This is a genomic window from Salmonella sp. 32020114201800008SM, assembly GCF_017572025.1.
Taxonomy (GTDB): Bacteria; Pseudomonadota; Gammaproteobacteria; order Enterobacterales; family Enterobacteriaceae; genus Salmonella; species Salmonella enterica.
Window position 1 is genome coordinate 239487 of record NZ_JAGEQM010000002.1, and the last position, 115343, is coordinate 354829.

Sequence of the window (115343 nt, forward strand, 5' to 3'; positions counted from 1 at the left end):
TCGTTGGCAATACGAAGGGATTCAGTCAGCGGTTTTAAGCCATATTCAGCAATGTCCTCAGTCTGAACCTTGAGTTTTAATCCCTGAAGAACGTTGCGATACTGGCGAAACAGCGCGTGGATCTTATTTTCATCAATATTGTCAGGATCATAATTTTCTTGTGACCAGGTTTGGCCCGGCGGCGACACGGTCAGAAACGCTTTGATTCGAACTTTGCTGGCGCAAATCACCGTTCGGTAGAAGGCATCAAAGTTTGCCGTACCGGCAGAACCTGCATCCACGACGGTGGTGACGCCATTCGGCGGCATGTACATATCAGGCCTGACGCCGCCTTCCGTCGCGTCATAAAAAACATGCGCGTGATAATCGATAAGACCGGGAGTGACGATCATGCCGTCGGCATGGATAATCCGGGTCTCCGAAGTTACAGGATATTTATCGGCATCAACGATAATATCGTTAATGATGCGTAAATTGTTAATCTCATTAATATTACGAGCGGGATCGATGATATGTCCACCGGTAATTAATATATCATTTTTCATCATAATCTCTTAAAGTAGTAAATAATTATGGCAGCCCTTAAAAATATATTAAAAAGTGTGTTTTGAGCGGATGTTATGTTGGATTAAAAATACGGTTATTGGTAGGGAGAGCTTAGGATACCTTATTAAAAAGGTAATCGGGCTTATGCACTAAATAAGACTTTAGCGCTTGCTAATATTTAGGGCGTAAGTCCATGGGAGTCTGCGGGAATTCACAAAAAAATTATTATCTTAAGCTTTTTAGAGAAAGCGTGAGTGTATTCAACCCTTTTTAATAAAAAATCAGGTAAAGTCTTATTCATTCCGTGAATGTTAAACTAATAATGATAAAAATTGTGCTCTATTCATTAGCCAATAAAAAGGCCCTCATTACTATGAGAGCCTTTATCTTGACGCTTATGTAAAAGCGAACTTATTTCTTCGCTGCGCGCTCGAAGGAGGCAACGATTTCCGCTTTAGCCGCTTCGGCGTTGTCCCAACCGTCAACTTTCACCCATTTGCCTTTTTCGAGATCTTTATAATGCTCGAAGAAATGAGTGATCTGCGCTTTCAGCAGTTCCGGCAGATCGTTCACATCTTTAATGTGATCGTACTCTTTGCTCAGTTTGGTGTGCGGTACGGCAACCAGTTTCGCATCTTCACCGGATTCGTCGGTCATTTTCAGTACGCCAACCGGACGGCAACGGATGACGGCGCCTGGCTGCAGCGGGTACGGCGTCGGGACCAGAACGTCTACCGGGTCGCCGTCCAGAGACAGGGTATGGTTGATGTAACCGTAGTTGCACGGATAGAACATCGCGGTGGACATGAAGCGGTCAACGAACAGCGCGCCGCTCTCTTTGTCAACTTCGTATTTGATCGGATCTGCGTTAGCCGGGATCTCGATAACGACGTAGATATCTTCCGGCAGTTCTTTACCCGCCGGGACGTTGAGTAAGCTCATGTCTGTTTCCTTTGAATTTATGACAAACAAGTGGCGAGTATTATAGCCAACTCACGCCGAAAGTCTTCGCTTGTTTTCGTTTCCGCCTCATCTGGCGCGTCGTTGCGGAGCATGAACGCCAAAGGTTAAGAACCGGAAAAATCACGTGTCTGATAAGGCAACGCCGCCATCGGACATGTTATTGCCCAATGGCGGCTTCATGCGTTATTCCGCATGGTGGTAAAGATTACGCGTCCGGGTATTCGCGGATAAAGCGTTCCACATCGTCAACCATATGGCGGTTGCCGACGAAGAACGAGCGGCGCTGGTGCAGGCTTTCTGGAATGATATCCAGAATACGTTCTTTACCATCGCTTGCTTTGCCGCCGGCCTGTTCCGCGAGGAACGCCATCGGGTTGCATTCATACAGCAGACGCAGTTTTCCCTGCGGATGGCTGGCGGTGCTGGGGTAGAGATAGATGCCGCCTTTCAGCAGGTTGCGATGGAAATCGGCCACCAGAGAGCCAATGTAACGTGAGGTATAAGGGCGACTTGTTGAACTATCCTCTTCCTGGCAGAATTTGATGTACTTCTTCACGCCATTCGGGAATTTAATGTAGTTGCCTTCGTTAATGGAGTAGGTTTTACCCTTTTCCGGGAAACGCATACGTTCCTGGCACAGACAGAACACGCCTAACGACGGATCGTAGGTGAAAGCGTGTACGCCGCAGCCGGTGGTGTAAACCAGCATGGTGGACGAGCCATACACGACATATCCCGCAGCGACCTGTTTGTTGCCGGGTTGCAGGAAATCTTCTTCGGTGACTGGCGTGCCGACGGGCGTCACGCGGCGATAAATCGAGAAAATCGTACCGACAGAGACGTTAACGTCGATGTTAGAAGAGCCATCCAGAGGGTCCATCAGCACCACATATTTCGCGTGTTCGCAGCCTTCAAAGACGACAATTTCGTCCTCTTCTTCCGATGCGATGCCCGCTACAATATCGCGCGCTTTTAGTGCAGCTTTCAGTTTCTCGTTCGCGAACAGATCGAGTTTCTGCTGAACCTCGCCCTGTACGTTCTCAGCACCGCTGGCACCCAGGATATCGACCAGACCGGCCTTGTTGATATCGCGGTGGATGATCTTGGCGCCCAATTTTATTGCCGACAGCAAAGCAGTGAGCTCACCGGTAGCCTGAGAGAACTCGTGCTGCTTTTCGACAATAAATTCACCTAACGTTTTCATAACACTTTCCCTGCAATTGATTGGAGTAAAGCGACCGTAACAATCTTAACAAACATTTCAGATGATGCGCTCAGGTGAATCGCGCCAGCAAAGTACAGATTTACCTGAAATGCGTTTCTCACTTGCCAGACATGTGCGTAAAATGGCTCGCAGATAAAAAAAGGATAGTGACGTATGCGCATTCATATTTTGGGAATTTGTGGCACTTTCATGGGGGGGCTGGCGATGCTGGCTCGCTCGCTTGGTCATGAAGTAACGGGTTCGGACGCCAATGTGTATCCGCCGATGAGTACCTTACTTGAGAAGCAAGGCATTGATCTGATCCAGGGTTATGACGCCAGCCAGCTCGATCCGCAGCCGGATCTGGTGATTATCGGCAATGCGATGACGCGCGGGAATCCGTGCGTGGAAGCGGTGCTGGAAAAAAACATTCCCTTTATGTCTGGTCCACAGTGGCTGCACGACTTTGTGTTGCGCGACCGCTGGGTACTGGCGGTCGCCGGTACCCACGGCAAAACCACGACCGCAGGCATGGCGACCTGGATACTGGAAGCGTGCGGGTACAAACCGGGCTTTGTGATTGGCGGCGTACCGGGCAACTTTGAGGTTTCCGCGCGCCTGGGCGAGAGCCCGTTCTTTGTTATCGAAGCGGATGAGTACGACTGCGCGTTCTTTGATAAACGTTCTAAATTTGTGCATTACTGCCCGCGGACGCTGATCCTCAACAACCTTGAGTTTGATCATGCCGACATCTTCGACGATCTGAAAGCGATCCAGAAGCAGTTCCACCATCTGGTGCGCATCGTGCCGGGGCAGGGGCGCATCATCTGGCCGGAAAACGACATCAACCTGAAACAGACCATGGCGCTGGGCTGCTGGAGCGAGCAAGAGCTGGTGGGCGAGCAGGGACACTGGCAGGCGAAGAAGCTGACTACGGATGCTTCCGAGTGGGAAGTGTGGCTGGACGGCGAAAAAGTCGGCGATGTGAAATGGGGCCTGGTCGGCGAACATAACATGCACAACGGTCTGATGGCGATTGCCGCCGCGCGCCACGTGGGCGTCGCGCCCGCAGAAGCGGCCAGCGCGCTGGGGTCATTTATTAACGCCCGCCGCCGTCTGGAGCTACGCGGCGAAGCGAACGGCGTGACGGTGTATGACGATTTTGCTCACCACCCGACGGCAATTCTGGCCACGCTGGCGGCGCTGCGCGGTAAAGTGGGCGGCACCGCGCGCATTATCGCAGTGCTGGAGCCGCGTTCTAACACGATGAAGATGGGGTTATGCAAGGATGACCTGGCGCCGTCGTTAGGGCGTGCGGATGAAGTGTTCCTGCTGCAGCCGCCGCATATTCCGTGGCAAGTGGCGGAAGTCGCTGAAGCCTGCGTACAGCCTGCTCACTGGAGTGGCGATGTCGATACGCTGGCGGAAATGGTGGTGAAAACCGCACAGCCTGGCGATCACATCCTGGTGATGAGCAACGGCGGTTTCGGCGGCATCCATCAGAAATTGCTGGATGGGCTGGCGAAAAAAGCACTGGTTGTGGAGTAAAAAATGCCCGGTGGCGCTGCGCTTACCGGGCCTACAATACGTACATTCCCGTAGGCCGGATAAGGCGCCAGCGCCGCCATCCGGCAGACGCTATCAACGTGTAAAATTACCCTTCGTTTTCCGCCAGCTCGCGCAGATACTGGAAAATCTGACGCGCTGATTTCGGCGGTTTGTTGCCTTCTTTCTCTTTCTTCGCATTGCGGATCAATGAACGAAGCTGTTGACGATCGGCGTGCGGCCACAGGGTCAGTACTTCGGCTACCGCGTCATCGCCTTCGACGATCAGACGATCGCGCAGATGCTCAAGCTTGTGAAACAGCACCACCTGCTGATTATGGCGGTTCTTCAGCTTGTCCAGCGCCTGGCGAATAGGTTCAACGTCGCGTTGGCGCAGCATTTTTCCGATAAGCTGCAACTGGCGGCGGCGTCCTTCCATTTTGATACGCTGGGCCAGTTCAATGGCGTCGCGCAGATCGGCGTCCAGCGGGATCTTATCCAGCGCGTTTTTCCCCAGATCCACCAGTTCCGCGCCCAGGCGTTTTAATTCCTCGGCATCGCGTTTAATTTCACTTTTACTGACCCAGATAATTTCATCGTCTTCGTCTTCGATGTCATCACCGGGAACGTCGTCGAGCCAGTCTTCGGGCTGCTTTGTCATGTCAGGCTCCTTAAAAAAAGAGGCTAATGTTACCAGTTAAGATGCGCACTGAAAAACGGTTCTCTGTTAGACTTCAGAGAAACTCTCTCTACATTATGGCATTTGCAATGAAAGTAATCTCACAAGTTGAAGCGCAGCGTAAGATTCTGGAAGAAGCAGTTTCGACAGCGCTGGAGTTAGCCTCAGGCAAATCGGATGGGGCGGAAGTCGCCGTCAGCAAGACCACCGGCATTAGCGTCAGCACCCGTTATGGTGAAGTAGAGAATGTCGAATTTAATAGCGACGGCGCGCTGGGCATTACGGTGTATCACCAGAACCGCAAAGGCAGCGCCTCTTCGACGGATTTAAGCCCGCAGGCGATTGCCCGTACCGTGCAGGCCGCGCTGGATATCGCGCGTTACACGTCGCCGGACCCGTGCGCAGGCGTGGCGGACAAAGAACTGCTGGCGTTTGACGCGCCGGATCTGGACTTGTTCCACCCGGCAGAGGTTACGCCAGACGAAGCCATTGAACTGGCCGCGCGTGCGGAACAGGCTTCTCTAAAGGCGGATAAACGCATCACCAATACCGAAGGCGGGAGCTTTAACAGCCATTACGGCATTAAAGTGTTCGGCAACAGCCACGGCATGTTGCAGGGATATTGCTCCACGCGCCATTCGCTCTCAAGCTGCGTCATCGCCGAAGAGAACGGCGATATGGAGCGTGATTACGCTTACACCATCGGTCGGGCAATGGCGGATCTGCAAGCGCCGGAATGGGTCGGGGCCGAGTGCGCGCGCCGTACCTTATCCCGCCTGTCGCCGCGCAAGCTCTCCACTATGAAAGCGCCGGTCATTTTCGCCAATGAAGTGGCGACAGGGCTATTTGGTCATCTGGTCGGGGCGATTGCCGGCGGCGCGGTATACCGTAAATCCACTTTTCTGCTCGACTCGCTGGGCAAACAAATTCTGCCTGAATGGTTAACCATCGAAGAACACCCGCATCTGCTAAAAGGGCTGGCGTCTTCACCGTTCGACAGCGAAGGCGTGCGTACGGAGCGCCGGGACATTGTGAAGGATGGCGTACTGACGCAATGGTTGCTGACCAACTATTCCGCCCGCAAACTGGGGCTGAAAAGTACCGGTCATGCCGGCGGCATTCATAACTGGCGTATCGCCGGGCAGGGGCTGAACTTTGAGCAGTTGCTAAAAGAGATGGGCACCGGCCTGGTGGTGACGGAACTGATGGGCCAGGGCGTCAGCGGTATTACCGGCGACTACTCCCGCGGCGCTGCGGGATTCTGGGTTGAAAATGGTGAAATCCAGTACCCGGTAAGTGAAATTACCATTGCCGGTAATTTAAAAGAGATGTGGCGTAATATTGTCACCGTGGGTGATGATATTGAAACGCGCAGTAATATACAGTGTGGTTCGGTATTGTTACCGGAGATGAAAATCGCCGGACAATAATACCCGTCATACTTCAGGCTGCAGGCGCGTTGGCTGCCTGCGACCCGAATTATTCAGGGTATTACACTTATCGTTAATAATAAAAAAGGAAGTGAGCAATGCGTAAAAGCCTGTTAGCTATTCTTGCTGTGTCATCGCTGGTATTCGGTTCGGCTGTTTTTGCTGCCGATCTTGAAGATAATATGGATATTCTCAATGATAACCTGAAAGTTGTTGAGAAAACGGATAGTGCCCCTGAACTGAAAGCGGCATTAACCAAAATGCGCGCGGCCGCGCTGGATGCTCAAAAAGCTACGCCGCCAAAGCTGGAAGATAAAGCGCCGGATAGCCCGGAAATGAAGGATTTTCGTCACGGTTTTGACATTCTGGTCGGCCAAATTGATGGCGCGCTGAAGCTGGCGAACGAAGGTAACGTTAAAGAAGCGAAAGCGGCGGCGGAAGCGCTAAAAACCACCCGCAATACGTATCATAAGAAGTATCGTTAATTTTTGTGGGATGGCGGCTTCGCTTTATCCGCAGGTCGCCATCCGGCAAACTGTAATACCCATCACACTTTCTCACTTTATACGACAACGTCATTGTTTTGCCATTTCCTCTTTATGCCGCGATAGATCTCACACTTTCCCGGCGATAATTCATTAATGCCGCCTTTTCTGTGGCGCAGATCACCTATCCCACTCGCGTTTCCACTTCGAGGTGGAAAATAACTCGCTACAAACTTTTAACCCTTGCCGCTAGTTTTATCTCATTGCCATTAACGGGGTGAGACGCGTGGATAACGGAGCAGTAAAACACGATGCCGGTGAGCGAATTAACGAACTGGCTGAACAGGTGTTAACGCAGGTGGATAGCCTGCTGGGGCGGCATCACATTGTCCCCAATGCGGTACAGACGCAAATGCTGACCTCGCACGTTCGCGCGATGGCGCACCGGTCAATTACCGGCGAGCCTTTACCGGAAGTCGATGCCAGCTTGTTTGATGAAATCTCAGCCGAATCAATGGCGCTCGCCCGCGAAATCGTGGCGGCGTTTGGCAACCTTCCTGACGAAGAAGCCTGGCTATTATCGGTACATTTTGAAGTCGCGAAAGACAACCTCTAAGGAGCAAAAAATGGAACAGATTACCGTCGTGATTGGCGATCGCCTGGGTAAAGGCCAGAAAGTAGCGGCAGGCGTGGAAAAAGCGGGCGGTCGCGCGGTCGTCGTACCGGGCGTCGCGGCAGACATGAAGCTGGGCGATGTGATGAAAGCGGAAAACGCCACCTTCGGCATTTCATTTTGCGGCAGCGGCGGCGCGGGCGCTATCACCGCGCAAAACAAGCATGGCTACAAAGCCAAATATGGAATGCGGTCAGTGGATGAAGGCGTCACCGCTATCAATGAAGGCTGCAACGTGTTGGGTTTCGGCTTTATGGATAAAGAAGAGCTCGGCGAGCGCCTGGTGCAGGCGTGGCAAAAGAAATACGGCGCCTGATGATGAAAGAGCAATTCACCACCACGGTGAGAGTAAAAGGCAAGGGCGACGCCAAAGCACGCGCCTTTGCCGATGCGCTGAACCATGTTCAGTCGGCGGTGATGAGAGAGTCGCCGTATATCTTACTGCGTATTGAGCCACAGGATGTGCGGATTGTTCAGGCGCATGAGTCGGTGCGTAAAGAGGCCTTTCTGTTTTTCTTTTTGCGCCGGGAACGACGCACTTACAGCGTGGAGCTGGATGTGACCGTCAACGTGACCGCCATCAATCTCGACAGGGTGGATTTCGTCGCGAAACGCTGATTTTTATTAAAAAGGCATAGTTATGTTCCTGATAATACTAATTAAATCTCTCATTATCGGCGCGCTGGTCGGCGTAGGGGTGGGCGCTGGGGCTGCACGCATGTTTCACGCGCCAACCACGCAGGGGATGGGCGCGTTCCGTACGTTGGGCGAACTCAACTCTTGTGAAGGCGACCCGGCATCTCACTTCTCCTTTGGACTGGGTTTCTTCTTTAACGCCTGGGCATCGTCTGTGGCGGCCGGATCGTTCACCCAGGATGTCGATCACCGCATCATCCCTAACTGGGGCGCGGCGGCGCTAATGATCAAAAACCGTAACGTCGGCGAGACGCTGCACGACCCGAAAAAAATGGCGATCGCCTGCGCCGTCATCGGCATGATCGTCGTGACGTTCCTTAACCTGACCGCCTCATCCGTGCCAGAAGCGCTACAGGTGACGGCGGTTAAGGTGCTGGTACCGGCGGCAAACCTGCTGGTCAACATCGTCATGCCTGTGATCTTCTGGTTAGCGGCGATCGACGCTGGTAAAAAATCGGGCTTCTGGGCCACCGTTTTCGGCGGCGCGGCGCAGCTCATCATGGGGAACGCCGTACCGGGGCTGGTACTGGGTATTTTGATCGGTAAAGGCGTAGAAGAGAGCGGCTGGAACCATGTCACCAAAGTGATGATGGTCGCCATCGTTTTGCTGTTTGTGTTGAGCGGCTTCTTCCGCGGCTTCGACATGAAAATGATCGAGTCTTTCAACATGACGGTACCGAACTGGCTTGAACTGATCCACAACTCGCTCAGCGGCAAATAACGGAGGCCACAATGGAAGAGAATAAAGGTTTTTGGTATGCCGACTGGTCGTTCCCGATCTTTGTTGGCCTGCTCTCCTCCGGCGTTTTCGCCGGGACGCATATGTACTATCTGTACGGCATCGGCGCATTTAACGAAGTCGCTTTTGTGGCGATGTTGAAAGCGGGGATGGATACCGGCGTCTACGGCGCGGTCGCCGCTTTCGGCGCCAGCTTTTTATTTGCCCGCATTATCGAAGGTTCGCTGGTCGGAATTCTGGATATCGGCGGGGCAATTCAGACCGGCGTGGGCTTAGGGGTTCCGGCGTTACTGCTGGGGGCTGGCTTTGTCTTCCCGGTGGCGAACTTTATCGCTTCGCTGATAACCGGTCTGGTGATTGGTCTGGCGATTGGCTACATCATTATTCTGGCGCGTAAGTTCACCATTAATCAGAGCGACTCCACGTACGGGGCGGACGTCATGATGGGGGCCGGTAACACTTCAGGCCGTTTTCTGGGGCCGTTGATTATCCTCAGCGCCATGACGGCATCGATTCCTATTGGTCTGGGCTCTCTGGTGGGCGCGCTGCTGTTTTATATCTGGCAGAAGCCGATTACTGGCGGCGCGATTTTAGGCGCGATGATCCTCGGTTCCATCTTCCCGGTTGCGATTAGCTAACTGTTGATTTGTAGGCCGGATAAGGCGGTTGCGCCGCCATCCGGCAAAGGAGAGAACGATGTTTGATTTACTCCTGCGCCATGCGCGTCTGGTCGATGACACGTTGACTAATATTGCCCTGCAAGATGGCAAAATCGCGGCGTTGGGTGACGTTGATGGTCCGGCGTTGAAAACCATTGACCTGCGCGGTGAGTGTTTTGTCAGCGCGGGTTGGATTGATTCTCACGTTCACTGCTACCCGACATCGCCGATTTACCACGACGAACCGGACAGCGTGGGTATTGCCACTGGCGTTACCACAGTGGTGGATGCCGGCAGCACTGGCGCAGACGACATTGATGATTTCTATGCTCTGACGCGTCAGGCGACCACCGAGGTTTATGCGCTGCTGAATGTTTCACGCGTTGGGCTTATTGCCCAAAACGAGCTGGCTAACATGACCAATATTGACGCCGATGCGGTCCGGCAGGCGGTAAAACGCCATCCGGATTTTATCGTCGGCCTCAAGGCGCGGATGAGCAGCAGCGTGGTAGGCGTTAACGGCATCACGCCGCTGGAACGCGCTAAAGCCATGCAGCAAGAAAACGGCAACCTGCCGCTGATGGTGCATATTGGCAATAACCCGCCGGATCTGGACGAAATAGCGGAGCGTCTGACGGCGGGCGATATCATTACCCACTGTTACAACGGTAAGCCGAACCGTATTCTTCGGCCTGACGGCGAGCTGCGCGCCTCGGTGACACGAGCGCTGGCGCGCGGCGTGCGTCTGGACGTTGGACATGGTACCGCCAGCCTGAGCTTTGCGGTGGCGAAACGCGCCATTAGCCTGGGGATTTTACCGCATACCATCAGTTCCGATATCTACTGCCGTAACCGCATCAATGGCCCGGTGCATTCGCTGGCTAATGTGATGTCGAAATTCCTCGCCATCGGCATGTCGCTGCCGCAGGTCATTGCGTGCGTGACGGCCAATGCCGCCGATAGCCTGAATCTGAAAACCAAAGGGCGTCTTCAGCCAGGTCTGGATGCCGACCTGACCCTCTTTACGCTTAAACGCCAGCCCACCGTGTTGGTAGACGCGGAAAACGACAGCTTACAGGCTGAAGAATTGCTGACGCCGCTTGCCGCGATACGCGCAGGCAAGGGCTATATGACCGAACAAGGGAGCGCGGAACATGCCTTCGATTTTTGAAAAGTATCAATTAAAACAGGTGATTAACGCCTCCGGACGTATGACGGCGCTCGGCGTCTCTACGCCGCGCCCGGAAGTGATAGACGCGGCGATGGCCGGAATGAATCAGTATTTCGATATGAAAGATCTGGTGAATAAAACCGGCGAGTACATTGCGAAATTGCTGGAAGTGGAAGGGGCGACGGTAGTCTCCTGCGCCAGTGCGGGCCTTGCCCAGTCGGTTGCCGCGGTACTGGTTCAGGACAGCGACTGGCTGCTGGAAAACCTGCACGTTACACCGATTGAAAATAACGAAATCGTCCTGCCAAAGGGCCACAACGTCAACTTTGGCGCGCCGGTGGGAACGATGGTGGCGCTGGGCGGCGGCAAACTGGTGGAAGCCGGTTACGCCAACGAATGTTCCGCCGCGCAGTTGGCGGCGGCCATTACACCGCGCACGGCGGCTATTCTCTATATCAAATCTCACCACTGCGTACAGAAAAGTATGCTCAGCGTGGAGCAGGCTGCGGTGGTGGCGCGCACGCATAATCTCCCGCTGATTGTAGACGCGGCGGCGGAAGAAGATTTGCAGTGCTACTACCGCATGGGCGCAGATCTCGTTATCTATAGCGGCGCGAAAGCGATTGAAGGGCCGACCAGCGGGCTGGTGATTGGCAAAACGCAGTATGTTGAGTGGGTAAAACGTCAGTCAGCGGGCATTGGCCGGGCGATGAAGGTGGGCAAGGAGGGAATTGTTGGCCTGACCTGCGCCATTGAATTGTACCTGCGGGCGCAAAAAGAGAGCGGCGCGGAGATGGTAGAAAAAATGGCGCCCTTTATCGACACGTTGAACACGTTTAACGGCGTCAGCGCCCGCGTGGTGTGGGACAGCGCCGGACGCGACATCGCGCGCACGGAAATTAAGTTTGATGAAGCCGTTACCGGCATCGCCACAGGCGAACTGGTCGACGCGCTGAAGCAAGGGGAATACGCGATTTACTTTCGCGGATACAAAGCCAACGAAGGGATTATTGAAGCGGATGTCCGCAGCGTCGATCGCGCGCAGTTAGCGATTGTGGCGCGTCGTATTGGCGAGGTGATTAATCAGGAGAAACAAGCATGAAACTGACCCCTAACTTTTACCGCGATCGCGTTTGCCTGAACGTACTGGCCGGTTCGAAAGATAACGCCCGGGAAATCTACGCGGCGGCGGAAGGTCATGTGCTGGTTGGCGTGCTCTCCAAAAACTATCCGGATGTGGCAAGCGCAGTCGCGGATATGCGTGAATATGCGGCGCTTATCGACAATGCGCTCTCCGTCGGACTGGGGGCAGGCGATCCTAACCAGTCGGCGATGGTGAGCGAAATCTCGCGTCAGGTACAGCCGCAGCATGTCAACCAGGTGTTTACCGGCGTAGGGGCCAGCCGGGCGCTGCTGGGGCAAAATGAGACGGTGGTGAACGGTCTTGTCTCGCCGACCGGCACGCCGGGACTGGTGAAAATTTCCACCGGCCCGCTAAGCAGCCGCGCGCCGGACGGCATCGTACCCATAGAAACGGCGATTGCGCTACTCAAAGACATGGGCGGCAGCTCTGTTAAATACTTTCCGATGGGAGGACTCACCTGTCGCGACGAGTATAAAGCGGTGGCTGACGCCTGCGCCCGCCATGATTTCTGGCTGGAACCGACGGGCGGCATCGATCTGGAAAACTTCGCCGAGATTCTGCACATCGCCCTTGATGCAGGTGTAAGCAAAATCATTCCTCACATTTATAGTTCGATTATTGATAAGGTGAGCGGCAACACCCGTGCGGACGATGTGCGTCAGTTACTCGCTATCGTCCGGTCGCGTGTCGGCTAATCATGAGGAGAGAGACGTGCGATTCCCCAACCAACGTTTAGCGCAGCTATTTGCGATGCTGCAAAACGAGACGCTGCCGCAGGACGAACTGGCGCAGCGGTTGTCGGTCTCCACGCGTACCGTTCGGGCGGATATCGCCGCGCTGAACATGTTGCTGACGCCGCATGGCGCGCAATTTACTCTCAGCCGCGGCAACGGGTATCAGCTCAAAATTGATGATCCGGCACGTTATCAATCCCTGCAAACGCAGCAATCTCCCGCCCTGGCGCGCGGTCCGCGCACCAGCCAGGAGCGGATACACTATTTGCTGGCGCGTTTTTTAACCTCCGCCTTCTCTCTGAAGCTGGAGGATTTAGCAGATGAATGGTTTGTCAGCCGTGCGACGTTGCAGAACGATATGGCGGACGTGCGCGAGCATTTGCTGCGTTATCATCTGACGCTGGAAACGCGTCCGCGTCATGGCATGAAATTGTTTGGTGGAGAGATGGCGATTCGCGCCTGTCTGACCGACCTTTTATGGACGCTGGCGCAGCAGGAGCCCTCCCATCCGTTAATTGTTAGTACCACGCTGAACACCGAGGTGTCTCAACGGCTGCAGTCTCTTTTGCCGGATATTTTCTCTCATTGTCAAATCCGCCTGACCGATGAGGGCGAGCTGTTTCTGCGTTTATACTGCGCGGTGGCGGTACGGCGTATTCGCGAGGGGTATCCGTTATCGGAATGCGTGGCAGAGGAGGTCGATGAAAAAGTGCGCCATGCGGCGCATGAGATTGCGGAGCTACTACAACAGCTGGCTGACAAGCCGCTGTCGGAGCCGGAAGTAAGCTGGCTGAAGGTGCATATTGCCGCCCGCCAGGTACAGGAGATTGCCCCCAGCGCCATTAATGCCGATGATGAAGAGGCGCTGGTGCACTATATCCTCAATTTTATTAATACCCAGTACAACTATAACCTGTTGAATGATAAACAGCTTCACGCGGACTTGCTGACCCACATCAAAACGATGATCACCCGCGTGCGCTACCAGATCATGATCCCCAACCCACTACTGGAAAATATTAAGCAGCACTATCCGATGGCGTGGGATATGACGTTGGCGGCGATATCGAGTTGGGGAAAATACACGCCGTATACCATTAGCGAAAACGAAATCGGTTTTCTGGTGCTGCATATTGGCGTTGGGCTGGAACGTAGTTACAACATTGGCTACCAGCGGCAGCCGCAGGTACTGCTGGTGTGCGATGCTGGTAATGCGATGGTGCGGATGATTGAAGCGGTACTGGCGCGGAAATACCCGCAGATTGAGATTGCCCGCACTCTGACGCTACGCGACTATGAGGCGCGGGACAGTATTGTGGAGGATTTTGTGATTTCCACGGCGCGGATCGGCGAAAAAGATAAACCGGTCATCATGATCGCCCCCTTTCCTACCGACTATCAATTGGAGCAGATCGGTAAGCTGGTGCTGGTGGACAGAACCCGTCCGTGGATGCTGGATAAATATTTCGATGCCTCGCATTTTCGCATCGTGGAGGGGGAAATAGATCAACAGACGCTGTTTAAAACGCTGTGCGATCAGTTGCATGAGGAAGGCTTTGTTGATGCGGCGTTTCTCGATTCGGTTATTGAACGTGAAGCTATCGTCAGTACGTTATTAGGCGACGGGATTGCCTTGCCACACGCGCTGGGGCTGCTGGCGAAGAAAACGGTGGTTTATACGGTACTCGCGCCACAGGGGATTGCCTGGGGTGACGAAACGGCGCACGTTATTTTTTTACTCGCCATCAGCAAAAGTGAGTATGAAGAGGCGATGGCCATCTACGATATTTTCGTCACTTTCCTGCGCGAACGCGCCATGACGCGCCTATGCGCATGTCAGAATTTTACGCAATTTAAAACGGTCGCGATGGAGTGCGTGAGTCGTTTTTGAGAGGCGTTATCCAGAATTCGATGTAATGCGAATGTAATGCTAAACTGCATTACACATTCGATTCTCCTGGAGGCATAATGGCCACGCTGAACGTCCGTCTGGATGACAAACTCAAAAATGAGGCTTATGCCGTGCTGGAAAAACTGAACATTACTCCAACGGAAGCCGTGCGATTACTGTTCCAGTACGTCGCGGAAACGGGGCGCATGCCAGTGAAAACCGTCACTCTTAGCGACAGTGAAGATGCATTGATTCAGACAGTTCGGGAGAGGCTGTCTAGTCCGCAAAAGGGAATCAAGGTTAGTCTGGATGACTTATGAACTGGAATTCGACCCGAGGGCCTTAAAAGAGTGGCATAAGCTGGGCGATACGGTGAAGGCTCAGCTTAAGAAAAAGTTGGCTGATGTGCTATTGAACCCCAGAATCGACTCTGCCCGTTTAAACGGTCTTCCTGACTGCTATAAAATTAAGCTTAAATCGTCCGGTTATCGTCTGGTGTACCAGGTTCGGGATGAAGTTGTGATTGTGTTTGTTGTCGCGGTCGGCAAGCGAGAACATTCAGCCGTCTATCACGATGCAAACAAACGGCTTTAGCGATCAACGCAAATGATGCACTACCTGGTTGCTGCTACCGCGCCAGATAAGCGCCGGGTCTTTCAGATCCTGCACAAATTTGCCATCGACCAGCACGTTGATGAGATCGACTACCTGCATCTGTGCGGCGTTGAGTTCATCGAGCTTGTAGCCGGTCCACACCCAGATATCTTTCCCCGGGCACTCCGCGTGGATGCGTTGTACCAGTGCCAGGATATCCGGTACGTTTTGCGGATGCAGCGGATCGCCGCCCGACAGCGAGATCCCCTGACGGTGAATGCGCGTGTCGTTCAGATCGGCAATGATCTTATCTTCCATCTCTTTGGTAAACGGCTGGCCGGAGTTCAGCCGCCAGGTGCTTTTGTTATAGCAGCCAGGGCATTCATGCACGCACCCTGACACAAACAGGGTGCAGCGGGTGCCGGGGCCGTTAACGATGTCTACGGGGTAGTATTGATGGTAGCGCATAGCGGGTGTCCAGAAAGCATGTAGGCCGGATAAGGTGCTTGCACCGCATCCGGCAACATTGTGATGCCTGATGACGACGCGATTGCGTCTTATCAGGCCTACGGTCTTTGCAAACGGAGAATTAACCTATCTGCCCATTGCCTAAATGCTTCACGCGGCGCTTCACTTCTTCCTGCTTACCGGCGTTAAACGGACGCGCGTCCGGGCTGCCTAAATAACCGCACACGCGGCGGGTGACCGAGACGCGTGCGGCGTCGTGGTTGCCGCATTTCGGGCAGGTGAAACCTTTACTGGTACATTCGAACTCGCCGGTAAAGCCGCACTCGTAGCATTCATCGATCGGCGTATTGGTGCCGTAATAGGGTACATGCTGATAGCTGTAATCCCAGACATCTTCCAGCGCTTTCAGGTTGTGCTGAATGTTCGGGTATTCGCCGTAGCAAATGAAACCCCCGTTCGCCAGCGGCGGATACGGCGCTTCGAAATCGATTTTGTCGTACGGGTTGACCTTCTTCTCCACGTCGAGGTGGAAGCTGTTGGTGTAGTAACCTTTATCGGTTACGCCCGGCACCACGCCGAACTCGGCGGTATCCAGACGGCAGAAGCGGTCACAGAGGTTTTCACTTGGCGTGCTGTACAGACTAAAGCCGTAGCCGGTCTCGTCTTTCCACTGATCCACGGCCTGGCGCAGACGCTCCACAATCGCGATGCCTTTAGCGCGAAGTTGCTCGCTGTCGTACAGGTGTTCGCCGCCGAACAGCGCGTTAATGGTTTCATGGATACCAATGTAGCCCAGAGAGATGGACGCACGACCATTTTTAAAGATTTCAGACACGTCGTCGTCCGCTTTCAGCCGCACGCCGCAGGCGCCTTCCATATACAGGATAGGCGCGACGCGGGCTTTCACGCCTTCAAGGCGGGCGATACGGGTCATCAGCGCCTTCCGCGCCAGCGCCAGACGTTCATCCAGCAGTTTCCAGAATGCGGTTTCGTCGCCTTTTGCTTCCAGCGCGATGCGCGGCAGGTTAAGGCTAATCACGCCCAGGTTGTTACGCCCGTCGTGGATCTGTTCGCCGTTTTCGTTCTCCCACACGCCGAGGAAGCTGCGGCAGCCCATTGGCGTTTTGAACGAACCGGTGACTTTGACCACCTGATCGTAGTTGAGAATGTCCGGATACATGCGCTTGCTCGCGCACTCCAGCGCCAGTTGTTTAATGTCGTAGTTCGGATCGCCAAACTTGTGGTTCAAACCATCGCGGATAGCGAAGACCAGTTTCGGGAACACGGCGGTTTTGCGATTTTTACCCAGACCGGCGATACGGTTACGCAAAATAGACGCCTGGATCAGACGCGACTCCCAACTGGTGCCGAGGCCAAAACCAAAGGTCACGAAAGGCGTCTGGCCGTTAGCGGTGTGCAGCGTGTTAACTTCGTATTCCAGCGACTGGAAGGCGTCGTAGCACTCTTTTTCGGTGCGAGAACGCGCATACCCTTCGGCATCCGGGATCTGCCACTCATCGGCGGTTTTGCGGTGCTTGTTGTAGCTTTCGGTGACAAACGGCGCCAGCACTTCGTCGATACGGTTAATGGTGGTGCCGCCATAAATATGGCTGGCGACCTGCGCGATAATCTGCGCGGTAACGGCAGTGGCGGTAGAGATTGATTTCGGCGGTTCGATCTCGGCGTTACCCATCTTAAAGCCCTGGGTCAACATGCCTTTCAGGTCGATCAACATACAGTTGAACATCGGGAAGAACGGCGAATAGTCGAGATCGTGATAGTGGATATCGCCGCGCTCATGCGCTTGTACTACGTCACGCGGCAACAGGTGCTGGCGGGCATAGTGTTTGGCGACAATCCCGGCCAGCAAATCGCGCTGGGTGGGAATGACTTTACTGTCTTTGTTGGCGTTTTCATTGAGCAACGCGGAGTTAGTTTGCTCTACCAGGCCGCGAATTTCCTGGTTCAGACGACCACGCTTTTCACGCTGAATGTCGCGATCGTGACGGTATTCGATGTAGGCGCGGGCAAGCTGTTTGTACGGGCCGGACATCAGTTGGTTTTCAACCGCAGTTTGGATCTCGTTAATATCCACCTGACTGCGTGCGTTCATTTGGCTGCTAACGACTTCTGCGACGGTGGCACAGTAATCTGCGTCATCGACTCCCGCTGCTTTAGCTGCACGTAGAATGGCTTCCTTAATGCGCTCTGATTTGAATGGCACTTTACAGCCATCTCGTTTCATCACATGCGGTGTCATGATCACTCCATATTTGTAAGAACAGGTTATCCACAGAGGCCGGGGAAGCCATAACAGGTTTATTCATCTCTTTTCCAACGACTTCCCACAATCCTGACCCAGGTTATCCACAATTCACCTTGTGTCGAGTGAACGGATGTTGTAGCAATTGTAGTCAATTAATACAACATATTGGGTCGGTGTGCATTTTAAAGTCTATATGTAGTGATTTGCATCAAGGATGTTTGCAATTTTATTGATGTAGAACAAGGTAAAAATCAGAGCGTACAGATGGCGGGCGCTGTAGCGTTTGTAAAAGATAGCAAGAAAAATCTGATTAATTATTCAACAAAAACAGTCAGTAACCTGGAGCAACGCCACAGCCCGTGTCAATAGGTTTGTGGCGTTTATCCGTATAAGGACGTCGCGTTAGCGTTGTAACCACCAGATGGCTTCAAATGGGCGGAGCGTCATCGCGGCTGGCTGGCTGGTGACCTCGCCATAATTGTGCAGTAGCGCCTGCCACTGTCCTTTGATATGCGGCGGATGCCACTCCTGACACTGGTCGCTCAGATTGGCGACAACCAGCAGGGTTTGCCCCTGCCACTGGCGGCGATAACACCATACTGATGGGCTATCCGGGAGGAGATCCTGATAATCGCCCCAGATCAGTACAGGCTGGGTTTTACGTAGCGCAATCAGCTTTTGATAGGTGTAAAACACCGAGTTTTCATCGCGTAATGCTGCCGCGACGTTAACCTCCGCATAGTTATCGCACAGGTTTATCCACGGCTCGCCCTGGGTGAAACCGGCGTTTTTACCGTTGTCCCACTGCATTGGCGTGCGGCTGTTGTCGCGGGATTTACTGGCCAGGATAGCCAGCAGTTCGTCGGGGTCGCGCCCGGCGGCGCGTAGCGCGGCAAACATATTATGACTTTCCACGTCGCGATAATCGGTGATGCGGGTAAAGTGTGGGTTGGTCATGCCGATTTCTTCGCCCTGATAGATATAAGGCGTCCCTTGCATACCGTGCAGCGCCATCGCCAACATTTTTGCGGCTGGAACCCGGTATTCCCCCTCGTCGCCAAAGCGGGAAACGATGCGCGGCTGATCGTGATTACACCAGAATAACGCGTTCCAGGCGACGTTATGCATCCCCTGTTGCCAGTGGCGGAACAACGCTTTCAGCGCCACATAATCAGGTTTTGCCAGCGTCCACTTTTCGCCATTGGGGTAATCCACCTTCAGATGATGAAAATTGAAGGTCATCGAGAGTTCGTCGCCGCTAAGCGCGGCATATTGCTGGCAGTTTTCCAGCGTGGTAGAGGACATTTCGCCTACCGTCATCAGATTACGCGGCGTAAAAACGTCACGGTTCATTTCGCGTAAAAACGTATGCGCGCGCGGTCCGTCGGTATAAAAGCGGCGTCCGTCGCCCGTCGGATCGTCAGGAAAATTCTGATCTTTGGCGATCAGGTTCACCACGTCCAGACGCAGGCCATCCACGCCGCGATCGGCCCAGAATTCGCAGACCTTTTTCAGCTCGGCGCGTACGGCGGGGTTTTCCCAGTTCAGGTCGGCCTGTTCAGGCGCGAAAAGGTGTAAATAATATTGTTCGCTCTGGCTATGCCAGCGCCAGGCGCTGCCGCCAAATTTGGATTGCCAGTTATTCGGGCAGACATCCGGCGTGCCATCGCGCCAGATATAAAACTGACGGTATGGACTCTCTTTGTTCAGCGCTTCGCGAAACCAGGCGTGCTGGGTAGAAGTATGGTTAAACACCATATCCAGGATGATACGAATACCGCGTGCTTTCGCCTGCGCGACCAGCTCGTCAAAATCATCCAGCGTGCCGTAGGTCGGGTCGATAGCCGTATAATTTGCGACGTCATAACCGTTATCCACCTGTGGCGAGATATAAAACGGCGTGAGCCAGATGGCATCTACGCCGAGTCGCTGTAGATAGTCAAGGCGCTGCGTCACGCCGCGTAAATCGCCGGTGCCGCTGCTGGTCGTGTCCTGAAAACTTTTCGGGTAGATCTGATAAATAACGCCGTTTTGCCACCAGAGGGGAATAGTCATTGTTGTTTCCTGCAAGTGCGTTGGGACGCAACTGCGCCCCGAAGAAGAATTAGACAATTTGTAATGTGCCCTGACGATGCTTACGCTGATAGATAAAGGTGGTCAGAATCACCGGGATAACGATCGCGATAACCATCGCCATGCCGTACACCTGCCAGTAGCGCGGCGGTATAGACAGGATACCCGGCAGGCCGCCCACGCCGATACCGTTGGCGATGACGCCGTTCAGACCGCAGAGCAGTCCCGCCAGACCAGATCCGATCATCGCGCACAGCATCGGAAAACGATACTTCAGGTTGATACCGTACATCGCCGGTTCAGTTACCCCAAGGTAAGCGGAAATGGCGGCAGGAACGGAGATCTCGCGTTCATTGTGTTTACGGCTGGAGATGATGATGCCCACCACGGCGGAGGCCTGCGCGATATTCGACAGCGCAATCAGCGGCCAGACTGGCGTACCGCCCATGCTCTGGATCATCTGCATATCGATAGCGAGCGTTGTCTGGTGGACGCCGGTAATGACCAACGGGGCATACAGGAAGCCGAACAGCGCCGCGCCTATCGGGGCGAAACTGCCGGTCATCAGATAACGTACCGCAAAGGCCACGCCGTCGCCGATCATACGACCAAAGGGGCCGATAAAGGTGTGGGCGAGAAAGACGGCCAGTATCAACGAACACACCGGGACGACGACCAGGTAGAGATAATCCGGCACGATGCGTTTCAACCGCGTTTCAATAAACCCAAGCGCCAGCCCTGCCAGTAGCGCCGGGATAACCTGCGCCTGGTAGCCCACTTTCTCAATGCTAAATAAGCCGAAGTTCCAGACATCCGGCGTTTGCTGGCCCAGCAGATACGCATTCATCAACTGCGGCGACACCAGTGTCACGCCGAGCACGATACCAAGAATCGGCGTGCCGCCCATTTTTTTCACCGCCGACCAGCAGATCCCCACCGGCAGATAGAAAAAGATCGCTTCGCCGATCAACCATAAAAAATCATAAAGCGTTTTTAGCGCCGGATGCATCTGCGCCAGCGTTTGGCCGTTGCTCATCGGCACATCGCCGATCACGTTACGAAAGCCTAAGATCAAACCGCCGCTGATCAACGCCGGTAGTAGCGGAAAGAAGATCTCCGCAAAGTGGGAAATTAACTGCTCATGCCATTTCATGTTCTGGCGAGCGGCTTTTTTGGCCTGCTCTTTATCAGCATACGCTTTGCCGGTGGTCTCCAGCAGCGCGTTATAGTAATCGCCAACGTCGGTGCCAATCACCACCTGAAACTGACCAGCGTTGGTGAAACAACCTTTAACCATCGGTAATTGTTCGATCTTTTTTGGCCTGGCGTTCGCGGGCTGGTGGAGCACAAAGCGCAGGCGAGTAATGCAGTGGCTCACCGTGGCGATGTTGTCGCGCCCGCCGACCAGGTCAATCAGCCGGTCGATATCGGCTTGTTTTACTTTGCTCATCGTAAAGCCTCATGGCAGAGGAGGTAAGTTATGGGTTGGCGCAAGAGTAGCTCTTCAACGTTGGTTTAAAAATGGGAACGTTCCCGAAACGCAGCGACGATCACAAATTACTCGTGGTATTCCGTTTAATCAGTCACTCAGGCGAGGGTAGAAGGAATGACGATCCGGCGCGGATCGCAGCGGCCATTGATCTGTTCGATCAGCTGCGAAGCCGCCTGCCGTCCGGCTTCAGCATAGCCAGGATCGACAGTGACGATCTCCGGGTGCAGGAATTTTATCAGCGGCGTGTTCCCGACGCTTGCCAGTTGCAGCGTCTCAATACGTTGCTCCTGTAAATACTTACTGGCGCCCAACGCCAGCGTATCGGTGGCGCAGACTAACGCGGTGGTATCCGGCATGATGACACTTGCCGTATGCTCATAGCCCTGCTTCATGGCAAGACCGGGCAGGGCGGCGACGGGATGAAGTTTATGTTTTTTGCAAAACGCCAGGTATGCGTCATGCCGACGTTTGCCGGTGGTAATATCGCTATGGGGAACGCCCAGAAAGCTAATGTTGCGGTGTCCCTGCTCATACAGCCGCTGCATAAGGATATGAATCGCGCCCTCGTCGTCGTAACAGACGGAGGCAAAACCTTGCGCATCTCTTGCCAGCAGCACCAGCGAGGCTTTCCAGGGGGCGATCAGCTCTTCTGTGATGCCGGTAAAGCCAAACAGCACCACGCCATCAATGTTACGTCGTCTGAGCATGCCCAGATGTTCCATTACCAGCGTCGGCGAGAACTGACTTTCCATCATAATAGGGTCGTAGCCCTGTTCATAAAACGCAGGCAGCATGGTCTGAATCGCGAGGTTTTCAGACAACGAATCAAGGCGAGTGACGATAATAGCGACCACTTTATCGCTTTGTCCCCGCATCGCGCGGGCGGAGCGGGACGGGGAGAAACCGTGTTGATTCATCACCGCTTCGACACGCTCGCGGGTACGTTCGCTTACGCCGCTTTCATTGTTAAGCACGCGGGAAACGGTTGATTTCCCTACGCCGCTCAGGCGGGCGATGTCTTTGATAGTGAGCCGGTTTTGCATCCTGTTTTCCCGTGGCGTGACGCTGATGGTGATAAAAAGAGTAACTTTACTCAAGCGAAGGGCAATGGGCAAAGTCTGGTTTATCGTTGGTTTAATTACGTAACGGTATGATACCGCCATAATTGCCACAAAACTTATGGATTTATGCGTATAATCCGCGGCGCAAATTATTTACTTACCGGAGGCGACATGGACCCTGAACCCACCCCTCTCCCGCGATGGAGAATTTTCCTTTTCCGGTAAGCCTGCCTCTGCTGTCTTACCGGTGTGTAAGACAGTGACACAATAACGTCCCTGTTTTTATTTAAACATTGCTCATCGGGCAAGGCTTTGCCGTGCCTGAAGAATTTTCTGCGCCTGACTTCGGCGCGGAGGGATTACCTATGCTAAAAACCATTACCCGCCAGCTTTTTGCCCGGCTTAATCGTCATTTGCCTTATCGTCTGGTTCACCGCGATCCGCTGCCCGGCGCGCAGACCGCGGTAAATGCGACTATCCCGCCTTCGCTGAGCGAGCGCTGTCTGAAAGTCGCGGCAATGGAGCAGGAGACTCTCTGGCGCGTTTTTGATACGCACCCGGAGGGATTAAACGCTGCCGAGGTGACGCGCGCGCGTGAAAAGCATGGCGAAAACCGCCTTCCGGCACAGAAACCCTCGCCGTGGTGGGTGCATCTGTGGGTATGTTATCGCAATCCTTTCAACATCTTACTCACGATTCTTGGCGGCATTTCTTATGCCACGGAGGATCTGTTTGCCGCAGGCGTTATCGCCCTGATGGTCGGTATCTCAACGCTGCTGAATTTTGTGCAGGAAGCGCGCTCGACAAAAGCGGCGGACGCGCTAAAAGCGATGGTGAGCAATACCGCTACCGTACTGCGGGTTATTAATGAAAATGGCGAAAACGCCTGGCTGGAATTACCCATCGATCAACTGGTGCCCGGCGATATTATTAAGCTGGCGGCGGGGGATATGATCCCGGCGGATTTACGGATTATCCAGGCGCGCGATCTGTTTGTCGCCCAGGCGTCGCTGACCGGCGAATCTCTGCCGGTCGAGAAAGTCGCCGCGACGCGTGAGCCCCGGCAAAATAACCCGCTTGAGTGCGACACGCTGTGCTTTATGGGGACGAACGTCGTGAGCGGAACGGCGCAGGCCGTGGTGATGGCGACCGGCGCCGACACCTGGTTTGGTCAATTGGCGGGGCGCGTGTCGGAACAAGATAACGAGCAGAACGCTTTCCAGAAAGGAATTAGCCGCGTCAGTATGTTGCTGATCCGCTTTATGCTGGTCATGGCGCCGGTAGTACTGATTATTAATGGTTACACGAAAGGTGACTGGTGGGAAGCGGCGCTATTTGCGCTCTCGGTCGCGGTAGGGCTCACCCCGGAAATGTTGCCGATGATCGTCACCTCCACCCTCGCGCGCGGGGCGGTGAAGCTCTCGAAACAGAAAGTTATCGTGAAGCACCTTGATGCGATTCAGAACTTCGGCGCGATGGATATTCTGTGCACCGATAAAACCGGCACACTGACGCAGGATAAAATTGTGCTGGAGAATCATACGGATATTTCTGGTAAGCCCAGCGAGCATGTACTGCATTGCGCCTGGCTGAACAGCCATTATCAGACCGGTCTAAAAAATTTACTGGATACGGCAGTCCTGGAGGGAGTAGACGAAACCGCCGCGCGTCAGCTCTCCGGACGCTGGCAGAAAATCGATGAGATTCCGTTTGATTTTGAGCGTCGCCGGATGTCGGTGGTGGTGGCCGAAGATTCGAGCGTGCATCAACTGGTCTGCAAAGGCGCGTTACAGGAGATCCTGAACGTGTGTACTCAGGTGCGCCACAACGGCGATATTGTGCCGCTGGACGACAATATGCTGCGCCGGGTGAAACGCGTTACCGACACGCTGAACCGTCAGGGGCTACGCGTGGTCGCCGTCGCGACCAAATACCTGCCTGCGCGTGAGGGCGATTACCAACGTATCGATGAGTCTGACCTCATTCTGGAAGGGTATATCGCTTTTCTCGATCCGCCGAAAGAGACCACCGCGCCGGCGTTGAAAGCGCTGAAGGCGAGCGGAATTACGGTGAAAATTCTCACCGGCGACAGCGAGCTGGTAGCGGCGAAAGTTTGCCATGAAGTTGGGCTGGATGCGGGCGATGTCATTATTGGCAGTGATATTGAAGGGTTAAGCGACGACGCGCTGGCGGCGCTGGCCGCCCGTACGACGTTGTTTGCGCGTCTGACGCCGATGCATAAAGAGCGCATCGTCACTTTACTCAAACGCGAGGGGCATGTGGTCGGTTTTATGGGCGACGGGATTAACGATGCTCCGGCGTTGCGGGCGGCGGATATTGGTATCTCGGTAGATGGCGCGGTGGACATCGCCCGTGAAGCGGCCGATATTATCCTGCTGGAAAAGAGCCTGATGGTGCTGGAAGAAGGCGTCATTGAAGGTCGTCGTACTTTTTCTAATATGTTGAAATATATCAAGATGACGGCCAGCTCAAATTTCGGTAACGTGTTTAGCGTGCTGGTGGCGAGTGCCTTTTTGCCGTTCCTGCCAATGCTGCCGCTGCACTTGCTGATTCAAAACCTGCTGTACGATGTATCCCAGGTGGCGATTCCGTTTGATAATGTCGATGAAGAACAAATTCAAAAGCCGCAGCGCTGGAATCCGGCGGATTTGGGGCGCTTTATGGTCTTTTTCGGTCCGATCAGCTCGATTTTCGACATTTTGACCTTTTGTCTGATGTGGTGGGTATTTCATGCGAATACGCCAGAAACGCAAACTTTGTTCCAGTCCGGCTGGTTTGTGGTGGGATTACTGTCGCAAACGCTGATTGTGCATATGATCCGTACCCGCCGTCTGCCGTTTATTCAAAGTCGCGCTGCCTGGCCGCTGATGGCGATGACATTGTTGGTGATGGTGGTGGGAGTTTCGTTGCCGTTTTCGCCGCTGGCGTCTTACCTGCAATTACAGGCGCTGCCGTTAAGCTATTTCCCGTGGCTGATTGCCATTCTGGCGGGCTATATGACGTTAACCCAGTTGGTGAAAGGGTTTTACAGCCGACGTTATGGCTGGCAGTAAACACTTTCGTCGGGGATTTGCCAGCGTGCTTAATCCCCGATATCGCTAACCAGGTCAGATGTCCGTAAAGCTCGACAAGTTTAACGCGATCGGCTTTATCTTTAAATTTCAGGGCTTATTCAAGCAACTGTAGAATGCTATATGCAGGCATAAAAAAGAGGAATGTCCAGCTAAGTTTGTAAAATACATTCTCTGCCCCCAATCCGGAACGAGAGGAGGAGATGTCCCACCGCCGGATATGTTTTGCGGATATGCGACGAAAGCGGCGAATATAGCTAATGCAATAAACTAAGTAAGGAGGAATCGCTAAGGCGGCAGTGGGTTTAGGAAACATAAGGGTAAGCAATATGGCTGCGACAATGAAGCATAAAAAGACTATCTTCGCGGTAGATTCTATCTGTTTTAATTCCTGGCGTATGCTTTCAGCATGTTTCTCCTGCCAGCGACGGAGCGTGCTGTTGCTAAATCCATATTCTTCGCATAACGCCTTATTCGGTACGCCGTTTTTAGACTGTTGCAGAAAATCGGCGATTTGTTCCTCGGTAAAACGCGCTCTTACCATTGCCGCCTCTCCATGGCTGTTGGTGCCCCGAACCGGGCAAACTTGCGCCGCCCGGCGGGGATGACGTCCGGCGCTTAGCGACGAACAGCGATCGCTTCAATCTCAATTTTCACGTCTTTCGGCAGACGGGCAACTTCCACGCAGGAACGCGCCGGGAAGGTCGCGTTGTGCTCGGTGAAGAACGCTTCGTAGGTGGCATTGACGGTCGCGAAATCGTTCAGGTCTTTCACGAATACGGTCGTTTTCACAATGTCGCCTACTTTCAGGCCAGCGGCTTCCACGATAGCTTTAACGTTTTCCAGCGACTGACGTGCCTGAGCGGATACGTCTTCCGCTACGGCACCGGTTTTCGGATCGACCGGAATCTGACCGGAAGTGATTACCATGCTACCCAGGTCAACGCCCTGTACGTATGGGCCGATTGCTGCTGGTGCATTTTCCGTCGCAATAGTTTTGCTCATGATTTCTCCTGAATTACAGCGGTAATAGAATGTCCCCGCTCATTATAGGGAGCCAGGATCTCATAACCAACCCAAATTAGTTGGCCAGCACCACATAATGCGAAAACTCTTTTTCACAGTATTTGCATTTGAGGGCGATATCATTGGCGCGTTTTTTCACTGCAAAGCTGGAGGATACTGGTTCCGCGTGGCTGATGCAGTTGCTGTTCGGGCAAACCAGCACATTATTAATACGCTCTGGCAGGCTGGGGCGTGATTTCCCGACTACGTCGTAGTTGTCGATGCGGTTAACGGTGGCCTGCGGCGCGTACAGAGCAAGTTGGTTAACCTGCTCTTCGGTGAGAAAGGTGTTTTCTATTTTGATTAAGTCTTTACGCCCCATCTCGCCAGACGGGAGATTCAGACCGATAGTGATTCGCTGATCGGTCTCGGTCAATTTAAACAGACTCAGCAGTTTAAAGCCTACCTGCGCAGGGATATGGTCAATCACGGTGCCGCATTTAATGGCTTCAACCTGCAGTTTGTTATCGTGTGTCATCGTTTTTCTCCCTTACAGACTCAGTTCGCTATTCAGTACTAACGCCAGTAACGCCTGGCGAGCGAAAATACCGTTGCCCGCCTGTTGGAAGTACCAGGCGTGTGGCGTTTTATCCACATCCGTGGTGATTTCATCAATCCGCGGCAGCGGGTGCAGCACTTTCATATTTTCACGCGCGCCGTTCAGGTCGCTGGCGCGCAGAACAAACTGCGCCTTCACATTGGCGTACTCCGACGGGTCGAGACGCTCTTTCTGTACGCGAGTCATATAGAGGATGTCGACGTCGGCCATGACCTCTTCAATAGAACCATGCAGGCTCCAGGCCATCCCTTTTTCATCAAGCATATCCAGAATGTACTGCGGCATCGCCAGCGCGTCCGGCGCGATAAAATAAAAACGGTTGCCGCTAAATTTCGCCAGCGCCTGGGTTAGCGAATGCACGGTGCGGCCATATTTCAGATCGCCGACCATCGCGATATGCAGGTTATCCAGACGGCCCTGCGTTTCCTGGATGGTGAACAGATCCAACAGGGTTTGCGTCGGATGCTGATTCGAACCGTCGCCCGCATTGAGCACCGGCACCTGACCGGAAAACTCCGTCGCCAGACGTGCCGCGCCTTCTTGCGGATGGCGCATCACAATCGCGTCCACGTAAGTGCTAATCACTGAGATCGTGTCGGCTAACGTTTCTCCTTTTTTCCCCAGCGACGTGTTGGCGCTGTCGGAGAAGCCCACTACGCTGGCGCCCAGGCGATGCATTGAAGTTTCAAACGACAGGCGGGTACGCGTGGAGGCTTCGAAAAAGCAGCTGGCGATCACTTTATGTTTCAAAAGCTCCGGCTGCGGGTTGGCTTTTAATTTCGCCGCCGTGGCCAGTACCAGATTAAGATCGTCGCGGCTGAGGTCGTTTATGGAAATGATATGTTTTTGATATAGCGGGTTAGCCATGTTTATCTCCTGACGCCTGGGCAAAAAAAAGCCCCTCAATTGAGGGGCTTGGTATTGGTTTTCAACGGAAAGAAAAACGGCAGGCCTGCGTCCTTTTTCAGACGCGGTAAGACAGAATGTCGTACACACTGAACCATGCTTCCTCCCGGCAAATTGTCCGCGATTATACTCAGCTCTGTTTGGGGATCAAGCGAATTAATGCATGATTTACTCATCGCAAACGGTTCTTATGAATTTAAATTCATTTTAAGCAAATAATTAATTTGTTTGTGTACCAGCGCCGTACGCTGAACGACCCGTGGTGCGACCCAGACAATACTGCTACCGGCAACGACGCCGAGAATTTCCGGCAATGCGTGGTAATCCAGAATTCTCGCGACGGCGCGACCATAACCTGCCGCCGTATGGATAAGGATAAATTCGCTATTATGTTCAACGCTGACGACCATTTCAGCTATTGAACGTCCGGCATCCGGCGAAGGACGCCGCTGGGGATTTACGGAATAAATCTTTTGTCCCTTCGTATTTCTGATTTTTATTGCGCCCAGCAGCTTGAGCAGGCGCGAAACCGTAGACTGGCTGATACCTTCAAATCCCTCATTTTGTAAATCGCGGCGAATCTCCTCCTGGGACAGGTAACTTTTTTCACTAATCAGGCGCTGACAAACCGCCAGTTGCTGTTGTTCTTTGGCGGAGTAATCATCGTATTCCTTCATAAATGCACCTTATCTTTATTATTAATATCAACGGACTGGCGAAATTCATCACATTTGTCACATCGATTGCGGATCAATCGGGCGGTTTTGCAGGAAAATGAGAAGCCGATCAAAAAAGGTGACGGCGTGCCTGATGGCGCTGTGCTTATCAGTCCTGTCGGATAAGACGCGTCGCCATCTGGCTCGTTACATCATCGCTCCGATGCTCAGTACCGCCATATTCAGCAATGTCAGGATCAGCAACAGCGGCGCGACCCATTTCAGATAGCGGACATAGGGAACCCGCGCGATTGCCAGACCGCCCATGACCACGGCGGAGGTGGGAGTAACCAGGTTCACAATCCCGGAGGCCGACTGGTAGGCGGTTACGACCAAATCCCGCTGTACGTGGGCAAAATCCGCTAACGGCGCCATAATGGGCATCGTCAATACGGCAAGACCGGAAGAGGAGGGCACCAGGAAGGAGAGCAATACTTCCAGCCAGTAGGTTACGTTTATGAAAATAGTGGTAGAGAGGCCGGAAACCAGACTTTCCGCGCTGTGCAAAATGGTGTGGGTAATCATACCGTTATCCATGACCACCACAATGCCGCGCGCGATACCAATAATTAGCGCCACGCCGAGCAAATCCCGCGCGCCGTCGATAAAGGTACTGGTAAACGCTTCCTCACCCATCCGCGTTATCACGCCAACGATAATCGCCGCCGCCAGAAAGACGCCGGAGATTTCCGCCATCCACCAGCCGAGAACCGCCACGCCGTAAATCATCACCGCGAAAGAGGCGGCGAAGATCAGCAGCACCCATTTCCGGGTAGCCGTAAACTCCAGCAGTGTATTGGCGCGATTGCCGAGAAAATGAGCGCGATTTTCCTCCATTTTATCCGCCACGATAGAAAGCTCAGGATGGGCGCGGACTTTGCGCGCATAGCGCATTACCCAAAACACGCACAGTACGTAGCCGACAATTAACAGCAGTACGCGCATCAGCATTCCCTGAGTAAAAGGGATGCCGGCGGCGTTGGCGGCAATGACCGTGGCGAAAGGGTTAATGGTCGAACCGAGCGTGCCTATCCCTGCGCCGAGCAGTACGGTTGCCGCCGCCACTAACGGATCGAAGCGGGCCGCCATCATGACCGGTACCAGCAGCGTGTAGAAGGGCAACGACTCCTCCGCCATGCCATAAATAGTGCCGCCTGCGGCGAACAGCGCCATCAGAATGGGGATCATCCACTCATCTTTGCCGTTGAGTTTGATAGTTACCCGTTCAATACCGGCATCAATCGCCCCCGTTTTATTCACCACCCCCAGAAAGCCGCCGATAATCAAGACAAACAGCGCGACGTCAATGGCGCCGGCGGTGTAGGTTTCGTGGTTATAGAGGCCGTCAATCGGCGCCAGTAAAACAGCGGTAATCCCTTGCGGATGCGCGTCCACGGGGGCATACGTTCCCGCCACCGGCACCTCTTTTCCCAGCGTGGCGTTCATCGCCATTTGGTATTTTCCCGCCGGCACAATCCAGGTCATCACCGCGACCAGGGCAATAAGAATAAACAGGATGGTATAAGCGGTGGGAAATTTAAATTTACCCATGATGTTCTCTCCTGATATCACGGATATGCGCCGCGAGGGCGCATATCCTGTGGGATTAGTCGCCGAGCGTCGCCACCATGACTGCTTTGATGGTGTGCATCCGGTTTTCCGCTTCATCGAAGACTATCGAGCCTGCGGACTCGAACACCTCTTCCGTGACCTCCAGTCCTTTCAGGCCGTAAGCCATTTCGATTTCGCGTCCCACTTTGGTGTGCTCGTTATGGAAGGCGGGCAGGCAGTGCATAAACTTCACATCAGGATTACCGGTAGCGTTTACCACCTGCTGGTTGACCTGATATGGCGTCATCAGACTGACGCGCTCCGCCCAGGCTTCTTTGGGTTCTCCCATCGAGACCCAGACGTCGGTATAGAGGAAATCCACACCGTGAACGCCGTCTTCAACGCTCTCCGTTAAGGTGATACGAGCGCCGGTAACGCTGGCGATTTCCCGGCACTGCGCGACCAGCGCGGCATCAGGCCAGAAGGACTTTGGCGCTATCAGGCGGATATCCATGCCCATCTTCGCCGCGCCCACCATCAGCGAGTTGCCCATGTTGTTGCGCGCGTCGCCCAGGTAGGCGAAGCTCAGTTCCGGCAGCGTTTTGCCCGGCGCATGTTCCAGCATGGTCATCAGATCGGCCAGGATCTGTGTGGGGTGAAATTCATCGGTCAGGCCGTTCCAGACGGGAACGCCCGCGTATTCCCCCAGCTCTTCCACAATGTGTTGACCAAATCCGCGATATTCGATGCCGTCATACATCCGCCCCAGGACGCGAGCAGTATCTTTCATGGACTCTTTATGGCCGATCTGCGAGCCGCTTGGGCCGAGATAAGTCACCTGCGCGCCCTGGTCGAACGCGGCGACTTCAAACGCGCATCGGGTGCGGGTAGAGGTTTTTTCAAAAATCAGCGCGATGTTTTTGCCGATCAGTGTTTGCTTTTCGCATCCGGCTTTTTTTGCGGCTTTCAGCTCAATAGCCAGATCGATGAGGTGTTGGATTTCCGCCGGGGTGTAGTCAAGCAGCTTCAAAAAGTTACGATTTTTCAGTGAAATAACCATTACAATATCCTTGTTAAAATGAATTGCCTGATGGCGCTGCGCTTATCCGGCCCACGGTTATGCGCGCTCTGTAGGCCGAATAAGGCGGAAGCCGCCATCCGGTAAAAAGCCTTATGCGTCAACGTCGGCGGTTTCACACCGAATCAAAGTACCTTTCTCGCCCGCGAGAATGGCTTGCCCATCCGCCAGCGAGCCGATTCCGGCAATGCCGCGGCAATGGCTGACAAACTCAGCGCAGGCGGTCACTTTCGGGCCCATCGAACCGGCGTCGAACTGCATTTCACGAAGCAGCTCCGGCGTAACCTGCGCCAGCGGGCGTTGGGTGGGTTTGCCCCAGTCGAGATACACCGCGTCGGCATCGGTCAGAATGAGCAGCGCGTCGGCGTGAATTTGGCTGGCAAGCAGGGCGGCGGACAGATCTTTGTCGATCACCGCCTCGATACCGTGGTAGCCATCGGCTTTTTCCACTACCGGCACGCCGCCGCCGCCGTTACAGATAACCAGGTGATCGCGGCTAATCAGCGCGCGGATGGCATCGTTTTCCACAATGCGTTTCGGCTGCGGGGAGGGCACAACGCGGCGGAAGGCGTTACCGTCGGCTTTGAATACCCAGCCCTTTTCTGCCTGTAACGCACGGGCCTGCGCTTCGTCGTAAATGGGGCCGATATATTTGGTTGGATTGAGGAATGCCGGGTCGTTGGCATCGACTTCGACCTGGGTGAGCAGGACGCTGATTTCACGCTCCGGCAGATGATTCTTCAGCGCCTGTTGCAGCATGTAGCCAATCATGCCCTGGCTTTCCGCACCGAGAATATCGAGCGGGTAGGGCGTAACGTTAGCGTAGGCGCTATTTTGTAGCGCCAGCAGTCCTACCTGTGGGCCGTTGCCGTGCACTAACACCACGCGCCATTGCCGCGTAAGCTGGGCGATGGTTCTGGCCGCCAGTTCGATATTTTTACGCTGAATATCAGCCTCCAGCGGTTCGCCGCGTTTGAGCAGCGCATTGCCGCCCAGCGCGACGACCAGTGTGCGTTTGTTTTCCATAACGTCTCCTTTAAATACCATCGCGTTCCAGTGGACAGCTCATGCAGCGTGCGCCCCCGCGCCCGCGACCCAGTTCATCGCCGGGAATGGGAAGGACGGTAATGCCGGCTTTGTCGTATTTTTCGTTGGTCCAGATGTTGCGCTCATAGCCCACCACCACGCCTGGACGCAGGGTGAGCACGTTATTGGCGTCATTCCACTGTTCGCGCTCAGCTTCAAATGCGTCGCCGCCAGTGGTGATTAAGCGCACCTGATCGATGCCAAGCGCTGTTTCAAGAGCATGAACCAGCGTGCTCTCCTGGGTTCGTTTCAGACCGCCGCGTCCGTCTGGCGTCAGCGTCCAGCACTGAACGTCCGGGCGAACGACTTCCGGATAGACGGAGAAGGTGTCGATATCAATGTGGGTCATGACGGTGTCAAGGTGCATACAGGAGCGATGTTTTGGCAGTTCAACGGCAATGACGCGTTCCGCCTGACGATGTTTAAACAATGCCTGCGCCAGGAACTCGACACCCTGCGGCGTAGTACGTTCAGACATGCCGATCAACACCGCGCCGCGGCCAATCACCAGCACATCGCCGCCCTCTAAAGTGGCATGGTCGTAATTAATGTCCTCGTCGCCGAAATATTTAATGAAATCACCGCCTGCGAATTGAGGATGCCAGCGATAAATAGCACGTAAATTATTCGTTTCACGTTGGCGTGCAGGTTTCGCCATGGGGTTAATTGAGACGCCGTTATATATCCAGCAGGACGTGTCACGGGTAAATAGGTGATTCGGTAATGGCTTCATAATAAAGTCATTAATATCGTGAGTATCGACCACCATATTTTTTATGGAGGCGGGGATTTCGCCGTAAGTTAAACCGCCGCTTAAATGGCGAGCCAGTTCACGGTGCGGCATATCCGCCAGCCAGGCGCGAATATCTGCGGCAAAGGTGGGCCCAAGGCGATAATCGGAAATTTGCGTATCCAGTAGCCAGGCTTTAGCGTCAGCCACATCCAGCGTTTGGGTGAGCAGGTCGGTTAACAGCAACACTTCTATCCCTTGCTGGCGCAGCGTGTTGGCAAAAATGTCATGCTCTTCGCCAGCGCGCTCTACGGATAATACATCGTCAAAAAGTAATTCCTGACAATTTGAAGGGGTAAGTCTTTTTAGGCTGAGATTGGGACGATGCAACATTACGCTGCGTAATTGACCGATTTCAGAACCGACAAAATGCTTTTCCATCATTATACCTTTTACATAATTTCAAGAATAAAGAAGGAGTGGCTGCAAATATTTAGCGTGCTTGCAGTCGCGGCGTTTCAGTTAAATTCGGGAGCAATGATTGAATTTTATTTGGGTTGTTAATGTGATGAGATTCACATCAATTAAGGAGTGCTATTTTTCTTACTTAATATATGAGCCGGGTCAGATAAATTGTAAAAACAATAAAGAGTTAAATGAATTACTACGCAGCTATATGGTTTGTTATTTTTTATTGTTAATTATTTGTTTGTTATATTGAATGATGTTTAAATCTTAACTTATTGAAAATAAAGTGATTATTTTTAAGAGTTGCATAACTATGCGTGAGGGGGATTTTATTATCGGGGATATTTAAATAATTTAAAAATAACTATGGATATAGAAGTCATTTATGCAGGGAGAGCGAATTGTGATCGCTAAAACGTTTTTATGTTAACGCCTTTAATATCAAAGCGTTGTTAGTGATGGCAATTTGGCGCCACTGGGGTTTATGCATAGGTGCTGCATAAAGTTGGGTGAACTATTAACAATATATAAACACCGCTGGCGATAAACATGCGCTGGCGCAAAATCGATGAGAGTAAGGGTAGTATGGCAGCCATTTTTCTCGTATAAAGAGAAAAATAAAACGCTGTTTTAACTAAGGGGATGCGATGATTATTGGCAATATTGAACATCTGGAGGCCAGGCTGCCGACGGCGTTACGGCAGGCGATTGAGCACGTCAATGCGCATGTCACGGCAACGACCGCGCCAGGTAAGTATGACATTGACGGCGACAGGTTGTTTTATATGATTTCTGAAAATATGACGGAGCCGGGCGAATCGCGCAGCGCAGAGTATCACGCCCGTTATCTTGATATTCAGATTGTGCTACAAGGTCAGGAAGGGATGGCATTCAGTACCCGGCCTGCGGGAACGCCGCACACGGACTGGCTGGCGGATAAAGACATTGCATTTTTACCGACGAGCGTCGACGAGAAAACCGTCGTCCTGAACGAAGGCGACTTTGTGGTGTTTTATCCCGGCGAAGTGCATAAGCCCCTGTGCGCGGTGGGAGAACCGGCGCGGGTACGTAAAGCGGTTGTGAAAATGCTGATGGCGTAATATTTTGTGCCGGATGGCGGCGCCTGCACGTTGCGATCTTGTAGGCCAACCGCCATCCGGCATCATAACGACATTATTTAGACAGCGTCGCTACCATTACTGCTTTGATGGTATGCATTCGGTTTTCCGCTTCATCAAAGACAATGCTGGCCGCAGACTCAAAAACCTCGTCGGTCACTTCCATCCCGCCATGTAAACCGTACTCTTCGGCCATTTTTTTGCCGAGCGTGGTTTCGTCATCATGGAACGCAGGCAGACAATGCAGGAACTTAACCTGCGGATTGCCGGTTAAGGCCATCATCTGGCTGTTGACCTGATAATCACGCAGCAGGGCAATACGCTCCGCCCATTTCTCTTTGGGTTCGCCCATAGAGACCCAAACATCGGTATAGATAAAATCCGCGCCTTTTACGCCCGAGGCGATATCTTCGGTCAGGGTGATGGCGCCGCCGTTCTTTTTCGCCATGGCGCTGCACTCCGCCACTAACGCGGCTTGCGGCCAGCAGGCTTTTGGCGCGACCAGACGGAGATCCAATCCTGTTAACGCGGCGGCTTCCAGCATGGAGTTACCCATGTTATTACGCGCGTCGCCGGCATAGACCAACGTCATCTCGTTAAAGGCTTTACCCGGCAGATGTTCCTGCATGGTGAGCAGATCCGCCAGTAATTGCGTTGGGTGATACTCATCGGTTAAACCGTTCCATACCGGCACACCGGAATATTCAGCCAGCGTTTCGACGATCTCCTGGCCATATCCTCGATACTGAATACCGTCAAACATCCGGCCCAGGACGCGGGCAGTATCTTTGATGGACTCTTTATGGCCGATCTGGCTCCCGCTGGAACCCAGGTACGTCACGCGCGCCCCCTGATCGTATGCGGCAACTTCGAAAGAGCATCGTGTCCGGGTCGAGTCTTTTTCGAAGATGAGCGCAATATTCTTACCCACCAGCTTTTGTTCTTCTTTACCGTTTTTCTTATCGGCTTTCAGTTTGGCGGCAAGCTGCAACAGAGCAGTGAGCTCGCTGGCGGTGAAATCAAGTAACTTTAAAAAAGGTTTTTGGTAAAACGTAGACATACTTCCCTCACATGGCTTAGGCCTCTAATTGAATTAAAATTCACTTTATATGGATGATTATTCATTTGCAACTCTGTTTGATAAAACTTTTCTCGATAAGGTGGAGGCAACGTCGGCGGTATGTGACAATAAGAGTATCGGCAGGACATCTATGAGGAACGAGCTATGGCAAACCCGGAATTACTGGAAGAGCAGCGTGAAGAAACGCGCTTAATTATTGAAGAGTTACTTGAGGACGGCAGCGATCCGGATGCGCTGTACACTATCGAGCATCACCTTTCCGCTGACGATTTCGAAACGTTGGAAAAAGCCGCGGTAGAAGCCTTTAAACTCGGCTATGAAGTGACGGAGCCGGAAGAGCTGGAAGTGGAAGAGGGCGATACGGTTATTTGTTGCGACATCCTCAGCGAGTGCGCGTTGAACGCCGAACTCATCGACGCTCAGGTTGAGCAACTGATGAACCTGGCGGAAAAATATGATGTTGAATACGACGGCTGGGGAACCTATTTCGAAGACCCTAATGGCGAAGAGGGTGATGACGACGATTATGTCGATGAAGATGACGACGGCGTGCGTCACTAAAGCTGCATAGTATGACGGTACGGCAGCGTCTGCTGTCGTATTTTTTTAACAGGTTACGTATGAATTACCCGCAAATACTCTCTCCGGTGCTTAATTTCCTGCATTGCCCGACGCCGCAGGCGTGGATTGTCCAGGCCCGCGATCCGCAAAATCTTCCTCTTCTGCTTACCGATCACCTGATCTGCGAACTGAAGGCTGCGCAAACCGCGTTGCTGTTGGTGCGTAAATATGTCGCCGATAAATCGGGCGCCGACGCGCTGCTCTCCTGGCTGCAACCTTACGAGGCGTTCGCGTTTCGTCAGGGGCCGGAGCCGGATTTTGTTGCCCTGCATAAACAGATTAGCAAAAGCGCCATGCCGCAAACTGATGACCCCTGGGGACGTCAGCTTATCGACCGTATGGTGTTATTGATTAAAGAGGAGTTGCACCATTTTTGGCAGGTACGCGAGGTCATGCAGGCCAGAAACATTCCTTATGTGAAAATCACCGCCAGCCGCTACGCGAAAGGAATGTTGAAAGCGGTACGCACGCACGAACCGCTCACCTTAATTGATAAGCTGATTTGCGGGGCGTATATCGAAGCCCGCTCCTGCGAACGTTTTGCCGCTCTGGCGCCCTGGCTGGATGAGGATTTACAGACGTTTTATCTCTCGCTTCTGCGCTCCGAAGCACGGCATTATCAGGATTACCTGGCGCTGGCGCAGCAGATTTCCGCCGAGGACATTTCTGCGCGCGTGCGCTATTTTGGCGAGGTAGAAGCTGACCTTATCTTGTCGCCAGACCGCGAGTTTCGTTTTCATAGCGGCGTGCCAGCCGCCGGATAAAGGGTAAAATTAAAGATTAGCGTTTTTATCTTTTACGCTGTCGCCACCTGCGTGGTCATCCGCCCGACATCAAACTGCTGGCGAGCAGAAAAAGTCATTTTCATGATATTCTGTCCTGAGTAAAGCCTGCCCTGCGGCAGGCAAAAAGAACTCACTCAGTGTTATATTCCCGAAAGGTGACCGTGAACAATGCCATTTTTGCATCATCACTACGGGTTCTTGTGTTGAAATACTTACTGTTTCACGCCTTTTGACGCTTCAGAGCAGGTCTTGCCAACAAAGGTTTGTTTAATTTTGTTGATGGAGGTTGTTTTATTACCTCCTGCATCGACATCCGATTTCATGGTCATCGCAAATTCTGTATCGCTTATTTTCGTCGTTTCTACAATAGAGTGCGATTTGACATCAGGATTATTACAGACAGTCTCATTGATCAGTTTGGTATCCGTACTTTCTACAAATGTTGTCGTGCAACCGCCTGCACTGGTAGAAAAACCCTTCACCATTTTTTTAGAATCTTCAGACATTTTAGGGGTATAACACATAAGCGTCGCTATGCCCGAATTTTTTTCATCCATTAATACTTCTTTTGTATCTGGATTGATGGTGCGCATTTCTATATTTTCCATTTTCCATTCGCCGGGCTGTATATCTAATGCATATACATTAGAGATACTAATAAACATAGCGGGGAAAACAATTGCTGATAATAGGCGTTTCATTTATAACTTCCTTGAATAATAAGTGATTCCCGGATAACAGGATGTTTCCGGGATTACTTATATCAGCAAAAATAATACCTGGCGAGGATAAATAAACGCCTGGTTTTCAGAGATCCTTTAACATCCTCACTTCGCAATCGACATGTCCGGTGCAGCCGAGCGGTTCGCTAATATGTTCAAATCCTAAACGTTCGTATAGCGCAATCGCCTCGCGTAAAAAAGCCGTTGTTTCCAGATAGCAGCGTTTAAAACCCTGTTCACGGGCATGATCCAGAGCCATCAGCGCCAGCTTTTTCGCCAGCCCCTGACCACGAATCACCGGTAAAAAATACATTTTTTGCAGTTCACAAATGTCTGGTTCGCTACAGGATAACGGCGCCACGCCGCCGCCGCCCACCACACAACCGTTTTGCTCTACCACCCAGTAGGCCGCGCCCGGTTGGCTATAAACCTGATACAGTTCATCCAGATTGGGGTCGGCAACGGTATAACCTTTATCGGCGGTAAGTCCGTATTCCGCTGAAACCTGACGGATGACACGGGCAATAGCGGCATTGTCGGCGGTAGTGATTCGGCGCACCGTGAGCGTTGGCGAGGCGACATTATTCATAATATGGCTCAATTTTTAAAATTTATTTATAGATTACTTTAATACCACCGTCTTGAGTCACGCGCAAGGAGATCCTGAATCAGACAAAATAAAAGGCGGAAAAATTAAACAAAAATAGTATCGTAGTCAAATCAGTAACAATTTACTGGTTTTTATTATTAATTCTAATAGATTGTAATTCAGGGATATGATTCATGAATAACGTTATCAGTAGTAAAGATAACCATAATCACACGTTGGTGTTTACAGGCAAGGGCGGAAAGTATTTTGTTATTTGCCTTGTGAATTTCTTGTTGACGTGTATCACGTTTGGAATCTATGCGCCGTGGGCGATGGTGAAATGTCGACGTTATATTTATACTAATATGACGCTAAACAATCAGCCTTTTGCTTACAAAGCCACGGGCGGCGCATTATTTATTAGTGTGTTGTTAGTTTTTATTATTTATATTGTTAGCCTCTCTCTTATTGAACACGGTCATCCCGGTCTCGGTTTTACGCTATTCGGCTTATTAATTGCGATTATTCCTTTTATGGCGGTGAAAGGATTACAGTATCAGGCGATGATGACTTCGCTTAATGGCGTACATTTTGGATTCCAGTGTTCCATGCGGCGCGCCTGGTGGTACATGTTCGCTCTCCCGGTACTCCTGATGGTGGCGCTTTATATTGTTCTTTATATTATCTCACTGGTAACCATCGCCGTCGGCGGTTTAGTGTTCAATATCGTTTTTCTCGGTTTGCTGGCTATTATTGGGATAGGGGTCATTAACGGTATTACCTACAGCAAATGGATGACCTTGTTTGGCAATGGCGCAAACTTTGGCATTCATCGTTTCTCGATTCAGGTTAATGTTAAAACGTGCATCAGAGGGTGCGTGTTGGCAATGTTGACCCTTTTCCCTTTTGCTGTCGTGATTGGTTATCTAATCGCGCCGGTGTTCACCGACATGATTCTTTTGAGTATGATGGGGAATGCGCAGGCAGGAGGGGCGCTTATTCTGCAATATTATGGCCAGATAATGGCATGTTATTTCCTCTATTTTCTCGCGATTATTGTGGTAACCAGTTACTTATATGTGGCGTTACGCAACCTGTTTTTAAACAATTTGTCACTGGCGAACGATTCGATTCGTTTTCATTCCTCTGTCACTGCACACGGTATGCTGTGGCGGTTACTGGTGGTGTTTGTGATTTCCGGCGTGACCTTAGGGCTGGCTTATCCGTGGTTGAAAATTTGGCTGGTGAGCTGGCTGGCGCAGAATACACAGGTCCAGGGCGATCTGGATTCGCTTGAGTTAACCAATGATGAGAAGCCGCTGGAAAACAGCCTGCTAATGTGGATTTCTCGTGGCATCATGCCTTACTTCCCGTTTATCTGATGTAAAAAGGCCGACGTTTACGTCGGCCCATAATTCATGTTGTCGGATGGCGGCGTGAATGCCTTATCCGGCCTACCGATCGCGCCATGTCAATAAGCGAACGTGTAGGCCTGGTAAGCGAAGCGCCATCAGGCTTTCAGATTACAGCGCGCTAATAACCGCCTGCTGCTCAATCAGCTTCGCTTTTGCTTCTGCATAGCCTTCCAGCTTCTCACGCTCTTTGGCAATGACCGCTTCCGGCGCGCGAGCAACGAAACCTTCGTTGGACAGCTTGCCTTCGATACGGGCAATCTCACCTTCGATTTTTGCCACTTCTTTCGCCAGACGCGCCAGCTCATCGTCTTTGTTGATGAGGCCAGCCATCGGGATCAGCAGTTCAGCGCCGTCGATGATTTTGGTCACGGAAACCGGGCCTTTGTCATCGGCTGGCAGCACGGTGATGCTTTCCAGACGCGCCAGGGTTTGCAGGAAGCTACGGTTGTCGTTAACACGACGAACGGCTTCTTCACTACAGCCGCGCAGCAGCAGTTCCAGCGGTTTGCCCGGGGCGATGTTCATTTCCGCACGAATGTTACGTACCGCGACGATCGCCTGCTTCAGCCACTCGGTATCGGCCAGCGCGGCTTCATCCACCTGTGCGGCGTTATATTCCGGGAACGGCTGCAGCATAATGGTATCGGCGGTAATGCCACAGATAACCTTCACGCGCTGCCAGATGGTTTCGGTGATGAACGGAATGATCGGGTGCGCCAGGCGCAGCAGACCTTCCAGTACGGTGACCAGCGTATGGCGGGTGCCGCGCAGTTCGGCTTCGGTGCCACCGTTCATTACCGGCTTGGTCAGCTCCAGATACCAGTCGCAGAACTGGTTCCAGGTGAACTCGTACAGGATGCCTGCGGCGATATCGAAGCGGAAGCTATCCAGTGCTTCGCGGTAGGCTTTAACGGTCTGGTTGAATTCCGCCAGGATCCAGCGGTCCGCCAGCGACAGAGTCATTTCGCCGCCGTTGAAGCCGCAATCCTGCTCTTCGGTGTTCATCAGCACAAAGCGGCTGGCGTTCCACAGCTTGTTACAGAAGTTACGGTAACCTTCCAGACGCTTCATATCCCAGTTGATGTCGCGACCGGTAGAAGCCAGCGCCGCCAGGGTAAAGCGCAGGGCGTCGGTGCCGTGCGGCTCAATGCCGTTCGGGAACTGCTTCTCGGTACGCTTGCGAATTTTCTCCGCCATCTGCGGCTGCATCATATTGCCGGTGCGTTTTTCCAGCAGTTCCGGCAGGGAGATGCCGTCGACCATATCCAGCGGGTCGATAACGTTACCCTTGGATTTGGACATCTTCTGGCCTTCGTCGTCGCGAATCAGACCGGTCATGTAGACGGTATGGAACGGCACCTGCGGCTTGCCGTTTTCATCTTTGATGAAGTGCATGGTCATCATGATCATGCGGGCAATCCAGAAGAAGATGATGTCGAAGCCGGAAACCATCACGCTGGTCGGGTGGAACTGACGCAGGGCGTCGGTGTTTTCCGGCCAGCCGAGGGTAGAGAAAGTCCACAGCGCGGAGGAGAACCAGGTATCGAGAACGTCTTCGTCCTGACGAAGCTGAATGTCGGCGCCGAGGTTATTTTCCTGACGCACTTCGTCTTCGGTACGGCCAACGTAGACGTTGCCGTCGTTGTCATACCATGCCGGGATACGGTGACCCCACCACAGCTGACGAGAGATACACCAGTCCTGAATATCGCGCATCCAGGAGAAGTACATGTTTTCGTACTGCTTCGGCACGAACTGAATGTCGCCGTTTTCAACCGCTTCCACCGCCGGTTTCGCCAGCACGTCTGCACGGACGTACCACTGGTCGGTCAGCATCGGTTCGATAACCACGCCGCCACGGTCGCCGTAAGGGACAGTCAGATCGTGCGGTTTAATTTCTTCCAGCAGGCCCAGCGCGTCAACGGCAGCAACGACTGCTTTACGGGCAGCAAAGCGTTCCAGCTTCTGGAACTCAGCCGGAATCTCGCTGGAATAAACGTCAGACTCTTCACCTTTGGTATCGAACACTTCCGCGCTTTCGCGGATGTCGCCGTCAAAGGTCAGGATGTTGATCATCGGCAGGGCATGACGTTTCCCGACCTCATAGTCGTTAAAGTCGTGCGCCGGGGTGATCTTCACGCAGCCAGTGCCTTTTTCCATATCGGCATGTTCGTCGCCAACGATTGGAATGCGGCGGTTAACCAGCGGCAGAATAACGAATTTGCCAATCAGATCTTTATAACGCGGATCTTCCGGGTTCACGGCCACGCCAGTATCGCCCAGTACGGTTTCCGGACGGGTGGTGGCGACGACCAGGTAATCTTTACCGTCTGCGGTTTTCGCGCCGTCGGCCAGCGGATAGCGGATGTGCCACATGGAGCCTTTGGACTCGCGATTTTCCACTTCCAGGTCAGAGATGGCGGTGCGCAGCTTCGGGTCCCAGTTCACCAGGCGTTTGCCGCGGTAAATCAGGTCTTCTTTGTACAGGCGGACAAAGACTTCTTTCACGGCATTGGAAAGACCTTCGTCCATGGTGAAGCGCTCGCGCTCCCAGTCAACGGAGTTGCCGAGACGGCGCATCTGACGGGTAATGGTGCCGCCGGATTCCGCTTTCCATTGCCAGATTTTGTCGATAAACGCATCGCGGCCGTAGTCGTGACGGGTTTTACCTTCTTCAGCGGCAATCTTACGCTCAACCACCATCTGGGTGGCGATCCCGGCGTGATCGGTGCCGACCTGCCACAGGGTGTTTTTACCCTGCATACGCTGGTAACGGATCATGGTATCCATGATGGTTTGCTGGAAAGCATGTCCCATATGCAAACTGCCGGTGACGTTCGGCGGCGGGATCATGATGCAGAAGGACTCTTTGCTTTCGTCGCCGTTAGGCTTGAAATAGCCCTGCTTTTCCCAGTGCTCGTAAAGCGGCTGTTCGATATCTTGGGGGTTATATGTCTTTTCCATTATTTCCAGGTTGCCGTATTCAGGTTAAAACCAGCCACGCGGTAGGCTTTGTAGCGTTCGCGCGCCAGTTGTTTCAAAGTTTCTTCGTAAGGGACGAAGTCTACCACTTCTGTGAAAGCGGTGGCAAAATCTGCAAAGCTTGTACGCAGGCTGATTAAAATATCGCGCGGGCTGCTGTTGCGTTTTTGCGGCCAGGCGATTTCAACCGGCGCGCCGCCGCGTGGGCCTTCGCCTGCCAGATTGTGCGGGACAAAACTTTCCGCCGGTCTTGCCCACAGCGCTTCATCCAGCCGAATGGCCTGCTTCTCATCTTCGCAGGCGATCAGCACGCGCTTGCCCGCGCGCCAACGTTCTGCGGCAATTTCACACACCAGTTGTTCAACGGCGCTTAAACCGTTGACGGTGGTGTCATTATCCAGAAGATAGAACGTCGCATTTTTCATATATGGGGCTTCTTGTGGTGGATTTAAATGCGTTGTCATGATGCCTCCCGTAGGCCGGATAAGCGCAGCGCCATCCGGCAAAACGCCTGATGGCGGCGCTAATGCGCCTTATCAGGCCTACGGGGTAATCTCAAACTTACTCTTCGCCGTTAAAGCCCGCACGATTGAGCAGGAACTGCGACAGCAGCGCTACCGGACGACCCGTCGCGCCTTTCGCTTTGCCGGAACGCCAGGCGGTACCGGCGATATCCAGGTGCGCCCAGTTGTACTTACGGGTAAAGCGCGACAGGAAGCAGCCCGCGGTGATAGCGCCGCCAGGACGACCACCAATGTTCGCCATATCCGCAAAGTTGGACTCCAGTTGTTCCTGGAACTCATCGCCCAGCGGCAGACGCCACGCGCGGTCGCCCGCTTGCTCGGACGCGCCGATCAGTTCATGCGCCAGCGGGTTATGGTTCGACATCAGACCGGTAATGTGATGGCCCAGCGCAATCACGCAGGCGCCGGTTAGCGTCGCGACGTCAATGACGGCTTCCGGTTCGAAGCGCTCAACGTAGGTCAGCACGTCGCACAGTACCAGACGGCCTTCAGCATCGGTATTCAGCACTTCAACCGTCTGACCGGACATGGTGGTCAGTACGTCGCCCGGACGATACGCGCGTCCGCCCGGCATGTTTTCACAGCCCGCCAGTACGCCGATAACGTTAATCGGTAGCTGAAGCTCGGCGACCATACGCATCACGCCGTAAACCGCCGCCGCGCCGCACATGTCGTACTTCATCTCGTCCATCCCTTCAGATGGCTTGATGGAGATGCCGCCGGAGTCGAAGGTCAGGCCCTTACCCACCAGCACGATCGGACGCGCGTCTTCGGACGGATTGCCCTTGTACTCAATCACCGACATCAGCGATTCATTCTGCGAACCGTGGCCGACCGCCAGATAAGCGTTCATACCCAGTTCGCGCATTTGCTGTTCGCCGATCACGCGGGTGATGACATTTTTGCTGTAGCTGTCGGCCAACTGGCGCGCCTGTGACGCCAGGTAGGCGGCGTTACAGATATTGGGCGGCATGTTGCCGAGATCTTTCGCAGCCTTAATCCCGGCGGCGATGGCCAGACCGTGCTGAATGGCGCGTTCGCCGCTGGTGAGCTCACGGCGGGTCGGCACATTAAAGACCATCTTACGTAGCGGGCGGCGCGGCTCGCTCTTGTTGGTCTTGAGTTGATCAAAGCTATAAAGCGTCTCTTTGGCCGTTTCGACGGCCTGACGCACTTTCCAGTAGTTGTTGCGGCCTTTAACGTGCAGTTCGGTCAGGAAACAGACGGCTTCCATCGAACCAGTATCATTCAGAGTATTTATCGTTTTCTGAATAACCTGCTTATACTGACGTTCATCAAGCTCGCGCTCTTTGCCGCAACCAATGAGGAGGATTCGCTCGGAAAGAACGTTAGGAACATGGTGCAGCAACAGAGTCTGCCCCGGTTTTCCTTCCAGTTCGCCGCGACGCAGCAATGCGCTGATGTATCCGTCGCTAATTTTGTCGAGCTGTTCTGCAATCGGAGAAAGGCGACGCGGTTCAAAGACGCCCACGACAATGCAGGCACTCCGCTGTTTCTCCGGGCTACCGCTTTTTACACTGAACTCCATGCACTATGCTCCTGAATCTTAAAGACAACAGTGGTGGCTACAGCTATACTCGTCGTCTTTCAAGTTGCAGATGCGTTGGCTGCGCCTGCTCGCCCCTGTCGCTTACCTGATGTAAGCTCCGGGGCTTCACAGTCTTGCCGCCTGCCTGCAACTCGAAATCCATTAGAGTATAGAAATTGAAAGCTTTCGTAACTCATGTCCGCTGTTGCGGTGACTTCGTGTTAATCTTAACGTTATTACGGCATTGGCACGTCAGAACAAGTTCTGAGAGGTGAATCCGCTGAGTATAATGATCTTAGCGATGATTTCGACGACTCAAGAGAATAAATGACGTTTAAGCCATGAAACAAGCTAAATTCCAGCAAAAAAATGGGTTTTTACGGGCGTATTTAAAGTGATAATCATAAGATATCTGGTGCGGGAGACGCTCAAAAGCCAGCTGGCGATACTCTTCATCTTACTTTTGATCTTCTTTTGTCAAAAGTTAGTGAGGATTCTCGGCGCGGCGGTTGACGGCGATATTCCCGCAAATCTGGTGCTCTCGCTTCTGGGGCTGGGCGTACCGGAAATGGCGCAGCTCATCCTGCCTTTAAGCCTGTTCCTGGGGCTGCTGATGACGCTGGGCAAACTGTATACCGAAAGTGAAATTACGGTCATGCACGCCTGTGGGTTGAGCAAAGCCGTGCTGGTAAAGGCCGCCATGGTACTGGCGTTATTTACCGGTATCCTTGCGGCGGTTAACGTGATGTGGGCCGGCCCCTGGTCGTCAAAACACCAGGATGAAGTACTGGCAGAGGCGAAAGCGAACCCCGGTATGGCGGCGTTGGCGCAGGGACAATTCCAGCAGGCGACCAACGGCAGCTCGGTGCTGTTCATCGAAAGCGTTGACGGCAGCGACTTCCACGATGTTTTCCTGGCGCAAATTCGCCCTAAGGGCAATGCTCGTCCTTCTGTGGTCGTGGCCGATTCCGGACACCTTACTCAGTTGCGCGATGGTTCCCAGGTTGTCACCTTAAACAAAGGGACGCGTTTTGAAGGAACGGCGTTGCTACGCGATTTTCGCATCACCGACTTCCAGAACTATCAGGCAATTATTGGCCATCAGGCCGTGGCGCTGGACCCGAACGATACCGACCAGATGGACATGCGCACGTTGTGGAATACCGACAACGATCGCGCTCGCGCCGAGCTGCACTGGCGTATCACGTTAGTCTTTACCGTATTTATGATGGCGCTGATGGTCGTGCCGCTCAGCGTGGTGAATCCACGTCAGGGGCGTGTCTTGTCTATGTTGCCCGCCATGCTGCTTTATCTGCTGTTCTTCCTGATCCAGACCTCCATTAAATCGAATGGCGGTAAAGGCAAACTGGACCCGGTTATCTGGATGTGGGCGGTCAACCTGATCTATCTGGCGTTGGCGATTGGTTTGAACCTGTGGGATACGGTGCCGGTCCGCCGCCTGCGTGCCCGTTTTCTGCGTAAAGGAGCGGTATAATGCAGCCATTTGGTGTACTTGACCGCTATATCGGTAAAACCATTTTTACCACCATCATGATGACGTTGTTCATGCTGGTGTCGCTCTCCGGGATCATCAAGTTTGTCGATCAGCTGAAAAAAGCGGGGCAGGGTAACTACGACGCGCTGGGCGCGGGTATGTACACCCTGCTCAGCGTACCTAAGGATATCCAGATCTTCTTTCCTATGGCGGCGCTGCTTGGCGCGCTGCTGGGACTGGGGATGCTGGCGCAGCGTAGCGAACTGGTGGTGATGCAGGCATCGGGTTTCACCCGTATGCAGGTGGCGCTGTCGGTGATGAAAACGGCTATCCCCCTGGTGCTGTTAACCATGGCGATCGGCGAATGGATCGCCCCGCAGGGCGAGCAGATGGCGCGTAACTATCGTGCGCAGGCGATGTATGGCGGCTCGCTGCTTTCCACCCAGCAAGGTCTGTGGGCGAAAGACGGGAATAACTTTGTCTATATTGAACGGGTGAAGGGCGACGAGGAGCTGGCCGGCATTAGCATTTACGCTTTCAACGATCAGCGTCGTTTGCAGTCGGTGCGTTACGCCGCTTCGGCAAAATTCGACCCGGAGCATAAGGTCTGGCGTTTGTCGCAGGTGGATGAGTCCGATCTGCAAAACCCGAAACAGATCACCGGTTCGCAGACGGTGAGCGGCACCTGGAAAACGAATCTGACGCCGGATAAGTTAGGCGTGGTGGCGCTGGACCCGGATGCGCTTTCCATCAGCGGTCTGCATAACTACGTTAAATATCTGAAGTCGAGCGGACAGGACGCCGGACGTTATCAGCTCAATATGTGGAGTAAAATCTTCCAGCCGCTCTCCGTGGCGGTGATGATGCTGATGGCGCTGTCGTTTATCTTTGGACCGCTGCGTAGTGTGCCGATGGGCGTGCGCGTGGTGACGGGGATTAGCTTCGGCTTCGTCTTCTACGTCCTCGACCAGATTTTTGGCCCGCTGACGCTGGTATATGGCATTCCGCCGATTGTCGGCGCGCTGCTGCCGAGCGCGTCTTTCTTCCTGATTAGCCTGTGGCTAATGCTGCGTAAGTCGTAATCACAGTAATCGTAGGCCTGATGGCGCTGTGCTTTTCAGGCCTACTCCGGACCCGTAGGCCGGATAAGTCCTTTCCGCCGCCATCCGGCAGACAGCCTGGTATTCCTCGAATGATGTAGCGCGTAACCTGACACGTGGCGCTTTTGGCTACGCGTTAAGCACAGGCAAGCTGCGGGAAAGAGCATAAGCGCAGTAGTTCAAAAAGTTATAATGTGTTGCCGTGATAAATCTGATAACCCAAATCAATCGTATTATGGTTGAGATCGTTATTTTTAATTTTGTTGAGCAACATCTGCGCGGCTCTGCGCCCGATCTCAAAACGAGGGGTAATTACGCTGGCGAGGCTCGGTATCATTTGCCTGCCCATCTCCAGACCGTGGAAGCCGGCGATGGAGATCTGCTCCGGTACGGCCAGTTGACGCTCGCGGCACCACAGTAGAGCGCCCATTGCGATATCGTCGTTAGTACAAAAGACGCCATCCACGTCCGGGTGCGCAGTAAGCGCATCACGCATTAGCTGTATCCCCAGATGGATAGAGGAGATAGCGCGGGGATTGATGCGCAACGGCGCCAGCCCCCGGCGCGTCATCGCATCGCAGTAGCCGTGATAACGCTGCTCATCTCGGATATCGTCTTTTGAACCCAGATAGAGGATTTTTCGCCGCTGGCGTTTATCCAGCATGGTGCTGACCATATCAAAGGCGGCCTGACGGTTATCAAACCCCACCTCCATATCTAAGCGATCACCCTGGATGTCCATGAGTTCTACAATCGGAAGGGTAGCTGAGCGCAGGAATTTGACGGTTCTGAGGGTATGATATTTTTCTGAAAGAATAATGCCGTCGATATTGTAAGACAGTAAATTGATAACGGACTCTTCTTCCGAATCGCGATTGTAATTGTAATTCGCAATGAGAGTTTGGTAGTTATGACCCGACGTTACGGATTCAATCCCGGCAAGAATGTCGGCAAACAACTGGTTCTGGAAAGAGGGGATCAGCACGCCCAGAGTGTAACTTTGCGCGTTTAACAGCATAGCTGGCGCGCGATTTGGTATGTAGTTAATTTCCTCCATGATCTGCGCAATACGCTCGCCGGTTTCCCTGGCGACTTTTTTCGGCGAGCGGATGTAACGGCTCACCGTCATTTTTGTCACGCCAGCAAGCGTAGCGATATCCTGCAAAGAAATTCTGTGATTCCTCATGTTTTCTCCAGTACCGGGGGCGGGAACGTCGCCCCCATGGTTAATTGGGCTGCGGATGATGAATTAATGCAGAACCGCATTCAGCGCCAGTACACCCAGCAACCCCATGACAGAAATCAATGTTTCCATAACGGTCCAGGTGCGTAGGGTTTCCCCGACGCTAAGATTAAAATACCCTTTAAACAGCCAAAAACCGGGATCGTTAACATGTGATGCAATAACGCTTCCCGCGCCTGTCGCCAGTACCATTAACGCCGGATCGGCGTGGGTTACGTTAATAATCGGCAATACGACGCCCGCTGTGGTTATCGCAGCCACGGTCGCGGAACCTAACGCAATACGCAGCACGGCGGCTACCGTCCAGCACATTAATAACGGAGATAGCGAGGTGCCGGTCATTAATTGCGAGATATATTGACCCACGCCGCTATCCACCAGCACTTGCTTAAACGCGCCGCCGCCCGCGATGATAAAAACAATCATCGCAATAGCGCCAATGGACTCGCCGACGATATCCATCACCTGCTCAACCGTACGTCCGTTGCGTCGGCCCAGCGTAAAAATGGCGATGATAATGGCAATAAACAACGCCACTGCTGGATTACCGATAAATTCGAAGAAAACCCGCACGGCATTCGTTTTTGGCAGCGTGATTTCACATACCGCTGCGATGGCCATCAGAATGACCGGGATCACGGCGGCAAAAATACTGTTCCAGAATGACGGCATCTCTTCTTCACTGAATAGGTGAGGATTAAATAGTCCTTCAGGTGGCGCTTTTTCAAAGCGCGCCAGCAATTTTGAAAACAGAGGGCCGGCAACAATCACGGTCGGTATGGTAATGATTAACCCATACAGCAGGGTCGTACCGAGATTTGCCTCAAAAATTGTCGCAATAGCGGTAGGGCCGGGATGCGGCGGCAGGAAGCAGTGCGTAACGGATAAGGCGGCGACCATTGGAACCCCGACATACAGCAATGGCAGTCCCGATGAGGCCACAATCGTAAAAACGAGCGGCAACAGCAGTACGAATCCGACTTCAAAAAACATTGCCAGGCCGACGATAAGCCCGGTGATCACCAGCGCCCATTGCACGCGTTTTTTGCCGAACGTATTAATGAGCGTCGTCGCAATGCGCTGCGCGGCGCCGGTATCGGAAATTAATCTTCCCAGCATCGCGCCAAAACCGAGGATCATGGCGAGTCCGCCCAGAGTACCGCCAATTCCGTTTTGTATGGAGTGCAGGACGTCTTGCGCGCCCATCCCTTCGGCAAATCCCACCACGGCGGCAACCAGAACAAGGGCGATAAAGCCGTTAACTTTAAAGCCAATCATTAAGACCAACAGCAGCGCAACGCCTGCCGCAATAATTATTAATGGCATATTCGTCTCTCTTATTAGCGCCAAAATAGCAGCGCTTACGCGCTGCGTCGTATTTCCCTGCTCAGACGGCAACCAGCATACCGCCATCGACAAACAGCAGATGTCCGTTAACAAAGTCGGAGGCTTTTGACGAGAGAAACACCGCTGCGCCAATAAGCTCCTGGGGATCGCCCCAGCGTGCGGCAGGCGTACGTTTGCATAGCCAGGAGGTGAAGGCTTCATCTTCAACCAGCGCTTTGGTCATCTCCGTTTTGAAGTATCCCGGCGCAATACCGTTGACCTGGATATTATGACGCGCCAGCTCCACGCACATGCCGCGAGTCAGCATCTTCACGGCACCCTTCGACGCGGCGTATGGCGTAATCGTGTCGCGGCCCAGCTCGCTTTGCATCGAACAGATGTTGATCACTTTTCCTGCCTGCCGCGCCACCATACGGCGCGTAACGGCCTGAGAGACGAGAAAAACCGCGGTCTGATTTACGGCGATGACATCATTCCACTCCTGCTCGGGAAACTCAGTAAACGGATGACGGCGCTGGATACCGGCGTTATTTATCAGGACGTCAATGACGCCGATATCTTTTTCGATATGTTCAACCGCAGCTTCAATATCCTGTTTATGGGTGACATTAAAGGGAGCGGCAATAGCCTTTATCCCTTCCTGCTGAAGTTTCGTCACGGCTGTTTCGGCACGCTCCGGGGTAATATCGTTAACAATAATGCGCGCGCCATAGCGACCAAGACCGGTTGCCAGCAAATAACCAATTCCCTGAGCGGCTCCGGTGATAAGGATATTTTTACCTGCCAGTGAAAAAAGATCGTTCATGATAGTGTCCCTTATTTTACTTTCTCAGAAAACGAGCTGAACTTTTGCCGCCTGTGTTTTGTCTCCGGCAAAGAGCAGCGCCGCTTCCAGGTCGGTAAATGGATATTCCGCGCTCAGTAACGGCAGCGGATTGATAACGCGGTTGGCAAGCCAAGAAACCGCAGTATTAAATTCGGTAGTAAAGCGGAAAGAGCCTTTCAGGGAGATCTCTTTGCTTATTACCATCATCATCGGGAAGTTGGGGACTGCGCCGCCCATGCCAACCTGCACCATCACGCCTTTGGCCCGTGTGACTTCCAGACACGTTGAGATAGAGGAAGGATGCCCAGAGACTTCAAAACTGATATCGAAATACCCTTTTTCTGCTTTCCAGTCATCGAGAGAATCATGCTGTGGGTTCACCAGCGTATCCGCGCCCATCTGCCGGGCCAGCGAGAGAGAACGGGCGCTGATATCGGCACATACTACTTCCGCCGCGCCCAGCGTTTTTACCGCGCTAACAATCAGGCAGCCGATAGGGCCAACGCCGGAGATAAAGACGCGTTTGCCTTGCAGATCGCCCGCCTCATGAGCCGCATGAATGGCAACCGCCAGCGGTTCGGCAAAGGCCATGGCTTTTTCGTCTGCCTGTTCCGGCCAGGGAATGCACTGAACGGTATCGACAGCTTTAAATCGGGTAAAACCGCCATCGACATGCGGAAAATACATGGCGCTGCCAAAGAAACGCATTTCAGTACAGTGGTTTTCTTCATGCTGCAGACAGTATTTGCAATGACCGCAAGGCTTCGATGGATTAATCGCTACCGGTTGTCCTTCACGTAATAAATCTGAGTCGCTATGAACGATTTTGCCAATCACTTCATGACCTAAAACCATTGGCGCTTTTACTGTAAAATTGCCGACTTTGCCTTCCTGATAATAATGTAAGTCAGACCCACAAATGCCGCCTCGGGTAATTTGTACGAGTGTTCCTTTATTATTCCATTCAATATTTTGTTCCGTAACGGCAACAGCACGCTTACCCGCAACAACGCAGGATTGAGTTTTTACTTCCATAAATTCCTCACTGGTCAGGTAGTTACCCTGAACGCATTTAAGCGGTTTTATTTGTCATTATTTGTGACTTATGTCACGCTGGAAAATTGTTACACTACAATGTTACGCATAACGTGATGTGCCTTAGAGTTCTTCTCTATGGAAATTAAAAAACGTGAAATTGTCGAACGTAGAGGCGTAATATTGTGGTGTGGAATATGACTCAGAGGTATTTAAATGGCCGGGGAAAGCTATATTTTAATGGGTGTTTCAGGTAGTGGTAAATCTTTAATAGGCAGCAAAATTGCAACATTATTTTCTGCGAAGTTTATTGACGGCGATGATCTCCATCCGGCGAAAAACATTGATAAAATGTCTCAGGGAATACCGTTAACTGATGAAGACCGTTTACCCTGGCTGGAACGATTAAATGACGCTTCATACAGTCTTTATAAAAAAAATGAGACGGGATTTATTGTCTGCTCGTCATTAAAAAAACAGTACCGCGATATTTTACGTAAGAGCAGCCCTAACGTACATTTCCTGTGGCTGGATGGCGATTACGCTACCATTCTGCAGCGAATGCAGCGTCGTGCCGGGCATTTTATGCCGCCAGACCTGCTGCAAAGTCAGTTTGACGCGCTGGAGCGACCGTGTGCCGATGAACATGATATTGCGCGTATCGATGTTAATCATGACATCGATCACGTGACGGAGCAGTGCCGACTGGCTGTACAGGCTTTTCGTCAGGCACTCAGCGCTTCCTGATCATTGTCAAAGCGCTGAGTCAGGCGGTCAGAAGTCAGCTTTTAGCACTACACGATAGCGGGCTTTGCCGTCGCGAACGTGCTGAATAGCCTCGTTGATTTGTGACATTGCGAACAGTTCCGTGGTGGGCGCGACTTTGCTGCGTCCGGCGAATTTCATCAGTTTGCGAAGTTCATATGGCGTTCCGGTTGCCGAGCCTGAGATACTGCGATCGCCGGCAATCAATGTAAACGCCGGTACGGGCAGCGGCTTCAATACGGCCCCAACGGTATGGAAGTTGCCGCCATAGGTCAGCGCTTCGAAGTAGGGCTGCCAGTCGAGATCGACGTTGACCGTGTTAATAATGAGATCGAACTGGCCCGCCAGTGCTTTTAACGCTTCCGGATCGCGGCTGTTCACCACGTTATTGGCCCCCATTGCCAGCACTTCCTGCTCTTTCGATGGATTTGAGCTGAACGCGGTGACTTCGCAGCCCATTGCATGTAACAGCTTTATGGCGATATGCCCCAGCCCGCCGATACCGATGACGCCAACGCGGCTGGTAGCAGTAATATGGTGCATCAGTAGCGGTTTAAAGACCGTAATGCCGCCACATAACAGCGGACCTGCGGACGCCATATCTATATTCTCCGGAAGAGGAATTACCCACTGCCAGCCTGCGCGAAGCTTCTCGGCAAAACCGCCACGATTGAGGATAGTGGGCACTGCGCCTTCCTGGCAGTTAATTTGATTGCCGCTGATACAGGCATCGCAGTGTCCGCAGCTGCGCGCCGTCCAGCCGATTCCAACGCGCTGGCCGACTTTTAGCCCCTTATCCTGTGCCGCGCTGCCGAGCGCGGCTACCCGACCGATGACCTCATGTCCGGCAACCAGAGGGTATTGAGAGAACCCCCATTCATTGTCGATCATCGACAGATCGGAATGGCAGATCCCGCAGTAGTCGACCCGTACCTCGACATCTTCCGGTTGGAGTTCTCCAGCATCATATTCATAGAGTTCGAGCTCGCCGCCCGCCTCTTTGGCGGCATAGCTTTTTATTATCGTCATTGTGTTTCCCTTAATGTGGTGTTGAACTGAAAAGTGTAGAGCATGGAGGCAAGGGACGCCCGGCGTTAATCTGCTGGAGAAGGCGGGAAGTAGCCTGATTATTCTATTTAATACTCAACACTGCTGAAATTTTCAGCACTTAGCGAAACAGGTGTACGCTCGTGCTTGCATGGCGGCGTATGACAGGTATAATCCACAACGTTTTCCGCATACCTCTTCAGTGCCGAAGTGGCGAAATCGGTAGACGCAGTTGATTCAAAATCAACCGTAGAAATACGTGCCGGTTCGAGTCCGGCCTTCGGCACCAAAAGCATGTAAATGGACCTCAACTGAGGTCTTTTTTTTATGTCTGAAATCCAGTATTTACCCACTTTTCCCGCTATATTAACCCTCTCAAGGTCAACCGACATCAATGTACATCTACCAACACATGTTGGTACAGATGATGGTATTTCCGGTTCGATAATGCTTGTACCAACAGGGAGGGGATAAGCATGGCGTTAACAGATATCAAGGTCAGAACAGCCAAGCCAACGATAAGCAATACAAACTGACCGATGGCAGCGGTATGCACCTTCTTGTCCATCCAAATGGTTCTAAGTACTGGCGTTTGCAGTACCGTTATGACGGCAAGCAAAAGATGTTGGCACTTGGGGTTTACCCTGAAATCACACTGGCGGATGCCAGAGCACGTCGTGACGAAGCGCGTAAGCTACTAGCGAATGGCGTCGATCCGGGAGACAAAAAGAAAAATGATAAGGTTGAACAGAGTAAAGTACGGACCTTCAAAGAGGTGGCGATCGAGTGGCATGGCACCAACCAAAAGTGGTCTGAAGATCACGCCCATCGTGTGCTAAAAAGCCTGGAAGATAATCTCTTTGCAGCGCTTGGTGAACGTAATATCGCTGAGTTAAAAACTCGCGATTTATTAGCGCCCATTAAAGCCGTAGAGATGTCTGGACGTCTTGAGGTTGCTGCCCGTCATCAACAGCGCACTACGGCCATTATGCGTTATGCGGTACAAAGCGGGTTAATTGATTATGACCCGGCACAAGAGATGGCAGGAGCGGTTGCTTCTGGCAATCGACAGCACCGTCCGGCGCTGGCGTTAAAACGCATCCCTGAATTGCTCCAGAAAATAGACAGCTATACCGGCAGGCCGCTAACCCGCTGGGCAACGGAACTCACTCTGCTTATCTTTATTCGATCCAGTGAGCTGCGTTTTGCTCGCTGGTCAGAGATTGATTTTGACACGTCGATGTGGACGATTCCACCAGAGAGAGAACCTATCCCTGACGTTAAGCATTCTCACCGAGGATCAAAGATGCATATACCGCATTTGGTGCCGCTTTCTAAGCAAGCACTGGCGATCCTGAAGCAGATAAAACAATTCTGTGGCAAGCATGAACTGATTTTTATTGGCGATCACGATCCGCGTAAGCCGATGAGTGAAAACACGGTGAACAGTGCGCTACGGGTGATGGGGTATGACACCAAGGTTGAGGTTTGTGGTCACGGCTTCCGCACGATGGCCTGTAGCTCATTGATTGAGTCAAGGTTATGGTCAAAGGATGCGGTAGAACGACAGATGAGCCATATGGAACGTAACTCAGTGCGGGCAGCGTATATCCATAAGGCGGAGTTTATCGACGAACGCAAACTGATGCTGCAATGGTGGGCTGATTTCCTGGATGCGAATCGGGAGAAAGGGATCACGCCATTTGACTATGCGAAGATCAACCAGGGGCATGGTGAGTGAGACGAGTGCTTTTATTTCTTGATTGATGTTTAAATTAAAACGCCCAACCAGCTCTATTGGGGCTGGTTGGGCGCTGTATTTTTTACCGTTGTTATCGGGTTTTCATCTGCCAGGTACAGAGCTGACAAATAAAAAAGATATCTGCAATAAAGTCTTGAATGTACATATAGTTGCGAGCATCATCGCAAATATGTGCTCATGGATTCTTCAATGTAATGGCCTCTGACAAAACCCTAAAGCAAGCGATATCAAATATCACTATCTGGCGCAAAGGCGAACAGCGTGCGCCACATAAGCCATTATTGCTGCTGCACGTCCTCTCACACTATCGGCAGGGTCATGATCGCCTGTTTAACTATGGCTCTGAAATCTACGAGCCCCTGTTGGATCTCCTGGAACGTTATGGACCGCAGCGTCGTGACCAGCGCCCGGACATGCCGTTCTGGCGTCTGAAGGGCGATGGCTTCTGGGAACTACAAAACGCAGAACTGTGCTCAACCAAGGGTAGCCGCCAGCCGCCCCGTCGTGAACTCATTGAATATAATGTCGAGGGTGGATTTGATGCCGATAATTTTGCGTTGGTGGCAAAAAATCACAGGTTAATTGATACGCTGGCGCAGCAGCTCCTGGAGGCGCATTTCCCGGTCAGTATTCAGGAAGACATCGCTGACGAGATGGGTTTTGATATTCGCACCTCTCTCCGTCAACGCGATCCGAAGTTCCGCCAGATGGTGCTACGTGCTTACAATTATCAGTGCGCGATCTGCGGCTTCAACATGCGCCACGACAATGCGCCAATTGCTCTGGAAGCTGCCCATATCAGATGGAAGCAGAACCATGGCCCTTGTGAAGTACCTAATGGCCTGGCATTGTGCGCAATCCATCATAAAGCGTTTGATCGTGGTTCGATTGGTTTGGATGAAAATATGCGTGTGATAGTTTCCGACGCGGTAAATGGTGGTGGGGTGGTACAGCGGCTGTTCTGGGATTTTGCGGGAAAGGCGATTGCGTTGCCCCCGGTTAAAGAAAATTATCCGGGCGAGCGGTTTGTGGAATGGCATAGGAAAGAGGTGTTTAGAGGGGAACATTGAGCTGGGGTAGGGCAGTTATTTTGCGTGTGGCATACAAACCATTCAGCCTTGATGACGAAATGGTTTGTCAGCGATAATTACGATGCTTCACGTTCTGCAAGTTCGGAGTTACTGGCATAAGGGACTTTTCCAGAAGATACAACCTTGGCCGCTGCGATCAAATGCACGTCCTGATCGTCGAAGAAAATATGCGGTTTAAACGCCTTCAGAACTTTTGTTTTCTCTACACCGCCAAGAAAAAAAGCTTCATCGACATATACCCCCCAGCTTCTTAGCGTTTTAATAACGCGCATTTCCGAAGGGCTATTTCTGGCTGTCACCAATGCAATACGAACAGGAGAATACTCAACGCGGGTCGGCAATCGCTCCTGAAGCTTGGCTATTTTTTTTAGCAAAGTGGCATAAGGTCCCTCTTCCATAGGGATATCCTGCTGCGCGTCTTCCTGAGCATGAAAGGCAGCCATTCCTTGGGTCTTATAAACCAGTTCGCTTTGATCGGAAAAAAGTACCGCGTCGCTGTCAAAAGCAATGCGCACTTGCCCTTCCGGGATATCAGATGCGTCAGAAGGTGGATCTTTCAGGATTGCAGCGGCGCAGAATCGGGAATCAATCACCTTTTGCGCATCTTCAACGTTAGTTGTTAAAAACAGATCCACATCAAAGGCATCAAGGTAATCGGCAACGGTTTCGCCTGCGGTAAAAGCTGAACGTGTAATATCGAGTTTGTCATGGCGAATGGTATTCAAAACGCGGATACCTGTATCAGGACTGTTACGCGACATCACAACAACCTCAACCAACGGCGATTTATCATCCGGCTGGCGGTACCGGTTCAGACCCAGCAACGCTTTGACTAAGGGGTAGCCTGTTCCGGGCTGTAAAGGCTGGTTTTCGTGTTCCAGCATATAAGCGCGGTATTTTTCAATGGCGCTGTCCGGATCGGCATGGCCCGTATGCACTCCTGCGCTGTGTGACCCTGAATTAATCATATTTACGGAAAATCCAAAATGGACACAAATGAAACACAATCCACGCCAGTATGGGGACTACGGAACGATGTCTTCCCATCATTTGGCGCCCGGTTAGTTCAGGAAGGTAATCACCTGCACTATCTGGCTGACCGGGCGGGTATTTACGGTGAATTTACCCCGGCGCAACTAAAGACTCTGAATATCGTATTTCCAATGTTTATTAAACGCATGGAGGTCGCTTTACGCACTGGCGCACTCAATCCGCGCGAAGCCAGACGCTTTACGACTGCACTCCGGGGCATAACCTGCGAAGCCGACACTCGCGGATCGTTCGGTTACGTTTATCTTTCGCTTTACCCAACCGTCGTTAAAAACTGACCGGCATCCCCCCTCACTATCTGTTTACCAACGGAATTTCATTATGCAAACCCAATACAACCACCCACACCGGGCGACCCCGTCACAGCCGTCGCCTGTCGAAATCTGGCAAAAACTGCTGACCCATTTACTGGCTAAACATTATGGCCTCGAACTCAGTGACACGCCGTTTAGCGTAGAGAAGGTGATTCAGGAACACATTGACGCCGGTATCACGCTGGCTAATGCCGTGAACTTTATTGTAGAGAAATACGAGCTGGTTCGTATCGATCGCAAGGGATTTAGCTGGCAGGAACAATCACCCTATCTTCGGGCTGTAGACATTCTGCGGGCGCGACAGGCTACGGGTCTGTTGCGACGTCAACGCTATCTCGCGGCACACTGAATCTTGCGAGCAGCCTTCCCATATTACATTCCCGATCTTTCTTCCCTGTTAACTCCCTGCATAATGCGCCTGCCATTCCCGGCAGGCGTGTTTGCTTTTATACGGACGGAAAATTATGCAAACAGAAGCTGAAGTGTTAACTAACCATAACGAACTTATCTGCTCGACAAATATTGAACGGATCGTCACCGGGCGGAATGCGGCGCTGCAACAGATTGAAGCCGTCATCCACCAGCTTGATGAGATTTCCCGCCTGACATCCAGTATTGGCGGCAACACGGCGGAGCACTGGGCGATGCGGCAAGGGCGGGCTTTTGACTGCTGGTTGATGCAGGCAACGGACAAAGCCCTGCCAGTTATCGCCCGCAATATCGATCGCAGCATCTGGCGTGACCTGATGCTGAAATCGGGGATGTTGTCGTTGATGGATGCCGAGGCTCGCAACCAGTGGGCAAAGGATCTGGATGAAGGCGATCTTCCGGCCATCAGTAAAGCCAATATTCTGAGTACCTTTAAACAGTTGCACCATAACAAGCAGGATGTTTTTGAACGCGGCATTATCAATGTGTTCAAAGGGTTGTCGTGGGACTATAAAACCAATAATCCCTGCTACTTCAGCAAGAGGATTATCGTCAACAATCTGGTGAAGCATGACCGATGGGGCTACAGCCTGAACTGGGGCTGGCGACGCGATCAGCTCGCCGATCTGGAGCGGATGCTGTACCTGCTTGACGGGAAGACTATTCCCGACAACCGGCATGATGTATCCATCCGGTTTATGGACTTTGTGCGTGACAATCCGCATCAGCAGGTTTTCGAAGATGATTTGTTCACCATTCGCTATTTTCAGAAGGGCAGCGGGCATATCACGTTTAAGCGTCTGGATCTGGTGGAAAAGATGAATGATATCGTGGCTAAACACTATCCGGGGATGTTGCCTGTGAAATAAGATGTGATGTTTTTATAGGCACCTCTATGCTAATCTTAACAGGAGTTATTAAGTATTATTAAACGAGGTAATCCCTATGGCTTCTTCCGCTAAACAGACCATCAGCGCCCAGATTCCAGTTGAGTTGGCTGCTGCTGTTGAAAATCTGGCAATTGAGTTAGATCGTTCTAAGAGCTGGATTATTAAGGAAGCATTGACCAGTATGCTGGCAGAAAGAGAACGGCGTCATCAGAGTATCCAGGCCGGTCTTGCCGATGTGGATGCTGGTCGTGTGGTGAGTCATTCGGATATGGTAGATTTTGCCAACCGTTTAAAGAAAGCTTGATAAATGGAAATTTACTGGACGCTTAAAGCTCAGGATGACTTGGAGCGTATCTACCGTTTTGCCCTTCAGTATAGCCGCCAGCACGCCGATGACGTTTTGGATCGCCTGATTACTGGATGCGCTGATCTTACAGCACATCCAGCAATTGGCGTACAGCAGACTCGGTATGAACCTCGGCAAGTCCGAAAAGTGTTGTTTGATGACTACGAGGTTCACTACGAACTCCGTGACAATGATATCTATATCGTGGATCTCTGGCATACGAAAGAAGAACGATGAAGGAATTTTCTTTTCGTTCATGAGCGTTGATTACTGAGGAAAAAAACACAATTTTGTGTCTTTACTCATTTATGTGTTTTAATGGCACTCTCTGCCCCTTATGAAGGATGGATGCCATGTTACAGAACAACATCAAACAGCTTCGTACCCAGCTATCTATCACCCAACGCGAACTGGCATTTATGGTTGGCACCAGCCAGCAGCAAATTCAACGTATCGAAACCGGAAAAGTTGCCGCAAAGCTGAGTCTCGCACAGGCAATATGCAATGCCCTGGATAAGCCTCTAAATGTCGTGTTCCCGGAAAGCGATCGGTTGATAAACGACTTCCGCAAGAAGCGTCGTAAAACCGATGAAGATCTTGAAGCGATAGCCACAAGCGGCATTGAAATGGACAGTGGTCTCTGGACCGTAAAACTTTGGCTACAGGGATATCAGGACTATTTGCTGTTGCCCATTTCAGCGGCGGATAAGCGGAGGTTTTATTATTATTTTCAGGAAAAAACCGCCCCAAACACAGAGCGCTTCTTCGTTTTTGATTCTTCCGAGTATCGGTATGCGTTAAATATGCGTGAAGTGGTATTTCACCAGTTTTTGTCTGATGGTCTGCGGCCAATCGTTGACGAAGAGGATGATGACTGCGAAGACGATTATTTTAATGTCCATATCACCCTGGTGAACGGAGGGGGTGAGATTCCACTGTGCGTTGAGACTGATGCGCCGCAAAACGAAGAGACGTGTGAAATCGGTCAGTTGAACGCGTTTTTTGAAATGCTGGATTGTGAACCTGAAACAACGGATCGTTACATGCTGACCGATGAGGATGGTGAAGACGCTTTTGTCCGTATTGGTTCTATCGCGATGGTGAGAGTTGCGCTTGACGTGCTGGAACCAGTGGAAGACGATGATGAGTGATTGGTTTAATAACTCGGGCTGGCATTAATCGTCCGGGTTCGATACCGAAAATCAATGAATTTATGTGTTGGTATCTGTGTTGGTATATTATCAATGATGATATTTAAATTATTTATAAATCATGAGGTTTAATGTAATGTGCGAGTTCGGCGTTCGCACCAAGTGATGTAATAATTAGCTACCTAATGGTGGCTTTTTTTGCGTCCATTTCCGTCCAAATTCTTCCATATCCACCTGTAATTCAAAGATAATTTATTTTTCGATAATAACCATATTTATTTAATGGTCTTTCCGTGTTGGTCATTTTTCATCCATTGACATCCACGTGATTTGGGGGCCAAATTGGGGGCTTAGACGTAGTTCGATAATAGTGAGGCCCCCAAATGGCACTAACAGATCGCGCTATAGTCCACGCCAAGCCTTGTGGCAAGCCGTATAAGTTCAGTGACTCGCATGGACTTTACCTGCTGGTTAACCCTAACGGTTCAAAACGCTAGTACATCAAGTACCGCTTTGTAAACAAAGAAAAAAAGCTCGCTTTAGGCTCTGATCCGCTTTTGACGCTTGCACAGGCAAGACGCATGCGTGAAGAGGCCCAATTACTACTGATTTCCGGCATCGATCCGAGTGCGCACCGAAAGGCTGAACGCCTTGCTATAACGCCGGAACATACGTTTGAGCCTGTGGGTGGCACGCGAATGGGTAACCAGCAACGTGAACTAGTCGGTAGAACATAAGAAGCGGGTGCTGCGTTATTTCGAGCTTTACATCTTTCCCACGAACTGTAGCTGTGACATTACCAAAAGCGCTGGTAGAGTCAGAGCACAGATACCATTTTTACTGTAAAACCGCGGCCAATATTACTTGACCACTACAAAAGGTTTTAGACTAACCCTCTGTTTATCAGGGAAGATGATAATGATCCAATATTGGTGGAAAGATCTTTTTGATCGCAATAATAACTGGCAGGGTCTGGAGTTGACACTCAAGAGCAGCCAGAGGACCGACGTGGCAATGGAAATGCTAAGTGGTCGTTATGGGCGGATGGCGCTACAGGTCTCCGGGAAGACATTATTCTGGGCATCGATGTTGAAAGATCATTCTGGTGTCTGGTTGGTGTTTAATGCCGATCATTCCGCTTGCCAGACATTATTACCGGCTGTCACATCTGAAGATATTGAGGGTATTAAAAACAAAGGCGAACGGGCCTGGACAGGTGAATGGTGTCGCTATTTTTCCCGGCAATTAATGAATGCGCCAGTGCCTCTTCTGTCTCCTCGCCGATGGCTGATAAGGCCGATGGAGGCCAAATATTCATTACCGAAATTATCCGGACAGCGTGTTCCTGCAAATAGCTGGCGTTTTGAATCTCCAGAAAGCAGCGGGAATATCGGTTGTAGCTGGACGCTCTACGGCGGAGATTTTCCTGATTTGGTTAATCCTGCCAAAGTCAGATTAGTGGATTGGTGGTGGGGTGGTAGCCTGCTATTCGGACGTTATCCTATACAACCTGATGCCGGAAGGTTAAAATGGTGGCGTAAAAAATGCCGTGAGGGTGCGCTGCCTCCAGTTCTTGTCTGGTATATAGCAGGGCTGGGTTCATTTGTTATTCTTGATGGTCATTATCGTTTACAGGCAGCGATTGCAGAAGATATCCCTCCTTCATTTCTGGTGCTCAGCGAATTACAGGAACGGGATTTTGCTACCGATCAAGAACATCGGGCCCGTATTGTCCGGGCTTTAGAACAGCAGCTCAAAAATCCGAAGAGCAAAATCGATAGTGTAAATCAGACGCTGATTAATCTTTATGATACACGTTATCTTTATGCCTCAACCCATAGCCGCGCGACGCTCGGCGAAGGAACTCGCTGGGCACAGGAGTTAGAAAGCTATCTGCAGCGGCATCAGCTGGAAGACTATCGGGACAGGGTACTTAATGGCGTTAACGATCAATGTTGAATTAAGGATAACAAATGGCGGCATTTTTTAGGGAATACAGAGATACTCTTCTCGCCTTCACCGGAATTATTATCGCGCTGCTTTCCCTGTGGTTTACCTGGTCGCAAAGGCAGGAGCAAATAAAGCATAACCATATTTCTGTTGAGCCGCGGATGAACGCTTATTTTTCAAATGACGGGCGGGTGAACAAATCGGGTATTTACATCATCAATAATGGAATGGGAACTGCATTTGTCTCTGCTATATCTGTAACGGTCAATGGCAAAAAAGTTGAACCTGTTGCCGGGAATATTTTTGTCGGAGCAGTGCAGGCGTTAGGCCTGGATATCCAGTGCTTTGTGATTGGCGGACCCAGACCTAATGATTCATTTAAAGTTGGCGAGGAGATTTTCTTAATTGAAGCAAGGGGGACTGACGAGCGCTGCTCAGGCGATTCACTTATCCTTCGGTCTGCGGCTTTAGACTCTGCCCGCTTGGATTTTGTCCTGGATATTGAATCAATATACGGGGACAGATTCCGGTATGTTTATTCCCAGAATAAACAAATTAAGCGTGATTAAACGGGCTTGCGGATACCAGCATCCCTGCTGGCCGACTATTTTAATGACATTGGTTTTTGACTATCGAGACTCTGGTGTACCGCCTCGCAGATCCGGCTGACCGCCAGTCCGTCCACCGCGGTGACCGGGTACGGCGCTTTATGTATGACCGCCCGCACAAAGTCGTTTATAGAATCGATACCGAAACCGCTGGCAACGCCGTTGCGGTAGTTGATGAAATAGCTGTTGGGCGTGAGCGTCATGCCCGGCGTGGTGATTTCCAGTCCGCGATGCTGTGAAGTGCTGCGGATATACGTTGCCTTGCAGAGAATATCGATACGCCCGTCGTTGTCTTTCGGAAACCCCTCCGGCAGCACCCACGAGTTTTCCATCACCCACGAACTGCCATCGGCCATTGTCAGCAGGCTTTGCACGCTGTCAAAGGTGTCGAGACCGCATTCGACCATCAGCCGCTTCTGCCCGACGGCGTACACCGACACCACTTCCTGGCCGGAGAGGTGGCGCACCAGGTCAAAGCAGTGGGAACCCAGAAACCACACCGGGGAGCTTGCGCCCGCCCAGTCCAGCCACTCCGTCGGCACGCTAATCACGTCGTCCATGCTGATATGGCCGCGCAGGATGCGCCCGGCTTCCAGCTTCATCAGGAAGTTGATGGCCAGCAGCAGGCAGATGAGCATCGGGATTAGCCCGGTCATCATGTCGAGGAAGATTATGCCTGCGGCCTGGAACAGGTGGATAAAGCCTTCAGCCAGGGAGACCAGAAACATGGCGGCCTCCTGCGAGTGGTGCGATGGTGCATGGTTGTGGTTCGGTGTGCATAAACAACTCTCCTGTCAGGTATCGTTGGTTAATGCGTCCTGCCACTCACAGCGCGGGTCGTTATGTCCCGGAGTTGTCGGTTGTTGTCATGGGGTGAAGCGGTTTACGGGGTTCACGTTTGTTACTGGCATTGAGGTAACGGCCGGGCCAGATTTCTGATGGATGCATTTCCAGCGCGATGGCAATCAGCCACTCGCCTTTCGGCCACGGGCGCGTCAGGGTATTCGACAGTGTTGACGAGGCCGGTCCCGCTTCCCGCGATAGTTTCGCCAGACTGGTACCGCGCTTGTGTAAAGCGGCAACGATGCCGGCGGGGTGCCAGTCTTTTTTAGCCATTTCGTTTATCTCTTCAATCCTTATGCTACGTTTTTCGTAGTAACTAAGTCATTAAAAAACTACGAATCTCGTAGTTATGCAAAAACGACTTAGACAAAGGGATGTTTTCATCCGTCGATTAAAAGAAGCCCGACAGCGCTTAGACATTTCTCAGACTGCTGTGGGGATTGCTGCGGCTGTAGAGCCTTCTGTTGCAAGCACCCGTTTCAATCGCTACGAGAAAGGTGTTCATGGGCCTGATATGGAAACCGTTGCACGGATAGCTGATGTGCTGAATGTTCCCCTTCCATGGCTGTTCACTTCTGATGAGAATCTTGCTGAACTGATTCTCAACTTCGCTGCCCTCTCTCCTGATGCGCAACTCCAGTTGCTAGAAACGTCCCGCCAGATGGTAGGTATCTCCCCTAAAGATGATGCTTAAGATACGGCCTCTTTTAACCTGTTACTGTGATACTACGTTAATCGTAGTATCGGCAGCAAGCAAAAACTACGATTCTCGTAGTTATGAATACAAGTAACCATTACAACGATATTTTTTGCCGTCGCCTGAAGCAGGCGCGACTGGCAAGTGGGCTTTCCCAAAAACGACTGGGGATCGCAGCGGGCATTGATGAATTTGTCGCCAGTACACGCATCAATCGGTATGAAAAGGGTGTACATGAACCGGGAACGGAGATAGTGCAAAAACTGGCCGAGGTTTTACGGGTGCCGTTGGCTTACTTTTATGCTGAAGATGATGATTTGGCGGAGTTGATGCTAGTTTTCTGGGCATTATCCGAATCAGAACGTGTTGATATTATTGCTTATGCGAAGAAAAAGGTTATTTGACAGAAAATTTACAATATAATTTGTCTCAAGGGTTATACAAACGTCTGTGTTTATAGAACAGTAAATTGTCAGATGAGGAATTATTTCTTGAAAAATATCAATGGAGAAGGATGGGAATGACATTTAAAGGCGGTGGCTGATTGTAAAAACAACATATTTTATAATTTTTTTAAACTGTGTGATTATATGATCTTTGGGGGACTAATTAATGGTGGGCTTATGCAAATCAAGAGAGGTCAGACAAGAAAGTAAAGCGAGCGATTCGTAATCGCTGCGCTTACTTAGTTTAATAACATTTAACAATGTCAACTATGAACCTTTGATTTAAAATATAACTATAACAAAGGCATAGCTATACATAGGGTACGTATAGGACAAGGGAATATTCCCCTCTGGTACTGTTGTATGAATGGCCTACTTTTGAAAAACCATGCTTGGCGAATAAACGTTGCATGCCAGTATTATTTTCGCGAACAGTACCAAAGCAAGCTTTGCTAGATGAGTTATTAGATAAATAATTAGATATGGAATCCATTAACATTCCTCCATATCCATTTTCTCTCTCTTCTTCAATGATATAGATCCAGCCTATTTCGTACTCATACTTATCTTCATCAGAAGAACCTGCTTTATAAAAAACATCTGATTTATAAGATTTTTTCGGTCGTTTAAGTGCAGCAATACCAACATATTTATCTTCTTTGATAAAAAAAAGTTGCTCAGCATTTAATATTCTATCTTTCAGACCGTTGGGATCGACTTCGTCACCCATGAGTACGAGTTCCTCAAATAGTTTCAGTTCATCTGCACTACAATTTTTAGGGCTCTTAGCTAATATTTCCATGTAAACCACTCTTTCTATGTGTTTAATCGATTTTATACATGGATATTATGCTTATTCAAAGTGGTTTTAAACATATAAAGGTAACAGAAGATTAGATTGTTCGGCGTAAAACTAAGCATTTAATTATCAGAGGGTACTTCCATTTAAGTGTAAATCTGAGTTTGCCAAGATTACAATCATAATTGATAAACAAACGAAGTATCATCGATAGGCAAAAGAGGTCTTGGTCATTATTTTTGCTGCCTCCACCTCACTACACCCTATCTCCCGCATAATCCGCATCCGCTCGGCCTTCTCATGCTTCTCGGTTATTGCCAGCGCCAGATAGAGCGCTGGCGGCATCACCCGAAACAGCACTTCAACGCGCGGCGAGAGCACCACACCCTCGGTATACTGCCCCGGTGATTTCACCGCCGAGCGCAGCAGTTACCGCTGTTCTTCCGTCAGCGCCTTAAACCGGCACACCTGATCGATCTCTTCCGGCGGCATCACCAGCAGTTCCCACCACTCGATCATATTGAGCAGCTTCTTCGCCTCATCGGGAAAATCCGCCAGGTTCTGCGTCGCCAGCCACAGCCAGATCCCGAGCTTACGCCACATCTTTGAACATTTAGTCAGAAACCGCGCCAGAAGCGGATTGACGGTAATGATATGCGCCTCATCGGTGATATTGACGATAGGCCTCGCCAGATGCTGGTCGCGCTCGCCGAGGTTATTGATATGGTTAATCAGTGAGATATAGCTGATGGCAAGCTGGGCTTCGTAGCCTTCGAGGGCAAAGGTGGCGAGATCCACCAGGGTGATATCCGCCTCCGGCCACATCTGGCCTTCACGGTTAAATAGTTCGCCTTCAAATCTGGCGCAGCCAGTGGCTGAGTGGGGCGACTTCGTGTTGTTCTTGCACCGGAACCAGTCCGGCGTTGAGCAACAGGCTGTGTAGCTGGCGCTGCTGGCGAAACAGGGCATCGATGTCGGGTGCATGCAGGTAAAACGCCAGCGTGCTGCGGTAGAGCTTATGGCCGTCTTTCAGATAGCTGCGCACTTCGTGGCAGTCGCGGCGGGTGTATTCCGAATCGGTATTGTCGCCAATCGCCCGGTCGGAAAGGTGGCTGATGTGCTGCTCCAGTTTGTCCTGCGGATACACCACCACCGTCAGGTTCATTATAGTGCCTGCTGGTAACAGGTCGAACAGGGCGTTTATCGCCGTCATGCACTAGGTTGCTGTAGCTGTGGCCGGGAAGTTCATACACGCCGCGCGTGCGCTCGCGCAGTTCACCGTTGTTGCGCCGTACCTGAAAATCATGCTCCAGACGGGTGTAACAGGCGGGCGTCAGGTAGGCTCGCTGCGAGCGGAGGTTGCGGGAATAGTCTTCCTCGCCGTTATCCGGCCAGCGGTTCAATTGCTGGAAGATATAAAAGGTGAAGGCGTAGACGCTGGCGGGCGGCACCTCCCACCACGGACGAGTGCTGCCGCTGCGCAGATCCGGCGGGAACCAGAGGGTGAGCTTTTGCGGCGCGCTGTACCAGCCGTAGCCGACGCCAGCCAGACACAGGCACAGCAGAACAATCACGGCCCGTAGCGTCAGGATATGGTTATCGCGCTCGGCCAGCGCATGGCGAAAGCGGCTCATCGCGGACTCCTGCGCACCACCCACACGGTGCTGTGCTGGACTAGGTGTACCCCGAAGATGATGGCGCTCCAGCCAGGAGAGGATCGCCTGCGGCAGCCAGCTGTCGGGCTTGCCCCGTTTGGCGCGCGCCAGAATCCGCCCACCGCCCTGAATCAACAACGCTGCGCCTGCCAGCGCTGAACCGGGGATCAACGGCCAGTAGTGGGTTATCAGGGCCAGCAGAATGCCGAACGCACAGCCACCGCCAAGACCGCTCGCCAGCGCCAGAAACAGTTCGCTGGTGGTGAGGCCGCGCCAGACCACGGGCTCGCGGTTGAGGCGGTCGGGGAGAAAGAGGATGGTCGCCATTTCACAGTACGTCCGAGGCCTGGTTGAGCAGCCAGATGATGACCACCAGAAGAATGCTGCCGACGCCCGCCATCGAGCCCAGATCTTTCCACTGCTTGCGCCCGCTCTGGATCTCCGAGTAGGTGGCAATGCAGTTGTTCGCCACCACCAGAAAACCGACGGCGCAGATGGCCAGCGCCAGCAGCACCACGATGTCAAAACCGTAGTTTTGCAGCGTCTCCATAATGCCCTGACCCTGGCCGCGCGACGGGTCTTCCATCGTCGGCAGGTCGGCGAGGGCGTTAAATGTGGCGAACAGCAGTAACAGAAGCCAGCGCATGATTCCTCCTCAGCTCAGTACCAGCCAGAAGCTGACCAGCACCAGTAACAGTGAACGGGCCGCCACCGCGCCAAAACTCTGCCAGCTCAGGCGCTGGCGGCAGACTCCCTGCCAGGCGACCATTAGCGTCCAGGCGCACCACAGCAGCAGGACGCTGGTAAACAGGCCGAGCACCAGCAGGCTGACGGTCTCCGGTTTGCTCAGGCTGGCGGCCTGAAAGGCGGCGATTTGCGAGTCAGTCATCAGGGTTCTCCCGCTGGTAGCTGGTGCTCAGGGGCTGGATGGCGCGTGGCTGTGCTCTTGCTGGGCTAAGGTAGCGGTGGATGCCTTGTTTAACGGCGGAGATGTCCTGCTGCGCCTGTAAGTAGTCGAAGAAGTAGCGCGATTGTGGATCGGTGCTGGAGCTGGTTTGGGCACGCTCCAGCGAGATTTTCACGCCGTCGAGTTGTTTCAGCGCGAGGGCGAGCTGGGTGGATTCCGGGGAGGCATAGGCCTGTGGCCCTATGAGTAAAGTCAACAGTAGAAATAATGGACTATGTTGCATGGCAGCCTTCTCAGGAAGCGTATTCAGGGCAGGGTAGATGAGAGGCTGGAGAAAGATCAGCGAGGAATTGTTTACATCGAATAAAAATTTTCAGAAGTGGCTAGGTTATCAATGCCACTTCTGAAGAGGGTAATGCACCCTGTGGTATGTATAGGCTCAGGATTCATCCGGCTCTGTTCTGTGGCAACAAACGATCAAACTTCACTGTCTGCTATGAGCGAGAAGACACTATTGCCAAGTGCTGCTAATTTTATTGCCCAAAGAGCAAAAGTGGTCTTTCAAGGTTAATGTATTGGAAAGACCACAAATTAGTTGTCACCATGATGCTTGACAACCGTTAACCATCTGGGCGGGAGACGCTAGTGTTGATTGAATCTTTCCACCAGTTTTTTCAGTTTTTCCTCGGAATTGTCGACTAGCATTTGTGCCAATTCTGCAGGAGCACAACCCAGTAGCTTATTAAGATCATCTGTCGCTACCTCGGGCTGGTCGGCTGACCGAACCGGTGACTGGATTCGTTGCTGTACCTGCATCCACAACTGAGCTACCTGCTCAGGGTCCGTCGTGAAGTAGCCGATTGGCAATGTAAGGCCAGCATACCCAAGAGACGGATCCAAAGCAGCATGGTACTGAACCACTGCCATACCGTACTCGCCAGGGAAAACCAATATTTCCAAGTGCGACTCAGAACGGCCTTTTGGGAAAATTCGTAGGCTACCGTCGGTACGGCTATTAAACTGATTGGTGATTAAACGCTGTGCCCGAAATTCCTCATCGCACTGAAATGCCAAATTGAGGCGACTGTTGCGCTCTCCACTTGCGAGCTCGGTGTTCATTTGTTTGATGAACGACCCGAGACCTAAACTAGCGCCAAATAACTCGTTGGTAGCACCAAGCCAGATTCCTTGATGTACCTGCTGCTGACGTGGCAACCGTTCAGCCCACTTAATTAAAGTGTTACGATTGGGGGCTGCATAGACAGGCCCAATCATCATACGTTGCGTCGTGCTGTTACCATAGCTGGTTTTTCTGCGCTGGCGATCATGGAGTAAACGCCCTAGTTCCAGCTTACCATCACGTCCGATATATCGGCGGATCACCATATCTTTTGCCAGATCACAATAGTCTTCTAGTGTGGAACTAGCGGCCTCTAACTTGCGCTCGTGCAGCCAGTTAATAGCCTCTGTTTTGAGACCGGAGCTTTCCATCAAGCGTGTATGCTCTAAGCTATAGTCCATCAACCGTGAGTCCAGACGTATCCCGTTCAGAGGATCGGAATGGGCGTGGATATCGAGTGAGATCTGCTGTTTCAACCCCGATTGACCAACAGAGGCCCGATTCACTCGGTAGAGTCGGGCCTTCGAGCTACGCAGTGCGCGCTTGCTCTTGGTATCGGGTAAGCAAATCTGAAAGCGACGAAATTGGCTAGCGATCAAATCGGTGAAGTCACTGCGATTGATCTTACGTGGCAACTCGGGCAAACCTTTCTGCAGGTCCGCATTACACTTAGGCTGAATGTGCCCAGTGCAAAGGTCGATGAAGGTGAAGTCACGGTGATTTTCCACGTCCTCAATTGCAATGCCCTCATCCGATGCGCCTTCTCGGCGCTGCATTGTCAGCTTGACTGTAGTCGCGATATCGCCTTCGTCATTGTATCGCACGAGGCCAGTGTCGATCATTTCATCAACCAGAACCTGACGCTCATGGTCAGCGAGTCCGAAAAAGCCTCCTAACTCAGAAGGAGACACGATTTCGAGTTGCGCCACTAGTAGAAGAGCTGACTCAAGAACCGCTGGTAGCGCTGCTTTATGCGTCACATCAATGTCCAGACTGATCTTCTGTACTGGTGCCAGCACGGTAATACTTTGTAGCAAGCGGTCATAATCAGCCGGCAGTTCCACAGGTTGCTGCGCTGTTCTGTTCAAGGTAAGGGTCTTGTTACACATAGTCACTCTCCTGCACCTCGGCGCAAGCATTATGGATCAGGTCAGCTGAACGAATGATTTGGTACTCACTATTATGGTATGAGTACTGTTGGTGGATATAGTCGAAGACACGGGCCAGCGGCTGACATGCATTCGCCTGTTGCCACATACTCCCTGCACCGATGATTAACAGACGCTCTTTTGCCCGAGACAGGGCCACGTTAACTCGGGCATTATCGGTCATGAATCCGCCCTTTTGCTCAGAGTTATGGCGTACTAAACTTAATAAGATGATACGATTTTCAGAGCCCTGATAGGAATCAATGGTATCAACCTTTATCATTGAGCGGATCGGCGCTGCCCAAGATTCAGATTCCAGCCGCATCTGCAGGAGTTCCACCTGCTTGCGGTAACCGGTAATAACCCCGATGGCTGGCGTAGTATCGTTGTCATTCCACTGACGTAGCTGCCCCATCGCCTGCTCATCGTCGACCAATTGCCGCAGCAAGCTGCACAACAGGTTAACTTCAACTTCATTGGCAATTCCCTTGCCGATATTCGTTTCTTGCAACTTACTGTCAGAGGTATCGATCCAAGACACCGTGCGATTCCACGGGGTGGGCAGGGAGGACATCCACTCGGGAGCAGAAGGCCGACCGGTCGCAAGTGTGCCGTCATAGAAGCAGTGGCTAATAATGTCACCTATCGCGGGTGCCATCCGATATTGCTTCAACAACATGTGGCCATCATTCAAGACGTAAGCTCGCTCAAAATCCGTTCGTTTTACATCGACCTCATTCAGGCCTAGATCACGGGCGACTTGGCGTACATGAGCCACATCATAGCTAGGTGCCAATTGGTTGTAGTCCCCCACTAATAGCACTCGCTTCGCACTCTGCATAGCTATGGCTAGCTCGGAAAACGTAGCGCGCGCAGCCTCATCAATTACCACCAAGTCAAAGGCATTTTTATCCAGTTGATATCCGCCATGCCCGATGCCAACCAATGTGCCAACAACCAATTGACGGGTACGAGCAGCAAAGGCGGCATAGCCGGTTTCGTCTGTGGCTAATCGCTGATACCAGTGGTGGGCTACCTTAATTACCTCAGCCATCCGTTCAATGCGCTGCGGATTATTAATCTGGTGTCGTTCGGCAATCATATTAAGTACCGCGAGCAGCGGTTTATTGTGATGCAATACTTGGTCGGGCATATCGGTAAAAGCTGACAACCTGCCAGTTAAAGCGTTCGTCAAATTATCTAGGCGACGCTCAGCCGCCAAGCGAACTATTCGTTCATTATTTGGCAGGTTATCCATATCGACACTATCTTGCTGGAATTCCCTTACTTCATTTCGGGCAGGGGTGAACTCGAACAATTCACGACCGCAGGAACGATACAGAGCGGCAGATTCCAGCACAAATGCCTCAGGCAATTTCAGGCGTGCTGACAGTGCTAGCAGCCGGACTTCAAGATCGCGGTGAAAGGCCGTACGGGCTTGAGCTTGTAGAGCATTAGTGTGAACATCCAGCATACCTTCGCTGACCCGGCGGCGCTCACCTAAGCGTACAATGCTTGGCAGTTTGAAATCCGGGGATTGTTCCTGGCGCTTAAAGCTCAACTCACGCACACGGTTAGCCACTTCGTCGACCGCAGTATGCGATTGACTCACCACCAGTACGCGGCGTACGTCAGCATCATTCAGCAGATAATCTAGTGTTGCGCTAAGTAGTGTTGTTTTTCCCGTACCCGGCGGGCCCATCAACACACTGAGTGGATTTTGTAGCAAATACAGGAATGCGGCGCGTTTAGACTCATCCAGTCCATAGCGGCTGATTTGTTCGTCGGTCGGCATAGGTAATGCTGGAGGCTGGCAACCTCGAGGGCCAATTACGAAGCGGTCGATTAGATCCCCCATCACTGCATCACCAGCAATAATGCGTGATAGTGCCCGGTCTCGTCGCTCCCAGCTAACATCACTACCCGAATTAGACAGAGTCAGGATTGTATCTTCTCGAATGTTTTGCAGGCGGAAGTTATTCCCGCGGTTGTCATCCGAGAGCACCAGCACACCATTGCCGGACTTAGTAACATCCAGTTGGCCGAAGTGAGTTTCATGATCATCTGCTGTCACGTTGATCACGTCATCATCAGCAAACTCTAAAGCGTCGATATTCTCATTAACCTGTACATGAACGATGCCATCTCGCTCCTTAGGGCTTGCAATCACTTTGACGGTGGGCAGTGCTTCGCGCTCTACTTCTACTAGGCGCAGCCAGAGGCGCTTAAGACTTTCCCCTGGAGCATCGGCAACTGCCGTCGGTGGTTCTTCTGCGGGCTTGATGTCCAGGACATGTTGCACTACATGTAATGTTCTGACAAAGTTTAGTAGTTCAGTATTTGTCGCACCATAAGAACCTTTTTTAAGTAAAAAGGGCTGCTTGACCGACATGGCACGATTATCATTCTTGCGGTTATTACGGGTGTCATACACCATCTCCCCCGTACCTAACCGGTCATAGAACATACGATGCACGGTGAGACTCGGCCCATCTACTTTGAGATTCAGTGTCAATTTATGGGACACACCCAAGAAGAATAATTTTAGAATATTACCCTTAGTATAATTGACCGTCAGGTGGTAGATGCCTGAGTCCATCTCGAACAGTTCGCCCTGCTCGTTGGGGAAATACAAACTCTCGATCACCAAGGGCGTAGCCTCAACCAACTCGGGTTCATTTGCATGTATCATTGTGCGCCGTAACATGTCTAGGTTACGAGGTACAGCGTTATTATCTCCCAACGCATTACGGATCTCCCTACGTATTTTATTGGCGCCAGGATGAATGCAGGCAGCAAATATCTCATCTACAATCATGTATACGGCATAGCGGTCACGCGCCGTGGCGCTGACGTCGGTGGTTGGGGAGTATTCAGAATTTGCCGGAGCAAGGCCATCCAGATCTAAGTCAAACATATCAAGCAGCAGAATGCCCAGCTTGCCTCCTTCCGCCTGGACCAATAAATTTTCGGGTTTCAGATCACCATGACTTAGATCCAGATCGTGTAGGTTATGCACTGCACGAATCAGTGCATCAGCTAATTGGAAGCGCTCCTCATAACTATGGTTGGACAGCACCATCCATTGTTCCAAGCTCTCCCCTAGGGCATAAGACTGAACGACATGTGTTCCCATCATGCCGCAGCCGAATTCAATTAATGGCGGAATCGGCAAAACATTATTGGAGGCGACGGCACAGCGTTCAAGAAAGTGCAGAAGCCGCTGGGACTGACCATGGTTATCCTTGTTGGGGCGTGCATTCAAATATATACGCACAGTACAGGGCTGCCCATCAACAGTTGTGGAGCGGAAAGTCATACGTTGGCGCAGAGGATCAGTACTCGGTGCTTCTACCTGAGGATATTGCGTTATCGGCATAGCATCAGTATTGAATGCAGCTAACGCATTGAGCACCCTAACCTTATCTTCGTTAGTATCGAGGTTTTGAAAATTCAGGGTTCGCGTAAGCGCCTCCAGCATTGCACCCGCATCTGTGTGGCGCTCTGATGCATCGTGCTCTAGGCTACGCTGGATAAATCTGTCTAGTTTACCTTCGAAGGGGTCATTTAGAGGCTGCTTCCATTGGGGGGGCTCATCTTGGGATAAGGTTAGATGCTCTCCATAGGCAATTTGGTAACACAGTACTCCCAGTTGGAACACATCCACCGCTTGACCCAATACCTCGGTCTCACCAAAGGCATCTTCTGGCAGCACGATACCCGTTGTATCCAACTCCTGACGCATATCACTGATGCTTTTATGCCCCAAATCCGGAAATTTGGCACTTGTCAGGCCACTGACGATGATGGCATTGCGTTCCCGGTCCCACCACAAGCGTTTAGCACTCAAATCGCGGTGATATACTCCCATGGCATGCATACCGGCCAAGGGAGTTAGCAGAGCTCTTAATAATAATGTACGTTTTTCAATCGACAACGGTGTAGATACTAGGTATTCGTCCAAACGCTCGGCTAGCCTAGGAAGTTGGTAGACTTCGGCCATGTCGACGGTAAGTGTGTCTTCTTGAAGGTTGTGCTTGGGTTCCAATAAATAGTCTTTGCCTAGTTGACTATCGGTTCGACGTATATGCCGCTGCGTTCGGTCCTCACGTAAGCCAAAAAAAACGCGCACAGACATATCTGTGCCGACATGGGCCATCTTAGTGAAGTCCCATATTCGTATCTGGCTTTTGTCGTCCGAATCACGCTCATGTTCGCCGTCAAACTCATTGTAGTAATCGTGGGGGCCCTCTAGATGTGGGGTCTTCTCCGTGATTACATAGCCTGCTTCGAGCTTCTGGCGGATCTGGACATAACTCCCTCCACGTTTCCACTTCTCAAAAATGGCAATTTGCCCGGGGGCACATGGGCGCTTTTCAGGATAGCGGCGAAAATACCCTTCAGCCTTGGTGTAGGGCATTTTGTCAAAATAGGTATCTAGATTCGCGATGGTCAAGAACTCATCAAGCGTTAGCACAAAGCCTTTATCCTTTGGCGATAGCTGTGTAATCTTTGCATCGCCAGAGAGAACTACCAACGCTTGGATTTCGTAGAAAGTATTCCCCCACAGCGCGCGCAGCTCTTCATCGAACATGGACTTGATTCGTTGGGCGTGCTCACGCTTGCGGTCGATGGGAGAGCCATGCTTGATTTTACGCCCACTAGGCGTGGTCTGGATCCACTGGTCGTCTTCCATATGAATTTGGCCGTGGAAGTTCTTAAGTTCTATCATCAAGATGCGATCCTCGGCGAAGATCAATACATCAAATTCTAGACTTTTACGATTTTTGTCGAGCAACAAGATACCCGCATACCCAACCCAGTGTGCAGGAAGGGCTTTCTCAATGGCAAGAATGGCATTGTGCTCGTTTTGGTGTAACCCTTGCGTTGCCGCGATATGTATTTTCATTGAGTTGCCTCCGGTTGTGAGTAAACGGAGACGTATAAGACGAAGGCGTTTGTAAATAGCGATGTGCTATAAATGATATTAGACGGCGACATGAGCGCTGCATAGCAATGGTCTATAAGACCAATTGTGAGAAATTTCATATTTTCGTAGAGTTCATCAGTGGGTACGCCCCACAGCCCTCGCCGAATGCGAGAACCACTGACTTACCCCTAAATAGGACTTTCGACTGTAACATCACATCTGTTGAGTAAAAGTGATGCTTATCAAATGCGAACGGAATATGTCACGACAAATGTATCAGTATAAGAAAGCACAATCAGCGCTAGTGGTCGGCTTCTGATAGTGTAGTAATGTTATAAAGTCCCCTTCTTAAGGTAGTCAGTGCCATATTTTTAATATTGTGCTCGACCCAATTTGCCCTCGGCATGAGAACGTTTAGACCTAATAGAAGTTCGCTATTGGCACGAAACTACCCATGAGCTCAGACTTGATCTAATTCAGTCGATAGATTTACAGCGATTCCTGTTGGTGGAAAAGATCGTCTCTCAGCAAATCGATAAAATTAGACTCTGTGGTTGAAAATGGGAAAGTTAGTATTAAGCGGTTTATAACCAGCGCTTAAAGCTACCAGCCACCATCCATACCGTTATCCCAAACCATATGGTGGCTGGTAATAAAACTAACCTCGCAGGTAGAAACAGCGGCTGCGCCAGATAACACACCCAAATCGTTGTGGCGACTAAACTGCCTGACCTGATGACATAACGGTGGAGAAAAACGGATTCCAGCCCGGAGCCAAACCGCCTTAAATCCCGCCGTACTAGGCCTTCTGTCAGCCCGATTAACACGCACAGACAGAGCAGGGGGAACGTGGCGACCAGCCACGTCAGGCGTAGCATAAAACTGACCAATGTATAAGCCAGAACTGTGAGTGGTTTTTGAATGAGTCTGTTGGTTATAAGCATGTGAGATACCCCGTTCTCCAGCAGCATCACTATTTTTTCCCCCTGCGGATGTGGTTGTAACGCAATAACTAGTTCCGACTGTTCCCGCTTCATCACCTGAAAAACATGCCTGCTGCCTTCCTGCGGCCACCAGAAATAGAGCCCCGCCAGTTCCAGCACCACCCGCAACAACAGTGCGCTGATAACCAGCCCGATAAACCTTCCGGCCAGCGACAGCAGCCAGCCGACCGGCCCCTGAGCCGAACGTGAAGGCGGGGATCGCTGTTCACTCATTCCGCCAGTCCCTGCTGGCGCGCCTGCATCCAGGCCACGAGTTGTGCCACAGACTCCGGCAGCGGGCAGTGTTTATCCGCTACGGGTAGGGGCAGGCGGAGTTTCCACAATTGCCCACCTTCGAGCAGGGCAAAGGCCTGGCCTTTGGGAAGCTGGATCAGCGCGGCGGTATCGAGTAGCGGCACATTACTGGTGGTTACCTGCTCGCGGGTATTGCTGGTAAAGCTGTTGATGCCGCCCGGCGTGTCGGTGACGCCGGAACTCACCTGGCGGCTGCGCACTTCGACCTGTGGCAGTTGCTTTGTCAGCAGTTCGGCGGTGGCGGTTTCGCGCACCCGCAGCATAATCAGATTGTTGAAGTTACCTACCACCTGGCCTGCCTTCGGCGCGCTGCCGATGCGGGCCTGAATATCACTCAGCGTCTGCGTGTAGGCAGTGACCTGAATACCTGCGCCGCCGCCCTTGTTGACCAGCGGAATAAACTCCTCGCCCATCAGTTCATTAAACTCATCGCAATGCAGGTTGATAGGCGGCGGTTTTTCACTGTTGCCGGGCAGTCCATCATTCAGACCAAACTTGTAGAGATGTCCGGCGACGCTCACCAGGTCAGCAAACATTGAGTTGCCGACGGCGGCAGCGACCACCGCATCGGAGAGCGCGTCCAGCCCGACATAGACTACCGCCTTCTGGCGGATCGCCTGCTGCCAGTCGAGGATCGGTCGCTCGTCGTCCAGATCGTGATAGTCCGGGGCGAGCAGGGCGGCAAGCGTGCCGGTGGTCAGCTTTTCCAGCAGCGGCAGCAGCGAGGCGACAATCTTGTCGAAGTAGGTTTTGTCATAGCGCACCGCCGAGAGCAGCCCGTCTAGGATCGGATCGTATAATTTCTCCGCATTGAGATACTGCTCCAGCGCAACCACGTGAGGATCGCGGCCCAGCATATGGCGCGGCATATTCCGGTCATTAAGCTGCTCCGCTAGCTGCGCCACCACTTCCCACGCCCGCGCGTTGTGGCGCGGCAGCACGATGCGGGCATAGTCGATAAACAGGGCGTCGATATTGACGACGTGGCGGGAAATTAACTGATAGTCAGGGCGCTGACCGAGCGCCACCAGGGCGCGGGCGATAATGTTGACGAAGCGCCAGGCGAACTCGCGAAAGGCCGCCGAGTTGCCTTCGCCGGAAAGCTGTCCGGTGAGGCGCGACGCCACCTCCGAGATACGGCCAAAGCGCCCGATGGCGTTGTAGCGGGCGGAGATTTCCGGATATGCCAGATGTAACAGGATAAAGCGGTCGCCGCGTCCGGCGCGCTGCGCCTCTGTCCACAGACGCTTCAGCAGATCGGCGTCGCCTTTTGGATCGAAAACGATCACCACCTCGCCACGGCGGATGTCCTGAGTGGCAAGCAGTTCCGCCAGCCGGGTTTTGCCGACGCGGGTGGTGCCAAGCACCAGCGTGTGGCCGGGGCGTTCACTGAGCGGCAGGGTGACGTCGCACTCTTTCAGTTCCACCCCATGCAACCACGGATTGCCGCCGACGGGCGGCAGCGGGCGTACCGGGTTCAGCCAGCGATCGGCGCTGAGCAGGCGGGCAAGGCCGGGCAGAGTATGTTCGCTGCGTTTTTCGATGTGCCTTGCCAGACGGTAGCACCATCCGGGGCGCAGCCTGTGTGCGGCTTCCGGTTGCAGGCAGTCGTACAGACGCTGGGTGTGGATTGGCCGCCAGCGAAAGCCTTTACCGAGAAACAGCCTCTGGCTGCTGACCGGGATTTTCCGGCTGGTCAGCGCGTAGCGCGGCAGGCGCAGGAGGTTGCGGTGGTAGCGTACGATTTGCCATCCCTGCCAGCCTCGTCGCAGGGCCAGCAGAATCAGGGCGCAGGCCATCAGGCGGGCCTGCCACGGCGTCAGCATCAGCAGTGGGGCCTGCGTCAGGCAGATTAATGCGCCACAGCCTGCGGTGACGGTGCTGTAAAACTCCACGGGTGGGCGCAGCAGCGCTTCCAGCGCGTAGCGGCTCATGGCGGTGCGGCCTGTTGCAGATGGTGGCTGACCAGCTTGCGGTAGCGTGCAGCGGGCGCGCCGCCCGCAGGGCGGTGATAGCGGGCGGCAGCATTGAGCCAGCTTCCGGGACGTTCATCGTAGCGCTTACGCAGCAGTTGCGCGGTGAGCGACAGGTTTTGCAGGGGATACAGGGCATCGCAGGGAGAGTCAAAATATGCCTGGTGCCAGCCGATATTTATTTGCCCGAGCCCCACGTCAATACGCTTTGTGCTGGTGTGGCGGATGGCGGCCAGCAGCGCCTGACAGGCCTGCTCCCGGCTGGCGTAGCGGTAGCCGGTCCCGGCGATATTGAGCGTCCACGGCCACGGGAGATGTTTGCCACTCAGGTTCGCCCCGCTTTCGGTCTGTGTGACGGCCCACAGCAGTTCCGGCGGCACGCGGAAATGCTCTGCGGCGCGCAGGTACGCTTCCGGCAGCGGCTGCGCCAGCGCCAGGCAGGGCAGCAGCAGGATCAGGGCAGGACCTCGCGCCATTGCTCCCCCTTACGCTCCAGCGCCACCGGGATTTTGCTCTGGCCCAACAGCAGCCAGCGGCCCGCGTCATGGTTAAGCGTGATGCTGTGTTCACTCACCAGTTTTGCGTCAATGCCATGCGCCATCGCCCAGCGGCGCACCCGGTTATCATCGCCTTCGCTTCCGACGAGCCAGATATCCAGTGGGCGCTGTTGTGCCAGCAGGGTACGCAGCAGGCTGTCGCAGGGAGGGCAGTCCTCCTGGACGAACAGCGAAACGCGGGAAGTGCTGGCGGAGGTGGTTTTCAGCGGCGTCAGGCCCGGATACAGACGCTGCCAGGCTGCGACATACGCGCGCTGGAAAGCGAGTTCTTTCTCCAGCCGCCGGTATTCCTGCCTGACCAGCAGTTCGGCGAAGCGCTGGCGTTCATGATCGCTTTCAGCCTCCACGCCCAGGGTGGTCAGCGGTCTGAGAGTGGAGCCCGCGTTCTGGCCGGTCTGCACCTCAAGCGGTTGCGCCCACGCGCTGGCGGTGAACAGTAACAGGAGAATCAGGCGTTTCATCGCTTACTCCGGCATCTTCAGCGTCAGCTGGCGTTTGCCGTGACGGAATATGGCCCGGCGCTCATCAATCCGCTCCAGTCGCCAGCCGTGCCACTGTTCTTCCCTGCGCAGCCATACCACCTGATGGAGGTAAACAGCATCCGGCGGCACTATCACCGCCAGGCGGATATCACCGTGCTGTAGGGTCCCGGCGAGAAAAAACGGGGCCGTTAATGGCCCCAAAGGGCGGAGAGACACGGGATGACGGTAAGCCACCGTCGGGGGGAGGGAATTGTCACTGGCAAAACAAATTTCGCGACGGTTTTCGTCGGTGGTCATCCGCCATGCCGGGCCCGCCAGGAGTTGCAGGGCGGCCTTCAGGCGCAGCGGACCGGTGTTGTACTGGCACGGGAGGCCATAAAGCTGCGCCCGGCGCGCATCGGCGAGACACAAGGACCAGCCGCTGTCGCGCAGCAGGTACTGCAGCGCTTCCCCGACCGTCGGATGAAAACCTGGCGGAACGGACAGGGTGGTAAGCTGCTCCAGAAGTGGCTGTTGCGGTGACGTGTTGACCAGCAGATAGCGGTCGTAGCGAACGACTTCTGGCGTTGCAGGGGAGGCGGCGGCCACGCCGTTGAAAATAAACAGGAGCAGAGCTGTCAGCAGTCGTTTCATCGCATCCTCCACTGTGCTTTTACAGGAGCGTGCAGGATGGGAGGGGAAGGGACTACCGACAATTGTTTTATGTTTTTTTAAATTAGGTGATTGTTGTTAAAATAGTAAAGTAAATAAGCGAATAATAATAGCTTTAAGATTTGGCTACCTTTCATTTTTTTTGTAGAATCATATTGTGTAACTTCCTTATTAAAAATAAATGATTTAGTTTTGAGTTTAATTATATCTTAGTGGGGCAATGTTATTTATATAATTGGTTGGTTTTTTATTTACCTACTGTTGCGGATTTTTTATTTTATGCTCTATAAGGTTTGATATATTCGAGGTAAATCACTTTTTAGCGTGGAGGATTGCTTTAAAATAACCTATAAATATTAGAAGGGTAAAGGTCATGAGTAAGGTTTACGATGTTAATAGAATCATTAATATAGCCAAGGATACCAATGAGTTTTGTTGTTTCTTTGGTGAATATATAAAAAGAAAAGATGTCAATGTTAATATGGCTCTGGATGTTTTAAGAATATCTTCTATTTATTTAAATAGATACTCATTTCAGATCGAGGAAGAATATAATAATACGTTTAAATTATGCGTTAATGGATTGATGAATGTGTTTCCTGAATATATTGATTTAATATCTGAATTTGAACGCCAATGTAAAATAATGCATGATGTCAATAACGCTTTCTTTAAGTCTGCGAAATGTAATAATATTTGGCGTAAAGATATTAAGAGAACACACTCATTAACACTTAATCTTATCCTGTTTTGTGAAATGTTTTTATCTTCACTATCATCACTAATAACGGTAAAAGATATAAACAAAGTAAAGAAAAATTTCCCCTTGTTTATTATCTCTGAAAATATAGATATTAATGCTGAACCTGATATTGAGTATTTCAGAACGTTGAATAGAGCATTTGATGAGGTGGCGACTTATTCTGGGAGAATATTCTCTCATTTACGTACTAATGAACCCTTAAAATTAAATTGTCGTATAGATAAAGAAACTCTGCTTTCAATGAGAAAATATCTTGATGAATGGAATGTTTTTGACTCATTAAGTAGGGTAAGTGACTTTTTTAGATTGAGTAATGCGGAATTTACTAAAAAAGATAATGATACATATTCTCTTGATGTCAATGGTTCTTGTTTATATCAGGACTATGAAATTGCCCGAAATAGATTGATGATGAGAGAATCTAATTTATATAGTGAGATGCACACTTCAAGCAAAAAAGGTCTTAAATTAAGGCAATGGGCTAAGAACCGTATGCCTTCTTATTTAAATCCTGAAGGTATTTATAGCTCACATCATTTAAGTGAGTTAGAAAATATGTCACCTGACGATCTACATGAAGAATATGGTAATGTATCACTATATAATTGGGTACATGCTTATCAATGTTTAGTTGAGTTATCCAAAGAAGAGTTGAGGAAAAGATTTTCCTCCAAAAAACCTATACCATTACAGGTAGACAGATGGCTGATAATAAAGAGTCGTGAAAATTGGTTATCTTTTTTTAAACGGAAAGGTATGGCGGAGGATGTGGCGAAAAAAGTTATTGGTTATTTTACTTTTAATTCAAAGTCACATGATCTTAATGATTGTCCATTCATTCCCTGTGTAGATGGATTATGCTTAATGCCAGCATTAATAGCACATAGTTCTGCTACACGTTCTTTAATGTCGTTATTTGGATCAAAAAAATCTCTCAGGCAGGTAAGGGGCGATTCCATGAACAGCAATTTTTAAGACAGGTTCGTGCAGCTGGGATTAAAGCATCTCCCATTGAAACACATGCTAATTTTCAGTGTGATTGCGTAATGCTTATTGATGATCATTTGATTTTTACAGAGCTTAAATCAAATGGGCAGCCGATTTATTATGGCAAGTATTATCAACAATTGTGTAATATTATTGGAGATAGTTCATTAATTTATGATGGTAATAATAAATTATTGCGGTCTTATATTGAACAAATCGACAGAATTTCAACACACTATCTTAACCATCTTGATATCATTATTAATGAGTTCAATCTCCCGGTAGATTGGCAACCGAAAGGTGTTCATAAAATTATTGTCACAACAACTATGCTTGGAGGGAAATATCATTCCGATAATGTGTTTGTTGTCGATAAATATTCGTTATCTAGTTTTCTTCAACGTGTGCCAGGGGTGATTTTCCAAAACAATGAAGAAGGAGATAGAATAAAAAATATTATTGATGGTTATGAGCATTGCACAGGGGAGATAACAATTGAAAAATTTCTTAACTATCTTTATTGTTTGCCTAGTGTAAGCGCAGTGCGTAAAAACATTAAAAAATTAACCTATAGTGTTCGGTTTGATGAAACACTCATTTATCATCCTTATTATGATTCTTGGGCTTTTGGTCCATATATTCGTAAAGAAGATGAGCAGATTAACTAGTTTATATAGTTACAAATTAAGCATTATTTGTATCTGAAAAATGGTGCCCGGTTACGGGCGTAAAATCAGTTCAGTAAGGAAATCTTTACCCCATCAGCTTCAGCATGGCGGCGATGGAGATGTAAATAGACCCATTTTAGTTCCAGGCATTTTTTGAGATCCCGGCCAGATAGACTTTTTTATAACAGCTTTATAAATTAAACAAATCTGCCATAGAGACAGATTTGTTTAATTTATAATTAGAGGTTTGCAACGTTATGATATACTTTTTGCACATCATCATCATCTTCAAGGGCATCAACAAGTCCTTCAAAGATTTCTAAATCTTCTGGTGAAAGTTCAACTTCTGATTGAGCAATCATTTCTAATTCTGTTGTTGAAAATTCAGTAATTCCAGCTGCTTTTAGAGCTGCAATTCCTTTGTGCAGGTCTGTAGCTTCAGTATAAATAACGATGTTTCCTTCTTCTTCGGTTACATCACGAACATCAACTTCAGCATCAAGCAAAATTTCGAAAATATGGTCAGGGTCTGTTCCTTTAAATACAATCACTCCAGTATTGTCAAACATATAGCTGACAGCACCTGCCGCTCCGATATTCCCGCCTTTTTTATTAAAAATTGTGCGGATATTAGCAATCGTACGGTTAACATTAGACGTCAACGTTTCAGCGATAACCATTGAACCATTGGGTCCAAAGCCTTCATAACGCCCTTGCACGAACGTTTCATCTCCGCCACCTTTGGCTTTATCAATGGCTTTATCAATAACATGTTTTGGAACCTGTGCTTGTTTCGCACGTTCAATAACGAATTTTAAAGCTGAGTTTGATTCCGGGTCTGGTTCACCTTGTTTAGCCGCAGCATAGATTTCTACACCAAATTTTGCATATACTTTAGACGTTGCACCGTCTTTAGCCGTTTTTTTAGCAACAATATTTGCCCATTTACGTCCCACTGGAAACATCTCCTCAAAGAATTATTTACATTAATGGCAGGTTAATAACCTGCATGTTTTTCTGCCGTATTATATCATAATATATAAATTCTCGTCTATGAGAAATAAAAAGTTCCAGCTTTTACGGAGGATTACTTTGATTTTAACAATGGCTAATATGGTGGGTAAGTCATTTTTTAATTTTCTTCTGGTTCTTTTTTTATTTTTAATAATTGAATCGCAGCAATAACGTCTTATTGATGGTGGTTTCGCTCATCAGGTGAGGTGGAACGCTTGCACGTCTTGCGACATATTGTGGCAGAAACTTAATGGCGAAATTAAGAGCCTATCCCATTAGGGCTATTTTACTTGCCATTTTGGACCTGGGCAGTGCTCAAAATCCTCACGTACTACGTGTACGCTCCGGTTTTTGCGCGCTGTCCGTGTCCAAACTGGCTGCGCCAATAACGCCTGGTGGGATAGTCTCTAAGACGATATATTCCCGCCTTGAGCCGTGTTAATTTGTTGCATACTTTTAAACGGAGGTATACCTCTTGTAGGGTATACCTCCTGCTTTACGTTATCGCGCGATTAACGCAAATACGCCCCAGCCAAAGTATTCTCGCGTCCAGGTGACGTGACGTTTGGGGGCTACCGTCAGTTCTGTTCGAACCTCCTGCGCAAACTCATCGTCAGGGTTTTCCTCCAGCCAGCGGCGCATGGTCATCCACTTCGCGGCTTCATATCTGTCCCAGCCTTGCGGGTCCGCCAGCACCATTTCCACTACGTCATAGCCAAGTTGGTCAAAAAAGGCGACCAACTCGGGCAGGGGACGAAAATCGGCGACGGATGAGACGCCACAGGCGTGGGCGATCTCTTCCGTTGCGGGGATCCGACGCCAGTACGGTTCACCGATGAGAATGATCCCGCCAGGTTTGAGGCTTTTGGCCAGCAGATCTATTGTCCCCGCGACACCGCCCGCAATCCAGGTAGCGCCTACGCAGGCCGCCACGTCATATTTTTCCTCGTCGATATAACCGGCCGCGTCGTTATGAATAAAATGTACGTATTCACTGACGCCGAGCTCTTCTGCACGTTGTTTTGCCTGTGTGGTGAAGAGCGGGCTTATGTCAATGCCAGTACCTGTAACACCGTAATCGCGAGCCCAGGTGCAGAGCATCTCACCCGAGCCGCTACCGAGATCGAGAATCCGCGTGCCTGGCTTCATGCGTAACGCATGGCCCAGCGTGGCGTACTTTTCCGCTGTAAACGGATTATGGATACGGTGTTCGCTTTCGCTAATGGTAAAAATACGTGGGATATCCATTGGGTTATTCCTTTTACTGAGGGCGATTCCCTCAGCGGGAGGGGCTTTTTCAGCCAGCAGCGCAAACAGCTTGCCTGCAAAAGTCTCGCCGACCGGCCAGGTGTGACTGTCCGGGCGCTGCAACACAGTGAAGCCAGCATCACCAAGCAGGCTGATATATTCATCATCGCGCCAGGCCTTCATTTGACTGCCGAAACGGGTGGTACAGCCGTTTTCCGCTATCGCCCAGAACTGCGTTGAGCTGGTTTGGGCCTCTTCATCCCAGGCATTTTCCGTTAACAGCAGATGAGGCACGGCAAGAAACAGGCCGTGCGGACAACGCTGCCAGCCTGGCTGCGCCATGCCCTGGCGTTTAACTTCATCGAAGGTATGCACTTCAACAAGCAGTTTGCCATCCGGTTTCAACCACTGCGCGCAATGACTGATAAGGCTTTGCGCATCCGCATCGCTAAAGACATTCAGTTCCCCAAACGTCATCATAATGAAATCAAAAGGTTCCGTGGGGTGGTATGTACGAATATCCTGCTGAATGTAGTCAATATTCAGGTTTGCGGCTTGCGCCTGCTGGCGAGCCCATGTGATGGATGCCGGAGAGAAATCTACGCCTGTGCAGTGAAACCCACGCTCCGCTAACAGGCGGGTATAAAAACCGGGTCCACAGCCGAGATCCAGAATGCGGGCGCCAGCGGGTAACTGACGGGTAATCCATGTTACCTGTTGCTCAATCACGGTTAGCCGGCGGCTGGCCCAGTCGTGGTCCTGCGACAGATGATTTTCCAGCATGCGTTGGCTGAAGGCTGGCTCGTCCCAGGGGATTTTGCTTTCATCGGGTAATAGCCGAATGCGATGCGTTGCAAAAATAACGGCGCTGATATCCATCATCATCTCCTTAGCGATTGTCAGGCTGGGCGCGAACGTTGTTCAGTCCGGTTGTATTAATGCGGTAGGGCTGACCGTTAACGGATTTGATCAGCTTTTTGGTTTTGAGTTTTTTGAATACAGCGAGCGTGCAATCGGCGAGCAACAGCCCTTCGCGGCTATAGCACTCAACGGCGGTGACGCGGCCTGACGCATCGCGGATGTGCGTAATGCGTCCGCCTTTGGCGAGAACGTGTAAGGTACGTTGTTCCTGACGGGATAAATTCATACTGAAGAACCTGTGTAATCATCATAGGCAAAACGTGCAAACACACTGCGGTGTCCGCATTCGATTTCGGCGCATTGATAATCAGTCCGGCCTGAAAAGGTCGGGGAACTGATTATCGGATGATGACATTCTCCAGCATCAAAGCCTCGGGTTGAGTTGAAAGGTATTTACGTCGTGAATGATAACACCTGATTTCTGTAAGTGAATAACCGGGAGTGAAAAGTGTGATCTCAAAGGGAGGATCATGCGTTTAGTAAGTCAGTTGAATAGATCCCGCCGCTACCATAATGAATATTGATTAAACTCATATACCCGATAATGGCCGCTTTGATAATCTCGGCGTATCTTTTGGCCATTGACAGGGTTGTAGCGTTGGAAATCTTTTTTTAACCCACTGAAAAATATCACTTAAATATTTTTCATACATAAACATTTATGGTCCGCTGAGTTCGGATCCGGTTTTGTATGGGTTAAAAAAGGTACGTTATGAAAGTCATATGGACTGTCACTCCTGTGGGGTATCAGCGCATAGCGAAACGTTGCCCTTCATGCAGCGTAAAACGGGACTTCACGCCTTCTGGGGCATTTCGGGTTAATTCGCAAAAGAAGGTACTCGATGTCTGGAGTATCTATAAATGCACACACTGCGATTACACCTGGAATATCTCCCTGTTCTCGCGCCTGCCAGTCAGCAAAATTAACCGCGATCTTTATGGCCGACTGATGGCGAATGATGCCGCCACGGTGCAATATTTTGCTTATGACAACGCGATCCTGAAGCGAAACAATGCTGAATTATCGGGGCCGCCTGATTTTCACATTCAGGAACGGTGGCTGGTCAGTATCGCCTCCCACAAGCAGGTCAGTGTTAGCGTCAGGATTTCCCGTTCTTTTCAGGTCAGCCTGCTGTCGATTTTGAAGAAGCAACTCCTGTTAAGCGCAGCCGAAATCAAGAGACGGATTGAAACAGGGCAAATAAGTGGCGTCACGGTGAAAATGCTTAAATCGCGAAAACTGAAGAATGCAAAATATGATTTGCAGCTCTCTGTTGAAACACTGTATGACCGGCGAAGGATTGTTCTGACCCGTCGATAAAAACAATAAGCTCACCTTACGTTTAAGTGTGCTGGTATGGCAACGACGCAACGGAATGAAAGAAGGACTAAGGGACAGGTGAGCATTAGTTGAATAACCCTTGTCTGTGGCATTCAGTGAAGACTGAATGCCATGGATAATCCAGACGTTTTCGCACCAGTGATGATCAGCAGAATGACAAAGGGCGATGGGTTACAATTATCTGTAGAGTAAATAAATATTCACGCAACACCATTAAAAAATAAGAAAAAATGGCTCACTGTTGAGCTGATATTAATACCTGAACCACTGAATTAGAGTAATGTGGCGCTATTCATAGCGTAATTTTTTCTGTTGCGGTTACAGGGGGAGGAATGCACACCTTTAGACCATACTCACTAAGGCATAGCGATCTGTTATATGAAGATATTCCGTTAGAAATACGCGAGCAAATAATCTTATTGATTATCAATACGCTAGGAAACTGCTCCTCTTTCTATGATATGACATTATACTGCTATCATAATAGTCATTCTGACGAAGTTTATCGAAGAATATGTAAAACGTTGCGCAAAGAGTATGGCTTATTCACCTTATATGCGCATTCAACGTCATATCTGGATGAAATGAGTAATCTGTTATTAAAAACAGATGATAAAAGAAAGCATATTGATGCCATTGAGCTTGCTTTTAACTATATAGATACCTACCTTCGGACCTATGAAGTTACGCTTGGGTTAGAACCGGATAAGGCGATTAGTGAATTAAATAATATATTTCATGAGCATAGTTTAAAATATCGATATGAAAATGGTAGGATTGTAAGGTTGCGCAGAATAAAACGGCTTAAAAACATATGTTATTATTTGTACTCCCCTGGAGAGTATGGCTTTGTCGAATATGATCTTATGGAAGCGTATAATCGCCTGATGCTTAATGATTTTGCCTGTGTCGTAAAGGAATGTCATGCAGTCTTCAGAAGCGTTCTTCTCAGAATTCATGAGAGAAAAGGTATCGTATATCATGAACAAGATAGTTTAAATACCTTAATGACTAATCTGATGGCGAGAGGCGTTATATCTGCTGAATATGCACATAAATTTCATTTTTTAAGTAACGTGCTGGAGTCAGAAATATTTCTGCCGATGGCGCCAGAAAAATCGCATCATCACTACGCAATGATGCTCCGTATCTCTGAAGAGTTGGCCTGTAGTATCTATTATCTTACTGAGCGGAGTATATTCTTTCTTACCCAGCGGGCTGAAGAAGATGGTGTCGCGCCATAATAATGATCGCGCTGTCGCTCAGTCAGACTGGATCATCGTTATTTAAATTTGTTCAGACGTCGGAATTTTTTGTTCTGCCGTCTGTTTTTTTAGTGATGAGCTGTTCAGTGCAATAATAAGGGGTACAGTACGATGACTGATTTTTAAACAGCATATCATCTGTGTCGTATTTACTCATGGGTATTGGGTCAGGGAGAGAGAAGAATGAGTACTATTTTAAAGCCTTTTTTATTGGCGGTAACCCTGATGTTAATCTTAATAAGGCCTGGCTTTGCAACGGAGGATGGAGCGATAACCATGGTTAAAACCTACAGCGCTTATGACTATTTGCAGACCCGAGCGCGGTTGATGCACGCTGTCGCCGATCACGGTCTGGTGTTATTTGGGGAATTTGATCATGCCAGAGCGGCACAGAATGTTAACCTGAAAATGCCGCCGACAACGGTTCTGGTCTTTGGCAATCCTAAAGGCGGAACGCCTCTCATGCTGGCGCATCCCGAACTGGCACTGGATTTACCGTTTCGGGTGCTCATTAGCCAGCAAGCCGATGGGCGAACGTTAGTCAGTTATCATCCCGCTGAAACGCTGCAACGTTATGGTCTTGATGCCGCAGATATACAGGCTTTGAAAAAACTGGAACAGCTCGTTGAAAAAAGTCTCCACTAAAGCTGAAAATCTGGCTTCAATCGGGCGATGTGTTTGCACAAGTGATGTCGCGAATAAATGCGCTCACATCGTCCATTACCTGATGCGATAAGGCGGCATCGAAGGTGGCGCTATCAGCATCACAGAACCCGTGCCGCGCATCGTACATTTTACACTGCACCCGGGGGCGCTTTTCCAGCGCCTGTCGCATGGCGAGGGGATCAAACGCCGGCTCATAACGCGCGATAATAACCAGTGCCGGACAGAGAGGCGCAAGATGAAGGTACTGGCGTATACGGGAACCGTAATAGCAAATGACGCCATCACATAACCCACTGGCTGCACTTAGCCATGCGAGCGTTGCGCCGACGCTATATCCTACGACGATTAGCGTCTCGTACTGCGTTCTGAGATCGTGGAGTAATGTGGTAACGACGGCGGGATCAAAGCCGACATTTGCTGAAAAGTGACGGTAAGCCTCCTCCTGCTGTTCATAGCGAAAGGGGGTATGGTGAGGAAACAGCGCGGGAATATAAATATCGAATCCGCGCGTCATCCATTCATGGCCTGCGCGTTGGATATGAGCGTTAATACCATAAATTTCATGCAGAATAATCGCTGCCCGGCGATGGCGGCTCGACAAACTGGAGGCGTTGCTTCCCCCGGATACGCCTGGGGCGAAAAACACGGTGTCTTTTATCATAACGCGTTCTTGATACAAAGAGAGCGGCTGGATTTTCGCCGATCACGCTATGTCAGAGGCATTATTCCTGTCAATGTACAGACACATTTTATGGCCTGATTTTTGGTTGATAAATTTTATATTGGTAAACCAATATGCTGTTCATATTCAGGCATCAGGGCTAAAGGTGGAACATCAGTTGTGTATTGTCTACTGCCTTTCCTTTTATCTGGCTTCACTAGCGAAACGGGGCGCATTATTGTTTTGTTGGTTGACCAGTTTCGCGTTTTTGGTGTGCTACGCGTGCTATCCCTCTTTACAAATGCTATAGTCTGATACCGGGAAATCGCATCGGACGGGCACGACCAATATGAAATCAAACACTTCTCAGCAAAGACCTTACCAGGAAGTGGGCGCAATGATACGGAATCTGATTGTGCAGACGCCGTACCGCCCCGGGGAGCGCTTGCCGCCGGAAAGAGAGATCGCTGAGAGGCTCAATGTGACGCGTACCGTCGTGCGTGAAGCGCTGATCATGCTGGAAATTAAAGGTCTGGTTGAAGTCCGCCGCGGCGCCGGGATCTACGTGCTCGACAGCGCGGATAATAACGAGATGGAAGGCGCTGACGTCAATCACTGTAATGACGCCGGGCCGTTTGAACTGTTACAGGCGCGTCAGTTGCTGGAAAGCAATATCGCTGAATTTGCCGCTCTGCAGGCCACCCGCGAAGACATCATTAAAATGCGCCAGGCGTTACAACTGGAAGAGCGAGAGCTCGCCTCCAGCGCGCCGGGCGGCTCAGAAAGCGGCGATATGCAGTTTCATCTGGCCATTGCCGAAGCGACCCATAACAGTATGTTGGTCGAGCTCTTCCGTCAGTCCTGGCAATGGCGTGAAAATAATCCGATGTGGCTCCAGCTTCATAGCCATCTGGGCGATACGCTTTACCGTAAGGAGTGGCTGGTCGATCATAAGCAGATCCTCGCGGCGTTAATTAAGAAAGACGCCCGCGCAGCGAAGCTGGCGATGTGGCAGCACCTGGAAAACGTGAAGCAGCGTCTGCTGGAGTTTTCCAATGTTGATGACATCTACTTTGATGGCTATTTGTTTGAGTCATGGCCGCTGGACAACGTTGATGCCTGATTATACCTGGAATAGCGTGGGCAGACCCAGTCCACGTTTTACTTCCTGTAGCGTCTTTTGAGTGACCTCATGCGCCCGCTCGCTACCTTTTTTCAGCAATTCCATTAGCATTCCCTTATCCGCAATAAAGGTTGCCCGTCGTTCGCGTATTGGCGCGATCAGTTCTTGCAGGCAGGTCTCCAGCTCATTTTTACAGACACGATCGCCTAATCCGCCTTGTTGATAATGTGCTTTCATCGCCGCGACTTTGGCTTTATCCGGATGGAACGCATCCAGCCACGTAAAGACGACGTTACCTTCTATTTTTCCCGGATCGCTAATTTTTAAATGATTGGGATCGGTGTACATCGCGCTGACCGCACGGTGGATGGTCTCTTCGCTGGCGGAAAGAAGCAGGGTATTGCCGAGCGATTTCGACATCTTGGCGCTGCCGTCAATGCCTGGCAGACGGCCCGTATCGCTCAGGAGCGCCTGACAGGGTCGCAATACCGGCGAGGAGAAAAGACTATTCATCTTATGAACGATCTCATTCGTTTGCTCAATCATGGGCAATTGGTCGTCGCCAACCGGTACCATTTCGGCCTTAAAGGCGGTGATATCTGCCGCCTGGCTAATGGGATACGCCATGAACCCGACCGGCAGGGAACGGGTAAAGCCTTTTTGGGCAATCTCATTTTTTACCGTAGGATTACGCTCCACTCGGGCGACGGTAACAATATTCATATACAGCACCGTTAATTCAGCGAGGGCGGGTAACGCGGATTGCAGGCAGATCGTCGTTAGCGCGGGATCGATGCCGACGGCCAGATAGTCAGCTAACACCTGCGGAATATTATCGCGGATTTTTTGCGGATTACTGCCGTTATCGGTGAGTCCCTGCAGGTCGGCAATCAGGACATACTGTTGGTGATCCTGCTGTAGCGCGACGCGCTGGCGCAGTGAACCGACATAATGGCCGAGGTGCAGCGAGCCGGTGGGGCGATCGCCAGTCAGAATGATAGGAAGGGTGTTCATTAAGGACTCCTTTATGCTTGCTGTAAAGCCGAAAGACGTCCCGAAACGCAGTAGCCGCCTTTCGGCGGCTACTTAAAGAGGGATAGTGATCCGTGCCGCCTTCAGGAAGGCAGCCACCAGCGGAGATGACGTTGCGTAGCGTTGGATCGTTTCGTGTTCATGTGATCTAACGTATCACGACTAAACGTAAGGGTAAAGCGGCTGGCGTGTCGTCCGGGCATAAAGTCATATCGCCTGAACAGAGAACATGTTACTGACTTTGAAACGCGATTTTATAATTTGCTGCCCAAAAATACGTGGCGCTGAAAGGCGCATTTTTGATGCAAATCATTTATTACTGTGATAACACTGTGCGCGATAAAAACATTAAATATATTCACATAGTAAATATGTTCTATTGGAATGGTTGTTTTCGATATGACAAAAGTCTAAAAAACCCATTGATGTGAAAAGGAATAAGAATTGTCTATATTCCGATTCGGTGTAATTAAGTAATTTCTCGGATAAAAATAAGAAATGATATTGATATTTCTTTTTTGATATGGTTCTTATAGCGGCTATGGTTATTCAGGAAACGATGCTTGAATGCCTGGCGTAATAGATTTCAGGTCAGTAGCGCTATTGTAAAATGGATTGTTGATGGCAGAAGGTATTTAGCAAGAATCCAGTTATAGCAGATTGTCGGTATTTAATCTGGTATACAGAGACACCAACGAAATGGCTGGAAAATGGAACGTTCTTTCATTGTTGGCGTTCCGTCCTTGTCAGCCTGCTTTGCCGCATGATAATCACGGAGGGGGGATGGACGCCATCTATTTAAAACTGGACGGTATTGAAGGCGAAAGCCGGATCAAAGGTTTTGAAAACCAAATAAAACTTATTGCTTACAACCACAACCCGACGAAACGGGAGTCCGGCGAAGCGAGAGGGACATATATTGGAGGATTGACGCTGACAAAGCCTGTCGATCTTGCTACGCCTGGCCTCTATGAGCACTATTGTAACGGGAAAACGGTGAAAGAAGGCGTGCTGACATTATGCCGTCGTGATAAGGGCGCAATGCTGCCATTTATTATTTATACGCTCACCAATGTGCGAATTTCACGCATGAGCAATCATGGCGACGCCGAAGGCAGCGCCACGGAGACCGTGGATTTGGTTTATAGCCATATTCGCTGGGATATTCCCGCATTAGCGTCGAAAAGCAAAACACGGCGGCCCCTTCACCGACAGGCGCTGTGGCGATGAGGACAAAACAAGCTTGCGGACTCGCAGTGGGCGATGCTGTATAGCGAAATGGCATTTAGCGGCTTGCGAAGGTCGATGAGCGCTCATGTAACCAATCGATTGCCTGAAAAGGCGATAACGCGTGGCCATTACACCCGTTATGATTTTTACGCATAGCCGCTAATAAAACGGCATTTTTTATATACACATCAAGTTGATAGTGTGTTTCTGACCTTGACGTAAATAAGCGGGAAAAGCGATGAAACACACCATTGGGATACTGGGGGGGATGGGACCTGCGGCAACGGCGGATATGTTGGAAAAATTTGTTGAATTGCGACATGCCAGTTGTGATCAACAACACATCCCGCTCATTGTCAGCTCTATCCCTGATATTCCCGATCGTACAGCATGTCTGTTATCCGGCGGGCCTTCGCCATACCGTTATCTGGAGCGTTATCTGCATATGCTGGAAGACGCCGGGGCGGAGTGTATCGTTATCCCATGCAACACTGCACATTATTGGTTTGATGATTTACAGAACGTCGCGAAAGCGCGAATGATCAGCATCCTGGACGCCACCCTGGGGGATATTCCGCCATCGGCGCGGCACGTTGGGCTGCTGGCGACCAATGCGACGCTGGCGACCGGGTTATATCAAAAGAAAGCGCTGGCGCGGGGGCTAACGTTAATTCAGCCAGAAGAAGCGGGGCAGGCGTTGGTAATGCAGGCTATTTATACGCTTAAACGTGGCGATAAAACTGCGGCGCAAGCGCTGCTGCTGCCGCAAATCGATAGCCTTATTGCCCGTGGCGCTCAGGCAATTATTATGGGGTGTACCGAAATTCCGCTTATTGTGGCCGGACATGAACGCGCGATAGCGTGCCCGATGATTGATTCCACAGCGTCGCTGGTGCGCGCGGCGATTCGTTGGTATGAGTCCTGGCCAGACACTCGCGCCTCTTTGACCGGGGAACAACGCCTTACCGCCTGAGGTGTTTACAGCGAGGCCTGAAGCCCACGCAGGTCGCGCCAAAATGTTTCGGCTACCTGACTCATGCGGGTATTCATGCGATAAGCATAAGCCTGGATCGGAATAACCAGTTCGTCGGCATCAAGCACTATCAGGCGTCCGTCGGTAATCTCCTGACGGATAGCATACTCGGGCAACCAGGCGATTCCGCAGCCGTCCATCGCAACCTGTTTTAACAATTCACTCATCGAAGAGACGAAAAATGTACTGAAACTCAGTTCAGCATGGCGAGTCAGGGTACGATTTATCAGCCGACCCATATAGGAGTTTTGACTGTAATTAAGCAGGGGAAAGTGCGGCTGCTCAAGCGTATAGCGCGGCTCGCCCCGGCCATTGTTGGCGCAAACCGGAAACAGTCTCGACTCAAACAGGCGGATATTATCAAACGGCGCTTGTTGCAGATTTTCATCGTGATAAGAAAAGATAAAATCGCTTTGCCCCTCACGTAACATATCCACCGCCTGGTCGACATCTATCGCCTCAACGGCGTAGGTAAACTGCGTCGGCATCTGCTTAACGATGGTCGGCAACAGGCCGAGGGAGAGCGAGTGGGCGGCGGCAATCTTGATTTTACGCAGCGTATAATCGCTGCCGCCGCGCAGTTCGGTCAGATTACTTTCCAGTTGCTGTAACAGGTGGCGAACCTGGGAGTGAAAGATTTTACCCTGTTCGGAAAGCTGTAGCGGCGAGACCTGTCGGTTAAACAGTTCAACGCCCACGGCATGTTCCAGGGCGCGAATCCGCCGGCTAAAAGCGGGTTGCGATACGTTGCGGATAATGGCGGCCTGAGAGAAATTGCGGCACTTTTCCAGCGTCAGAAAATCATACAGCCATTTTGTCTCAATATTGTGCAAACCTGCTCCAGTTACATCCATTTACCGTTATCCTGTCAGCCGCCCGAAGGGGCATTCTACGTCCATTCGGGCGGCTGACAACCGCTTATCCCGTCCTCTTTCAGGATGCCGCGATGGGGCAGCCTGAAACTAGTGGGAATTACGCCGGTTCAAAGGTACCTTTTACGCAGGCTTTCCCCTCATTGACCATGCGTTTGCCGCGCGCATACACCTGCTCAATGCGTAAATCTGCGCTAAAGACGAGCAGATCCGCATCGTGACCGGGACGGATTTCGCCTTTGCCGTCCAGACTGAGGAAGGCGGCTACGCTGGTCGTCAGCGGACGCAAAGCATCGGTCAGGCTGAATCCGTAGTGGTTAACCAGCGTCTGCAACGTCTCCAGCAAACTTTCGAAGCCTGCGACGCCGATACCCGTCAGATTTCCGGCAGCGTCAAATAGCGGCTGGCTGCCGTTACCGTCTGAACTGAGCGTCACTCGGGAAAGCGGGACGCCGGCTTTTACCGCTCTGGCAATGCCCTCCGCCGGCGCGACGGGATCCGGGATACTGGTGGTAATGTCGATCACGCCGCCTTTAAGCGCAAACGCCAGCGCCTGCTCGAAAAGCGATTCGCTACGGTTGACGTGGGTAGGCAGCAGTTTACCGATCGGCACGTCGCTGTTTTCCAGGATGTCATACAGCGGCTGTAACCCTTTTTTGCTGCTGCCCATATGAAAAACGCTGACACCGGGTTTACCGCCCAGCAGGCCGCCAACGCGTGATTCAGCGGCCATGCTGGCGAGTTGATTCCCGCTGGGCGCGGCGGAACGGTGGTCGGAGACTGCGCATTTCACGCCAATGACGCGATCGATCAGCGCGACGTCTTTTTCTACCGAGCCAGTAATGGTCGGCGACGGAACGTGATAAGCGCCCGTGAGCATCCAGGCAGTGATCCCCTCCTCATTTAGCGCTCGCGTTTTGGCTAACAGCGACGCGGGATGACGGCTGACGGAGTCGGTGCCAAGCAGGCCGACGACCGTTGTTATCCCGGCTTCCGTCAGGCGGCTCAGGGAGACTTCCGGCGTCCGCGTCGTCGGCCCCGCTTCGCCGCCGCCGCCGATCAGATGAACGTGTTGGTCGATAAAGCCCGGGCACAGCATACGGCCGCTAAGATTAATCACCGTACAGTCCGGTACGATATCGCTGGGGATGTCAGCGCCGACGGCAATAATTTTGCCATTCGCGAGCAGAACATCGCAGATGCCCCGGTCTTCTGGCGCAAACAGGTGCGCACCCTGTAATAAGGTAAACTCCGCGGCGGATAAATCAGGCATGATAACTCCTTATTAAACAATAAGCTGCATGACCCAGATCGACAGCAGCGCATTGATGGCGCAGACTGCGATAATATGCGGGTAATATTTGGCGTTGACTTCGGCAGTACCGAGACAGCGGCCGACATTCTGTACCGGGTTTCCCATCAGGTAAATGGCTGGCAGTAGTACGGTAACATCGTGGCCGCTTAGCGCGCCGGCGGTAGCCAGACTGGCCGCCACGCCAACGGCGCCGCCCATACTCATCAGCGAAGCCAGAAGCACCGTAGCCGCTTCGCCGGGAAGCCCCCACAACGCCATCACGGGCTGGCAGATATGGCCTACCCAGTCGAGCAGACCGGTAATTTTCAGCGCCTGAATAATGACAAATGCCATGACCACATTGGGTAACAGGTTGGTCGTGGCGATGGTAAAACCGCGGCGTGCGCCATCGATAAACATATCCATGACATTCTTACGTACCTGAGTCGTCATGATTGGGCTCCTTGCGCAGGGTGACGGCGTTCTTCGATGTTAATCCAGATGCGCAAAAGGTTTGCGCCGATAAATTTGAATAGCAGAATGACCACCAGCGGGATGATGACTGACGTTCCCAGAAAGGCGAATACCGCAACGCCGGAGGAGAAATAGTTGGTGATAATAGCGCTGCCGCTGGTCTGCCAGGCGGCAAAAATCACTTTATCGCGTTCGGTGATTTCGCCTTCCTGCGCCAGCTCTTTAGTCATACCCGCCGCGGCGTCGGTATTTTGCAGGTTGGCGATCAGCGCCAGTGAGCAAATGCCGGGAATGCCAAGCAATGGTTTCAGGATAGGCGTCATCAATTGCTGCGCCGCCCGCAGACCGCCCAGTCCATCCGTAATCGCGATGATACCCAGAGAAAGGATAACCGACGGTGCCAGCTCCAGCGCAAAAAGGAAGCCATCTTTCGCGCCCGTTCCGCCCGCGCCGCGAAAGGTCTGCGTACCGGTCACATGACCGAATGACCCGTTGAGTACGGTAAAATCAAAAACGCGCCACCAGCCTTCGCTTCCGGAAAATACGCCGGAAAAGAAAATAATGGTGAGAAAAAACGCCAGGTATCCCTTTATCCCGACCTTTTCTGTATCAAGCGGCATGGCCGCCCCGTCCACTTGTTGCGCCATAGCGATCCCCGAATTTTTTTGATGATGTGTTGGTTGTAGCCACAGGCCAAAAAGCCCGAAACAGAAAGACCTTATCAGTCATGAGGGTAAGGGCAAAATGCAAGTATGTATCGTGCTATGCGTTTCTTGCATAGCAGCGCGAAAAATCACCATCTTCGCTACTGCCGGAGGCGCGGGGAACCGTGGACGGTATAACGCGAGGTAAAAAAGCAAAGAAACAGGTGTTGGCGCAGGCCGGAGTCGGGAGCAGGAAAAAGGGGAAATAAATTTGACGTTAGTCAATTTCACGCCACTTAATTATCGTTGTTAAAAAATAGGATTTTTTAACCTAAATTTTACTTTTTTACTGTAATTTTTCACGCCTTAAGAGGAATTGTCACGGTCAGGTCAGTAGCCGCTGATAGGTCAGCTTGCGCCCTAAGAATCCTACGGGCAGGTAATAAAAAACGAATAATCGAATTAATTTCATGATGTGATTTATTTATAATTGTGATGATTTGAGAGGGAGCGATAATCATCATAATGGAATATATAGCCAAAATAATTCGAGTTGCTTAAAGGCGGCAAGGGAGTGAGTCCCCAGGAGCATAGATAACGATGTGACTGGGGTGAGCAACGGCCCGTCAGGGCGAGGCCCATGGATGGGCCGGGTAATCCGTAGCCAACACATAAGCCACTTGAAGTAGGAAGGGTATATAAAATAATAGGCAGATTGATAACACTAAAAACCATAGAATAAGTATAGTTTTTAGTGGCATCTTTACCTTGAAATAACGTGTTGAGGATGTGCTATTAAAAACAGATCCTCATTGCGCCGCGAATAGCATTAAAGATACAACCCGGTGCGGAGAGCGTGGGTTTACTCTACCGCTTATTCACGTATCACAAACCGTTTTTGTTTTATCTGCTGCACAGCGCTGATCAGCGCGGCAAAAAAGAGCGCCGCGGCGCCGCAAAGCGTGGCGTTGATAATTGCCGACGCGCCATTGCCTGACAGACTGGCGGCGAGCGGACCGAGAATTTGCCCAATACCATACGTTAGCGTCACCAGGCCTAACAAATTAATATTACCCGGCGCGCTGAGTTGTCGGGCAAGCGGCATCACCAGCGAGGTTGTGCCCATAAACGTGGCGCCAAAACCAATACTGCTCAGTATTAACAGAAACAACGAGTCGCTGGCGAGAGACAGCAGCACGCAGGCGCTCTGGATCAACAGATTCGCGGTCAGACATGGCAGGACGCCCCAATGTTTTGCCGCCCACAGCCAGCCGAAGCAGCCGGGAATGATCGCCAGGCCGACCAACGACCAAAGATGCGCCGTGAGTAGCGGAGAGCCCGCGCTTTTCGCCATCAGCGGCAAATAGGTAGCGACAATGATGTAGCCGAATCCGGCGAAACCGTACAACAGCGCCAGTTGCCACCAGGGCATAGGCTGATTTTCGATTCTTGCTAAGGGCGCAGGCGGCAGCGCATGAGCGCGGGGGGGAATCAACATTGCCACGATTAATAGCAATATACCGGCGAGCGCTCCGGCCCCCAGCCATAGCGAATGGGCCGAAAGCGCATAATGTAAACCGCCAATGACATATTCGTTGCCCAGTGCAATCCCGGCCCCGACGCCGGAAAAGAGCGCGGCGATCACAAACGGATGGCGGGTATGATGCAACACAATCATTGATCCAAAAATCATCATTCCCGCACTCGCGACACCTGCCAGGAAGCGCACCAACATGACGACCGCGGGCTGAGTAAATATCGCCATAGACAGAATAAGAATACCGGTGGCGACCGCCGAAGCCAGCAGCATGGGGCGTAGACGAGAGGGGAGATGAAAAAGGCCAAAGGAAAACAGTAAGCTTCCCGCCAGGTACCCTGCATAATTGGCGCTGGCAATCCAGGAGAGTTGGTTAAACGTTAGCTGCTTTTCCGCCAGCATTACCGGCAGCATGGGCGTATACAGAAAGCGGCCAACTCCCATCCCCAGCGTCAATACCATCATACCGAAAAGCGCCGTAAAAATGGGATGGCGAGGTGAAGCGCTCTGAGCATGAACCATGGTTTTTCTCTTTGCTAAAGTAAGGCAGGAATGCCGGATTGTTGTTGCAAATGATAATAAAAAGTAAAATTAATGTTTAAAATTTGCAAGAAAAGAAAGTGAAGCGCAGGCGAATAACGGATTGAGAAGAGGGGCATCGGTGGGAAATGGCATTAAATTAATGCCTCTCACGTGCGGGGTTTGGCAGTTAATCTGAACGAGAATTGCGCCTTCCCCTTCTTATATACTGAGCAGTGCCGGTATTTGCGACAGTAAATATAACACCAGACCGATAGCGCCGCCGACCAGCGTGCCATTCACGCGGATAAACTGCAAATCTTTACCGATATTAAGCTCAATCTGCTGCGACATATCGCGCGCATCCCAGCCTTTTACGGTATCGCTGATGTGGCGCGTCAGGAAGGCGGCGAATTCCGGCGCGACGCGGTGCGCGGCCTGTTCCAGATGACCGTTAAGCGAGGCGCGTAATGCGTCGTCGGCGATCAGCGTCTCGCCAAACCATTGTCCGGCATGAGCGATGCGCTGCTTCACCTTCGAGTCTTCGGCGTTGATATCTGTTTTTAACCACTGGCGTAGATCCGCCCAGATCTCGCCGAGATAACGGTTAAATGCCTCATCTTCCTTCAGGTAACTTTTAATGTTTTCTGCCCGGGCAGCCATTTCCGGATCATGTTTAAGTTTATCGATCAGCTTATACGTCGCGCGATCGAAGGCATGACGAATCTGATGCGCGCGGTCGTGACTGATATCATCCAGCAGAGAATTTACCGCGTCGGAGACCAGTTCAGCGCTGTGTTCTCCCAGCCATTCGGTCGGCAGAATCTTCGCTTTTAACGGATGTTCGGTCTCCAGCCAGCGTATGATCTGTCTGGCGATAAATGTTCGGGAGCTGTCACGCTGTAACAGGGCGATAAGCTGGGCGATCAGCGTATCGAGTAACACCTGGTGACGATCGTTTTTGGTCATGCTTTCCAGCATCAGGGCGCTGGTGCCGGAAAGATCCACTTTATCAATCGCCTTATGTACCGCTCGCTTGAGCAGCCGCTGAATACGGGCGTCATCGGTCAGTTCCAGAAAGCCGCTCATAATTTGCAGCAGATGCTGCCCGACCCGGCTGGCGTTGTCCGGCTGGCTGAACCAGTTTCCGATAAGCAGCGCGGGTTCATGGCGGCGGATTAGCGCGATCAGCGACTGCGTATCAAGGAACTTCTCCTGCACAAATTGCCCAAGATTTTCGCCGATTCGGTCTTTATTACGGGGAATAATCGCCGTATGTCGTGAAATAAACGGAATGGGAATGCGGCGAAACAGCGCCACCACGGCAAACCAGTCCGCCAGCGCGCCAACCATCGCCGCTTCGGCAATAGCTTTTACGCCCAGCACCCAAAAACTGGGCGGCAGGAAAAGCGTGGTTACAAACGTCGCGGCGGCTATCAGCAACAGTGAGAGCGCCAGGCGTTTGGCGCGTTTGAGTTCGGCGATTTTATTCATAGGGTTAAGGATAGAGCCAGACGGCAGGAACGTGCAAAAAACATCAGATTATCCTGTGCCGGATAAGCCTCTATCCGGCAGAGTGTTTACTTCTCAGCGGCCAGTTCTGCCGCCTCATGCTGGCGCACGCGCTGTAATAGTGTCGCCAGAGTGAAGACCACAATCACCCCGGCCACCGCTGCCAGCAGGTGAAACGGCAGTCTCCCGCCGTGAAACCACAGCCAGCGGCCAACTTCGACCGACACCGCCATCACCGTCAGAATCACCATGTTCAGCGAGGCTGAAACCGTCCCTTTTGGCAAGTTGTTGGAAAAAAGCGTGAAGCGAAACAGCGTCGGGAAAATCATGCCAATGCCGAACGCGTACAGGCTGGTGCCCAGCACAGACCAAAGCCAGACGTGCGGCAGAAGAAGATTACCGAGGAGCAATGTCGCCAGCCCGCTTAACTGGATTGGTACGGCGCGCCAGATAAAACGCGGTCGGGTCGGATCTTTCACCAGGCGCACAACGATCATATTGGCCACGATCACCGCGCCGAATACGGGCACCTGCGCCCAGGCGAATTGCGAAGTACTCATCCCGCCGGCATCGATCAGGATCACCGGCGACACCGCCACCCAGCTCATCATCGGGATGTAGCTCAACGACAGCGTCGCCGCCCCGGTGAGAAAAATCGGGTTGCGAAACACATTACGAAAATCGCGCAGTACGCTCACCGCGCTGAACGGCACCGCGCCGCGTTGCACCGTTTCTGGCATCGCCAGCAGCAGGCCGCACAACGCCAACAGTCCCATCACCGCAATAATACCGAACAGCACCTTCCAGTGAACGAAGTGCATCAGCGCCGCGCCGGAGAGCGGGCCGATAACCGGAGCGACCAGCACAATGGAGGTAATAATCGCCATCAGCTTAATGGCTTTGGTTTGACCAAAGGCCTCCTGTACCGTGACGTAGCCGACCGTTGCGATAAAGCAAATGCTGGTGCCCTGCACAAAACGGGCAACCAGAAACTGCGTCATTGAGGTCGTCAACAGCGTTGCCGCGCAGGCGAGAGTAAAAATTAATGCGCCTGCAATCAGCACTGGCCGGCGGCCAATCCTGTCGGATAGCGGCCCCAGAAGCCATTGCAACGCCATTCCTCCCGCCAGATAGAGACTGACCGAGGCCGGCGCAAGACTGACGTCAGCATTAAAATCGCGCACGACGTTAATGATGCCAGGCTGAATCAGATCCGTCGTCAGATAGGCGGCAAAATCGTACAAAATCAGCGCCATCGGGAAAAATAACGTTGTGGCGCGTTGGGAGAAAAACTGAATAATCCGTTGCATAAAAAATGCGCTCCATGTCGGAGAACCCCATGATGGGATAGCGAAACTCAATACCGTCATCGTGACGTCAGGCAGGCGATGGAAACAGCGGCTGCGGATGTACTGAATTTCATGTAATCAAAAACGCTGCCGGTGAAAACACAGACAGGAAGAGACGCGTTCTGAATCTCGTCAGAACGTGTGGCGATTACAGATAACAATCAGCACATCACACCTCGGGAAATTTACGTTGCACGGAAAATATACACATTAAGTGTAATTAAATTTTGATGTTAATCAAAAGAGTTTGTCTGGTTAATAAAGATAAAGGCAGGGCGCGCAGACTGGCATTTTGCGTGTTCAGTTCCGAAAATGCATGTGTATTACAGATAACAGGATTTATCTTCCGTCGCGCCTCGCAATGCTGAAAAGGTACGGATGAGAAAGGAATTTTCAGGAGGTAGAGTCGCAGCATTTTGGTTTGGGGTGACGGAGCGCCATGAAAAAATCGACGACCTCAACACCGCATGATGCGGTGTTTAAAACCTTTTTGCGCCACCCGGAAACCGCCCGCGATTTTATGGAGATTCATCTGCCGGTGTCGTTACGCCAGCTTTGCGACCTGCGGACGCTAAAGCTGGAACCCGGCAGTTTTATTGAAAAAAATCTGCGAGCCTATTATTCCGATGTGCTTTGGTCGCTGAAAACGCGCGAGGGCGACGGTTATATTTACGTCGTGATTGAACATCAGAGCACGCCGGATGCGCATATGGCGTTTCGGCTGATGCGGTATGCGATGGCGGCAATGCAACAGCATCTGGATGCGGGGCATAAGCATCTTCCGCTGGTGGTGCCGATGCTGTTTTATCACGGTGTTGATAGCCCGTATCCTTTTTCGCTGTGCTGGCTGGATGAGTTTGCGAACCCGGAAGTGGCAAGAAGACTCTATGCCGCTGCCTTTCCGCTGGTCGACATTACGGTGGTATCGGATGATGACATTATGCAGCACCGCCGCATTGCGCTGCTGGAGCTCATCCAAAAACATATCCGCCAGCGCGACCTGCTGGGACTGGTTGAACGAATTGCTTCGCTGTTAGTTACTGGTTGCGCTAATGACAGGCAGCTTAAAGCGCTGTTTAATTATCTTATGATTCAGCACGGACATACGCCTCGTTTCACCACGTTTATTCGTGATGTGGTAGGGCATGTCCCGCACACTAAGGAGAGACTGATGACGCTGATAGAGAGGATCCGCGCAGCGGATCGCAGAAAAGGGGAACGGCAAGGGAGACAGGTCGGTCTGGAGGAAGGGCTGGAAAAAGGTCAGCATGTTGCCGCATTGCGTATCGCCAGACAGATGCTGGCGGACGGACTTGACCGCGAGACTGTCCAGCGGTTCACCGGCCTTACGGCTGAAGAGCTTCAGGATGTTAGCCACTAACGCGGTTCCAGTCTGAATGTTGCAGGCCCGGTGCCCGCCGGGCAACGCTCTCTATAATTATCGCTGATAACCGCACGAATATACCGAACTTTACCGATAGCGCCAGCCATCTCTACTACCCTTATTGTTCTGAGCGGCATTTCCGGCTGCCTTAATGACGATAACAAGGAGACATGTGATATGGCTTACCAGACAGTGAATCCTGCCAATAATCAGCTCATTAAAGAGTATCCCCCGCACACGGACGCGGATATTGAAGCCGCGCTGCAAAAAGCTGACGCGCTCTATCACTCCGACTGGTCCAGGGGAGAGATTGACCAACGTTTGCCGGTACTGCATAAGCTGGCTGACTTGATCGACAGCCGTGTTGAAGAACTGGCAAAAATCGCCAGCCAGGAGATGGGCAAGCTCATCGAGCAGAGCCGTGGCGAAGTCAAACTGTGTGCGCAGATCGCTCGCTATTATGCGGATAACGCGAAGCAGTTTCTTGCCCCGGTGCCTTATAAAACCGAGTTTGGCGACGCGTGGGTAGAACATCATCCGATTGGCGTCATCATGGCTGTTGAGCCGTGGAACTTCCCGTACTATCAGTTGATGCGTGTGCTGGCGCCGAACCTGGCCGCTGGTAACCCGGTGCTGGCGAAACATGCCAGCATCGTACCGCACTGCGCCGAGACATTTGCCCATCTGGTGCGTGAAGCCGGCGCGCCGGAAGGCGCATGGACCAACCTGTTTATTTCCTCCGATCAGGTGTCGAATATCATCGCCGACCCGCGCGTGCAGGGCGCGGCGCTGACCGGATCTGAAAAAGCGGGGAGCGCCGTGGCGGCACAGGCGGCGAAGCACATTAAAAAATCGACGCTGGAACTGGGCGGGAACGATGTGTTCGTCGTGCTGGACGATGCCGATCTTGAGAAAGCGGTGAAAATTGGCATGCAGGCACGGCTCACTAATGCGGGGCAGGTATGTACGGCGGCGAAGCGCTTTATCCTGCATGAGAAAATCGCCGATCAATTCCTCAGCCAGTTCACCGAGGCGTTCAGGAAGGTGAAGGTGGGGGATCAGATGGACGCTTCTACCGAACTGGGGCCGCTGTCGTCGAAAGATGCGCTGGAAACATTGACCAGACAGGTCGAGGAAGCGGTGAAAAATGGCGCGACGCTGCACGTTGGTGGCAAGCCGCTGGAAAGCAAAGGCAACTTCTTTGAGCCGACCATTCTGACCCACATTACGCGTGACAACCCGGCGTACTTTGAAGAGTTCTTCGGCCCGGTGGCGCAGATGTATGTGGTGAAAGACGATGACGAGGCGGTAAAACTCGCCAACGATTCCCACTACGGCCTGGGCGGTGCGGTGTTTAGTCAGGATATTGAGCGTGCTAAACGCATGGCCTCCCGGATTGAAACCGGGATGGTTTATATCAACTGGCTGACCGACACCGCAGCGGAGCTGCCGTTCGGCGGCGTTAAGCGTTCGGGCTTCGGACGCGAGCTATCGGATCTGGGGATTAAGGAGTTTGTGAACCAGAAGCTGGTAGTGGTGCGCCGCTAATCCCTGTTGCCCCTCTGAAAACGGGAGGGGCCTGGCTTTTTTGCAGCGAAGGACGCGGATCTTAAATCAGAACGAAATAAGCGAACAAAACACCTTCAATCGCCCTCCTTATTTATCCACGTTGCACTAACCGTGCTTTTTATCCCGATATTGTTTGTACAGACATTCATGATGCCCGCATTTTCTGTTCTATGCGGAGGCCGGTATGGAATTTTACGAGAACCGCCCCAGACAACCATTCATTGGCTTTGTGCAGCTCAGACGGGCGCTAAAAAGGTGGTGGCTGCGTAAGCGGGCCTGTCAGGCGCTGCGACGAATGAGTGACGAGCAGTTAAAGGATATTGGGTTGGAAAGGAAGGATGTGGAATAACAGATAAGAGCCAGTAAAACTGGAAAGGCTGGATAATCTTATCTTAACCTCTCCAGTAGGCGGGTATCCTGGAACGCTAATTTTCCTGCCAGGCTTTCTCGATCAGCAGTTTGGCTTTATCCAGATCATGTTCGTTACGCACAATCAATTCGACGTCGCCGGTTCCCCAGTGGCCAATGTTTGTGACGTCCCGGCTAAATCCTTCTTCAAGCTGGATATGCTGTGGATTGATTTTCAGCCACAGGCGTAGGTGTGGGTCGGTCACGGGATAAACGGCTACGCACAGAAAGTTGCGAATGAGGCGGAAGGCGTCATAGAGCTTAAGCTCTTTAAACTGAACCTCATCACTGAGTGAGAGCACATAGCTTTTTAGCTGTTCATATAATGAAAGCAGCGCGGGAGAGGCCGAAGAGAGCTGTTCGCGCTGCGTGCGGGTATGGCGTTTACCGCTGCTGACGGAACCGTTCGCGATGATGTGCTGAGGGCTATTTTCGACCACGGCGTTAACCAGTTCCAGCATTAACAGGTCGTCGGCAAAAAGCTTGTAGCGAATCAGGTTGATATTGCGGTTGATTTGCTGAACGGCATGTTCGTCGTATTTATTAAAATCGGCGGCAATACAGATTAACCGTGTGCCGGACCAGTCAATGGCTTTAGCCGCGGTTTTACTTATTTTTTCCATCACCAGCAACTGAAATTCCGCTTTATGATCGAGCAGCCAGTCGAGATAAAACAGCCCCTGGTTAATGACGTTTTCATTGCTGTGGCGCTTATATTCAATAATCACCGGGCAGTTATTTTCATCGAGGCCGAGGGAATCAATTCGCCCACGATGGGTTTTACCCGTGCGGTATTCGGTCTCGAGAAAGCGGACGCCAAGGAACGTTTCCATATGGGATTCGATCAGCATTTGCAGATCTTTTTCAATGGCTGCGGCTTTGCCCGGCAGTTCTTGTACTTTCCCGCCACCGAGGCGGAAAAGCTGGATATCGCTCATGGATCCCTCCTGAATTTCATATTACCGGGTATGATACTGCACAGAGTAGAATCAGAAAGCATAAAATTGAGTCTGAGGATATGTTATTTGTGGTAATTTATTAATTTGAAAAGAGAAAATGGCAGGAGCGCCAGAATGAGTACGTTTGACACGACGAAAATTGCTTTAAAAGATATCCTGGGGCAGATTACTGATGGACGGGTACAGTTGCCAGATTTCCAGAGAGGGTGGGTATGGGATGATGAGCATGTCCGGTCTTTGCTGGTCAGTATTGCCCGTTCTTTTCCCGTTGGTGCGGTTATGCTGCTGGAGACTGGGGGAGAAGTTCGCTTCCAGGTGCGTCCAGTTGAAAATGTAGAATTGCAGAAAACCGAGCCTGAGATGTTGATTCTGGATGGCCAGCAACGTTTAACGTCCTTGACTCAAGTCCTGATGCTGGATACGCCCGTTAAGACTTTTAACGAGAAAGGAAAGCAGATAGACCGTTTTTATTATATTGATATTGAGGCCGCTCTGGACAATAGGCTTGATGAAGCTTTTATTTCTGTTGAAAAGTCTAAAAAAGTAACGATGAATTTTGGTCGTGATATAAAAACTTTTGTTAACTCCTTTGGAGAAACGGTTGAAATGGATTTTTCTACCGTGCAAAAAGAGTGCGAAGCATTATTTTTCCCTTGTAACCAAATTATCAACTCTGATGCATGGGAAAGTCATTTATATAAGTGTTCACAAGAAAAATTTTTCACTTATATGCAGTTCCGTGAAAAAATTCTGAATGCCTTTAGGAACTATTTGCTGCCTGTTATTAAATTGGGTAAATCAACTAGCAAAGAGGCCGTTTGCCTGGTGTTTGAAAAGGTTAATACCGGTGGTGTTCCACTATCCGTATTTGAACTGGTGACCGCCAGTTTTGCGGCTGATGGGTTTAATCTTCGGGATGACTGGTTTGGCAGTAATTTGCGTCAAAAATTTGGCCGCCGAAATGTACTGAATAAAGAAGCTATCCTACAGGGCGTAGAGCCGACTGACTTTTTACAGGCTATCAGCATATTGAATACGCTAAAAAAACGGCGTGCCGATCTGGCCGAAGGGAAGACAGGGAAATCAGTTACTGCAGTAAGTGCTAAACGAGTTTCAGTATTAGCGCTTTCTCTTGAAGATTATCATTGCTGGGCCGACGATGTGGAAAAAGGCTTCTTACTTGCCGCTAAATTTCTCCATCATGAATGTTTTATGCACTCATGGGATCTTCCTTATCGTACGCAGCTTGTGCCGCTGGCGGCAGTATTATCGCAATTACAAGGCAATTGGCTGGAGCCCAAAATTTATGACAAACTGGCGCGCTGGTTCTGGTGCGGTGTCCTGGGGGAACTGTACGGCGGCGCGGTAGAAACACGTATCGCAAACGATGTGGAAGAGTTACTAAACTGGATTGAGAGGGACGGTGAAGAACCGCGTACCATTTATGAAGCATCATTCCAGCCCGGGCGTTTATTGACGTTACGCTCCCGATTGAGCGCCGCGTATAAAGCGCTAAGCGTGTTGATCCTACGCAATGGTGCTCAAGACTTTTTCTGGAAGTCGACGATCCAAAAGTTAGATTATGGTGAGATTGCACTCGATATTCACCATATTTTCCCAAAGATATGGTGCGAAACTAATAATATTAGTCCAGCAGTGTATAACTCTATCATTAATAAAACATCAATCTCCTATAAGGCCAATCGAATGATTGGTGGGAGATCTCCGGCTGAGTATCTGTCGCAGATCCAGACGCATCCGCAGGTAGGTCTGGAGAATGCCGAGATGGATGCGATCCTACGCAGCCACTTTATTGAGCCTTCGCTGTTACGGCAGGATAGTTTCGAGGCATTTTTTGCCGATCGAAAAAAACAATTGCTGAAATTGATCGAAGAGGCAATGGGGAAAAATATTAGTCAGGATGATGTTGCTGAATTAGAGACAGCAACAGACGAGATTGATGTCTGATACTGCAACCCAGGTACGAATTAAATCGCACCTGGGTTTCCTGCCTATTTAGAAGAAATCACGCGGATAAACGTTTGAACTTGCTTTTGTTTACGTACTGACAGCTTGCTTACTTGCCGTAAAGACTCAACCAGCTCAGGCTCTGGTGGTTTCACGGTCAGTACGATGCAGCCTTCCATCACCTTAATATCCATTTTACTGCCGGTGGTAAAACCGGCGGCTTCCAGCCACTGGCCTTTCAGGGTAATGGCGGGAATACGGGTGTATTCCGGGTAGCGGCTCGCATAACTGACGGTGGCGGCGCGGTTATTTGTTGGGGAGACTTCTGGATCGGTGAATTCTGCAATAGAATGCGGGGTAGTCATGATCTCTATTCCTATTCCAATAGGGGTTGTGGTTAGCGATGTCGCCGTGCGCCAACACGACGGCATCGCGCTAAATACCTGTATATATCATCAGGGAATAGAAGGAAAGTCCAGCTGAAAATGAATGAAAATAACGGCGTGGATATGGGGATGGATTATTTCTGGTGATGGGAATAAAGCGGCTATTTAGCCGCTTTATTGATTTCTGGGGGCGAGTTAATTGATGGCGGCGTCGGTGAGAGCGTCGGCCAGGTGGAGCTGGGTTTGTTGGGCGGATTGAATTTGTAATTTAAGTTTTTCACATAATTCATTAAAATCATTCAATTTGAGCATGATTTTTTCTGCTTCACTACTTGGAGGGATTGCTACAGGGCAACCTCTTAACTGAGTCTTATTAATGGATGCTAAGTTGGTTGTTTGCTTGCTTGCACTAGCAAAATAATCTCTTGAGTAAGGACTATTCATGTATGTCTCAAGCCAGTAAGGATCAATGTCTTGTCCTATAATTCTTCCTTTGAAAACATGGTTTTGATTTGCTATATACCAATCATGGCACCACACAGTTGTTCTACCCACAGTATCCCAGTCACCACCTTCTGTTATTAAAAGGTCGCCTTTAATAACATGATATTTATCTTTCTCTTCCTCAGGGATATCAATTTCTTTAACTTCTGACAGGTCAAGATAACCACGCTGAACGTTAGCCACACGTAGATAAGGGATTGAAATCAGCTTTCGGTTGGCTAAATTTCTTCCTTTAGTTATACCGCTTTGAATATCAACGACGTCTTCGAATAGGCACCATTCCCACCCATCCGGCAGTTCAAACGGTTTTTCCTCATCACTAATCGGTGGCAACGGTTTTTGCTTTTTAATTTTCCCGTCTTTCACCAGTTGCGCTTTTTCCTGCGCAATACGTTTGAGCAGTTCAGAGGCCGGTTCGTCGTTCGGATCCTGCGGAACCAGTTTGCCCATCACCGCCAGTTGCAGAATGGTCTGTTTTAAGGCCTCAATGCTGGGTTCGGTGGTAAACAGCGTGTCGAAATGTTCGCTGATTCGCGCCCAGTTTTCGGTCAGTTCATCGGCGTTCTGGCTGTCGGTTAGCGTGGTTAGCAGGGTTTCAACCAGCTGTTGATGGGCGTCCAGACTGGTCAGTGAGTGCTGTTCCAGTTGGTCGCAGAGGGACATAAGTTCTTTAATTTTTTTAGTTATGCGAGCCTGTTCGGATGACGGCGGAACTGCGATTATCCCAGAAAAGAACTGCTTGTCATTGATTGCCGGATAGGCAACTCCTGTCTGACAACTTTCAACATAATTAATAAATACAGGAGAGCGTAGATAATAATATATGAAATTAGCATTCATCGCGGTGTAAGGATGAATAATAGCAAAGGCTGTGCTAGCGATCGGCTCTGGGGAGAAGGCGCTCTCAATGATCGCTATATTCAATAAATATGGGCGCACAGTTGAATATATGACGGTTCCTTTTTGAACAATTTTTCTTGCTCGGGATGGTGCATCTTTTGCTGAAAGAATAGATGGCTCTTCAATAATGCCATACTCTTTATTTATCGAGCCGACATCAATGTAAGTGAAATCTTCATCAGGCGTTTTTTGTCCCCAATCATGACCAATTTCACTAATCTTTATCCACTCCCACCCCGCCGGCAGCTCAAACGGTTTCTCTTCCTCGCTAATCTCCGGTAGCGGCTTGGGCTTTTTAATTTTCCCCTGCTTCACCAGCTCGGCTTTTTCCGCCGCAATGTGTTTTAGCAGCTCTGATGCCGGTTCGTCGTTCGGATCCTGCGGCACCAGCTTGCCGCGCACCGCCAGCTCAAGAATCAGCTCGCGCAGCTTCTTAATGCCGTACAGCTCAATCTTCCCCGAGCTGCCGCGCCCCGCCGTGGAGCGGGTTTGCAGCGCCGTGGTCCAGGTGTCGATATGGTCGACAATCAGTTTTTCCACCGCCATCAGTTGGTCTCCTTACCGGAGAGCGCCGCGCCGAGGATATCGCGCAATTGGTGGCGCAGGGTCTGGATTGCTTCCTGCTGCTTCGCGTACTGCGCCAGCAGTTCATCCGGATCGTGGCTGACGGTTTCCACCTGGTGCGGGTTTTTGATATCGAGGTTAAAGTTGCGGGCAATTACCTCGTCGATGCTGACCTTCCACGCCTGCTCGTTTTCGACGCGGCTGGCGAAGCCGTCGGCCTCGTTGCCCCACCAGTCGATCTCGGCCTGGAACTCTTCAAACTTCATCGGCTTGGTTTTGCTGTAGTTCTTCACGCCCGCCGGATATGGGTGCTCGTAGAACCAGATGTCTTTGGTCGGCTGGCCTTTGGTAAAGAACAGCAGGTTGGTTTTGATCCCGGTGTACGGGTTAAACACGCCGTTCGGCAAACGCACGATGGTGTGCAGGTTGCACTCCTCGGTGAGCAGCTTTTTAATCTTGGTTTTCACGCCTTCGCCAAACAGCGTGCCGTCCGGCAGCACCACCGCCGCGCGGCCGTTTTTCGCCAGCACTTCAATAATCAGTTGCAGGAACAGATCCGCCGTTTCGCGGGTCTGCATATCGGAAGGGAAGTTCTTCTCGATGCCGTCTTCTTCGGTGCCGCCGAACGGGGGATTGGTGATAATCACATCCATCTGCTCGTCCCAGGAGGAGAGCGGTTTGTTCAGTGTGTTATCGTGGCGGATCTGTACTGGCACTTCGATGCCGTGCAGCAGCATATTGGTGGTGCAAAGCAGATGCGGTAGCTGTTTCTTCTCCACGCCGTGGATCTGTCTTTGCAGGAGCTGGTGGTCGGTGACCGTGTGCGCATAATGATTTTTAACATGATCAAACGCGCAGGCGAGGAAGCCGCCGGTGCCGCAGGCCGGATCCATAATCGATTCGCCGAGTTTCGGATCGACGCGCTCGACCATAAAACGGGTCACGGCGCGTGGGGTGTAGAATTCACCCGCGTTGCCCGCCGCCTGGAGATCCCGGAGGATCTGTTCGTAGATATCGCCGAACAGATGACGTTCGCTGGCGCGGGTAAAATCGATCTCGTTCAGCTTGTTGATCACCTGACGCAGCAGGGTACCGTTTTTCATGTAGTTGTAGGCATCGCTGAACGCCTGCTTAACCACATAGCCGCGCGGGTTGATATCTATCTGCGCGGGCAGATCTTTTAGCGTCGGAAACAGGTCGTCGTTGACGAACGCCAGCAGTTTATCGCCGGTGATCCCTTCGTTATCGGCCGCCCAGTTGCGCCACAGGTAGCGCTCCGGCATCGGCAGCCTGTATTTTTCCTGCTCGATTTCCAGCGCCTGTTCCTGGGCGTCGAAGATCTTCAGGAACAATAACCAGGAGAGCTGACCCAGACGCTGTGCGTCGCCATCGACGCCTGCATCTTTGCGCATGATGTCCTGTAATGATTTGATAGCCGAGCTGATTGACATGGGGTCGTCCCTTTATAAAAAAACAAAGCCACCTGCGGCAGACGGGCCGCAGGTGGCGTAATCAGGATGTTCAGGCGGAGCGGGGAGGAAGCTGGTAAATTTCGCTTTCCAGGTCACTCACTGCCTGCATATAGGTGCCTTTGTCACCAAAGCCGTCGGTGATGATCTCCTGCAGAGTGCCCATCTGGTCGAACGGTTTGAGCTTCAGCACCTGAATATTCTCGATTTCTTCCACGCCCGCATCGGCATATTTGTCCAGCAAATTGCTGAGTACAGTCTGCGCGGCATCGGAATATTTGGTGAAATAATTACGCTTGCGAACATTGTCTGCGCGCTCTTTGCGCGTGAGCGGCGGCTGACCATACACCACATGACAGAGCATGTCGAACGGGTCAAGATCTTTGCCCACCTCTTCCGCCAGAACATCCCAAAGGATGCCCTGTAATTCGAGCTCTTTGATCACCGCCGCTTTGCGGTCAGCATCTTGCCATTTCCGGACAAAATCATCCAGTGAGGCGCACTCTTTGAGCACGGTTTTGCGGGTGTAATCTTTGAAGGATTCGGTGACCAGCCTGCCGTCGGCGTCGTAATACTGGACGCGTTGCGAGACCACACCAACGGTGACGCCGTTAATGTGGAATTTACGGACCCGGTTGTCTTCCTCTTCCGGTAACGGGCCGGAGCCGCCCATCGTGCTGGTGGTGTAGGTGGCCGGATCTTCGTCTGCCCCGTTGATATCCTCGTCGGCAAAGACGTCAGGCGTTTCTTCCTCCAGCGTTTCGTTGAAGCCGGAGTCCGGGTCCGAAATGTCATCTGGCGTGGCTTCCATCACTTTTTCCGGGATACCGTCAAAGCGCTCGTCGGCAAACAGTTCAGTGGCCTTTTTGAAATCAAGAATGGTGAACCACAGTTTGCCGTAGTCTTGTTCGATGCGGGTACCCCGGCCAATGATCTGTTTAAATTTAGTCATTGAGCGGATGGTTTGGTCCAGCACGATCAGTTTGCAGGTCTTAACGTTTACGCCAGTAGTCATGAGTTCTGAGGTGGTCACAATCACCGGCCATTCTTTTTTCTTGTCGCTGAAATTCTGCAGCTGGCCTTTCCCTTCTTCGTCATCCCCGGTGATTTTCATCACATATTTATCGTTACGTTTTACCATCTCCGGGTTGAGGTTGATCAGCGCCCGGCGCATACGTTCAGCATGCGGAATGTCTTCGCAAAACACGATGGTTTTATCCATCGGATTGGTGCGTTTGAGGTAATCGGTAATGGTTTTCGCCACCAGTTCAGTCCGCTCGTCGATGACCATCGTGCGGTCGAAATCTTTCTGGTTATAGATTCTGTCATCGATCAGTTCACCGTTGAGGTCGCTCTGGCCGCGCACGGGTCGCCAGCCTTGTAAATCAACATCAATATCGACACGAACCACTTTGTAAGGAGCGAGGAATCCGTCCTCGATCCCTTCTTTCAACGAATAAGTGTAAATAGGATCGCCAAAGTAGTCGCTATTGGAGACCTCGTGAGTTTCCTTCGGCGTGGCGGTCATACCAATCTGTGTGGCGGAGCTGAAATAATCCAGAATTTCACGCCAGGCGCTGTCTTCAGAGGCGCTGCCTCGGTGGCATTCGTCGATGATAATCAGATCAAAGAAATCCGGCGAAACCTGCTTAAACGCTTTTTGATGCTCTTCATTGCCGGTTAACGCCTGATAGAGCGCAAGATGGATTTCGAAAGCGGGGTCGAGAGTGCGCCCGGTGATTTTGGTCATTGCGGAGCCGAAAGGCTGAAAGTCATCAAGTCGGGTCTGGTCAACAAGGACGTTTCGGTCTGCCAGGAACAGGATGCGTTTTTTAACGCCTGACCGCCATAAACGCCAGATGATGTGAAACGCCGTCAGCGTTTTACCGGTTCCTGTCGCCATGACCAGTAATAATCTGTTTTGCCCGTTAGACACAGCCTCCAGCGTTTTGTTGATGGCCTGAAGCTGGTAG

The 115343-nt window shown here is 51.4% G+C and carries 106 protein-coding genes, 1 tRNA gene and 8 pseudogenes (2 of these 115 cut by a window edge); 49 read left to right on the top strand and 66 right to left on the bottom strand.

The genetic code is table 11. From position 1 onward, the window contains the following. The 3 genes from J4613_RS07155 to fbp all read right to left on the bottom strand — a co-directional run. Positions 1-548, bottom strand: partial view of a metallo-dependent hydrolase gene (locus tag J4613_RS07155; RefSeq protein ID WP_000977208.1) — the 5' portion only. The gene continues 616 nt to the left of window position 1, outside the view; the window shows 548 of its 1164 coding nt (coding positions 1-548); its start codon is at positions 546-548; its stop codon lies off the left edge, out of view. Between the two features lie 409 nt (positions 549-957). Next, positions 958-1488, bottom strand: a complete 531-nt coding sequence (gene ppa / locus J4613_RS07160) for an inorganic diphosphatase (protein ID WP_000055079.1) — start codon at positions 1486-1488, stop codon at positions 958-960. Positions 1489-1714: 226 nt separating this feature from the next. Continuing rightward, positions 1715-2713 (bottom strand): class 1 fructose-bisphosphatase, encoded by a 999-nt coding sequence (gene fbp, locus J4613_RS07165; RefSeq protein ID WP_000853764.1) that lies wholly within the window; start codon positions 2711-2713, stop codon positions 1715-1717. A 174-nt stretch (positions 2714-2887) separates the two neighbouring features. On the opposite strand from fbp, the gene mpl reads away from it, so the two are divergent. Then, entirely contained in the window at positions 2888-4261 is a 1374-nt protein-coding gene (gene mpl / locus J4613_RS07170) for a UDP-N-acetylmuramate:L-alanyl-gamma-D-glutamyl-meso-diaminopimelate ligase (RefSeq protein WP_001219832.1), read from the top strand. Positions 4262-4367: 106 nt separating this feature from the next. Here the strand turns inward: mpl and yjgA are convergent, their stop codons facing one another. Continuing rightward, a complete protein-coding gene (yjgA, locus tag J4613_RS07175) occupies positions 4368-4919 on the bottom strand; it encodes a ribosome biogenesis factor YjgA (protein ID WP_000166287.1) in 552 nt (183 codons plus the stop codon). A 95-nt stretch (positions 4920-5014) separates the two neighbouring features. On the opposite strand from yjgA, the gene pmbA reads away from it, so the two are divergent. From pmbA to J4613_RS07240, 13 genes are all read left to right on the top strand, one after another. Then, a complete protein-coding gene (pmbA, locus tag J4613_RS07180; protein WP_000852994.1) occupies positions 5015-6367 on the top strand; it encodes a metalloprotease PmbA in 1353 nt (450 codons plus the stop codon). 98 nt (positions 6368-6465) lie between these two features. Then, positions 6466-6852: a cytochrome b562 gene (gene cybC, locus J4613_RS07185; RefSeq protein ID WP_001232231.1), complete on the top strand. Its 387-nt coding sequence runs from the start codon at positions 6466-6468 to the stop codon at positions 6850-6852. 277 nt (positions 6853-7129) lie between these two features. Then, positions 7130-7468 (top strand): glycine dehydrogenase, encoded by a 339-nt coding sequence (locus J4613_RS07190; protein ID WP_001255104.1) that lies wholly within the window; start codon positions 7130-7132, stop codon positions 7466-7468. Positions 7469-7478: 10 nt separating this feature from the next. After that, positions 7479-7841: an SFCGS family glycine-rich protein gene (locus J4613_RS07195; protein WP_000435389.1), complete on the top strand. Its 363-nt coding sequence runs from the start codon at positions 7479-7481 to the stop codon at positions 7839-7841. Continuing rightward, a complete protein-coding gene (locus J4613_RS07200) occupies positions 7841-8143 on the top strand; it encodes a DUF4312 family protein (RefSeq protein WP_000975187.1) in 303 nt (100 codons plus the stop codon). Before J4613_RS07195 ends, J4613_RS07200 begins: the two co-directional genes overlap by 1 nt. A gap of 22 nt (positions 8144-8165) precedes the next feature. Next, positions 8166-8942, top strand: coding sequence for a DUF4311 domain-containing protein (locus J4613_RS07205; protein WP_000478578.1), 777 nt, complete (start codon positions 8166-8168; stop codon positions 8940-8942). Between the two features lie 11 nt (positions 8943-8953). After that, the gene (locus J4613_RS07210) at positions 8954-9598 is read left to right on the top strand and encodes a DUF4310 family protein (protein ID WP_000392128.1); all 645 of its coding nucleotides are present in this window, start codon (positions 8954-8956) and stop codon (positions 9596-9598) included. 58 nt (positions 9599-9656) lie between these two features. Next, entirely contained in the window at positions 9657-10790 is a 1134-nt protein-coding gene (locus tag J4613_RS07215) for an amidohydrolase/deacetylase family metallohydrolase (RefSeq protein ID WP_079840156.1), read from the top strand. Beyond that, positions 10774-11892 carry a DgaE family pyridoxal phosphate-dependent ammonia lyase gene (locus tag J4613_RS07220; RefSeq protein WP_111742505.1) on the top strand — a complete coding sequence of 373 codons (1119 nt, stop codon included), beginning with the start codon at positions 10774-10776 and terminating at the stop codon, positions 11890-11892. Before J4613_RS07215 ends, J4613_RS07220 begins: the two co-directional genes overlap by 17 nt. Continuing rightward, positions 11889-12629 (top strand): KDGP aldolase family protein, encoded by a 741-nt coding sequence (locus tag J4613_RS07225; protein WP_000779254.1) that lies wholly within the window; start codon positions 11889-11891, stop codon positions 12627-12629. Before J4613_RS07220 ends, J4613_RS07225 begins: the two co-directional genes overlap by 4 nt. A gap of 16 nt (positions 12630-12645) precedes the next feature. Next, the gene (locus J4613_RS07230) at positions 12646-14559 is read left to right on the top strand and encodes a BglG family transcription antiterminator (protein WP_058108085.1); all 1914 of its coding nucleotides are present in this window, start codon (positions 12646-12648) and stop codon (positions 14557-14559) included. Positions 14560-14636: 77 nt separating this feature from the next. After that, positions 14637-14879, top strand: coding sequence for a type II toxin-antitoxin system RelB/DinJ family antitoxin (locus J4613_RS07235; RefSeq protein ID WP_000212724.1), 243 nt, complete (start codon positions 14637-14639; stop codon positions 14877-14879). Next, positions 14869-15153, top strand: coding sequence for a type II toxin-antitoxin system RelE/ParE family toxin (locus J4613_RS07240; protein ID WP_000220581.1), 285 nt, complete (start codon positions 14869-14871; stop codon positions 15151-15153). Before J4613_RS07235 ends, J4613_RS07240 begins: the two co-directional genes overlap by 11 nt. A gap of 3 nt (positions 15154-15156) precedes the next feature. Here J4613_RS07240 and nrdG read toward each other — a convergent pair whose 3' ends face one another. The 5 genes from nrdG to treR form a co-directional block, all read right to left on the bottom strand. Next, on the bottom strand, positions 15157-15621 hold the full coding sequence (gene nrdG / locus J4613_RS07245) for an anaerobic ribonucleoside-triphosphate reductase-activating protein (RefSeq protein ID WP_001268859.1): 465 nt from the start codon (positions 15619-15621) through the stop codon (positions 15157-15159). 121 nt (positions 15622-15742) lie between these two features. Beyond that, positions 15743-17881 carry an anaerobic ribonucleoside-triphosphate reductase gene (nrdD, locus tag J4613_RS07250; RefSeq protein WP_000187818.1) on the bottom strand — a complete coding sequence of 713 codons (2139 nt, stop codon included), beginning with the start codon at positions 17879-17881 and terminating at the stop codon, positions 15743-15745. A 408-nt stretch (positions 17882-18289) separates the two neighbouring features. Next, the gene (gene treC, locus J4613_RS07255) at positions 18290-19942 is read right to left on the bottom strand and encodes an alpha,alpha-phosphotrehalase (RefSeq protein WP_111742504.1); all 1653 of its coding nucleotides are present in this window, start codon (positions 19940-19942) and stop codon (positions 18290-18292) included. A gap of 49 nt (positions 19943-19991) precedes the next feature. Next, positions 19992-21410, bottom strand: a complete 1419-nt coding sequence (treB, locus tag J4613_RS07260; RefSeq protein ID WP_000048836.1) for a PTS trehalose transporter subunit IIBC — start codon at positions 21408-21410, stop codon at positions 19992-19994. Between the two features lie 137 nt (positions 21411-21547). Then, the gene (gene treR / locus J4613_RS07265) at positions 21548-22495 is read right to left on the bottom strand and encodes a trehalose operon repressor TreR (RefSeq protein ID WP_111742503.1); all 948 of its coding nucleotides are present in this window, start codon (positions 22493-22495) and stop codon (positions 21548-21550) included. Positions 22496-22878: 383 nt separating this feature from the next. Here treR and mgtA point away from each other — a divergent pair, with 383 nt between their 5' ends. After that, positions 22879-25587 carry a magnesium-translocating P-type ATPase gene (gene mgtA, locus J4613_RS07275; protein WP_000920861.1) on the top strand — a complete coding sequence of 903 codons (2709 nt, stop codon included), beginning with the start codon at positions 22879-22881 and terminating at the stop codon, positions 25585-25587. A 115-nt stretch (positions 25588-25702) separates the two neighbouring features. Here the strand turns inward: mgtA and J4613_RS07280 are convergent, their stop codons facing one another. The 5 genes from J4613_RS07280 to pyrL form a co-directional block, all read right to left on the bottom strand. After that, a complete protein-coding gene (locus J4613_RS07280) occupies positions 25703-26149 on the bottom strand; it encodes a transposase (protein WP_000251085.1) in 447 nt (148 codons plus the stop codon). A 74-nt stretch (positions 26150-26223) separates the two neighbouring features. Next, a complete protein-coding gene (ridA, locus tag J4613_RS07285) occupies positions 26224-26610 on the bottom strand; it encodes a 2-iminobutanoate/2-iminopropanoate deaminase (RefSeq protein WP_000047544.1) in 387 nt (128 codons plus the stop codon). A gap of 76 nt (positions 26611-26686) precedes the next feature. Beyond that, the gene (gene pyrI, locus J4613_RS07290) at positions 26687-27148 is read right to left on the bottom strand and encodes an aspartate carbamoyltransferase regulatory subunit (protein WP_000148570.1); all 462 of its coding nucleotides are present in this window, start codon (positions 27146-27148) and stop codon (positions 26687-26689) included. Positions 27149-27160: 12 nt separating this feature from the next. Continuing rightward, complete coding sequence (gene pyrB, locus J4613_RS07295; protein WP_000013055.1) at positions 27161-28096, bottom strand: aspartate carbamoyltransferase; 936 nt, start codon at positions 28094-28096, stop codon at positions 27161-27163. Positions 28097-28131: 35 nt separating this feature from the next. Beyond that, the gene (gene pyrL, locus J4613_RS07300) at positions 28132-28233 is read right to left on the bottom strand and encodes a pyr operon leader peptide (RefSeq protein ID WP_000249504.1); all 102 of its coding nucleotides are present in this window, start codon (positions 28231-28233) and stop codon (positions 28132-28134) included. Between pyrL and J4613_RS07305 the strand changes: the two are divergent. Then, positions 28213-28354 (top strand): annotated as a pseudogene (locus J4613_RS07305) (hypothetical protein). The gene pyrL and the pseudogene J4613_RS07305 overlap by 21 nt on opposite strands. Here the strand turns inward: J4613_RS07305 and J4613_RS07310 are convergent. From J4613_RS07310 to arcA, 5 genes are all read right to left on the bottom strand, one after another. Beyond that, entirely contained in the window at positions 28324-28812 is a 489-nt protein-coding gene (locus J4613_RS07310; RefSeq protein ID WP_000666051.1) for an arginine repressor, read from the bottom strand. The pseudogene J4613_RS07305 and the gene J4613_RS07310 sit on opposite strands and share 31 nt — an antisense overlap. 186 nt (positions 28813-28998) lie before the next feature. Further along, positions 28999-30402, bottom strand: coding sequence for a YfcC family protein (locus J4613_RS07315; protein WP_000514424.1), 1404 nt, complete (start codon positions 30400-30402; stop codon positions 28999-29001). Between the two features lie 55 nt (positions 30403-30457). Continuing rightward, entirely contained in the window at positions 30458-31462 is a 1005-nt protein-coding gene (gene argF / locus J4613_RS07320; protein ID WP_000237031.1) for an ornithine carbamoyltransferase, read from the bottom strand. 111 nt (positions 31463-31573) lie between these two features. Next, the gene (gene arcC / locus J4613_RS07325) at positions 31574-32506 is read right to left on the bottom strand and encodes a carbamate kinase (protein WP_000428751.1); all 933 of its coding nucleotides are present in this window, start codon (positions 32504-32506) and stop codon (positions 31574-31576) included. Between the two features lie 10 nt (positions 32507-32516). Next, positions 32517-33737 (bottom strand): arginine deiminase, encoded by a 1221-nt coding sequence (arcA, locus tag J4613_RS07330; protein WP_000410846.1) that lies wholly within the window; start codon positions 33735-33737, stop codon positions 32517-32519. 674 nt (positions 33738-34411) lie between these two features. Here arcA and J4613_RS07335 point away from each other — a divergent pair. Then, positions 34412-34864, top strand: a complete 453-nt coding sequence (locus J4613_RS07335) for a YhcH/YjgK/YiaL family protein (protein ID WP_001748759.1) — start codon at positions 34412-34414, stop codon at positions 34862-34864. A 73-nt stretch (positions 34865-34937) separates the two neighbouring features. On the opposite strand, the gene argF (J4613_RS07340) is transcribed toward J4613_RS07335, so the two are convergent. Next, entirely contained in the window at positions 34938-35942 is a 1005-nt protein-coding gene (gene argF / locus J4613_RS07340) for an ornithine carbamoyltransferase (RefSeq protein ID WP_000103041.1), read from the bottom strand. 165 nt (positions 35943-36107) lie between these two features. Between argF (J4613_RS07340) and rraB the strand changes: the two genes are divergently transcribed. Further along, positions 36108-36524 carry a ribonuclease E inhibitor RraB gene (rraB, locus tag J4613_RS07345; protein WP_000002940.1) on the top strand — a complete coding sequence of 139 codons (417 nt, stop codon included), beginning with the start codon at positions 36108-36110 and terminating at the stop codon, positions 36522-36524. Between the two features lie 11 nt (positions 36525-36535). Next, positions 36536-37348, top strand: a complete 813-nt coding sequence (gene miaE, locus J4613_RS07350; protein WP_000218459.1) for a tRNA isopentenyl-2-thiomethyl-A-37 hydroxylase MiaE — start codon at positions 36536-36538, stop codon at positions 37346-37348. Between the two features lie 233 nt (positions 37349-37581). Here the strand turns inward: miaE and J4613_RS07355 are convergent, their stop codons facing one another. After that, positions 37582-38070, bottom strand: coding sequence for a DUF3617 domain-containing protein (locus J4613_RS07355; RefSeq protein WP_000826193.1), 489 nt, complete (start codon positions 38068-38070; stop codon positions 37582-37584). A 106-nt stretch (positions 38071-38176) separates the two neighbouring features. Beyond that, entirely contained in the window at positions 38177-38680 is a 504-nt protein-coding gene (locus tag J4613_RS07360) for a GNAT family N-acetyltransferase (RefSeq protein ID WP_001519079.1), read from the bottom strand. A gap of 194 nt (positions 38681-38874) precedes the next feature. Here J4613_RS07360 and J4613_RS07365 point away from each other — a divergent pair, with 194 nt between their 5' ends. Then, a complete protein-coding gene (locus tag J4613_RS07365) occupies positions 38875-40062 on the top strand; it encodes a YjgN family protein (protein ID WP_001534452.1) in 1188 nt (395 codons plus the stop codon). A 141-nt stretch (positions 40063-40203) separates the two neighbouring features. Here the strand turns inward: J4613_RS07365 and J4613_RS07370 are convergent, their stop codons facing one another. The 3 genes from J4613_RS07370 to pepA form a co-directional block, all read right to left on the bottom strand. Further along, on the bottom strand, positions 40204-43059 hold the full coding sequence (locus J4613_RS07370; protein ID WP_111742502.1) for a valine--tRNA ligase: 2856 nt from the start codon (positions 43057-43059) through the stop codon (positions 40204-40206). After that, on the bottom strand, positions 43059-43502 hold the full coding sequence (gene holC, locus J4613_RS07375) for a DNA polymerase III subunit chi (RefSeq protein WP_001523689.1): 444 nt from the start codon (positions 43500-43502) through the stop codon (positions 43059-43061). Before holC ends, J4613_RS07370 begins: the two co-directional genes overlap by 1 nt. A gap of 136 nt (positions 43503-43638) precedes the next feature. After that, on the bottom strand, positions 43639-45150 hold the full coding sequence (pepA, locus tag J4613_RS07380) for a leucyl aminopeptidase (RefSeq protein ID WP_000397158.1): 1512 nt from the start codon (positions 45148-45150) through the stop codon (positions 43639-43641). Between the two features lie 280 nt (positions 45151-45430). On the opposite strand from pepA, the gene J4613_RS22630 reads away from it, so the two are divergent. The 3 genes from J4613_RS22630 (at position 45431) to lptG (ending at position 47727) form a co-directional block, all read left to right on the top strand. After that, positions 45431-45481, top strand: a complete 51-nt coding sequence (locus J4613_RS22630) for a hypothetical protein (RefSeq protein WP_212724070.1) — start codon at positions 45431-45433, stop codon at positions 45479-45481. Positions 45482-45544: 63 nt separating this feature from the next. After that, positions 45545-46645, top strand: a complete 1101-nt coding sequence (gene lptF, locus J4613_RS07385; RefSeq protein WP_000584132.1) for an LPS export ABC transporter permease LptF — start codon at positions 45545-45547, stop codon at positions 46643-46645. After that, entirely contained in the window at positions 46645-47727 is a 1083-nt protein-coding gene (gene lptG / locus J4613_RS07390) for an LPS export ABC transporter permease LptG (RefSeq protein ID WP_111742501.1), read from the top strand. Before lptF ends, lptG begins: the two co-directional genes overlap by 1 nt. A 205-nt stretch (positions 47728-47932) precedes the next feature. On the opposite strand, the gene J4613_RS07395 is transcribed toward lptG, so the two are convergent. The 4 genes from J4613_RS07395 to idnD form a co-directional block, all read right to left on the bottom strand. Continuing rightward, the gene (locus tag J4613_RS07395) at positions 47933-48931 is read right to left on the bottom strand and encodes a LacI family DNA-binding transcriptional regulator (protein ID WP_001244064.1); all 999 of its coding nucleotides are present in this window, start codon (positions 48929-48931) and stop codon (positions 47933-47935) included. A gap of 63 nt (positions 48932-48994) precedes the next feature. Next, positions 48995-50314 carry a gnt-II system L-idonate transporter gene (gene idnT / locus J4613_RS07400; protein WP_001128356.1) on the bottom strand — a complete coding sequence of 440 codons (1320 nt, stop codon included), beginning with the start codon at positions 50312-50314 and terminating at the stop codon, positions 48995-48997. 61 nt (positions 50315-50375) lie between these two features. Then, positions 50376-51140, bottom strand: a complete 765-nt coding sequence (gene idnO, locus J4613_RS07405; RefSeq protein ID WP_000998688.1) for a gluconate 5-dehydrogenase — start codon at positions 51138-51140, stop codon at positions 50376-50378. A gap of 24 nt (positions 51141-51164) precedes the next feature. Next, on the bottom strand, positions 51165-52196 hold the full coding sequence (gene idnD / locus J4613_RS07410) for an L-idonate 5-dehydrogenase (protein ID WP_111742500.1): 1032 nt from the start codon (positions 52194-52196) through the stop codon (positions 51165-51167). Between the two features lie 216 nt (positions 52197-52412). Between idnD and idnK the strand changes: the two genes are divergently transcribed. Further along, on the top strand, positions 52413-52943 hold the full coding sequence (gene idnK, locus J4613_RS07415; RefSeq protein ID WP_111742499.1) for a gluconokinase: 531 nt from the start codon (positions 52413-52415) through the stop codon (positions 52941-52943). 27 nt (positions 52944-52970) lie between these two features. Here idnK and J4613_RS07420 read toward each other — a convergent pair whose 3' ends face one another. Then, complete coding sequence (locus tag J4613_RS07420) at positions 52971-53990, bottom strand: NAD(P)-dependent alcohol dehydrogenase (protein WP_000152563.1); 1020 nt, start codon at positions 53988-53990, stop codon at positions 52971-52973. A gap of 222 nt (positions 53991-54212) precedes the next feature. Here J4613_RS07420 and J4613_RS07425 point away from each other — a divergent pair. The 3 genes and pseudogenes from J4613_RS07425 to J4613_RS07435 all read left to right on the top strand — a co-directional run bounded on the left by J4613_RS07425 (position 54213) and on the right by J4613_RS07435 (position 56840). Continuing rightward, positions 54213-54297, top strand: a tRNA-Leu gene (locus J4613_RS07425). Positions 54298-54484: 187 nt separating this feature from the next. Then, positions 54485-55749: pseudogene (locus tag J4613_RS07430) on the top strand (integrase arm-type DNA-binding domain-containing protein). A 215-nt stretch (positions 55750-55964) separates the two neighbouring features. Next, positions 55965-56840 carry a phosphorothioated DNA-binding restriction endonuclease gene (locus J4613_RS07435; RefSeq protein WP_000135476.1) on the top strand — a complete coding sequence of 292 codons (876 nt, stop codon included), beginning with the start codon at positions 55965-55967 and terminating at the stop codon, positions 56838-56840. A gap of 77 nt (positions 56841-56917) precedes the next feature. Here J4613_RS07435 and J4613_RS07440 read toward each other — a convergent pair whose 3' ends face one another. After that, positions 56918-57829, bottom strand: coding sequence for a 5'-nucleotidase (locus tag J4613_RS07440; RefSeq protein ID WP_111742497.1), 912 nt, complete (start codon positions 57827-57829; stop codon positions 56918-56920). A gap of 18 nt (positions 57830-57847) precedes the next feature. Here J4613_RS07440 and J4613_RS07445 point away from each other — a divergent pair, with 18 nt between their 5' ends. From J4613_RS07445 to J4613_RS07485, 9 genes are all read left to right on the top strand, one after another. Then, positions 57848-58189, top strand: coding sequence for a type IV toxin-antitoxin system YeeU family antitoxin (locus J4613_RS07445; RefSeq protein ID WP_000380488.1), 342 nt, complete (start codon positions 57848-57850; stop codon positions 58187-58189). A 43-nt stretch (positions 58190-58232) separates the two neighbouring features. After that, positions 58233-58574 (top strand): TA system toxin CbtA family protein, encoded by a 342-nt coding sequence (locus J4613_RS07450; RefSeq protein ID WP_001194750.1) that lies wholly within the window; start codon positions 58233-58235, stop codon positions 58572-58574. Positions 58575-58689: 115 nt separating this feature from the next. After that, positions 58690-59523, top strand: a complete 834-nt coding sequence (locus tag J4613_RS07455; RefSeq protein ID WP_198871409.1) for a DUF4942 domain-containing protein — start codon at positions 58690-58692, stop codon at positions 59521-59523. Positions 59524-59599: 76 nt separating this feature from the next. Next, positions 59600-59848, top strand: a complete 249-nt coding sequence (locus J4613_RS07460; RefSeq protein WP_000168386.1) for a ribbon-helix-helix domain-containing protein — start codon at positions 59600-59602, stop codon at positions 59846-59848. A gap of 3 nt (positions 59849-59851) precedes the next feature. Beyond that, the gene (locus tag J4613_RS07465; protein WP_000409331.1) at positions 59852-60127 is read left to right on the top strand and encodes a type II toxin-antitoxin system RelE/ParE family toxin; all 276 of its coding nucleotides are present in this window, start codon (positions 59852-59854) and stop codon (positions 60125-60127) included. A 116-nt stretch (positions 60128-60243) separates the two neighbouring features. Then, positions 60244-61041 carry a helix-turn-helix transcriptional regulator gene (locus J4613_RS07470; RefSeq protein WP_000940054.1) on the top strand — a complete coding sequence of 266 codons (798 nt, stop codon included), beginning with the start codon at positions 60244-60246 and terminating at the stop codon, positions 61039-61041. 557 nt (positions 61042-61598) lie between these two features. Beyond that, entirely contained in the window at positions 61599-61778 is a 180-nt protein-coding gene (locus J4613_RS07475; RefSeq protein WP_229023603.1) for an Arm DNA-binding domain-containing protein, read from the top strand. A 181-nt stretch (positions 61779-61959) separates the two neighbouring features. Continuing rightward, a complete protein-coding gene (locus J4613_RS07480) occupies positions 61960-63000 on the top strand; it encodes a ParB/Srx family N-terminal domain-containing protein (RefSeq protein ID WP_208293652.1) in 1041 nt (346 codons plus the stop codon). A gap of 14 nt (positions 63001-63014) precedes the next feature. After that, positions 63015-63560: a hypothetical protein gene (locus J4613_RS07485; RefSeq protein ID WP_000718702.1), complete on the top strand. Its 546-nt coding sequence runs from the start codon at positions 63015-63017 to the stop codon at positions 63558-63560. Between the two features lie 35 nt (positions 63561-63595). Here J4613_RS07485 and J4613_RS07490 read toward each other — a convergent pair. The 3 genes and pseudogenes from J4613_RS07490 to J4613_RS07495 all read right to left on the bottom strand — a co-directional run. Beyond that, a pseudogene (locus J4613_RS07490) lies at positions 63596-64180 on the bottom strand (Gfo/Idh/MocA family oxidoreductase); the annotation flags it as partial. A 12-nt stretch (positions 64181-64192) separates the two neighbouring features. Beyond that, a pseudogene (locus J4613_RS22635) lies at positions 64193-64327 on the bottom strand (PTS glucitol/sorbitol transporter subunit IIC); the annotation flags it as partial. A 112-nt stretch (positions 64328-64439) separates the two neighbouring features. Further along, entirely contained in the window at positions 64440-64715 is a 276-nt protein-coding gene (locus tag J4613_RS07495) for a transcriptional regulator (RefSeq protein ID WP_001074456.1), read from the bottom strand. A 76-nt stretch (positions 64716-64791) separates the two neighbouring features. On the opposite strand from J4613_RS07495, the gene J4613_RS07500 reads away from it, so the two are divergent. Both J4613_RS07500 and J4613_RS07505 read left to right on the top strand, forming a co-directional pair. Further along, positions 64792-65136 (top strand): helix-turn-helix transcriptional regulator, encoded by a 345-nt coding sequence (locus J4613_RS07500; protein WP_001172095.1) that lies wholly within the window; start codon positions 64792-64794, stop codon positions 65134-65136. A gap of 83 nt (positions 65137-65219) precedes the next feature. Next, positions 65220-65543: a helix-turn-helix transcriptional regulator gene (locus tag J4613_RS07505; protein WP_001098042.1), complete on the top strand. Its 324-nt coding sequence runs from the start codon at positions 65220-65222 to the stop codon at positions 65541-65543. A 352-nt stretch (positions 65544-65895) separates the two neighbouring features. On the opposite strand, the gene J4613_RS07510 is transcribed toward J4613_RS07505, so the two are convergent. The 14 genes and pseudogenes from J4613_RS07510 to J4613_RS07575 all read right to left on the bottom strand — a co-directional run bounded on the left by J4613_RS07510 (position 65896) and on the right by J4613_RS07575 (position 81087). Further along, complete coding sequence (locus J4613_RS07510) at positions 65896-66387, bottom strand: GNAT family N-acetyltransferase (RefSeq protein WP_000404200.1); 492 nt, start codon at positions 66385-66387, stop codon at positions 65896-65898. Between the two features lie 201 nt (positions 66388-66588). Further along, positions 66589-67588: pseudogene (locus tag J4613_RS22640) on the bottom strand (hypothetical protein); the annotation flags it as partial. Positions 67589-67604: 16 nt separating this feature from the next. Beyond that, positions 67605-68018 (bottom strand): annotated as a pseudogene (locus tag J4613_RS22645) (PFL_4703 family integrating conjugative element protein); the annotation flags it as partial. Between the two features lie 108 nt (positions 68019-68126). After that, positions 68127-68366: pseudogene (locus tag J4613_RS22650) on the bottom strand (TIGR03750 family conjugal transfer protein); the annotation flags it as partial. 1 nt (position 68367) lies between these two features. Continuing rightward, the gene (locus J4613_RS07530) at positions 68368-68685 is read right to left on the bottom strand and encodes a TIGR03745 family integrating conjugative element membrane protein (RefSeq protein WP_001267431.1); all 318 of its coding nucleotides are present in this window, start codon (positions 68683-68685) and stop codon (positions 68368-68370) included. Positions 68686-68694: 9 nt separating this feature from the next. Further along, positions 68695-68928, bottom strand: coding sequence for a TIGR03758 family integrating conjugative element protein (locus tag J4613_RS07535; protein WP_000132410.1), 234 nt, complete (start codon positions 68926-68928; stop codon positions 68695-68697). After that, on the bottom strand, positions 68921-69229 hold the full coding sequence (locus J4613_RS07540) for an RAQPRD family integrative conjugative element protein (RefSeq protein ID WP_001164828.1): 309 nt from the start codon (positions 69227-69229) through the stop codon (positions 68921-68923). The genes J4613_RS07535 and J4613_RS07540 overlap by 8 nt, the downstream gene beginning before the upstream one ends. A 359-nt stretch (positions 69230-69588) precedes the next feature. Next, on the bottom strand, positions 69589-71175 hold the full coding sequence (locus J4613_RS07545) for a hypothetical protein (RefSeq protein ID WP_000336134.1): 1587 nt from the start codon (positions 71173-71175) through the stop codon (positions 69589-69591). Then, on the bottom strand, positions 71168-76123 hold the full coding sequence (locus J4613_RS07550; protein WP_080193256.1) for an AAA domain-containing protein: 4956 nt from the start codon (positions 76121-76123) through the stop codon (positions 71168-71170). Before J4613_RS07550 ends, J4613_RS07545 begins: the two co-directional genes overlap by 8 nt. Before the next feature lie 605 nt (positions 76124-76728). Then, the gene (locus J4613_RS07555) at positions 76729-77361 is read right to left on the bottom strand and encodes a DUF4400 domain-containing protein (RefSeq protein WP_000003623.1); all 633 of its coding nucleotides are present in this window, start codon (positions 77359-77361) and stop codon (positions 76729-76731) included. Beyond that, complete coding sequence (gene traD, locus J4613_RS07560) at positions 77358-79376, bottom strand: type IV conjugative transfer system coupling protein TraD (protein ID WP_111742496.1); 2019 nt, start codon at positions 79374-79376, stop codon at positions 77358-77360. Before traD ends, J4613_RS07555 begins: the two co-directional genes overlap by 4 nt. Beyond that, complete coding sequence (locus J4613_RS07565; protein WP_000090693.1) at positions 79373-79891, bottom strand: transglycosylase SLT domain-containing protein; 519 nt, start codon at positions 79889-79891, stop codon at positions 79373-79375. Before J4613_RS07565 ends, traD begins: the two co-directional genes overlap by 4 nt. Next, a complete protein-coding gene (locus J4613_RS07570) occupies positions 79870-80433 on the bottom strand; it encodes a TIGR03759 family integrating conjugative element protein (RefSeq protein WP_111742495.1) in 564 nt (187 codons plus the stop codon). Before J4613_RS07570 ends, J4613_RS07565 begins: the two co-directional genes overlap by 22 nt. 3 nt (positions 80434-80436) lie before the next feature. Continuing rightward, the gene (locus J4613_RS07575; RefSeq protein ID WP_000826209.1) at positions 80437-81087 is read right to left on the bottom strand and encodes a hypothetical protein; all 651 of its coding nucleotides are present in this window, start codon (positions 81085-81087) and stop codon (positions 80437-80439) included. Positions 81088-81478: 391 nt separating this feature from the next. On the opposite strand from J4613_RS07575, the pseudogene J4613_RS07580 reads away from it, so the two are divergent. Further along, a pseudogene (locus J4613_RS07580) lies at positions 81479-83523 on the top strand (hypothetical protein). Between the two features lie 239 nt (positions 83524-83762). Here J4613_RS07580 and J4613_RS07585 read toward each other — a convergent pair. From J4613_RS07585 to J4613_RS07595, 3 genes are all read right to left on the bottom strand, one after another. Then, positions 83763-84479 carry a YebC/PmpR family DNA-binding transcriptional regulator gene (locus J4613_RS07585; protein ID WP_000532939.1) on the bottom strand — a complete coding sequence of 239 codons (717 nt, stop codon included), beginning with the start codon at positions 84477-84479 and terminating at the stop codon, positions 83763-83765. 559 nt (positions 84480-85038) lie between these two features. Further along, a complete protein-coding gene (locus tag J4613_RS07590) occupies positions 85039-86670 on the bottom strand; it encodes a methyltransferase domain-containing protein (RefSeq protein ID WP_000979792.1) in 1632 nt (543 codons plus the stop codon). Positions 86671-86674: 4 nt separating this feature from the next. Continuing rightward, positions 86675-86932, bottom strand: coding sequence for a YjhX family toxin (locus J4613_RS07595; RefSeq protein WP_001054380.1), 258 nt, complete (start codon positions 86930-86932; stop codon positions 86675-86677). A 486-nt stretch (positions 86933-87418) separates the two neighbouring features. Between J4613_RS07595 and J4613_RS07600 the strand changes: the two genes are divergently transcribed. From J4613_RS07600 to J4613_RS07610, 3 genes are all read left to right on the top strand, one after another. Continuing rightward, positions 87419-88027: a DUF1062 domain-containing protein gene (locus tag J4613_RS07600; protein WP_000864861.1), complete on the top strand. Its 609-nt coding sequence runs from the start codon at positions 87419-87421 to the stop codon at positions 88025-88027. 353 nt (positions 88028-88380) lie between these two features. Next, positions 88381-89292 (top strand): hypothetical protein, encoded by a 912-nt coding sequence (locus J4613_RS07605; protein ID WP_000556765.1) that lies wholly within the window; start codon positions 88381-88383, stop codon positions 89290-89292. A gap of 204 nt (positions 89293-89496) precedes the next feature. Continuing rightward, positions 89497-89958 carry a DUF302 domain-containing protein gene (locus J4613_RS07610; protein ID WP_001654330.1) on the top strand — a complete coding sequence of 154 codons (462 nt, stop codon included), beginning with the start codon at positions 89497-89499 and terminating at the stop codon, positions 89956-89958. 16 nt (positions 89959-89974) lie between these two features. On the opposite strand, the gene J4613_RS07615 is transcribed toward J4613_RS07610, so the two are convergent. Then, positions 89975-90640 (bottom strand): dienelactone hydrolase family protein, encoded by a 666-nt coding sequence (locus J4613_RS07615; protein WP_001610027.1) that lies wholly within the window; start codon positions 90638-90640, stop codon positions 89975-89977. Between the two features lie 349 nt (positions 90641-90989). Between J4613_RS07615 and uxuR the strand changes: the two genes are divergently transcribed. Next, positions 90990-91763 (top strand): Uxu operon transcriptional regulator, encoded by a 774-nt coding sequence (gene uxuR / locus J4613_RS07620; protein ID WP_080083474.1) that lies wholly within the window; start codon positions 90990-90992, stop codon positions 91761-91763. Here the strand turns inward: uxuR and trpS are convergent, their stop codons facing one another. Then, entirely contained in the window at positions 91764-92777 is a 1014-nt protein-coding gene (gene trpS / locus J4613_RS07625; protein WP_001094611.1) for a tryptophan--tRNA ligase, read from the bottom strand. It lies immediately after the preceding gene. A gap of 717 nt (positions 92778-93494) precedes the next feature. Here trpS and J4613_RS07630 point away from each other — a divergent pair. Together J4613_RS07630 and J4613_RS07635 are read left to right on the top strand one after the other, a co-directional pair. Continuing rightward, complete coding sequence (locus tag J4613_RS07630) at positions 93495-94025, top strand: Hcp family type VI secretion system effector (RefSeq protein WP_000907671.1); 531 nt, start codon at positions 93495-93497, stop codon at positions 94023-94025. Positions 94026-94263: 238 nt separating this feature from the next. After that, positions 94264-94998 carry an aspartate/glutamate racemase family protein gene (locus J4613_RS07635; RefSeq protein WP_000683251.1) on the top strand — a complete coding sequence of 245 codons (735 nt, stop codon included), beginning with the start codon at positions 94264-94266 and terminating at the stop codon, positions 94996-94998. A gap of 5 nt (positions 94999-95003) precedes the next feature. Here the strand turns inward: J4613_RS07635 and hypT are convergent, their stop codons facing one another. The 7 genes from hypT to mdtM form a co-directional block, all read right to left on the bottom strand. After that, entirely contained in the window at positions 95004-95912 is a 909-nt protein-coding gene (gene hypT, locus J4613_RS07640; RefSeq protein WP_031605805.1) for a hypochlorite stress DNA-binding transcriptional regulator HypT, read from the bottom strand. 118 nt (positions 95913-96030) lie between these two features. Continuing rightward, complete coding sequence (iadA, locus tag J4613_RS07645) at positions 96031-97203, bottom strand: beta-aspartyl-peptidase (RefSeq protein ID WP_079944408.1); 1173 nt, start codon at positions 97201-97203, stop codon at positions 96031-96033. Between the two features lie 12 nt (positions 97204-97215). Further along, a complete protein-coding gene (locus tag J4613_RS07650) occupies positions 97216-97677 on the bottom strand; it encodes a YjiG family protein (RefSeq protein WP_000211979.1) in 462 nt (153 codons plus the stop codon). After that, positions 97674-98345 carry a nucleoside recognition domain-containing protein gene (locus J4613_RS07655; protein ID WP_000068750.1) on the bottom strand — a complete coding sequence of 224 codons (672 nt, stop codon included), beginning with the start codon at positions 98343-98345 and terminating at the stop codon, positions 97674-97676. Before J4613_RS07655 ends, J4613_RS07650 begins: the two co-directional genes overlap by 4 nt. Positions 98346-99216: 871 nt before the next feature. Next, entirely contained in the window at positions 99217-100401 is a 1185-nt protein-coding gene (locus J4613_RS07660) for a YbfB/YjiJ family MFS transporter (RefSeq protein ID WP_000233264.1), read from the bottom strand. A 219-nt stretch (positions 100402-100620) separates the two neighbouring features. After that, a complete protein-coding gene (locus J4613_RS07665) occupies positions 100621-101892 on the bottom strand; it encodes a DUF445 domain-containing protein (protein WP_001033033.1) in 1272 nt (423 codons plus the stop codon). Positions 101893-101978: 86 nt separating this feature from the next. Continuing rightward, complete coding sequence (gene mdtM, locus J4613_RS07670; protein WP_001188918.1) at positions 101979-103220, bottom strand: multidrug efflux MFS transporter MdtM; 1242 nt, start codon at positions 103218-103220, stop codon at positions 101979-101981. Between the two features lie 478 nt (positions 103221-103698). Here mdtM and J4613_RS07675 point away from each other — a divergent pair, with 478 nt between their 5' ends. Together J4613_RS07675 and J4613_RS07680 are read left to right on the top strand one after the other, a co-directional pair. Then, entirely contained in the window at positions 103699-104640 is a 942-nt protein-coding gene (locus tag J4613_RS07675) for an Rpn family recombination-promoting nuclease/putative transposase (RefSeq protein ID WP_111742494.1), read from the top strand. A gap of 180 nt (positions 104641-104820) precedes the next feature. After that, a complete protein-coding gene (locus tag J4613_RS07680) occupies positions 104821-106191 on the top strand; it encodes an NAD-dependent succinate-semialdehyde dehydrogenase (protein ID WP_111742493.1) in 1371 nt (456 codons plus the stop codon). Between the two features lie 95 nt (positions 106192-106286). On the opposite strand, the gene J4613_RS07685 is transcribed toward J4613_RS07680, so the two are convergent. Continuing rightward, the gene (locus J4613_RS07685; protein ID WP_001541460.1) at positions 106287-106430 is read right to left on the bottom strand and encodes a hypothetical protein; all 144 of its coding nucleotides are present in this window, start codon (positions 106428-106430) and stop codon (positions 106287-106289) included. Here J4613_RS07685 and yjiS point away from each other — a divergent pair. Next, complete coding sequence (gene yjiS, locus J4613_RS07690; protein ID WP_000397915.1) at positions 106397-106561, top strand: DUF1127 domain-containing protein YjiS; 165 nt, start codon at positions 106397-106399, stop codon at positions 106559-106561. The two genes, J4613_RS07685 and yjiS, sit on opposite strands and share 34 nt — an antisense overlap. Positions 106562-106637: 76 nt before the next feature. Here the strand turns inward: yjiS and J4613_RS07695 are convergent, their stop codons facing one another. After that, positions 106638-107558: a DUF5655 domain-containing protein gene (locus tag J4613_RS07695; RefSeq protein WP_111742492.1), complete on the bottom strand. Its 921-nt coding sequence runs from the start codon at positions 107556-107558 to the stop codon at positions 106638-106640. 135 nt (positions 107559-107693) lie between these two features. Between J4613_RS07695 and J4613_RS07700 the strand changes: the two genes are divergently transcribed. Continuing rightward, entirely contained in the window at positions 107694-109547 is a 1854-nt protein-coding gene (locus tag J4613_RS07700; RefSeq protein ID WP_017465685.1) for a DUF262 domain-containing protein, read from the top strand. Between the two features lie 44 nt (positions 109548-109591). Here J4613_RS07700 and symE read toward each other — a convergent pair whose 3' ends face one another. From symE to J4613_RS07720, 4 genes are all read right to left on the bottom strand, one after another. After that, positions 109592-109912 carry an endoribonuclease SymE gene (gene symE, locus J4613_RS07705; RefSeq protein WP_001736427.1) on the bottom strand — a complete coding sequence of 107 codons (321 nt, stop codon included), beginning with the start codon at positions 109910-109912 and terminating at the stop codon, positions 109592-109594. Between the two features lie 216 nt (positions 109913-110128). Then, positions 110129-111883 carry a restriction endonuclease subunit S gene (locus J4613_RS07710; protein WP_111742491.1) on the bottom strand — a complete coding sequence of 585 codons (1755 nt, stop codon included), beginning with the start codon at positions 111881-111883 and terminating at the stop codon, positions 110129-110131. After that, positions 111883-113352: an N-6 DNA methylase gene (locus J4613_RS07715; RefSeq protein WP_000028346.1), complete on the bottom strand. Its 1470-nt coding sequence runs from the start codon at positions 113350-113352 to the stop codon at positions 111883-111885. The genes J4613_RS07710 and J4613_RS07715 overlap by 1 nt, the downstream gene beginning before the upstream one ends. A 70-nt stretch (positions 113353-113422) precedes the next feature. Then, positions 113423-115343, bottom strand: partial view of a DEAD/DEAH box helicase family protein gene (locus J4613_RS07720; RefSeq protein ID WP_000774451.1) — the 3' portion only. It continues 509 nt past the right edge of the window; 1921 of the gene's 2430 nt are visible here — the last part of the coding sequence; its start codon lies beyond the right edge, outside the window — the gene reads right to left on this strand; it ends in the stop codon at positions 113423-113425.

Excerpts from the sequence above, each read along its gene's own strand:
- pmbA (WP_000852994.1), top strand. The coding sequence starts at position 5,015 with ATGGCATTTGCAATGAAAGTAATCTCACAAGTTGAAGCGCAGCGTAAG.
- J4613_RS07530 (WP_001267431.1), bottom strand. The coding sequence starts at position 68,685 with ATGCGCTGGCTTCTGTTACTGCTGTTCGCCACATTTAACGCCCTCGCC.
- uxuR (WP_080083474.1), top strand. The coding sequence starts at position 90,990 with ATGAAATCAAACACTTCTCAGCAAAGACCTTACCAGGAAGTGGGCGCA.
- J4613_RS07205 (WP_000478578.1), top strand. The coding sequence starts at position 8,166 with ATGTTCCTGATAATACTAATTAAATCTCTCATTATCGGCGCGCTGGTC.
- J4613_RS07240 (WP_000220581.1), top strand. The coding sequence starts at position 14,869 with ATGACTTATGAACTGGAATTCGACCCGAGGGCCTTAAAAGAGTGGCAT.
- J4613_RS07535 (WP_000132410.1), bottom strand. The coding sequence starts at position 68,928 with ATGACTGACTCGCAAATCGCCGCCTTTCAGGCCGCCAGCCTGAGCAAA.
- J4613_RS07365 (WP_001534452.1), top strand. The coding sequence starts at position 38,875 with ATGAATAACGTTATCAGTAGTAAAGATAACCATAATCACACGTTGGTG.
- J4613_RS07280 (WP_000251085.1), bottom strand. The coding sequence starts at position 26,149 with ATGGTAAGAGCGCGTTTTACCGAGGAACAAATCGCCGATTTTCTGCAA.
- J4613_RS07435 (WP_000135476.1), top strand. The coding sequence starts at position 55,965 with ATGGCCTCTGACAAAACCCTAAAGCAAGCGATATCAAATATCACTATC.
- pyrB (WP_000013055.1), bottom strand. The coding sequence starts at position 28,096 with ATGGCTAACCCGCTATATCAAAAACATATCATTTCCATAAACGACCTC.
- nrdG (WP_001268859.1), bottom strand. The coding sequence starts at position 15,621 with ATGCGCTACCATCAATACTACCCCGTAGACATCGTTAACGGCCCCGGC.
- mpl (WP_001219832.1), top strand. The coding sequence starts at position 2,888 with ATGCGCATTCATATTTTGGGAATTTGTGGCACTTTCATGGGGGGGCTG.
- J4613_RS07480 (WP_208293652.1), top strand. The coding sequence starts at position 61,960 with ATGATCCAATATTGGTGGAAAGATCTTTTTGATCGCAATAATAACTGG.
- nrdD (WP_000187818.1), bottom strand. The coding sequence starts at position 17,881 with ATGACACCGCATGTGATGAAACGAGATGGCTGTAAAGTGCCATTCAAA.
- J4613_RS07225 (WP_000779254.1), top strand. The coding sequence starts at position 11,889 with ATGAAACTGACCCCTAACTTTTACCGCGATCGCGTTTGCCTGAACGTA.
- J4613_RS07210 (WP_000392128.1), top strand. The coding sequence starts at position 8,954 with ATGGAAGAGAATAAAGGTTTTTGGTATGCCGACTGGTCGTTCCCGATC.
- arcC (WP_000428751.1), bottom strand. The coding sequence starts at position 32,506 with ATGGAAAACAAACGCACACTGGTCGTCGCGCTGGGCGGCAATGCGCTG.
- J4613_RS07195 (WP_000435389.1), top strand. The coding sequence starts at position 7,479 with ATGGAACAGATTACCGTCGTGATTGGCGATCGCCTGGGTAAAGGCCAG.
- argF (WP_000103041.1), bottom strand. The coding sequence starts at position 35,942 with ATGTCTACGTTTTACCAAAAACCTTTTTTAAAGTTACTTGATTTCACC.
- J4613_RS07445 (WP_000380488.1), top strand. The coding sequence starts at position 57,848 with ATGGACACAAATGAAACACAATCCACGCCAGTATGGGGACTACGGAAC.
- J4613_RS07600 (WP_000864861.1), top strand. The coding sequence starts at position 87,419 with ATGAAAGTCATATGGACTGTCACTCCTGTGGGGTATCAGCGCATAGCG.
- idnT (WP_001128356.1), bottom strand. The coding sequence starts at position 50,314 with ATGCCATTAATAATTATTGCGGCAGGCGTTGCGCTGCTGTTGGTCTTA.
- iadA (WP_079944408.1), bottom strand. The coding sequence starts at position 97,203 with ATGCCTGATTTATCCGCCGCGGAGTTTACCTTATTACAGGGTGCGCAC.
- miaE (WP_000218459.1), top strand. The coding sequence starts at position 36,536 with ATGACGGTACGGCAGCGTCTGCTGTCGTATTTTTTTAACAGGTTACGT.
- traD (WP_111742496.1), bottom strand. The coding sequence starts at position 79,376 with ATGAGCCGCTACGCGCTGGAAGCGCTGCTGCGCCCACCCGTGGAGTTT.
- mdtM (WP_001188918.1), bottom strand. The coding sequence starts at position 103,220 with ATGCAACGGATTATTCAGTTTTTCTCCCAACGCGCCACAACGTTATTT.
- ppa (WP_000055079.1), bottom strand. The coding sequence starts at position 1,488 with ATGAGCTTACTCAACGTCCCGGCGGGTAAAGAACTGCCGGAAGATATC.
- holC (WP_001523689.1), bottom strand. The coding sequence starts at position 43,502 with ATGAAAAATGCGACGTTCTATCTTCTGGATAATGACACCACCGTCAAC.
- argF (WP_000237031.1), bottom strand. The coding sequence starts at position 31,462 with ATGGTTATTTCACTGAAAAATCGTAACTTTTTGAAGCTGCTTGACTAC.
- J4613_RS07655 (WP_000068750.1), bottom strand. The coding sequence starts at position 98,345 with ATGGCGCAACAAGTGGACGGGGCGGCCATGCCGCTTGATACAGAAAAG.
- J4613_RS07545 (WP_000336134.1), bottom strand. The coding sequence starts at position 71,175 with ATGTGTAACAAGACCCTTACCTTGAACAGAACAGCGCAGCAACCTGTG.
- cybC (WP_001232231.1), top strand. The coding sequence starts at position 6,466 with ATGCGTAAAAGCCTGTTAGCTATTCTTGCTGTGTCATCGCTGGTATTC.
- J4613_RS07710 (WP_111742491.1), bottom strand. The coding sequence starts at position 111,883 with ATGGCGGTGGAAAAACTGATTGTCGACCATATCGACACCTGGACCACG.
- J4613_RS07540 (WP_001164828.1), bottom strand. The coding sequence starts at position 69,229 with ATGCAACATAGTCCATTATTTCTACTGTTGACTTTACTCATAGGGCCA.
- J4613_RS07590 (WP_000979792.1), bottom strand. The coding sequence starts at position 86,670 with ATGATGATGGATATCAGCGCCGTTATTTTTGCAACGCATCGCATTCGG.
- J4613_RS07635 (WP_000683251.1), top strand. The coding sequence starts at position 94,264 with ATGAAACACACCATTGGGATACTGGGGGGGATGGGACCTGCGGCAACG.
- J4613_RS07695 (WP_111742492.1), bottom strand. The coding sequence starts at position 107,558 with ATGAGCGATATCCAGCTTTTCCGCCTCGGTGGCGGGAAAGTACAAGAA.
- J4613_RS07355 (WP_000826193.1), bottom strand. The coding sequence starts at position 38,070 with ATGAAACGCCTATTATCAGCAATTGTTTTCCCCGCTATGTTTATTAGT.
- yjgA (WP_000166287.1), bottom strand. The coding sequence starts at position 4,919 with ATGACAAAGCAGCCCGAAGACTGGCTCGACGACGTTCCCGGTGATGAC.
- J4613_RS07450 (WP_001194750.1), top strand. The coding sequence starts at position 58,233 with ATGCAAACCCAATACAACCACCCACACCGGGCGACCCCGTCACAGCCG.
- fbp (WP_000853764.1), bottom strand. The coding sequence starts at position 2,713 with ATGAAAACGTTAGGTGAATTTATTGTCGAAAAGCAGCACGAGTTCTCT.
- J4613_RS07420 (WP_000152563.1), bottom strand. The coding sequence starts at position 53,990 with ATGACGATAATAAAAAGCTATGCCGCCAAAGAGGCGGGCGGCGAGCTC.
- J4613_RS07505 (WP_001098042.1), top strand. The coding sequence starts at position 65,220 with ATGAATACAAGTAACCATTACAACGATATTTTTTGCCGTCGCCTGAAG.
- J4613_RS07570 (WP_111742495.1), bottom strand. The coding sequence starts at position 80,433 with ATGAAACGCCTGATTCTCCTGTTACTGTTCACCGCCAGCGCGTGGGCG.
- pyrL (WP_000249504.1), bottom strand. The coding sequence starts at position 28,233 with ATGGTTCAGTGTGTACGACATTCTGTCTTACCGCGTCTGAAAAAGGAC.
- J4613_RS07310 (WP_000666051.1), bottom strand. The coding sequence starts at position 28,812 with ATGAAGGAATACGATGATTACTCCGCCAAAGAACAACAGCAACTGGCG.
- J4613_RS07235 (WP_000212724.1), top strand. The coding sequence starts at position 14,637 with ATGGCCACGCTGAACGTCCGTCTGGATGACAAACTCAAAAATGAGGCT.
- J4613_RS07220 (WP_111742505.1), top strand. The coding sequence starts at position 10,774 with ATGCCTTCGATTTTTGAAAAGTATCAATTAAAACAGGTGATTAACGCC.
- J4613_RS07460 (WP_000168386.1), top strand. The coding sequence starts at position 59,600 with ATGGCTTCTTCCGCTAAACAGACCATCAGCGCCCAGATTCCAGTTGAG.
- J4613_RS07215 (WP_079840156.1), top strand. The coding sequence starts at position 9,657 with ATGTTTGATTTACTCCTGCGCCATGCGCGTCTGGTCGATGACACGTTG.
- idnD (WP_111742500.1), bottom strand. The coding sequence starts at position 52,196 with ATGGAAGTAAAAACTCAATCCTGCGTTGTTGCGGGTAAGCGTGCTGTT.
- J4613_RS07680 (WP_111742493.1), top strand. The coding sequence starts at position 104,821 with ATGGCTTACCAGACAGTGAATCCTGCCAATAATCAGCTCATTAAAGAG.
- J4613_RS07675 (WP_111742494.1), top strand. The coding sequence starts at position 103,699 with ATGAAAAAATCGACGACCTCAACACCGCATGATGCGGTGTTTAAAACC.
- idnK (WP_111742499.1), top strand. The coding sequence starts at position 52,413 with ATGGCCGGGGAAAGCTATATTTTAATGGGTGTTTCAGGTAGTGGTAAA.
- idnO (WP_000998688.1), bottom strand. The coding sequence starts at position 51,140 with ATGAACGATCTTTTTTCACTGGCAGGTAAAAATATCCTTATCACCGGA.
- J4613_RS07610 (WP_001654330.1), top strand. The coding sequence starts at position 89,497 with ATGAGTACTATTTTAAAGCCTTTTTTATTGGCGGTAACCCTGATGTTA.
- J4613_RS07700 (WP_017465685.1), top strand. The coding sequence starts at position 107,694 with ATGAGTACGTTTGACACGACGAAAATTGCTTTAAAAGATATCCTGGGG.
- J4613_RS07510 (WP_000404200.1), bottom strand. The coding sequence starts at position 66,387 with ATGGAAATATTAGCTAAGAGCCCTAAAAATTGTAGTGCAGATGAACTG.
- J4613_RS07665 (WP_001033033.1), bottom strand. The coding sequence starts at position 101,892 with ATGAATAAAATCGCCGAACTCAAACGCGCCAAACGCCTGGCGCTCTCA.
- J4613_RS07485 (WP_000718702.1), top strand. The coding sequence starts at position 63,015 with ATGGCGGCATTTTTTAGGGAATACAGAGATACTCTTCTCGCCTTCACC.
- arcA (WP_000410846.1), bottom strand. The coding sequence starts at position 33,737 with ATGGAAAAGCATTTTGTCGGTTCTGAAATCGGTCAATTACGCAGCGTA.
- pyrI (WP_000148570.1), bottom strand. The coding sequence starts at position 27,148 with ATGACACACGATAACAAACTGCAGGTTGAAGCCATTAAATGCGGCACC.
- J4613_RS07595 (WP_001054380.1), bottom strand. The coding sequence starts at position 86,932 with ATGAATTTATCCCGTCAGGAACAACGTACCTTACACGTTCTCGCCAAA.
- J4613_RS07605 (WP_000556765.1), top strand. The coding sequence starts at position 88,381 with ATGCACACCTTTAGACCATACTCACTAAGGCATAGCGATCTGTTATAT.
- lptG (WP_111742501.1), top strand. The coding sequence starts at position 46,645 with ATGCAGCCATTTGGTGTACTTGACCGCTATATCGGTAAAACCATTTTT.
- J4613_RS07685 (WP_001541460.1), bottom strand. The coding sequence starts at position 106,430 with ATGGTTGTCTGGGGCGGTTCTCGTAAAATTCCATACCGGCCTCCGCAT.
- symE (WP_001736427.1), bottom strand. The coding sequence starts at position 109,912 with ATGACTACCCCGCATTCTATTGCAGAATTCACCGATCCAGAAGTCTCC.
- pepA (WP_000397158.1), bottom strand. The coding sequence starts at position 45,150 with ATGGAGTTCAGTGTAAAAAGCGGTAGCCCGGAGAAACAGCGGAGTGCC.
- J4613_RS07550 (WP_080193256.1), bottom strand. The coding sequence starts at position 76,123 with ATGAAAATACATATCGCGGCAACGCAAGGGTTACACCAAAACGAGCAC.
- J4613_RS07395 (WP_001244064.1), bottom strand. The coding sequence starts at position 48,931 with ATGAGGAATCACAGAATTTCTTTGCAGGATATCGCTACGCTTGCTGGC.
- J4613_RS07360 (WP_001519079.1), bottom strand. The coding sequence starts at position 38,680 with ATGAATAATGTCGCCTCGCCAACGCTCACGGTGCGCCGAATCACTACC.
- hypT (WP_031605805.1), bottom strand. The coding sequence starts at position 95,912 with ATGGATGTAACTGGAGCAGGTTTGCACAATATTGAGACAAAATGGCTG.
- J4613_RS07615 (WP_001610027.1), bottom strand. The coding sequence starts at position 90,640 with ATGATAAAAGACACCGTGTTTTTCGCCCCAGGCGTATCCGGGGGAAGC.
- rraB (WP_000002940.1), top strand. The coding sequence starts at position 36,108 with ATGGCAAACCCGGAATTACTGGAAGAGCAGCGTGAAGAAACGCGCTTA.
- J4613_RS07565 (WP_000090693.1), bottom strand. The coding sequence starts at position 79,891 with ATGGCGCGAGGTCCTGCCCTGATCCTGCTGCTGCCCTGCCTGGCGCTG.
- J4613_RS07455 (WP_198871409.1), top strand. The coding sequence starts at position 58,690 with ATGCAAACAGAAGCTGAAGTGTTAACTAACCATAACGAACTTATCTGC.
- J4613_RS07315 (WP_000514424.1), bottom strand. The coding sequence starts at position 30,402 with ATGGGTAAATTTAAATTTCCCACCGCTTATACCATCCTGTTTATTCTT.
- J4613_RS07660 (WP_000233264.1), bottom strand. The coding sequence starts at position 100,401 with ATGGTTCATGCTCAGAGCGCTTCACCTCGCCATCCCATTTTTACGGCG.
- treC (WP_111742504.1), bottom strand. The coding sequence starts at position 19,942 with ATGACTATTCCCCTCTGGTGGCAAAACGGCGTTATTTATCAGATCTAC.
- J4613_RS07200 (WP_000975187.1), top strand. The coding sequence starts at position 7,841 with ATGATGAAAGAGCAATTCACCACCACGGTGAGAGTAAAAGGCAAGGGC.
- J4613_RS07555 (WP_000003623.1), bottom strand. The coding sequence starts at position 77,361 with ATGAGTGAACAGCGATCCCCGCCTTCACGTTCGGCTCAGGGGCCGGTC.
- J4613_RS07370 (WP_111742502.1), bottom strand. The coding sequence starts at position 43,059 with ATGGAAAAGACATATAACCCCCAAGATATCGAACAGCCGCTTTACGAG.
- J4613_RS07465 (WP_000409331.1), top strand. The coding sequence starts at position 59,852 with ATGGAAATTTACTGGACGCTTAAAGCTCAGGATGACTTGGAGCGTATC.
- J4613_RS07495 (WP_001074456.1), bottom strand. The coding sequence starts at position 64,715 with ATGGCTAAAAAAGACTGGCACCCCGCCGGCATCGTTGCCGCTTTACAC.
- J4613_RS07715 (WP_000028346.1), bottom strand. The coding sequence starts at position 113,352 with ATGTCAATCAGCTCGGCTATCAAATCATTACAGGACATCATGCGCAAA.
- J4613_RS07650 (WP_000211979.1), bottom strand. The coding sequence starts at position 97,677 with ATGACGACTCAGGTACGTAAGAATGTCATGGATATGTTTATCGATGGC.
- yjiS (WP_000397915.1), top strand. The coding sequence starts at position 106,397 with ATGGAATTTTACGAGAACCGCCCCAGACAACCATTCATTGGCTTTGTG.
- J4613_RS07575 (WP_000826209.1), bottom strand. The coding sequence starts at position 81,087 with ATGAAACGACTGCTGACAGCTCTGCTCCTGTTTATTTTCAACGGCGTG.
- J4613_RS07335 (WP_001748759.1), top strand. The coding sequence starts at position 34,412 with ATGATTATTGGCAATATTGAACATCTGGAGGCCAGGCTGCCGACGGCG.
- J4613_RS07630 (WP_000907671.1), top strand. The coding sequence starts at position 93,495 with ATGGCTGGAAAATGGAACGTTCTTTCATTGTTGGCGTTCCGTCCTTGT.
- ridA (WP_000047544.1), bottom strand. The coding sequence starts at position 26,610 with ATGAGCAAAACTATTGCGACGGAAAATGCACCAGCAGCAATCGGCCCA.
- mgtA (WP_000920861.1), top strand. The coding sequence starts at position 22,879 with ATGCTAAAAACCATTACCCGCCAGCTTTTTGCCCGGCTTAATCGTCAT.
- trpS (WP_001094611.1), bottom strand. The coding sequence starts at position 92,777 with ATGAACACCCTTCCTATCATTCTGACTGGCGATCGCCCCACCGGCTCG.
- treB (WP_000048836.1), bottom strand. The coding sequence starts at position 21,410 with ATGAGCAAAGTAAAACAAGCCGATATCGACCGGCTGATTGACCTGGTC.
- J4613_RS07470 (WP_000940054.1), top strand. The coding sequence starts at position 60,244 with ATGTTACAGAACAACATCAAACAGCTTCGTACCCAGCTATCTATCACC.
- treR (WP_111742503.1), bottom strand. The coding sequence starts at position 22,495 with ATGCAAAACCGGCTCACTATCAAAGACATCGCCCGCCTGAGCGGCGTA.
- J4613_RS07500 (WP_001172095.1), top strand. The coding sequence starts at position 64,792 with ATGCAAAAACGACTTAGACAAAGGGATGTTTTCATCCGTCGATTAAAA.
- J4613_RS07440 (WP_111742497.1), bottom strand. The coding sequence starts at position 57,829 with ATGATTAATTCAGGGTCACACAGCGCAGGAGTGCATACGGGCCATGCC.